The organism is Kiloniella spongiae, assembly GCF_001026905.1.
Classification (GTDB): Bacteria; Pseudomonadota; Alphaproteobacteria; order Kiloniellales; family Kiloniellaceae; genus Kiloniella; species Kiloniella spongiae.
Genome location: NZ_LAQL01000005.1, coordinates 115,344 through 230,686, shown reverse-complemented (window position 1 = coordinate 230,686; position 115,343 = coordinate 115,344). Strand labels below are relative to the sequence as shown.

99 protein-coding genes and 1 riboswitch (1 of these 100 only partly in view) are annotated in these 115,343 nt (G+C 44.9%); of the genes, 56 read left to right on the top strand and 43 right to left on the bottom strand.

Annotated features, from left to right (window positions below; genetic code table 11):
• The 10 genes from WH96_RS08785 to WH96_RS08740 all read left to right on the top strand — a co-directional run.
• On the top strand, window positions 1–223 hold the 3' end of the coding sequence (locus WH96_RS08785; RefSeq protein ID WP_053005786.1) for a DegQ family serine endoprotease. It extends 1,214 nt beyond the left edge of the window; 223 of the gene's 1,437 nt are visible here — the last part of the coding sequence; the start codon falls outside the window, past its left edge; the stop codon is at window positions 221–223.
• 53 nt (window positions 224–276) lie between these two features.
• Window positions 277–1,569 carry a replication-associated recombination protein A gene (locus tag WH96_RS08780; protein WP_047763779.1) on the top strand — a complete coding sequence of 431 codons (1,293 nt, stop codon included), beginning with the start codon at window positions 277–279 and terminating at the stop codon, window positions 1,567–1,569.
• A gap of 153 nt (window positions 1,570–1,722) precedes the next feature.
• The gene (locus tag WH96_RS08775) at window positions 1,723–2,400 is read left to right on the top strand and encodes a cysteine hydrolase family protein (RefSeq protein WP_047763778.1); all 678 of its coding nucleotides are present in this window, start codon (window positions 1,723–1,725) and stop codon (window positions 2,398–2,400) included.
• Window positions 2,401–2,562: 162 nt separating this feature from the next.
• Window positions 2,563–2,943: a fluoride efflux transporter CrcB gene (crcB, locus tag WH96_RS08770; protein WP_047763777.1), complete on the top strand. Its 381-nt coding sequence runs from the start codon at window positions 2,563–2,565 to the stop codon at window positions 2,941–2,943.
• Entirely contained in the window at window positions 2,940–3,998 is a 1,059-nt protein-coding gene (locus WH96_RS08765) for an RluA family pseudouridine synthase (RefSeq protein ID WP_047763776.1), read from the top strand. Before crcB ends, WH96_RS08765 begins: the two co-directional genes overlap by 4 nt.
• A 43-nt stretch (window positions 3,999–4,041) precedes the next feature.
• Entirely contained in the window at window positions 4,042–4,716 is a 675-nt protein-coding gene (locus tag WH96_RS08760) for an HAD-IA family hydrolase (RefSeq protein ID WP_047763775.1), read from the top strand.
• Between the two features lie 53 nt (window positions 4,717–4,769).
• The gene (locus WH96_RS08755) at window positions 4,770–5,483 is read left to right on the top strand and encodes an ATP12 family chaperone protein (RefSeq protein WP_047763774.1); all 714 of its coding nucleotides are present in this window, start codon (window positions 4,770–4,772) and stop codon (window positions 5,481–5,483) included.
• A 115-nt stretch (window positions 5,484–5,598) separates the two neighbouring features.
• Window positions 5,599–7,131 (top strand): acyl-CoA carboxylase subunit beta, encoded by a 1,533-nt coding sequence (locus tag WH96_RS08750; protein ID WP_047763773.1) that lies wholly within the window; start codon window positions 5,599–5,601, stop codon window positions 7,129–7,131.
• A gap of 79 nt (window positions 7,132–7,210) precedes the next feature.
• Window positions 7,211–9,214 (top strand): acetyl-CoA carboxylase biotin carboxylase subunit, encoded by a 2,004-nt coding sequence (locus WH96_RS08745; protein WP_047763836.1) that lies wholly within the window; start codon window positions 7,211–7,213, stop codon window positions 9,212–9,214.
• A 147-nt stretch (window positions 9,215–9,361) separates the two neighbouring features.
• Window positions 9,362–9,781, top strand: coding sequence for a hypothetical protein (locus WH96_RS08740; protein WP_047763772.1), 420 nt, complete (start codon window positions 9,362–9,364; stop codon window positions 9,779–9,781).
• Between the two features lie 127 nt (window positions 9,782–9,908).
• Here WH96_RS08740 and WH96_RS08735 read toward each other — a convergent pair whose 3' ends face one another.
• A complete protein-coding gene (locus tag WH96_RS08735; protein ID WP_204248158.1) occupies window positions 9,909–11,645 on the bottom strand; it encodes an OFA family MFS transporter in 1,737 nt (578 codons plus the stop codon).
• A gap of 445 nt (window positions 11,646–12,090) precedes the next feature.
• Between WH96_RS08735 and WH96_RS08730 the strand changes: the two genes are divergently transcribed.
• On the top strand, window positions 12,091–13,536 hold the full coding sequence (locus WH96_RS08730) for a sigma-54-dependent transcriptional regulator (RefSeq protein WP_082130401.1): 1,446 nt from the start codon (window positions 12,091–12,093) through the stop codon (window positions 13,534–13,536).
• Window positions 13,529–15,613, top strand: a complete 2,085-nt coding sequence (locus tag WH96_RS08725; protein WP_053005785.1) for a sensor histidine kinase — start codon at window positions 13,529–13,531, stop codon at window positions 15,611–15,613. Before WH96_RS08730 ends, WH96_RS08725 begins: the two co-directional genes overlap by 8 nt.
• Before the next feature lie 128 nt (window positions 15,614–15,741).
• Here WH96_RS08725 and WH96_RS08720 read toward each other — a convergent pair whose 3' ends face one another.
• The 5 genes from WH96_RS08720 to WH96_RS08700 form a co-directional block, all read right to left on the bottom strand.
• Window positions 15,742–17,112, bottom strand: coding sequence for a glutamine synthetase family protein (locus tag WH96_RS08720; protein WP_047763770.1), 1,371 nt, complete (start codon window positions 17,110–17,112; stop codon window positions 15,742–15,744).
• Between the two features lie 76 nt (window positions 17,113–17,188).
• Window positions 17,189–18,241 carry a twin-arginine translocation signal domain-containing protein gene (locus WH96_RS08715; RefSeq protein WP_047763769.1) on the bottom strand — a complete coding sequence of 351 codons (1,053 nt, stop codon included), beginning with the start codon at window positions 18,239–18,241 and terminating at the stop codon, window positions 17,189–17,191.
• Window positions 18,242–18,388: 147 nt separating this feature from the next.
• A complete protein-coding gene (locus WH96_RS08710; protein ID WP_047763768.1) occupies window positions 18,389–19,708 on the bottom strand; it encodes a TRAP transporter large permease in 1,320 nt (439 codons plus the stop codon).
• A complete protein-coding gene (locus WH96_RS08705; protein ID WP_047763767.1) occupies window positions 19,708–20,217 on the bottom strand; it encodes a TRAP transporter small permease subunit in 510 nt (169 codons plus the stop codon). The genes WH96_RS08710 and WH96_RS08705 overlap by 1 nt, the downstream gene beginning before the upstream one ends.
• Before the next feature lies 1 nt (window position 20,218).
• Window positions 20,219–21,052 carry an N-formylglutamate amidohydrolase gene (locus WH96_RS08700; RefSeq protein WP_082130400.1) on the bottom strand — a complete coding sequence of 278 codons (834 nt, stop codon included), beginning with the start codon at window positions 21,050–21,052 and terminating at the stop codon, window positions 20,219–20,221.
• Window positions 21,053–21,262: 210 nt separating this feature from the next.
• Between WH96_RS08700 and WH96_RS08695 the strand changes: the two genes are divergently transcribed.
• Window positions 21,263–22,138 carry a MurR/RpiR family transcriptional regulator gene (locus tag WH96_RS08695; RefSeq protein ID WP_047763766.1) on the top strand — a complete coding sequence of 292 codons (876 nt, stop codon included), beginning with the start codon at window positions 21,263–21,265 and terminating at the stop codon, window positions 22,136–22,138.
• A 49-nt stretch (window positions 22,139–22,187) separates the two neighbouring features.
• On the opposite strand, the gene cysE is transcribed toward WH96_RS08695, so the two are convergent.
• Window positions 22,188–22,994 carry a serine O-acetyltransferase gene (gene cysE, locus WH96_RS08690; RefSeq protein ID WP_047763765.1) on the bottom strand — a complete coding sequence of 269 codons (807 nt, stop codon included), beginning with the start codon at window positions 22,992–22,994 and terminating at the stop codon, window positions 22,188–22,190.
• Window positions 22,995–23,239: 245 nt separating this feature from the next.
• Here cysE and WH96_RS08685 point away from each other — a divergent pair, with 245 nt between their 5' ends.
• The 3 genes from WH96_RS08685 (at window position 23,240) to WH96_RS21305 (ending at window position 26,975) form a co-directional block, all read left to right on the top strand.
• The gene (locus tag WH96_RS08685) at window positions 23,240–23,797 is read left to right on the top strand and encodes a GNAT family N-acetyltransferase (RefSeq protein WP_053005784.1); all 558 of its coding nucleotides are present in this window, start codon (window positions 23,240–23,242) and stop codon (window positions 23,795–23,797) included.
• Between the two features lie 266 nt (window positions 23,798–24,063).
• Window positions 24,064–25,023: a PhnD/SsuA/transferrin family substrate-binding protein gene (locus tag WH96_RS08680; protein ID WP_082130398.1), complete on the top strand. Its 960-nt coding sequence runs from the start codon at window positions 24,064–24,066 to the stop codon at window positions 25,021–25,023.
• Between the two features lie 8 nt (window positions 25,024–25,031).
• Window positions 25,032–26,975 carry an ATP-binding protein gene (locus WH96_RS21305; protein ID WP_053005783.1) on the top strand — a complete coding sequence of 648 codons (1,944 nt, stop codon included), beginning with the start codon at window positions 25,032–25,034 and terminating at the stop codon, window positions 26,973–26,975.
• Window positions 26,976–27,047: 72 nt separating this feature from the next.
• Here the strand turns inward: WH96_RS21305 and tcyN are convergent, their stop codons facing one another.
• The 4 genes from tcyN to WH96_RS08655 form a co-directional block, all read right to left on the bottom strand.
• Window positions 27,048–27,821: an L-cystine ABC transporter ATP-binding protein TcyN gene (gene tcyN / locus WH96_RS08670; RefSeq protein WP_047763763.1), complete on the bottom strand. Its 774-nt coding sequence runs from the start codon at window positions 27,819–27,821 to the stop codon at window positions 27,048–27,050.
• Between the two features lies 1 nt (window position 27,822).
• Window positions 27,823–28,488 carry a cystine ABC transporter permease gene (tcyL, locus tag WH96_RS08665; RefSeq protein WP_047763762.1) on the bottom strand — a complete coding sequence of 222 codons (666 nt, stop codon included), beginning with the start codon at window positions 28,486–28,488 and terminating at the stop codon, window positions 27,823–27,825.
• 70 nt (window positions 28,489–28,558) lie between these two features.
• The gene (gene tcyJ / locus WH96_RS08660; RefSeq protein WP_047763761.1) at window positions 28,559–29,365 is read right to left on the bottom strand and encodes a cystine ABC transporter substrate-binding protein; all 807 of its coding nucleotides are present in this window, start codon (window positions 29,363–29,365) and stop codon (window positions 28,559–28,561) included.
• 181 nt (window positions 29,366–29,546) lie between these two features.
• Complete coding sequence (locus tag WH96_RS08655) at window positions 29,547–30,512, bottom strand: LysR family transcriptional regulator (protein ID WP_047763760.1); 966 nt, start codon at window positions 30,510–30,512, stop codon at window positions 29,547–29,549.
• Between the two features lie 305 nt (window positions 30,513–30,817).
• Here WH96_RS08655 and WH96_RS08650 point away from each other — a divergent pair, with 305 nt between their 5' ends.
• The gene (locus WH96_RS08650; protein ID WP_047763759.1) at window positions 30,818–32,065 is read left to right on the top strand and encodes a threonine synthase; all 1,248 of its coding nucleotides are present in this window, start codon (window positions 30,818–30,820) and stop codon (window positions 32,063–32,065) included.
• A gap of 57 nt (window positions 32,066–32,122) precedes the next feature.
• Here the strand turns inward: WH96_RS08650 and WH96_RS08645 are convergent, their stop codons facing one another.
• A complete protein-coding gene (locus tag WH96_RS08645) occupies window positions 32,123–32,554 on the bottom strand; it encodes a GNAT family N-acetyltransferase (protein WP_047763758.1) in 432 nt (143 codons plus the stop codon).
• A gap of 152 nt (window positions 32,555–32,706) precedes the next feature.
• Here WH96_RS08645 and WH96_RS08640 point away from each other — a divergent pair, with 152 nt between their 5' ends.
• From WH96_RS08640 to trhO, 4 genes are all read left to right on the top strand, one after another.
• Complete coding sequence (locus tag WH96_RS08640; protein WP_047763757.1) at window positions 32,707–33,090, top strand: hypothetical protein; 384 nt, start codon at window positions 32,707–32,709, stop codon at window positions 33,088–33,090.
• Window positions 33,091–33,176: 86 nt separating this feature from the next.
• Window positions 33,177–33,566, top strand: a complete 390-nt coding sequence (locus tag WH96_RS08635; RefSeq protein ID WP_156176755.1) for a hypothetical protein — start codon at window positions 33,177–33,179, stop codon at window positions 33,564–33,566.
• Between the two features lie 123 nt (window positions 33,567–33,689).
• Window positions 33,690–34,187 carry a GNAT family N-acetyltransferase gene (locus WH96_RS08630; RefSeq protein WP_053005790.1) on the top strand — a complete coding sequence of 166 codons (498 nt, stop codon included), beginning with the start codon at window positions 33,690–33,692 and terminating at the stop codon, window positions 34,185–34,187.
• A 146-nt stretch (window positions 34,188–34,333) separates the two neighbouring features.
• Window positions 34,334–35,326: an oxygen-dependent tRNA uridine(34) hydroxylase TrhO gene (gene trhO, locus WH96_RS08625; protein ID WP_047763754.1), complete on the top strand. Its 993-nt coding sequence runs from the start codon at window positions 34,334–34,336 to the stop codon at window positions 35,324–35,326.
• An 82-nt stretch (window positions 35,327–35,408) separates the two neighbouring features.
• Here trhO and WH96_RS08620 read toward each other — a convergent pair whose 3' ends face one another.
• The 4 genes from WH96_RS08620 to WH96_RS08605 form a co-directional block, all read right to left on the bottom strand.
• The gene (locus WH96_RS08620) at window positions 35,409–36,470 is read right to left on the bottom strand and encodes a flavin monoamine oxidase family protein (RefSeq protein ID WP_047763753.1); all 1,062 of its coding nucleotides are present in this window, start codon (window positions 36,468–36,470) and stop codon (window positions 35,409–35,411) included.
• A 150-nt stretch (window positions 36,471–36,620) separates the two neighbouring features.
• Complete coding sequence (locus WH96_RS08615; RefSeq protein ID WP_047763752.1) at window positions 36,621–37,388, bottom strand: SDR family NAD(P)-dependent oxidoreductase; 768 nt, start codon at window positions 37,386–37,388, stop codon at window positions 36,621–36,623.
• A 157-nt stretch (window positions 37,389–37,545) separates the two neighbouring features.
• Window positions 37,546–38,439: an alpha/beta fold hydrolase gene (locus WH96_RS08610; protein WP_053005782.1), complete on the bottom strand. Its 894-nt coding sequence runs from the start codon at window positions 38,437–38,439 to the stop codon at window positions 37,546–37,548.
• Between the two features lie 77 nt (window positions 38,440–38,516).
• Window positions 38,517–39,521, bottom strand: coding sequence for an alpha/beta hydrolase family protein (locus tag WH96_RS08605; RefSeq protein ID WP_218045026.1), 1,005 nt, complete (start codon window positions 39,519–39,521; stop codon window positions 38,517–38,519).
• Between the two features lie 215 nt (window positions 39,522–39,736).
• Here WH96_RS08605 and WH96_RS22525 point away from each other — a divergent pair, with 215 nt between their 5' ends.
• The 10 genes from WH96_RS22525 to WH96_RS08555 all read left to right on the top strand — a co-directional run bounded on the left by WH96_RS22525 (window position 39,737) and on the right by WH96_RS08555 (window position 50,913).
• Window positions 39,737–40,771 carry a helix-turn-helix domain-containing protein gene (locus tag WH96_RS22525; protein ID WP_047763750.1) on the top strand — a complete coding sequence of 345 codons (1,035 nt, stop codon included), beginning with the start codon at window positions 39,737–39,739 and terminating at the stop codon, window positions 40,769–40,771.
• Between the two features lie 603 nt (window positions 40,772–41,374).
• The gene (locus tag WH96_RS21960; protein WP_156176754.1) at window positions 41,375–41,539 is read left to right on the top strand and encodes a hypothetical protein; all 165 of its coding nucleotides are present in this window, start codon (window positions 41,375–41,377) and stop codon (window positions 41,537–41,539) included.
• Between the two features lie 468 nt (window positions 41,540–42,007).
• Window positions 42,008–42,418, top strand: a complete 411-nt coding sequence (locus tag WH96_RS08590; RefSeq protein WP_047763748.1) for a MerR family transcriptional regulator — start codon at window positions 42,008–42,010, stop codon at window positions 42,416–42,418.
• 131 nt (window positions 42,419–42,549) lie between these two features.
• Window positions 42,550–43,353 (top strand): ABC transporter ATP-binding protein, encoded by an 804-nt coding sequence (locus tag WH96_RS08585; protein ID WP_047763829.1) that lies wholly within the window; start codon window positions 42,550–42,552, stop codon window positions 43,351–43,353.
• Complete coding sequence (locus tag WH96_RS08580; RefSeq protein ID WP_082130396.1) at window positions 43,350–45,383, top strand: long-chain fatty acid--CoA ligase; 2,034 nt, start codon at window positions 43,350–43,352, stop codon at window positions 45,381–45,383. The genes WH96_RS08585 and WH96_RS08580 overlap by 4 nt, the downstream gene beginning before the upstream one ends.
• Window position 45,384: 1 nt before the next feature.
• The gene (locus WH96_RS08575; protein WP_047763747.1) at window positions 45,385–46,278 is read left to right on the top strand and encodes a branched-chain amino acid ABC transporter permease; all 894 of its coding nucleotides are present in this window, start codon (window positions 45,385–45,387) and stop codon (window positions 46,276–46,278) included.
• A gap of 19 nt (window positions 46,279–46,297) precedes the next feature.
• Window positions 46,298–47,362: a branched-chain amino acid ABC transporter permease gene (locus WH96_RS08570; protein WP_047763746.1), complete on the top strand. Its 1,065-nt coding sequence runs from the start codon at window positions 46,298–46,300 to the stop codon at window positions 47,360–47,362.
• A 70-nt stretch (window positions 47,363–47,432) separates the two neighbouring features.
• Window positions 47,433–48,659 (top strand): ABC transporter substrate-binding protein, encoded by a 1,227-nt coding sequence (locus tag WH96_RS08565; RefSeq protein WP_047763745.1) that lies wholly within the window; start codon window positions 47,433–47,435, stop codon window positions 48,657–48,659.
• Window positions 48,660–48,779: 120 nt separating this feature from the next.
• Window positions 48,780–49,607, top strand: coding sequence for an ABC transporter ATP-binding protein (locus WH96_RS08560; protein ID WP_156176753.1), 828 nt, complete (start codon window positions 48,780–48,782; stop codon window positions 49,605–49,607).
• Window positions 49,608–49,665: 58 nt separating this feature from the next.
• Window positions 49,666–50,913: a phenylacetate--CoA ligase family protein gene (locus WH96_RS08555; protein ID WP_047763744.1), complete on the top strand. Its 1,248-nt coding sequence runs from the start codon at window positions 49,666–49,668 to the stop codon at window positions 50,911–50,913.
• Between the two features lie 6 nt (window positions 50,914–50,919).
• Here the strand turns inward: WH96_RS08555 and WH96_RS21300 are convergent, their stop codons facing one another.
• The 10 genes from WH96_RS21300 to WH96_RS08505 form a co-directional block, all read right to left on the bottom strand.
• Window positions 50,920–53,124 carry an ATP-binding protein gene (locus WH96_RS21300; protein WP_053005781.1) on the bottom strand — a complete coding sequence of 735 codons (2,205 nt, stop codon included), beginning with the start codon at window positions 53,122–53,124 and terminating at the stop codon, window positions 50,920–50,922.
• Between the two features lie 304 nt (window positions 53,125–53,428).
• Window positions 53,429–54,613: an acetyl-CoA C-acyltransferase gene (locus WH96_RS08545; protein ID WP_047763743.1), complete on the bottom strand. Its 1,185-nt coding sequence runs from the start codon at window positions 54,611–54,613 to the stop codon at window positions 53,429–53,431.
• A gap of 61 nt (window positions 54,614–54,674) precedes the next feature.
• Window positions 54,675–55,442, bottom strand: a complete 768-nt coding sequence (locus tag WH96_RS08540; protein ID WP_047763742.1) for an SDR family NAD(P)-dependent oxidoreductase — start codon at window positions 55,440–55,442, stop codon at window positions 54,675–54,677.
• Between the two features lie 56 nt (window positions 55,443–55,498).
• Window positions 55,499–56,404: a hydroxymethylglutaryl-CoA lyase gene (locus WH96_RS08535; protein ID WP_047763741.1), complete on the bottom strand. Its 906-nt coding sequence runs from the start codon at window positions 56,402–56,404 to the stop codon at window positions 55,499–55,501.
• Between the two features lies 1 nt (window position 56,405).
• Window positions 56,406–58,388: an acetyl/propionyl/methylcrotonyl-CoA carboxylase subunit alpha gene (locus WH96_RS08530; RefSeq protein ID WP_047763740.1), complete on the bottom strand. Its 1,983-nt coding sequence runs from the start codon at window positions 58,386–58,388 to the stop codon at window positions 56,406–56,408.
• 26 nt (window positions 58,389–58,414) lie between these two features.
• Window positions 58,415–59,200: an enoyl-CoA hydratase/isomerase family protein gene (locus WH96_RS08525; RefSeq protein WP_047763739.1), complete on the bottom strand. Its 786-nt coding sequence runs from the start codon at window positions 59,198–59,200 to the stop codon at window positions 58,415–58,417.
• A gap of 4 nt (window positions 59,201–59,204) precedes the next feature.
• Window positions 59,205–60,812: a carboxyl transferase domain-containing protein gene (locus tag WH96_RS08520; RefSeq protein ID WP_047763738.1), complete on the bottom strand. Its 1,608-nt coding sequence runs from the start codon at window positions 60,810–60,812 to the stop codon at window positions 59,205–59,207.
• Window positions 60,812–61,987 carry an isovaleryl-CoA dehydrogenase gene (locus tag WH96_RS08515; protein WP_047763737.1) on the bottom strand — a complete coding sequence of 392 codons (1,176 nt, stop codon included), beginning with the start codon at window positions 61,985–61,987 and terminating at the stop codon, window positions 60,812–60,814. Before WH96_RS08515 ends, WH96_RS08520 begins: the two co-directional genes overlap by 1 nt.
• 24 nt (window positions 61,988–62,011) lie before the next feature.
• Window positions 62,012–62,506: a PaaI family thioesterase gene (locus tag WH96_RS08510; protein ID WP_047763736.1), complete on the bottom strand. Its 495-nt coding sequence runs from the start codon at window positions 62,504–62,506 to the stop codon at window positions 62,012–62,014.
• Window positions 62,507–62,541: 35 nt separating this feature from the next.
• Entirely contained in the window at window positions 62,542–62,925 is a 384-nt protein-coding gene (locus WH96_RS08505; RefSeq protein WP_047763735.1) for a MerR family transcriptional regulator, read from the bottom strand.
• A gap of 176 nt (window positions 62,926–63,101) precedes the next feature.
• On the opposite strand from WH96_RS08505, the gene WH96_RS08500 reads away from it, so the two are divergent.
• Together WH96_RS08500 and WH96_RS08495 are read left to right on the top strand one after the other, a co-directional pair.
• A complete protein-coding gene (locus tag WH96_RS08500) occupies window positions 63,102–63,737 on the top strand; it encodes a GNAT family N-acetyltransferase (RefSeq protein ID WP_082130395.1) in 636 nt (211 codons plus the stop codon).
• 130 nt (window positions 63,738–63,867) lie between these two features.
• The gene (locus WH96_RS08495) at window positions 63,868–66,096 is read left to right on the top strand and encodes an esterase-like activity of phytase family protein (RefSeq protein WP_047763734.1); all 2,229 of its coding nucleotides are present in this window, start codon (window positions 63,868–63,870) and stop codon (window positions 66,094–66,096) included.
• A 76-nt stretch (window positions 66,097–66,172) separates the two neighbouring features.
• On the opposite strand, the gene WH96_RS08490 is transcribed toward WH96_RS08495, so the two are convergent.
• Window positions 66,173–67,078, bottom strand: a complete 906-nt coding sequence (locus tag WH96_RS08490) for a LysR family transcriptional regulator (protein ID WP_047763733.1) — start codon at window positions 67,076–67,078, stop codon at window positions 66,173–66,175.
• Between the two features lie 221 nt (window positions 67,079–67,299).
• Here WH96_RS08490 and WH96_RS08485 point away from each other — a divergent pair, with 221 nt between their 5' ends.
• The 5 genes from WH96_RS08485 (at window position 67,300) to WH96_RS08465 (ending at window position 73,693) form a co-directional block, all read left to right on the top strand.
• Window positions 67,300–68,799: a CoA-acylating methylmalonate-semialdehyde dehydrogenase gene (locus WH96_RS08485; RefSeq protein WP_047763732.1), complete on the top strand. Its 1,500-nt coding sequence runs from the start codon at window positions 67,300–67,302 to the stop codon at window positions 68,797–68,799.
• 103 nt (window positions 68,800–68,902) lie between these two features.
• A complete protein-coding gene (locus WH96_RS08480) occupies window positions 68,903–70,054 on the top strand; it encodes an isobutyryl-CoA dehydrogenase (RefSeq protein WP_047763731.1) in 1,152 nt (383 codons plus the stop codon).
• A complete protein-coding gene (locus tag WH96_RS08475) occupies window positions 70,051–71,124 on the top strand; it encodes an enoyl-CoA hydratase/isomerase family protein (protein ID WP_047763730.1) in 1,074 nt (357 codons plus the stop codon). Before WH96_RS08480 ends, WH96_RS08475 begins: the two co-directional genes overlap by 4 nt.
• A 19-nt stretch (window positions 71,125–71,143) precedes the next feature.
• The gene (mmsB, locus tag WH96_RS08470; RefSeq protein ID WP_047763729.1) at window positions 71,144–72,025 is read left to right on the top strand and encodes a 3-hydroxyisobutyrate dehydrogenase; all 882 of its coding nucleotides are present in this window, start codon (window positions 71,144–71,146) and stop codon (window positions 72,023–72,025) included.
• 51 nt (window positions 72,026–72,076) lie between these two features.
• Window positions 72,077–73,693 (top strand): acyl-CoA synthetase, encoded by a 1,617-nt coding sequence (locus WH96_RS08465; protein ID WP_047763728.1) that lies wholly within the window; start codon window positions 72,077–72,079, stop codon window positions 73,691–73,693.
• Between the two features lie 50 nt (window positions 73,694–73,743).
• Here the strand turns inward: WH96_RS08465 and WH96_RS21295 are convergent, their stop codons facing one another.
• A complete protein-coding gene (locus WH96_RS21295; RefSeq protein WP_053005780.1) occupies window positions 73,744–74,301 on the bottom strand; it encodes a hypothetical protein in 558 nt (185 codons plus the stop codon).
• 193 nt (window positions 74,302–74,494) lie between these two features.
• Window positions 74,495–74,983, bottom strand: a complete 489-nt coding sequence (locus tag WH96_RS08455) for an Lrp/AsnC family transcriptional regulator (RefSeq protein WP_047763727.1) — start codon at window positions 74,981–74,983, stop codon at window positions 74,495–74,497.
• Window positions 74,984–75,390: 407 nt separating this feature from the next.
• Between WH96_RS08455 and WH96_RS08450 the strand changes: the two genes are divergently transcribed.
• Window positions 75,391–76,506, top strand: a complete 1,116-nt coding sequence (locus WH96_RS08450) for a Glu/Leu/Phe/Val family dehydrogenase (protein ID WP_281175845.1) — start codon at window positions 75,391–75,393, stop codon at window positions 76,504–76,506.
• A gap of 82 nt (window positions 76,507–76,588) precedes the next feature.
• Here WH96_RS08450 and WH96_RS08445 read toward each other — a convergent pair whose 3' ends face one another.
• The 5 genes from WH96_RS08445 to pdxR form a co-directional block, all read right to left on the bottom strand.
• The gene (locus tag WH96_RS08445) at window positions 76,589–77,542 is read right to left on the bottom strand and encodes a dimethyl sulfoxide reductase anchor subunit family protein (RefSeq protein WP_047763726.1); all 954 of its coding nucleotides are present in this window, start codon (window positions 77,540–77,542) and stop codon (window positions 76,589–76,591) included.
• 18 nt (window positions 77,543–77,560) lie between these two features.
• Complete coding sequence (locus WH96_RS08440; protein ID WP_047763725.1) at window positions 77,561–78,310, bottom strand: 4Fe-4S dicluster domain-containing protein; 750 nt, start codon at window positions 78,308–78,310, stop codon at window positions 77,561–77,563.
• A complete protein-coding gene (locus WH96_RS08435) occupies window positions 78,307–81,255 on the bottom strand; it encodes a molybdopterin oxidoreductase family protein (protein ID WP_047763724.1) in 2,949 nt (982 codons plus the stop codon). The genes WH96_RS08440 and WH96_RS08435 overlap by 4 nt, the downstream gene beginning before the upstream one ends.
• 99 nt (window positions 81,256–81,354) lie before the next feature.
• The gene (locus tag WH96_RS08430; protein WP_047763723.1) at window positions 81,355–82,272 is read right to left on the bottom strand and encodes a bifunctional enoyl-CoA hydratase/phosphate acetyltransferase; all 918 of its coding nucleotides are present in this window, start codon (window positions 82,270–82,272) and stop codon (window positions 81,355–81,357) included.
• Window positions 82,273–82,478: 206 nt separating this feature from the next.
• Window positions 82,479–83,990: a MocR-like pyridoxine biosynthesis transcription factor PdxR gene (pdxR, locus tag WH96_RS08425; protein WP_047763722.1), complete on the bottom strand. Its 1,512-nt coding sequence runs from the start codon at window positions 83,988–83,990 to the stop codon at window positions 82,479–82,481.
• 209 nt (window positions 83,991–84,199) lie between these two features.
• Between pdxR and WH96_RS21290 the strand changes: the two genes are divergently transcribed.
• The 6 genes from WH96_RS21290 (at window position 84,200) to WH96_RS08395 (ending at window position 91,548) form a co-directional block, all read left to right on the top strand.
• On the top strand, window positions 84,200–86,404 hold the full coding sequence (locus WH96_RS21290; RefSeq protein ID WP_053005779.1) for a HAMP domain-containing methyl-accepting chemotaxis protein: 2,205 nt from the start codon (window positions 84,200–84,202) through the stop codon (window positions 86,402–86,404).
• Between the two features lie 533 nt (window positions 86,405–86,937).
• Window positions 86,938–87,213: a hypothetical protein gene (locus WH96_RS08415; protein WP_162200135.1), complete on the top strand. Its 276-nt coding sequence runs from the start codon at window positions 86,938–86,940 to the stop codon at window positions 87,211–87,213.
• Window positions 87,214–87,324: 111 nt separating this feature from the next.
• On the top strand, window positions 87,325–88,464 hold the full coding sequence (locus WH96_RS08410) for an extracellular solute-binding protein (protein WP_047763720.1): 1,140 nt from the start codon (window positions 87,325–87,327) through the stop codon (window positions 88,462–88,464).
• A gap of 111 nt (window positions 88,465–88,575) precedes the next feature.
• Window positions 88,576–89,673 carry an ABC transporter ATP-binding protein gene (locus tag WH96_RS08405; protein WP_047763719.1) on the top strand — a complete coding sequence of 366 codons (1,098 nt, stop codon included), beginning with the start codon at window positions 88,576–88,578 and terminating at the stop codon, window positions 89,671–89,673.
• Window positions 89,666–90,664 (top strand): ABC transporter permease, encoded by a 999-nt coding sequence (locus WH96_RS08400; protein WP_204248156.1) that lies wholly within the window; start codon window positions 89,666–89,668, stop codon window positions 90,662–90,664. The genes WH96_RS08405 and WH96_RS08400 overlap by 8 nt, the downstream gene beginning before the upstream one ends.
• Complete coding sequence (locus WH96_RS08395) at window positions 90,661–91,548, top strand: ABC transporter permease (protein ID WP_047763718.1); 888 nt, start codon at window positions 90,661–90,663, stop codon at window positions 91,546–91,548. The genes WH96_RS08400 and WH96_RS08395 overlap by 4 nt, the downstream gene beginning before the upstream one ends.
• 94 nt (window positions 91,549–91,642) lie before the next feature.
• On the opposite strand, the gene WH96_RS08390 is transcribed toward WH96_RS08395, so the two are convergent.
• Window positions 91,643–92,020, bottom strand: coding sequence for a hypothetical protein (locus WH96_RS08390; protein ID WP_047763717.1), 378 nt, complete (start codon window positions 92,018–92,020; stop codon window positions 91,643–91,645).
• Between the two features lie 344 nt (window positions 92,021–92,364).
• Between WH96_RS08390 and WH96_RS08385 the strand changes: the two genes are divergently transcribed.
• From WH96_RS08385 to bioB, 8 genes are all read left to right on the top strand, one after another.
• Entirely contained in the window at window positions 92,365–93,747 is a 1,383-nt protein-coding gene (locus WH96_RS08385) for an aminotransferase family protein (RefSeq protein ID WP_047763716.1), read from the top strand.
• A gap of 451 nt (window positions 93,748–94,198) precedes the next feature.
• On the top strand, window positions 94,199–95,974 hold the full coding sequence (gene xsc, locus WH96_RS08380; protein WP_047763715.1) for a sulfoacetaldehyde acetyltransferase: 1,776 nt from the start codon (window positions 94,199–94,201) through the stop codon (window positions 95,972–95,974).
• Window positions 95,975–96,220: 246 nt separating this feature from the next.
• Window positions 96,221–97,432 (top strand): aminotransferase class I/II-fold pyridoxal phosphate-dependent enzyme, encoded by a 1,212-nt coding sequence (locus tag WH96_RS08375; RefSeq protein ID WP_047763714.1) that lies wholly within the window; start codon window positions 96,221–96,223, stop codon window positions 97,430–97,432.
• The gene (locus WH96_RS08370) at window positions 97,432–98,064 is read left to right on the top strand and encodes an alpha/beta fold hydrolase (RefSeq protein WP_047763713.1); all 633 of its coding nucleotides are present in this window, start codon (window positions 97,432–97,434) and stop codon (window positions 98,062–98,064) included. The genes WH96_RS08375 and WH96_RS08370 overlap by 1 nt, the downstream gene beginning before the upstream one ends.
• A complete protein-coding gene (locus tag WH96_RS08365) occupies window positions 98,061–98,915 on the top strand; it encodes a methyltransferase (RefSeq protein ID WP_047763712.1) in 855 nt (284 codons plus the stop codon). Before WH96_RS08370 ends, WH96_RS08365 begins: the two co-directional genes overlap by 4 nt.
• A 42-nt stretch (window positions 98,916–98,957) precedes the next feature.
• Window positions 98,958–99,626 carry a dethiobiotin synthase gene (gene bioD / locus WH96_RS08360; RefSeq protein WP_047763711.1) on the top strand — a complete coding sequence of 223 codons (669 nt, stop codon included), beginning with the start codon at window positions 98,958–98,960 and terminating at the stop codon, window positions 99,624–99,626.
• A 77-nt stretch (window positions 99,627–99,703) separates the two neighbouring features.
• Entirely contained in the window at window positions 99,704–101,023 is a 1,320-nt protein-coding gene (gene bioA / locus WH96_RS08355; RefSeq protein ID WP_047763710.1) for an adenosylmethionine--8-amino-7-oxononanoate transaminase, read from the top strand.
• Window positions 101,024–101,138: 115 nt separating this feature from the next.
• A complete protein-coding gene (gene bioB / locus WH96_RS08350) occupies window positions 101,139–102,332 on the top strand; it encodes a biotin synthase BioB (RefSeq protein WP_245629470.1) in 1,194 nt (397 codons plus the stop codon).
• Between the two features lie 79 nt (window positions 102,333–102,411).
• On the opposite strand, the gene betA is transcribed toward bioB, so the two are convergent.
• Window positions 102,412–104,076, bottom strand: coding sequence for a choline dehydrogenase (betA, locus tag WH96_RS08345; RefSeq protein WP_047763709.1), 1,665 nt, complete (start codon window positions 104,074–104,076; stop codon window positions 102,412–102,414).
• A gap of 79 nt (window positions 104,077–104,155) precedes the next feature.
• Entirely contained in the window at window positions 104,156–104,746 is a 591-nt protein-coding gene (gene betI / locus WH96_RS08340) for a transcriptional regulator BetI (RefSeq protein WP_047763708.1), read from the bottom strand.
• Between the two features lie 208 nt (window positions 104,747–104,954).
• Here betI and WH96_RS08335 point away from each other — a divergent pair, with 208 nt between their 5' ends.
• Window positions 104,955–105,458 (top strand): A24 family peptidase, encoded by a 504-nt coding sequence (locus tag WH96_RS08335; protein WP_053005777.1) that lies wholly within the window; start codon window positions 104,955–104,957, stop codon window positions 105,456–105,458.
• A 5-nt stretch (window positions 105,459–105,463) separates the two neighbouring features.
• On the opposite strand, the gene WH96_RS08330 is transcribed toward WH96_RS08335, so the two are convergent.
• Window positions 105,464–106,054, bottom strand: coding sequence for a tetratricopeptide repeat protein (locus tag WH96_RS08330; RefSeq protein WP_156176752.1), 591 nt, complete (start codon window positions 106,052–106,054; stop codon window positions 105,464–105,466).
• Window positions 106,055–106,170: 116 nt separating this feature from the next.
• On the opposite strand from WH96_RS08330, the gene WH96_RS08325 reads away from it, so the two are divergent.
• Together WH96_RS08325 and pyc are read left to right on the top strand one after the other, a co-directional pair.
• The gene (locus WH96_RS08325; RefSeq protein WP_047763706.1) at window positions 106,171–106,686 is read left to right on the top strand and encodes a PAS domain-containing protein; all 516 of its coding nucleotides are present in this window, start codon (window positions 106,171–106,173) and stop codon (window positions 106,684–106,686) included.
• 372 nt (window positions 106,687–107,058) lie between these two features.
• Complete coding sequence (pyc, locus tag WH96_RS08320) at window positions 107,059–110,517, top strand: pyruvate carboxylase (RefSeq protein WP_204248155.1); 3,459 nt, start codon at window positions 107,059–107,061, stop codon at window positions 110,515–110,517.
• A 46-nt stretch (window positions 110,518–110,563) separates the two neighbouring features.
• Here pyc and WH96_RS08315 read toward each other — a convergent pair whose 3' ends face one another.
• The 5 genes from WH96_RS08315 to thiC are packed head-to-tail and all read right to left on the bottom strand — an operon-like array spanning window position 110,564 to window position 115,058.
• A complete protein-coding gene (locus WH96_RS08315; protein WP_204248154.1) occupies window positions 110,564–111,175 on the bottom strand; it encodes a thiamine phosphate synthase in 612 nt (203 codons plus the stop codon).
• A complete protein-coding gene (locus WH96_RS08310) occupies window positions 111,168–111,956 on the bottom strand; it encodes a thiazole synthase (protein ID WP_204248153.1) in 789 nt (262 codons plus the stop codon). The genes WH96_RS08315 and WH96_RS08310 overlap by 8 nt, the downstream gene beginning before the upstream one ends.
• A gap of 2 nt (window positions 111,957–111,958) precedes the next feature.
• Window positions 111,959–112,156, bottom strand: coding sequence for a sulfur carrier protein ThiS (gene thiS, locus WH96_RS08305; RefSeq protein WP_047763704.1), 198 nt, complete (start codon window positions 112,154–112,156; stop codon window positions 111,959–111,961).
• The gene (locus WH96_RS08300; protein ID WP_047763703.1) at window positions 112,156–113,187 is read right to left on the bottom strand and encodes an FAD-dependent oxidoreductase; all 1,032 of its coding nucleotides are present in this window, start codon (window positions 113,185–113,187) and stop codon (window positions 112,156–112,158) included. The genes thiS and WH96_RS08300 overlap by 1 nt, the downstream gene beginning before the upstream one ends.
• A gap of 2 nt (window positions 113,188–113,189) precedes the next feature.
• Window positions 113,190–115,058: a phosphomethylpyrimidine synthase ThiC gene (thiC, locus tag WH96_RS08295; RefSeq protein ID WP_047763702.1), complete on the bottom strand. Its 1,869-nt coding sequence runs from the start codon at window positions 115,056–115,058 to the stop codon at window positions 113,190–113,192.
• 89 nt (window positions 115,059–115,147) lie between these two features.
• Window positions 115,148–115,259: riboswitch (TPP riboswitch) on the bottom strand.
• Between the last annotated feature and the right edge of the window lie 84 nt (window positions 115,260–115,343).

Below are 115,343 nucleotides of genomic sequence, written 5' to 3'. Positions count from 1 at the left end.
ACATTTGGGGAGCTTGTGGGAAGGCGTGATTGTGAAAAGTGTGGCCCGGCGAAGTCCCGCACACAGAATAAGTCTTCAACCGCAAGATATTTTGCTAAATGTAAATGGGGTCCAGATCGATAGAGTTGCCGACGTTAAAAAGGCTTTAGATAAAAAAACGAAAAGCTGGACGTTGGTTATTAGTCGTGAAGGGCACAAGAGAACGCTTAAATTAAAACGTTAATATTTATTCCAAGCTTTTTAGGAATGAATATAGTGCCACAAGGAATATATTAAGTGGTTGGTTTATTTGAAGATCCAACGTCAAGGCCATTGGCGGATCGCTTGCGTCCACAAACACTGGATCAAGTCGTCGGGCAAGATCATCTTGTCGGTGAGAATGGCCCGATTGGACGTATGGTTCGGGCACAGCGTCTGGCATCTATGATTTTGTGGGGAACACCGGGGTGCGGGAAAACCACAATTGCCCGTTTGTTGGCTGATGTTACTGATCTTCATTTTGAACCGTTATCAGCTATTTTTTCGGGCGTCGCGGATCTTCGCAAAATCTTTGAGAAGGCGCGCGAAAGAAAGGCGATGGGGCAGGGGACTCTTCTTTTTATTGACGAGATCCATCGCTTTAACAGGGCACAGCAGGACAGCTTTCTCCCCTATATGGAAGACGGCACAATTGTTCTGGTTGGGGCGACGACAGAAAACCCTTCTTTTGAATTGAATGCAGCGCTTTTGTCTCGCTCGCAGGTTATGGTGCTTAAGCGCATTGATGAAAAGGGGATGGATGATCTGTTGGTGAGAGCTGAACAGGAAATGGGGTTTGAGTTGCCTCTTTCAGATGAAGCCCGTCAGTCGGTAATTGCTATGGCTGATGGTGACGGACGGTATCTTCTGAATATGGCTGAAGAGCTCTTTACTTTACCGCCGGGTGAGGCTCTGGATACGGCTGATCTGGCAACGGTTATTCAAAAACGTGCCCCGATCTACGACAAAGGACAGGAAGGGCACTATAATTTAATATCCGCGCTGCACAAATCTCTTCGTGGGTCTGACTGTGATGCAGCTCTTTATTGGCTTGCCCGAATGCTAGCCGGCGGTGAAGATCCCAATTATATTGCAAGAAGACTTTTGAGATTTGCTGTCGAAGATATCGGTCTGGCAGATCCCAATGCAATGTCGCAGGCTCTGCATGCATGGCAATCCTTTGAACGCTTGGGGTCACCCGAGGGCGAATTAGCTCTGGCCCAAGCTGTTATATACCTCGGCACAGCACCTAAATCAAATGCGGCTTATGCCGCTTATAAAAGTAGCGTACGATCCGCAAAAGAAACAGGATCTCTTTCTCCGCCGATGCATATTTTGAATGCGCCGACTAAAATGATGAAAGATCTGGGTTACGGAAAAGATTACGCCTATGACCATGATGCACAGGATGGTTTTTCCGGTCAAAACTACTTTCCGGATAATATGCTTCGACATAATTTCTACCAACCTGTGGAAAGAGGCTTTGAACGAGAAGTTAAAAAGCGTCTTCTTTATTGGGATAAGTTACGCCAAGAGCGGCAGAAAACCTGAGAATTAACCAAGGAATGCAAAAACTGCGTGCCTGCCATGTATATCTGATGATTGCAAAGGTGCGACATTTTGGTGTTATTTGTAGGCAGAAATCCTAAAACTAGTTCTTGTGTTCAAAAACACAGACAGCGTTCCAAGAGGGTAAAGCCAGCAATGCCAGATTATATTCGTCCGCAAAAAGATCATGTGGCACTCATTTCTCTATCTGCGCAGCGAGATTATATCCTCCCAAGTTCCCCTATTCGAGCATCCGGCCTTTCCCGTGCCATTCCAGCAATGGAAAAGTTGGTTCAGGGGTTTCGTGATCGTTTAGCCCCAGTTTATCATTCAATCCGTCTTTATAAAACCGATGGGTCAAATGTTGATCTGTGTCGACGGACGGCTGTGGAAGAGGGTTTGCGTATCTTTATGCCAGGTAGCCTTGGCGCGGAGCTGGTTGATGAAATCCAACCCGAAGGTAAAGAAGTTCGTATTAATCCGGATCTTCTTTTTGATGGTAAGTTTCAGGAAATTGGTGTGAACGAATCAATTTTCTATCGCCCGCGCTGGGGTGCGTTTCACGATACACCTTTGGAAGATGAACTTAGATCCCGTGGTGTAAACACACTGGTCCTTTGCGGGTTCTCTTTCACCACGGCAACACGGGCAACGATTTATGAAGCAAGTGCACGTGACTTCCGGGTCATTGTTGTGCCAGACGCATTGTGCAATGCGTCTGAACAGGGCCTTCATGAACTCGGGCGTATGGGCGTATACATGATGGAAACAGATGAACTGTTATCCTGGTTGCGTGATCCCCGTGAAAATGGCGAAAGCGAAAAGGCAGCTTAGGCTGTTGCGGTATTAGAAAAGCCATTTTCTCTTATTTTGCCAAGCTGCCGCATATTTGTTAGTTAGAACTGAATGCATAAGGACTATCTTGGTTAAGTAGTGACCTTCTGTAAAGATTCTTTCTAGGGGTCATTCTGATTTGATCATCTTGGCAGGTATGTAATGAAGATGTTGGCAGCGGTTGCTCTTGGTGGTGCTATCGGGGCAATGGGACGATATCTGGTCATCATAATGATGGGTTCCATGGTCGGTACAATGATACCTGTTGGAACGCTGACCGTGAATATCGTTGGCTCGTTTGCTATGGGCATACTTGTTCCTTTAATTGGTGTTGGTGATCTTTTATCACAGGAACTGAGAGCTTTTCTGAGTGTTGGCTTGTTGGGCGCATTTACAACCTTTTCGACCTTTTCGATGGATGTTGTTGTTCTTTTCCAGCGCGATGCCATTGGATTGGCAGCCTTGTACTTGTCTTTATCTGTCTTTCTCTCTATAGCAGCCTTTGTTGCTGGATATTATCTAATGAGGTCTTTTGTCGTATGAGTGCCGTTACCATGGTTAAAGTTGGAACAGATGATGGCGGCGTACGTCTTGATCGTTGGTTCAAAAAGCATTACCCGGCTTTTAGTTATATCCAGGTCGAGAAGATGTTGCGCAAAGGTCAGGTCCGTATTGATGGCAAACGTGCAAAAGCTTCGTCCCGCTTAGAACCGGGACAGGAAATACGGGTTCCACCGGTTCCTGATCGTTCTGCAGAAAACCGTCCAAAAAGAAATGAACCAACCATGAGTCCTGAAGAAATTCAGTATGTCAGGGATATGGTGATTTACCGGGATGATTCTGTCATTGCATTGAATAAGCCCGCAGGTTTGGCCGTACAAGGTGGAACGGGGCAAAGCAGGCATTTGGATGGGATGCTGGAAGCTCTTTGTTATGACAAGCAGGAAAAACCGCGTTTGGTACACCGGTTGGATAAGGATACAAGCGGTGTTTTACTCCTTGCGCGAAATGCAAATTCTGCCCGTATTCTGACCAAATCTTTTAAAGGCAAAACAGCTAAAAAAGTATATTGGGCGCTTGTTGCAGCTGTCCCACCGCAAAAAAAGGGTTGGATATACCTGCCGTTGGAAAAACAGGCTGGCGCGCAGGGCGAAAAGATGGTGATCGATTATGATACCGGAAAAGAAGCGCTGACCCTTTATAATATGATTGATAAAGTTGGGCGTAAAGCGGCTTGGATCGCTTTGATGCCTTTAACTGGCCGTACACACCAGCTCCGTGCCCATTGCGGAGCACTTGAGGCGCCGATCCTGGGGGATGGCAAGTACGGTGGCAAAGATGCTTATCCATTGGGAAACAAAGTTTCAAAAGACATGATGTTGCATGCTCGGGAAATTGCTGTTCCTCACCCTGAAGATGGAACAACGCTTAGGGTGAAAGCGGATCTTTCCCCTCATATGGTCGAAGCATGGAAAGCGCTTGGCTTTAAGCAAGGGCATGGTGATGATGCGGTTGACTTGCTCGAAGGTTATGCGGGGGATCTTGCGCATTGCCCGCCGCGTGAGTTGAGAGATTTTTACAAGTCTAAAGAATTTTGATCCCCGGAATATTCTCTAAGGGATAAATTTAAGTGAGGTAAAGGTGCCTGATCAGCCTTTTAAATTGGTTATTTTTGATTTTGACGGCACACTTGTTGATAGCCAGTTCAATATTCATAAAAATATGATCGAAGCTTTTGTGGCCAATGATCTTCCAGAGCCGACGTTGGAAGATGTTCGTCGTATTGTTGGTTTGAAGTTGGAATATGCAGTAGCAGAGATGCTGCCTAAGGATACTGACTGGGAACTGGCTTGTAAGGTTTCTGATTCTTATCGGGAATCGTTTGTGAAAGCACGACAAAAACCCTGTTTTGAAGAACCCGTTTTTACAGGTGTTCGGGAAATGCTGCTACGCTTGGATCAACCTGAAACGCTGTTGGCTATTGCGACGGGTAAAAATTTAAGGGGACTAAAAAAGAGCCTCGATCATCACGGTTTTAATGATCATTTTATCACGTTGAAAACTGCAGATGACGGACCAAGCAAACCTCATCCAGAAATTCTTTATCAGGCAATGGCAGAAAATGGTGTTGATCCGCAAGATACCGTCATGATTGGTGATACCACTTATGATATTGAAATGGCGCGTGCAGCGGGTGTCTCAGCCGTTGGTGTTTCCTGGGGATATCATGAAACACGGTCTCTGTTTGATGCAGGTGCACATATCGTTGTGAATTCTTGCGAAGAACTTCCTGAACGCTTTGCTGATTTGGTATAATAGAAATTGTGAAAACCTGCTGTTTAATCCTAACTGACGAATAGACTGAACTGATGTCTTCTACACTTGCTTTAAAACGATTTTATAAACAGGCAACAGCCGAAGCTTCGGATGATGGTTTTGTTGTTCTCCTTGATGGACGTGTTGTGAAGACACCCGAACAACTCCCGTTATCTTTTCCTACCTTGAAACTGGCCGAAGCTGTTGCTGCGGAATGGCAAGCCCAGGAAAAGGAAATTGATGCGGCAAAAATGCCAATGATGACCCTTACCTGTACAGCGATTGATTGGGTTGGAAACGAAAGATTGCAAGCTGAAGAGGGGATTGGTGAGTATGCCGGGCACGATCTGTTGTGCTATTGGGATGACAGTACGCCTGAACTTCAAGATTTACAAAAAGAAGTATGGCAACCGTTACTGGATTGGGCTGCATTGACCTTTGATGCACCTTTAGCAACAACCAGTGGCCTTTTGAGTGTTGAACAATCAGAAAGTGCGGTCTCTGCACTTAAAAAAGCTGTGTGCAGTTTTCCCAATATGGAATTGGCAGCATTATCAGCTATCGTCAGAACGAGTGGATCTTTGATCGTCGGTTTGGCGCTTCTTCAAAAGCATATAGATGTTGAAAAGGCTATAGAAGTCGTACTTTTACATGAAAAATTTCAAATCGAACGCTGGGGTGCTGATGAAGAAGCCGAACAGCGTCATGTAAATATTTTAACTGAATTTCGCACTGCAATGAAATTTTTGAGTCTAATTCATGACTGACTAGTTACAGAGTACTAGTATCGTTTAACCCTACGTGCTATCAATTACGTCCTGTTAAATATCGCAGTGCAAAACTGCGCCTCGGAATTGATGACATAACAACGTGGGGGAACACGTGCAGGATATCATACAAAAGCTGGAAGCAAAGCGACAGGCTGCCAGAAGCGGTGGAGGAGAACGTCGAATAAATGCGCAGCATGGTAAAGGTAAACTTGCCGCGCGTGAGCGTATTGACGTTTTACTCGACGAAGGGTCCTTTGAAGAATGGGACATGTTTGTAGAACACCGTTGTATCGACTTCGGTATGGAACAGCAAAGTGTTCCAGGAGACGGTGTTGTCACTGGAAGTGGCACAATTAACGGTCGACTGGTTTTTGTCTATAGCCAGGACTTTACCGTTTTTGGCGGGTCGCTCTCTGCTTCTCACGCGCAAAAAATCATAAAAATCATGGATAAAGCCATGGAGGTTGGAGCCCCGGTTATTGGGCTCAATGATTCAGGTGGCGCACGTATTCAAGAAGGTGTTGATTCTCTTGCTGGCTATGCGGAAATTTTCCAACGTAATGCTATGGCATCAGGTGTCATTCCCCAAATTTCCATGATTATGGGACCTTGTGCGGGTGGGGCGGTTTATTCACCGGCTCTGACTGACTTCATTTTTATGGTCAAAGATAGTTCTTATATGTTCGTGACCGGGCCTGACGTAGTTAAAACGGTGACCCACGAAGAGGTCACAGCGGAAGAACTGGGCGGTGCCATTACCCATAGCAGTAAATCTGGCGTTGCAGACCTCGCATTTGAAAACGATGTTGAAGCTTTGCTAGAGCTTCGTCGATTTATGAGTTTCCTGCCATCATCCAACCGAGAAAAAGCACCGTCAAAACCATCAGCAGACCCTGCGGATCGCGATGAATTTTCTCTGGATACATTGATCCCGGATAATCCTAATAAGCCCTATGATATGCAGGAGCTTATTAGCAAAATTGTCGATGATGGCGAATTTTTTGAAATTCAACCTGACTATGCCGGAAATATTTTGGTCGGTTTGGCGCGTGTTGATGGCGAAACAGTCGGCGTCGTTGCGAACCAACCGATGGTTCTTGCCGGATGTTTGGATATCGCATCATCAATTAAGGCCGCACGTTTTGTTCGTTTCTGTGATTGCTTTAATATTCCGCTTGTGACCTTGGTTGACGTTCCCGGTTTCTTGCCCGGTACATCACAGGAATACAACGGTATTATTAAACACGGTGCGAAGCTTCTTTACGCCTATGCAGAAGCGACGGTACCAAAGGTAACGGTTATTACCCGTAAAGCTTATGGCGGTGCCTATGATGTGATGTCATCAAAGCATTTACGAGGTGATGTAAACTATGCCTGGCCGACTTCTGAAATCGCTGTGATGGGGCCGAAAGGGGCTGTTGAGATTATCTTCCGTCAGGATATTGGCGATGCAGAAAAAATCGAAGAACGCACAGAAGAGTATCGTCAAAAATTTGCGAACCCCTTTGTAGCTGCTTCTCGTGGTTTTATTGATGATGTGATTATGCCACACGGTACAAGGCGTCGCGTTTCAAAAGCCCTGCGAATGCTTAAAAACAAGCAGCAGCAGAATCCTTGGAAAAAACACAGCAATTTGCCGCTGTAAATGATGGAGCTGTTTCCAATGAAAAACAGATCTCGACTTTATAGTGTCATCATAAATCAGGGGGCTTAAAATCGTGGCCTTGTTTGAAAAAATACTTATTGCAAACCGTGGTGAGATTGCTTGCCGCGTCATCCGTACAGCCCAAAAAATGGGTATCAAAACGGTTGCAGTCTATTCTGATGCTGATGCGGCGTCGCTCCATGTAGAAATGGCTGATGAAGCTGTTCACATTGGTCCGGCAGCATCCGCCGAGAGTTATCTTGTTATTGAAAAAATCATTGCTGCCTGTAAAGAAACAGGCGCACAGGCTGTTCATCCCGGCTTTGGATTTCTCTCGGAAAATGCGTCCTTTGTGAAAGCATTGGATGATGCTGATATCGTCTTTATCGGCCCACCAACCAATGCGATTGGTGCTATGGGCGATAAAATTGAGTCCAAGCATTTGGCGCAAAAATCAAATGTGAGCACCGTTCCCGGGCATATGGATTTAATTGAAGATGCTGATGAAGCGGTCAAGATTTCCAGTGATATCGGTTATCCCGTTATGATCAAAGCCTCTGCCGGTGGTGGTGGTAAGGGAATGCGGGTCGCTTATAATGACGAAGAAGCGCGTGAAGGATATCGTTCTGCACAGAATGAAGCGCGTTCTAGCTTTGGTGATGATCGTATTTTCATCGAGAAGTTTATTGAAGAACCTCGGCATATTGAAATTCAGGTTATCGGTGATAAACACGGTAATATCATTCATCTTGGAGAGCGGGAATGTTCCATTCAACGTCGTCATCAAAAGGTGATTGAAGAGGCACCATCCCCATTCTTGGACGAAGCCACACGTGCGGCGATGGGATCTGAAGCTGTCGCCCTTGGCCATGCAGTAAATTATCATTCTGCGGGTACGGTGGAATTCATTGTCGATAAAGACAAGAATTTTTACTTCCTTGAGATGAATACTCGTATTCAGGTCGAACACCCTGTTACCGAATTGATTACCGGGATTGATATAGTCGAATGGATGATCCGGGTTGCTGCTGGTGAGAAGCTTGGGCTAACACAGGATGAAGTCAAACTGGAAGGTTGGGCGGTTGAATCTCGTGTCTATGCCGAAGATCCACTGAGAAATTTCCTGCCTTCGATCGGACGACTTGTGCGTTATGAAGCACCGGAATCAGACGAAGAGTACAATGGGCGCCCTGTTATTCGTGTGGATACAGGTGTTGAGGAAGGATCAGAGATCTCTATGTTCTATGATCCAATGATTGCCAAGCTTTGTACTTATGGTCCAGATCGGTTGTCAGCTATTGAGTCCATGCGAACGGCACTGGATTCATACTATATCCGTGGTATCAATCATAACATGGGCTTCCTCTCTGCTGTGATGTCTCAAGATCGCTTTGTTGAAGGGCGATTGACGACAAATTACATTGCCGAAGAATTTCCCGATGGTTTCCTTGGTTTGGAAGCAACTGATGAACAGTTGAAAACGCTGATTTCTGTCGCGGCTGTTCTACAAACTAACTTGACGGAACAGACAGCCCTTGCTGCGCATTTGAACGGTATTGCAGGCGTAGATATTCCGGTTGAACTTACTGTTGTTGTTGATCGCAAAGCACACTCTGTTCTTATTGATTTGCAGGATGACGGATATCTAGTTTCGGGTGATGGCTTTGAAACCTTGATCAGGGGCGATTGGCTCGCGCATGAACCCGTCTTCTTCGGGGAAGTAAATGGGCAAGAGACCGTTATCCAGATTGATCGCAGAGGACCTGCACTCAAGTTAACTCTTTCTGGTTTGACTGTTGAGGCGCTGGTCATTGAAAGCCGCCTGGCTGGTTATAACGAACTGATGCCAGAAAAACTTCCGCCGGATATGTCCAAGTTCCTTCTGTCACCAATGCCAGGACTGTTGGTCTCTGTGGCTGTAGAGGAAGGGCAAAGTGTGAAAGCAGGAGAAGAGCTTGCTGTTATTGAAGCCATGAAGATGGAAAACATCCTTCGCGCCGAAAAGGATCTCGTCGTCAGCAAAGTGTCCGCCTCAGCTGGCGAAAGCCTTGTGGTTGATCAGGTGATTATTGAATTTGAGTAAAATTTAACGCTCGACTTTTGACTGAAAAAGGGCCGTTTTATACGGTCCTTTTTCTTGAGCGTTATCTTGTTGTGTTGATGCAGGCCTATTAATGATAAGTTACTGTTGCATAGAATGGTTTTACTGGTTTGTTGATTGGAATAAAACATGGATCAACTTGATCTTCCCAAGGATGTGATTTGGTCAGAGCGCCGGTTTGGGTTTGAAGATCTGGAAGCTGAATACAGTCAATCGGGCTCGCAAGCGCCGAGTGAGCAGGCCTGTGCCTTGATGATTGATTTGCAAGCGACTTTCTGCGTTGGAGCCTGGGCCGCGACGATCATCCTCTGTTCTTCTATTATTCAGGCTCAAGTCAAAGAGCATGGTACTCAGCTTTCTTGGATTGATCCGAAAGAACTTTCCTGGATGAACAAGCTCAGGAACCGAATTGTACACGGAGATAAAAGAAAACCTGGCATTACCATTCAGGATCAGTGGACAAGACGTGAAGACTGGGAACAACGCGCAAGAAAAGCCGTGGAGTTAACATTCAAATCTTTGTATCCGGCAGAATTTTTTTCTGATTAACATCCGATAGTATAAAAAGAAAAAAATACCCTTGGAGACAATACTCCAAGGGCTAGGTCCGGTGTGACAGGGAAGAGGGGACTTCTTCTTCACCGGTGAATTATTTTGGGTTTATTTTTCAGTCGTTTTATGCTGCCTTTTGCATGTCCTTTGATAATTCTGGGTGCGTGTTGTGAACATGGTGTTTTCCTTCAACATGCTTGACCCCGAGGTTTGCGAAAAATGCGATTACCAATAGAGCAGCCATAGCGTACATGGTTGTATTGTAAAGACTTGGTGTCGGATCGACTGTGCCTTCGGGTGCAATTTCCATTAGCTTTGTGATTGTAACGGTTTTTGCGGCAATCAGTTCTTGCAGCTTATCCATGCTTGCCCCGAACTTGGCTTGAAATACTGCGGGGTCAACTTTGCCTGCTAAGTCTATCAGAGCACTATCGAGCGATAGTTGGCGTAGATAAGTGATAGCAAAAGGCCCTAAGACACCAGCCGTACTCCAGGCTGTTAATAAGCGACCATGGATACCACCAACGTGAAGAGTCCCAAATACATCAGCAATATAGGCCGGTATAGTTGCAAATCCCCCGCCATACATGGTGAAGATCACCATTGTTGCAGCATAGAACAGTACGAGCCACATGATTGCTGGGTTAACGCTGACTTGGTTCGCAACGAAGGGAATAGAAATATATAGAAGCGTACCAAGGACAAAGAAGCAGTGATAGGTATTTTTACGCCCGATAAAATCTGACATTGAAGCCCAAATAAATCGGCCGCACATGTTAAAGACTGAAATCATGAGGACATAGGTTGCTGCAAAGCTGGCATCAACAACACCCGGAAGTGTTGACCCGAATATTTCTGTCATCATCGTTTTAGCAACACCAATAACACCAATACCAGCTGTTACATTAAAACAAAGTACAATCCACAAACGATAAAATTGTGGTGTCTTGATTGCCTGATCTATGTGCACATCATCGTTTGTAATCATACGCTTGCTTGATTCGTCGGCAGAGGGCGCCACCCATCCTTCTGGCTTCCAGCCAGGGGCAGGAATACGGTATGAAAAGGCGGCTATCATCATGACGATAAAATAAGCGATGCCGAGTGTCAGGAATACACCTGTGACGCCAGTATCTCCTGTTCCGACTACATAAACACCTTCCGGGCCAACTAGAGGTACTTTGGCCATGTCTGATACAGAAGCAACAACGACTTCTACCTGTCCACCGGCAACTTCGGCGAACCGACGCCCTCCTTGGGTAATAAGATCAATATCGGTCACTTTACCCAGATATTCAGGAGCTTGGTAAAATAATTCCAATAGGTAGGTTTTGAGAGGGGCACCAATCATGGCGCCACCACCAAACCCCATAATTGCCATACCTGTGGCCATACCGCGACGGTCCGGGAACCAGCGTATAAGAGTGCTGACTGGTGAAACATAAGCGAGACCCAAGCCAACGCCGCCAATGGCGCCATAGCCGAGATAAATCAACCAGAGTTGGTGTGTAGAGATACCCAGGCCACCAATTAGGAAGCCGCCGCCCCAACAACAGGCTGCGAGTACGCCAACAGCTCGTGGACCTACGCGTTCTAGCCATTTACCACCGATAGCAGCGGCTAAGCCTAGAAATACAATAGCTGTAGAAAAAATCCAGACAACGGAACTCAGGCTCCAATCATCTGCGGCGCCTGTTACAACGCCGTATTCTTTAACCAAGGGGGCATTAAAAATACTCCAGGCATAAACAGACCCGATACACAGATGGATTGCGATAGATGCAGGGGGGACGAGCCAGCGATTGAAACCGGGCTTAGCTATAATATGCTCTTTATTTAACATGGCCATAAAACCGGTCATGGTAGAGATCTCCTCTTATTGATTTATTATTTCCTGCTTCGGTTAATGTTGGATTCTTGACGAAGCAGTTTCCCTGTTTACGGGCCTCATAATGGAATTATTTGGATTTGATAATCACGAGACCTTTGCCTCTAAGCGCAAGTGTTGTGCCAAAGACTTTGATGTCGGGTAAAAGGGTTAATTTCAGCCACTTTTGTTTTATCTATGAAGTGATCGTGATAATGGAAAATGGGACGTTATGATGCGGTAAATTTACGAATAGAGACATTTTGTCCCAATAACGATTTTCTCTAATTCCACAAATACGATAACATTTAGTTCAGCTTGCTTTGGCTGAAGATGACAAGGGGCTGTAAAACCGCTAAAAATAAAGAAATTAGACTGCTTGGTACACTTATGAATACCGTTCAATAACGTCTAAAATTGTACAGGGAATTATGTGGCGATGTATTCAGTTCGGGAGAAAAACATTGATGATAGCGAAGGCGATGATCAATCTGTCCTTCGTACGAATACCGACACGAAAGACGAAGACAAAGCAACTTATTCTGTGCTTATTGTCGATGATGAAGCTGGTATTCGGGATTTTCTAGAGAGGTCGCTTCAAAAAACATATAGCCATGTAGTTGTCGCAGCCTCCGCAGAAGAAGCCGAAGAATTGAGGCAACAACATCATTTTGATCTTTTTATTGTCGATATTTGCCTTCCCGGGTGTTCTGGTGTTGATTGGCTCAAAAGCCTCGTCGAGCAAGATTGGCAGTCAGATGTGATTTTCATGACGGCCTTTGCGGATGTTGATAAAGCAATAGATGCTCTACGCCTTGGCGCGTCAGACTTTATTTTAAAGCCATTTCGTTTGGAGCAAATGATATCAACTGTAAAGCGATGCGTGGAAAAACGTCGCTTGGTGCGAGAGAATTTTGTTCTGCAAAGGCGCATAGATAATCTTTATTCTCCCGAAGGAATGATTGGTCAGAGCGCTTTGTTTCTTCAGCTTTGTCAGATGATTTCCCGCATAGCGCCAACACCTTCTGTTGTTTTGGTCGAAGGAGAAACGGGAACAGGAAAAGAGCTTGTTGCCAGTGCAATTCACAAAGAAAGCGGTAGAAAAGGTCCTTTTGTGCCGGTAAATTGTGGGGCGATTTCGCCTGAATTGATTGAATCTGAGCTTTTTGGACACTTAAAAGGTGCCTTTACAGGAGCGCAAAAGGCGCGGGACGGTCTGTTTTCCTATGCGGATGGCGGTACTTTATTTTTAGATGAAATATCTGAAATGCCACTGCTTATGCAGGCCAAGCTTTTAAGGGCTCTCGAAGAAAAATCTATTCGTCCGGTTGGAAGCGAGAGAGAGATTTCCGTTGATGTTCGTATTGTAGCGGCAACAAATCGTAGTCTGGAACAAGCAAAAGCAGAGGGAATGTTCCGAGAAGACCTGTTCTATCGCTTAAACGTGGTCAAACTGGCGATACCGCCTTTGCGAGATAGAAGGGAAGATATTAGTCCGTTGGTCCATCACTTCTCGCAAATGTTGGCACGGCAACTGGGAATGCAGGCGATACCTTTTGATCAGGCTGATTGGCTCGAGTTGGAGGCACATAGTTGGCCTGGGAATGTGAGAGAACTAAAAAATCTGGTCGAACGATGTTTGCTATTGGGCATGTTCCCCAAAGATATGTTGAAAACAGGAAATGATCAGGTAGAAAGCACTCTTGGTTATCCGACACACTGGAATTTGGAAACAATAGAGAGGGATCACATCGAAAAAGTGCTCGCTTTAATGGGGGGGAACAAGACACAGGCCGCTGAGAAGTTGGGTGTATCCCGTAAGACATTGACGCGAAAAATTCAATTTTGGCAAGAACTTGAAGATAAAGGTCTTAAAGGTGTTTAAGCGACTTTATGTGCTTATAACACGAAGCCTGCGGTATAAACTGTTACTTCTTGTACTGATGCCGGTCTTGATTGTGATGCCCACCGTTATTGGCATGGCGTACATTTGGAGTAACGAGATCAGTTATCGACAGCTCCTTATGAAGGTGACGGGTGACTTGTCTGTCGCCCATGAATCTTTTTTGCGTGCACAAAAAGGCTATCTAGCTAAGTTAGCCTTAATAGCTGAATCCCACTCTTTCCGGGTTGCTTTGGAAAATCAGGTATCGCCCCATGAGCAAACGTTAGCTATCAATCCGCTTTTAAAAGAATACAAGCGAAAAGAGGGATTTGATTTTCTTTACTTGGTTAATGAGGATGGCTGTAATTACTGGCAAGTGAGCCAATGTAATTTCAAAAAAAGTACGCTTCTTGAAAAGTCGTTAGAAGACGGATCTTCAACTGGTATAGAGATTTTCAGTGTAGAGGAGTTGGAAATCATTGACCCGGATTTGCCTAAAGAAGTGTATTTACCCTTGATACCAACACCCCGTGCCAAACCGACAGATCGTACGATTGAGAACCGTGGTATGGTGATACACAGTTATTACCCTATCCGTGATGATGATGGAAAAGTAGAAGCCTTTCTAGTCGGCGGTGTTTTAGTGAATAAGGACTTTGCCTTTGTTGATCGTTTGCGAGATATCGTTTACAGCAAAGGAAGTCTCGCGGATGATAGCTTGGGAACGATTACCGTTTTTCTTGAAGATGTTCGCATTAACACAAATGTTCCCCGACTTTTACAATCCCCTACAAAGCGTGCCTTGGGAACCAGAGTTTCAGAAGAAGTTCGGAACAAGGTTTTAGATCAGGGCGAGAGCTGGATTGATCGCGCTTTTGTGGTCAGTGAATGGTACGTTTCGGCTTATGAACCTATTGTCGATGTGAATGGGCAAAGAGTAGGCATGCTCTATGCTGGTTTTCTGGAAGCACCTTTCATTGATGTTTATCTGGAGGGGTTATTCAAGCTACTTTTCCTTTTTGTTGCCGTGACGTTGTTTTGTGTGGTGGGAGCTATGTTGGTGGCGCGTTCTATCTTCAAACCGATAGAAGCGATGGCCAACGTGATCTCTCGCGTGCAAAAAGGAGATGATCTTCGTATTGGATGGATTAAAGCGAAAGATGAAGTAGCAACGCTTGCCAATCAATTTGATGCCTTGTTGGACCAATTGCAATACCAGCGAGATCAAATTCAAGAAGGGGCTGATGAATTAGAACGAAAGGTTGATCAGAGAACATCTCAACTTCAGCAACGTACAAAAGCATTAGAGCGTAATATCAAACTGTTAGAGCGAACTAGGGAACAACTTGTCGCGAAAGAAAAGTTAGCGGCAATAGGCGAATTAACTGCAGGGATTGCGCATGAAATAAACAATCCTACTGCCGTTATTCTTGGCAATATGGATTTAATGACGGCAGAGCTTGGGGAGAATGCTTTCTGTGTCGAGCAGGAAACGCGTTTGATTATTCAGCAGGTGTATCGTATCCGTTCCATCATCAATAATCTTTTGCAGTATTCTAGGCCGTCTGATTTCCAAAACCATCCGATGCCAGTTGATATTAGTCAGGTTGTTGAAGACACGCTGGTACTGGTGCAACATGATTTAGACCGCAAGGAGATTTCTCTAAAGCTTGATTTGAAAGCAAAGCATAGAGTTGGCGGCAATCATCAACAGTTTCAGCAAGTGTTGATTAATCTGATTGTGAATGCGACGAATGCGACGGCAAAAAACGGAGTGATTACAATTCGAACCCGGGATTGGAAAGATAAAGGGGTTCTCTTGGTGGTGCGTGATACTGGATCTGGAATAACACCTGATATTTTACCCCGCATTTTTGATCCGTTTTATACGAGTTCTAATAGTGGTACAGGGCTCGGCCTTTCTGTCAGCTATGGTATTTTGCAACGCTTTCAGGCTGAAATAGAAGTTCGTTCCCGCCCCGGTTTTGGCAGCTGTTTTTACATCTGGTTTCGTAAAGATGCTGAAGATCAATCAATGAGCGGAGAAGAAAGAGATATCTTTGCTGATATCGCTTAAGTCTGAGCGAATATAATTGCGTAAAAAAAGCCCCCACTAATAAAAGTGAGGGCTTTGCGTCTGGTTTGCTTATTTTTTTTGGGAAGACGGCTTACTCAGACGCTTAAAGGGTGCTTGTGTTTACTTTCTTATGCGCGTTCGAAACCACGGGCGACTTCCCAGTCGGTGACGCGGCGATCAAACTCTTCCTGTTCCCATTCAGCGGCACGGGTGTAGTGATCAATCACATCATCCCCCATCGCAGCGCGGAGCATAGTTGATTCTTTCAAAGCGACAGCGGCACCACGAAGGGTGTTTGGAATAGACCGCGCGCTTTCGGATGCGTAAGCATCGCCCTTGAATTCAGCTTCAAGTTCACGCTTATTTTCAATACCATCAATACCTGCGGCCAAAAGGGCTGCCATTGCGAGGTATGGATTTAAATCGGAACCACCCACACGGCATTCAATACGAATAGCTTTGGTTGCTTCGCCACACAGGCGATAACCTGCGGTACGATTATCTTTACTCCAAATTGCTTTAGTTGGGGCAAAGGTGCCTTCGGCAAAGCGTTTATAGGAGTTGATGTAAGGGGCGAGGAAATAGGTCAGGTCGCTGGCGTTATGCAATAGGCCAGCAACATACTGGCGCATTAGCTCAGACATACCGTATTCACCGTTTGGATCGTGGAATAGTGCTTCTTTTCCATCTGCAGACCAAAGTGACTGGTGGACGTGGGAAGAGCTACCAGCTGCATCATTATGCCATTTGGCGAGGAAAGTGAGGGCTTTGCCTTTTTGCCAGGCAATTTCCTTGCAGCCATTCTTGATGAAAACATGGTTATCTGCTGAAATCAGGGCGTCGTCATACTTGACGTTGATCTCTTCCTGTCCGGCAGAAGCTTCGCCTTTTGAACATTCAACGACGATACCGGCATCATGCAATCCGTTCCGGATGGCGCGCATGACGTCTTCTTCTTTGGTCGTCTGGAAAATATGGTAATCTTCATTGTATTTTCCGAGCGTTTCCAAAGAGTGATAACCGTTTTTGTGTGCGTCTTCGAAAGAGTTTTCAAAAAGGAAAAATTCTAGTTCAGAGGCCATGTAGGCCTTCATCCCCATTGCTTCCAAGCGGGCGACCTGTTTCTTGAGAACGGCGCGGGGAGAATGTGGAACTTCTTCATGAGTGTGATGATCTAGCATATCGCACATGACAAAGGCAGTGCCTTCGAGCCATGGAACACGACGCAGAGTGCTCAGATCCGGTTTCATGGTGTAGTCGCCATAACCTGATTCCCAGCTGGTGGATTTATAACCCTCTACTGTTTCCATCTCCATATCAGTTGCGAGAAGATAGTTACAGCTGTGGGTTTCTTTGTGACCACCATTGACGAAGTAATCAGCATGGAACCTTTTGCCCATAAGGCGGCCCTGCATGTCGGCTTGACAGACAAGGACGGTATCAATCTTGCCGCTGGAGACGGCTTTTTTAAGATCTTCAAAGGAAAGATTGCCGGACATAGTTACACTCTTATTTTTAGATGTTTATAAAGGTGTCACAGCCCGATTGTCGGGCTGTGACATAATAAATATAGAATTAGCCGTAACGGTAAGGTTTACCAGCTTTTTCCATTGTTTTCGCGTACTTCTTGAGAATATCAACAACACGCTTTGAACGATCGCTCTGTTCTGCAATTTCATCCCAGAACTTGTAAGCTTCTGCTTCAACCGTTGCCCATTCTTCATCAGGAATTGTTGTAAGCTCAAGCTTCGTGCCTTCGGTACGTAGCTGTGCTTCGCCACCCCAATACCAGTGCTGACGGTAGTAGTGTGAGCTATCCATGCAGAGTTTGAAGAGTGTTTTGAGGTGCTCAGGTACTTCATTCCAACGGTCTTCGTTAGCAAAGAAAGAACCGCACCATGCACCAGAGATGTTGTTGGTGAGGAAGTAGTTTGTCACATCGGCCCAACCAACAGTGTAATCTTCGGTAATACCGGACCATGCGATACCATCAAGCTCACCTGTCTGCATCGCTACTTCGATATCTTCCCAAGGCAATGTTACAGGAACAACACCAAAACGGGAAAGGAAGCGACCAGCTGTCGGGAAGGTAAAGACACGCTTGCCTTTTAGATCTGCTAGGCTACGGATCGGGTCTTTGGTTGCGAAGTGACATGGATCCCATGCACCAGCAGACAGCCATTTAACGCCGTCGACTTCGTCATAAGCTTCTTCCCAGATTTCATTCAAACCGTACTGGTTGAAGAGAACTGGCACATCAAGGCTGTAACGTGTACCAAATGGGAAGTATCCACCAAAGACAGATACATCTACTGGTGCTGCAATTGAATCGTCATCACTCTGAACGGCATCAATTGTGCCTTTTTGCATGGCACGGAACAGCTCACCTGTTGGGACCAACTGGTCTGCATAGAACAGTTCGATAACCATTTCACCATTTGCCGCTTTGTTGAAAGCATCAATGGCTGGTTTGATTACGTGCTCACCCAAAGCAGGACCCGCATAGGTCTGCAGGCGCCATTTAATTGTGGATTGTGCGTGGACAGCAGGCGCTACCAAAGCGGATGCGCCAGCGGCACCAACGGTTGCCATACCAGCTTTTTTAAGAAAATCGCGTCTATTCGTCATCGTATAGATACTCCCTGTTTAAACTTATTAATATCCCGAGAAAGGCCCGGGCGGTTTAAGCTCTTTCACTTTATTCGTGTAGTTTAGTCTTCACTTTTTACTTATTTAACCTCCTGTCAAAAATCATACTTCCATCATCCCGTATCGTTAACCTTTGAAGTACTGAGGTAACCAAAGAGCGATTTCAGGGAATGACATAACAATCACTAATGCGAAAATCATGATCAGGACAAAAGGGATCACCGAGCGATAGATATCGACTAGTGAAATTTCAGGTGGCGCCATGGCCTTCATCAAGAAGAGGTTGTAACCGAAAGGCGGTGTCATATAGGCAACCTGAACTGTGATGGTATAGAGCACGCCATACCAAATAGGGTTAAAGCCAAGGCTGATAACGAGCGGAATATAAAGCGGCGCTACAATCACCAACATGGCGGTATCATCCAGGAACATTCCCATAACGATGTAGGAAAGTTGCATTAGGATAAGGATTTCCCAAGGGCTTAGGCCCCATTTTTCAAGAAAGAGACTTTCGATTGCCTTTACGGCACCAAGACCATCAAAGACTGCACCAAAAGCAAGAGCAGCGAGAATGATCCACATAAACATACAACTGATGCCCAGTGTTTGTCTTATTGTGGTTTCCAGGACTTTAAAAGTCAGTCGTTTTCTAAAGAGAGCGGCAAGCATTGCTGCTGTCGCGCCTACTGCTGAGCTTTCAACAAGACTGGTGACGCCTGCAACAAAAAATCCTGTCATAAATACAAAAATCAACAAGGGGAGGATCCCTGCTTTCAGCAGTGCGATCTTTTCGCCCAACGGCATCTGACGTTCTTCTTTTGGTAAAACGGGACCAAGTTCGGGCTGCAAACGGCATCTGACAACAATATAAACAACAAACATAGTTGCCAGCATTAAACCGGGAATAGCGCCGGCAAGCCATAGATCACTGACCGGTTGGCGAGCAATCATCCCGTAGAGAACAAGAACAACACTTGGTGGTACCAGAATACCAAGCGAACTTCCCGCTTGGATGACACCTGTAACCATTACCTTGTCATAACCGCGCCTTAGCATTTCAGGCAGGGCAATGGTTGCGCCGATTGCCATACCGGCAACTGACAGGCCGTTCATTGCAGAAATGAGAACCATAAGGCAGATCGTACCAATAGCGAGGCCGCCATGAAGAGGGCCCATCCAGACGTGGAACATTTTATAGAGGTCGCTGGCAATCCCTGATTCCGAGAGCATATAGCCCATGAAAACGAAAAGTGGCAATGTGAGTAGAGGATACCAACTCATTAGTTTTGAGGCAGCAGTAAACGGCATTTCTACGCCGCCTTCGCCCCATAGGAAAAGCGCTGCAACTGCGGCAACAAAACCGATAGCTCCAAAAACACGCTGGCCAGTTAACATCATGACCATCATGGTTGAGAACATCAGTAATGCGATCATTTCATAACTCATTACAGTGTAACTCCTCTGGCTTTGGCCAGATCTTTAAAGAAAGTTGCAGTTGCTTGTAAAAGCATAAGGAAGACGCCCAAGGTCATGAGGATTTTAATTGGCGCAAGTGGGTATTGAATCAGTGTTCGGGTCTTTTGCCCAACTTCTATTGTGTACATCGTGCTGGATACTGCGCCGTACAAAAGAATAACGAGGTAAAAGACCAGAAAAATAGAGGTAAAGGCGTCTGCCCGGGCTTTTCCTTTTTTAGACCAGCTACTGTAGAAGAGATCCATTCGCACGTGGGCATCTTCCTGCATGGAAAATCCTCCGCCAAGAAGGTAATACGCAGACATAAGGAACTGAGAAATCGTCACCACTGAATTGATGGGTGTATCAAACAGTGTTCTAGAAATAGAGGAATAGAGAAGTAACCCGATCATGACGAAGATGAGATGCATTGTAACCAGCCCTGTAAACCGGTTCAATGTATCGACCCCTTTGACGTAGGATTTTATTATATTGGGCATTTCAGTTTCCCAGGCTCGTTTGTTTGGTTATCGAAGCAGACTGGTTTTGTTGTTTGTCCAGAGCTTCTTTTGCTTTCCCAATGGCTTTGACCAAAAGGGATGCCATATTTTTTTGTGCATCCTGATCAGAAATCAGATCATTTCTAATTTCCAGCATAACATTCATCAATCCCCTTGGGAGGGCATGTTCAGTCAAGGTATGTGTAACGCCATCAACTGGGGCATAAGGTTCGTTCAGCCGTAAGTCATACTTTGTTGTCTCTGTCGCAAAAGACTGAATAAGCTGATCTGCAAAACGGCTGTCTTTATCATGCAAAAAACCAATTTCAACATCTCTTTTTTGCCCTTTATACACTGGCGTGAAAGAGTGAACCGTTATGACAACGGGTTTATGCATATCTGTTGTTTTGTGATCAAGGCATGTTCTTACAGCCTCTTTAAAAGGCTTGTAAATGTTGCTCGTTCTGTTGTTGCGCTCTTCTTGACTAAGGTTTGCGTTGCCAGGAATTTCAAATATTTCGCTTTGAAAAGGCATAGCATTCCGGGCTTCAGGTGGGCGATTACAGTCGTAAACCAATCTGGATACGCATTGTTCTACAAGTGGCGCGTCCAGCTGCTTCGAAAGTTGCTGTGCAACTGCCAGAGCGCCAGGGTCCCATGCGATATGCTGGTTTATCTCATCGTCACTGAGGCCAAGATTATTGTATTCAGCAGGAATATGGTTAGAGGCATGCTCGCAGATAATTACGTACTCTCCATCGCCTGAAAGATTGGTTGTTTTAACCACACTTTCAGGTGAAGAATTATCAACGGAATTTAATAACTCGTTCGACAAGAACCTTACCCCAGGTATTTTTTATTGCTTATTTTTGAAATTATATTTTCAGAATTAAGAAATAAGTCAAGATATTTTCTGAAAATATTTTTTCAGAAAAATTATAGGTGGAGAATTTTCTTCATTTGTGTTTAAAGTAGGTATTGATTATCAATCTATTGGTATAATTACAGGGTGCCGATAAAGTCACAGGTGGAATAGAAACTGAAAATGGGTACAAATCAGAATCTGACTGTTGCGGAACGAATTCGAAAACAATTCGACAGTTTGACCCGGGCAGAAAGACAGTTGGCTAACGCTATATTAGAAGATTACCCCGTTTCAGGTCTGGGAAGTATTACGGCTGTTTCCGAAAGTTCGGGCGTTTCGACACCAACAGTGGCGCGGATGGCAAAGAAACTTGGCTTTGGTGGGTTTCCTCAAATGCAGGCCCAATTGCACACCGAGCTTAAAGCTACAATTTCCAGTCCGATCGCCAAGCATGATCTGTGGTCCGAAAGTGCGCCGGATACACATATCCTTAACCGTTTTGCAGATGCCGTTTCCGAGAATATGCGACAGACGTTAAAACAGATCGACCCGGAAGAATTTAACGCCGTAATTGATCTACTGTCAGATCAGAAACGTGAAATTCATGTGGTTGGGGGGCGGATTACCCGTTCTATGGCAGACAATTTTTTCACCCACATGCAGGTGATGCGTTCGGGTGTTACGCTTGTTGCCCCAAATTCAAATACTTGGGCGCATTATGTTTTGAATATGAACGAAGGTGATATATTAGTTGCCTTTGATATCAGACGTTACGAACACGATATTCTTCGTCTCGCTGAGGTCGCCAAGTCCCGTGGCGTGACGCTGGTGCTCTTTACCGATCAATGGGGATCTCCGGCTGCGAAGCTGGCGACCTATAGCTTGAACTCACGTATTGAAGTGCCATCCGCCTGGGATTCACTAGTTGTCACGCTTTTCCTGGTGGAGGCTGTTATCGCAGGCGTGCAAGCGCAAACTTGGGACGAAACAAAGAGCCGAATGAAAACCCTGGAAGAGCTTTTTGATCAAACCAAGATGTTCAAAAAGTTTATTTGATCCCTAAAGTGCAGGTTCTGAATCATACCAATAGTGATTTCCTTAGAGGTCAGTCAATCTTTGGCAGGCTCTGATCCATTTCACGCGCAGGCTGTGGACAACAGCTACCAACGATTTTTGCGGGAACTCCTACTGCGGTGCAATGTGCTGGCACATCTTCCAGAACAACTGATGTTGCACCAACCTTTGCACCTCGACCAATCTCGATATTGCCAAGAATTTTGGCACCGGCGCAGATAAGGGCACCTTCGCGAATTTTAGGGTGCCGATCCCCTGTATCTTTACCCGTTCCGCCAAGTGTTACGTTCTGGAGTAGAGAGACATTGTCTTCAATGACAGTGGTTTCACCAATCACGACACCGGTACCATGATCAATCATGATACCCTTGCCAATTCTGGCTGCGGGATGGATATCCAGTCCGAATACTTCTGAAATACGGTTTTGTAAAAAGAGAGCAAGGGCCTGACGGTTATTATTCCATAGCCAATGGCCTAATCTATAGCACTGCAAAGCGTGAAAACCTTTGAAATAAAGTAGAGGCTCAAGATGTGATGTACAGGCGGGATCCCGTTCAAAAACAGCGACAATATCGGTTCTTATGGATTGGGAAATTGTAGGATCTGCGGAAAAAGCGTCTTCAAAAACCTGACCCAGGAGTTGCGCTGAGACAGAATTGTTTCCAAGCTTTTCTGACAGAAGAAACCCGATTGCTTCTTCCAAGCTGTTATGATTGAGCATTGTAGCCTGAAGAAATCCAGCCAAAACAGGTTCTTTCGTCAGCATTTCACTCGCTTCTTTACGAATATAAGACCAGATTAGATCTGTTGTTTGGGCTTGTTCAGCTACATAGGCCATTCTTTTTCCTTTTCTTGGATAGTTCAAAGAGTGCGAATATATCCAGAATTCATATTATACAATGATATAGGAAAGAAGGGGCATATTTTAAATGAAAATTTGTGATGATAGCCATTAGCGATATTTATTTCGATGATTGATAAATCATAGGGCAAAATGAAACGACTAGAGCAGGTAGAAATAATTTGTTATCAAAAATTTTAAATTTCGATGGCTACGCCGATTGCTTGAAAGATATATAAATCGTGACAATTTCATTTTTAAATTTTCTACCGCTTGAGACATCAAGATTACGTATTCGTCAGTATCAAGGTACAGATCTGGAACCGACAAGACGGATGAGCCAGGATCCAGAGTTGAGGAAATGGCTTCTGTCTGGTGTGTATAGCGATAAAGAGCATGAAGAGTATGTGAAAGTTAGCAGTACCAGCGATACCAAGGATTTTGTCGTTGAGGAGAAGGCTACAGGGTTGGTTATGGGCGAAATGACTTTTCATCGCTGGGAAGTTCAGAGAACCTGGGAGATGGGGTGGTTGATCTTGCCTGAATTTCAGGGGAAGGGATATGCGAGTGAAGCTGCAAAGTCGCTATTGAAAGTTGGATTTGAACAAATGGAACTTCACAGGATTGTTGCAATGGCTCATCCTGAAAACTCAGCATCCTGGCGTTTGATGGAGAAAATTGGTATGCGCAAAGAAGGCGCTTATTTGCAGAGCATCCCAAGGCCAGATAGTACCTGGTGGGATGGGGTTTCTTATGCCATTTTAGCCAGTGAGTACAAAGCTCAAACGAAAAATCAATAAGTGCAGGGACTATTGTTTTTCCGTGGTTTTTTCACGTTTGGGGGCTGAAAAAGCTCTTCGGCCGGGGCTTCTTCTACAATCTGACCGTCGGCCATGAAGATGATGCGGTCTGCTACATAACGGGCAAAAGCCAATTGATGGGAATGATAGTCAATGTGATTTCTCTAGTTTTATAAATTTTTTATAACATCAGTAATTTTTGGGAAAGTACGGATAAAGCTCATTTGTAACTGTTTTTTTCAATCATAAATTAATGATTTTACCTCATGGTTGAGTCATTGTTTACTGAGCGGAGATTTAACTTGATGACGTCACGGATACAGGCTTGCTGCCGTTTTACTTTCATCTTGTTGGTAATGTTCGCTGGTCCCACGTTTTCAGCAAATAGTGGCACGCTCAGCATTGGAACGATCAGTTCAGAACCTGTGGGTGATATTAAAACTTTTACACCCTTTGCAAATTATCTTGCTGAAGAATTAATTGATGATGGCGTTGACGGTATCAAGGTCGTGATCGCACCTGATATTAATCAAATGGTCGCAATGTTGAAGCAAAAGGAAATCGATCTTTTTATTGATAGCTCTATAACAGCTTCGATTGTCAACAAATTGTCAGGTTCCGAATTCATGCTTCGACGCTGGAAAAAAGGACGGGCTAAATATCGGAGTGTTGTTTTTGTAGCAGAGAATAGTGATATTCAGCAGATCAATGATTTGCAGGGCAAGATTATTGCTTTTGAAGAGCCCTTTTCAACGTCGGGGTATGTCCTTCCAGCTTTGGCAATATTGCAATCTCAAAATGTACTTCATCAGTTAGATCGCCTCAGTTCTGCCCCCATCGCAGACGAGATAGGGTTTGTTATGGCTTATGATAGTGAAACTCAAATAGTGTGGCTTGAACGTGATTTGGTTGCTGCCGCTGCAATGTCTGAAGATGACTATCTGGAATATGCTCAGAGTGCAATGATACCTATGAGAGTGCTGCATACAACATCTTATGTTCCATATCATGTTGTCGTTCACCGTGCAGGGCTTGATCCAATTTTGATTAAACGTATCAAGCAAGTATTGAAGACTGCTCACGATGATAGGAAAGGAGCTGACGTTCTAAAACACTTTGAGAGAACAACAAAGTTTGACGAAATTCCGGATGATTTATTGCAGGAGATTAAAAGATTTGATCCTTATTTGGGGGATGTTCCCATTGGTGGGGAAATAGGACAATAGAGCAGGGAATGAAGTTTGGACTTAAAAATAAAATAATCCTGTTTGCGTCCATTTTGGTTGTATCCATTGCGTTCGCCCTTTTTTCCATTACCTATTATAATGAAAAAGTGTCAAATAAGGAAGCAAGCCTGACAAGGCTTTCGCACATATTACAGCGAACAATACTGACCGTTGAAAATTCAATATACACGTTAAATATACGCGAGATTCGTTCCAGTGTATCAGCCAGCCTGCAACACGATCATATTGATATTATTCTTGTTTTGGACAAAGAGGGACGTGTTCTGACTAATGGGTTGCGACAGAATGATTTACGGAACAAAATCCCGGAACATGTCCCCCTGATTACAGCCTTGCTTTCCGAAAAAAAGGAAATCTCGGTTGAAGATGATGAATATTTGTGGATCGCTGGGCCAGTGACCCTTACTGACAAAGTAAATCTGGGGTATGTCATCTTTGGTGTTGGTCAGAACAAGTTGAATCTTTCCTTGGAAACATCACTTCGTAACCAGGTTATTGTGCTTATACCCGCTTTGATTTTAAGCGTTTTTGCCGCTTTTGTTTTCGCCTCCAAACTAACACGTCCCTTGAATGAGTTGTCTGGAGTAGCTGAATTAATCGGGAGTGGTGATTTCTCTAAAAGGTTTGAATACGAAGGGAGGGATGAAATTGGAGAGTTATCAACATCGATTAACAAAATGGCTGATAATCTGTCCAAAATAACAGTTTCTCGAGATGAAATGCAGGCGGTGGCAGAACGTGAAAGTGTGCTGAAGGATCAGGCTGAGTCCGCAAACAAAGCGAAATCAGATTTTTTGGCAACAATGAGCCATGAAATCAGAACGCCTCTAAATGGTGTTCTAGGGATGGCGCAGTTATTAAAAAACAGCCAACTGGATCATGATCAGCAAAGTAAAATAGAAACAATTCTGTCTTCTGGACAATCGTTGCAAGAGATAATTAATAATGTTCTGGATATGAGCAAGATTGAAGCTGGTAACCTGGAACTAGAGGCAACTGTTTTTAATTTACGGGAATTAGCGTTGACTGTTACTGCGCCATTTGAGGCGATGGGAGCTGGGGAAGAGGTTGACGTTATTGTTAATATCGAAGTGGATCAATCTACCTTGATCAAAGGGGATCGAACTCGATTGAACCAGATTATACTCAACCTGATGAGCAATGCTTTCAAGTTCACTCTGCAAGGGAAGATTTGTTTTTCCATTTCTCAACTGAAGATAGATGATCCTGAGGCTGTTGATAATGCGGCATGTACGTTAAAAATAATTGTTGAAGATACGGGCAAAGGTATTGCAGCGGATAGGGTCGCAACAATTTTTGATGCCTTTGTTCAAGAGGATACTTCTATTACTCGGAAATTTGGAGGTTCAGGTCTTGGCCTCTCAATTGTTAAGAATTTATTGGACCTTATGGAGGGGAACATATCTGTTGTTAGTGAGGAAGGGACAGGAACCAAATTCCAACTCTTGATACCTTTTGAATCCCCTACAATAAAAGAGGCGGAGAACTATAACGCAAAGAATAAACCTGTTGAGAAGGTACGTGATGAAAAGCTGCAAATATTACTGGCAGAAGATAACATGGTAAATGCCGTTATTGCGAAGGCTTTTCTCAAAAAATTTGGCCATGATGTTGAGCACGTTGAAAATGGGCAACTTGCAGTAAATGCAATAAAAAAGAAGGAATATGATTTGGTTCTTATGGATATCCATATGCCAGAAATGGATGGGGTGGAGGCAACTGTGATTATTCGTAAGTCAAAAGGTTCTGATGTGCTACCAATCATCGGTGTGACTGCAGAAGCCTTTGCTGATCGTCACCGGGAATTCAAAAGCTCTGGTATGAACGATATCCTCACAAAACCCTTTACTGAGCAACAGCTTGCTTCCGTTCTTTCCGATTACGGACACTCTACGGTTGATGGTTCGTAATAGAGGGGGCGCTTATTTAATTCTAAGCTGTGAATATAAAGTGCTGATAAAGCACTTCAGTGCAAAATTGAGTTATTGCTTCTCAAGTATTTTCTTCAGAAACTTCTTGGTTCTTTCGCGTTTGGGGGCCGAGAAAAGCTCATCGGCCGAGGCTTCTTCTACAATTTGACCGTCAGCCATGAAGATGACGCGATCTGCTACGTCGCGGGCAAAGGCCATTTCGTGAGTAACAATGACCATTGTTCTTTCTTCACTCGCGAGCTCTTTCATTACCCCAAGAACTTCGCCAACCAATTCCGGGTCAAGAGCTGATGTGGGTTCGTCAAACAAGATTACATCTGGTTCCATAGCCAGAGCGCGAGCTATGGCGACCCTTTGCTGTTGCCCGCCAGACAGGGCCGAAGGATAGGCGTCTTCCTTGTTTGCCAAACCCACTTTTTTCAAAAGTTTACGAGCTTTTTTCTCGGCAGAAGCTGGCTCTTCACCCTTCACAATGACCGGGCCTTCGGTAATATTTTCCAGAACTGTTCTGTGCGGGAAAAGGTTAAAGTTCTGGAAGACAAATCCAGCGGATTTTCTTAAGGCACGGATGGCCTTTTTTTGTTTCTTCAGATCCTGCGATGCATCAACTGTAGTGTTGGCTATCCGAATGTTACCATCATTTGGAGCCTCTAGAAAATTGAGGCAACGTAACAAAGTTGTTTTGCCTGAACCACTAGGTCCAATAATGGCCAGAACTTCTCCCTTATGAACATTCAAATCAATGTCAGAGAGAACATGGTTGTTATCAAAGGATTTTTTCAGGCCTTTGACGGCGATCATTGTCTCTTTGTTATTACTATCCATCTTAATTTGCTCTCAAATGACGGTTTGATCTTTGTTCCATTTTGCTTTGCAGTCGGGACAGAATGATGCAGAGGATCCAGTAGATGGCAGCTGCACTGAGATACATGGCGAACACTTCGTAGGTTCTGGCTGAAATGAGTTGTGCCTGACGGAATAACTCTGGCACCTGTATAGTTGCTGCAATCGCCGTATCTTTTATGAGGCTGAGGAATGTGTTGCCAAGGGCCGGTAAAGCGACACGGATTGCTTGTGGCAAGATGGACCGCCTCATTGCCTGTGCCGGTGTCATGCCAATGGAATAGGCTGCTTCCCAGTGGCTTTTATCAACTGACTGGATTGCACCTCGTAAAATTTCCCCAGTGTAACCGCCAACGTTCAAGCTAAGACCAAGAAGAGCCGCTGGAATTGGGTCCAGTCTGATGCCAAATTCAGGTAATCCGTAATAAATAAGAAAAAGTTGAACGATAAGTGGTGTTCCCCGGATAAAGGAAATGAAGAACATTGCTGGCCAACGAATTAATCTCGTGGGCGAGAGGTGCATAAACGCGATAAGAAATCCCAGACTTAACCCGAGGATCATTGATCCTGCACTGAGGCCAATGGTAAAGGCTGCTCCCTTCATCAAGAAGGGAGCAGATTTCAGGATAAGGTCGACGATTACATCCATGAATTTACCAATATTGTTTATTCAGTTTCGGGGTTGTGGTGTCGAGTTAAGTCTGGTGTAGCTTCTGAGTTTATTTGGTTGCGTCTAACTTGAACCATTTTTGGGAAATTTTTGCGAGTGTACCATCTGCGCGTAATTCATCTAATGCTTTATTCAAAGCATCAAGAAGATCCGCGTTACTTTTACGCAGTGCGATACCCATGCGCTGCTTGTCAAATGGCTCACCTGCAGCAACAATTCGACCGCCAGAGTTTTCAAGCAGATATGTTGCTGCCAAACGATCGTTTAGAAAGGCATCAAGACGTCCCACGAGAAGATCCTGTAGCTTTGTTGCATTATCGTCATAGGTAGAAACATTTGCTTCTGGTACGTTCTGGGTTAACCACTCTTCGTAGTTACTGCCCAATCCTACACCAACATCTTTACCTGACAGATCCGCGGGGCTGTTGAAATCGGCTTGTTTGTCTTCACGGGTGATAACCTGGATACCTGATACAGTATAGGGCTGCGTGAAGTCATATTTCTTTTGACGCTCTTCGGTGATTGTTACCTGATTGGTGATGATATCAAAGCGCTTGGTTTCCAGACCGGCAAGCATGCCACCCCATTTTGTTGGAACGAATTCTGCATTTACGCCGATACGTTCTGCAACTGCTTTGGCAACATCAACTTCAAAACCAACCAGTTCGCCATTTTCATCCTGATAGTTGAAAGGAGGATAAGTGGCCTCTAGGCCAATTAAAATTGTGCCTCGGCCTTTGATTGTTGATAACAGCTTTTCGTCTGATTCTGCGTTAGCAGTAGTAAAGGATAGGCCAAATGCCGCAGCGGCAAAAGTTGCAGCAGAAAGAATTTTTTTGAAATTTATATAGCTCATGATGATTCGCTTGTTTTTGACTAATAAAGTTTGGTTGAAACTGATATGTACTATGCAAATATGTATTTCAAGCTATTTAACACTTCGTAATGTGAATATCTGATATTCACTAATTTTAAGTGTTAAATAAAAAATTCTCGCAAGGAAACTCTATTTTTGAATTATCATTCACAAGATAAAACTACCCGTAGAACGTTATATCTTCGATAGTATCTGGAAGAGAGGGCTTTAAAAGAGCTTTTGTTGATTGTTGCAAATGCATAATGGCTTTCTTTGCCAATTCCGAGGGAAGGTCCCCAAGTTCGTGTTCTCGCGCAACCAGTGAAATCGTACGGTAGAGCGGTGTAAAAGGTAGTGGTCTAATAGATACTCCTTGAAGGAAATGACGGCTTTCAAGTAAGCCGGTGGGCGTTGTTATTGCCCATCCTGCCCCTGCGGCAATCATAGGCATGATAGATCGCGTTGTGTCTAGTTCATAGCGGTAAGATGGTCTTATTTTAAGTCTTCTCAAATGCTGTTCTATTAACCGACTGACGGGTAGTCTTGGACTGAAGCGAATAAAGGGCAATCCAGATGTTTCAATTTGGTTATTCGTGAATGTGACGGGCTTGTTCTTGGGATAAGCCAAGACAAAAGGCTCTTTATAAAGCGGGTAGCGTTCCATCCTGTCGATATCATCCATTGGATCCATTGTGATGATAATATCCGTTTTTCGATTAAGGAGGGCTTCTCTGTGATCGTCGGTTTGGCCACTGGTGATTGTAACACTGCCTTTTGGATAAAGTTCCCCGACGCATTGGGTTAATTCAGGGATTAATGTGTCAGCAAGTGTATCAATAACAGAAATTCTGACTTTCTTTAGGGGGGCGGTATCAAGATTATGTAAGGTACCCCACATACTAGTGACAGCTTCGAGTACCCGTAGAGCATGTTGATAATATACGTGACCAGCAGGGGTGAGTGTTATTGGTCGGATTGATCTGTCAAACAGGACAGTTGAAAATAAATTCTCTTGTTGGGTAATGTGCTGGGAAATTGAGGATTGCGTCATACCAAGGTGCTGTGAAGCTTTTGACATACTTTCTTTTTCAACCACAGTCACAAAAATTTCCAGGGCTCTTAAGTTTAATCCTTTGGTGATTTCCATCTTTTCAAGCCCTCATTGCGTTGTCATTGAATGTTAAGCTTTCATAGCAAAAAATTCAAAATTATTAAATATAATGTAGTTACGTGTTGAGGTGTGAGCGGGAGTGATAAATTATGTTAGATATTGATTCTAAATATTATTTTTGAAAATTTCATATAGGCTGAATTTCTATTTTTAAAAAAAATGAATTTATCTATTAATTATATTTACAAAAGCGGAAAGGGTTAGGCTTTCTCGTCATGTCTTGGCATGATTAACGTCGATAAATACAATTTTGATTAGTTAGCTAGATGTCAGGAAAAGCGATGCCGCAAAAGTCTTCATTTGATCCCGCAATTATGAATGAATTTCCAAACTTTGTTACGCACCTTGAATGCTCTTACACGGGTGAAAGGCTTGAAGCAGATCAGCTGCATGGGCTTTCACCCGTGGGAAAACCTATTCTGGTCCGCTATGATCTCGAAGCTTTAGGCAAATCCGTTTCCAAAAAAGATCTGGGACAAAGACCTGGGGGATTTTGGCGCTATCGGGAATTTCTGCCAGTGCGTCAGGCGAAGAATGTTGTAAGCCTTGGTGAGGTTATGACGCCACTGCTCTCTTTACCCAGCCTAGCAGGAAAAGGAGGTGAACTCATTGTAAAGGATGAGGGGCGCCTTCCGACCGGGTCTTTCAAGGCACGGGGATTGGCGCTGGCTGTCTCTATGGCAAAAGAGCTTGGGGTAAATCGCCTTGCTATGCCTACAAATGGTAATGCTGGGGCGGCGATGGCTGCTTATGCAACCCGGGCAGGAATGGAAACCACAATTTTTTGCCCTGATGATACTCCTGAAGTTAATGTATCGGAGATTGAGTATCAGGGTGGTAAGGTTTATCGCGTTAACGGGTTGATCAATGACTGTGGTAAAATCGTTGGCGAAGGCAAAGAGGCGACTGGATGGTTTGATTGTTCAACCTTGAAAGAACCTTATCGTATTGAAGGCAAAAAGACGATGGGGCTAGAGCTTGCTGAACAACTGGGTTGGAATGTTCCTGATGTTATCTTTTACCCGACTGGTGGTGGCACTGGCCTCATTGGTATGTGGAAAGCTTTTGATGAGTTAGAAGCTATTGGTTGGATTGGATCTAAACGACCCAAAATGGTGGCTGTACAATCCACCGGCTGTGCGCCTATTGTCAAGGCGTATGAAGACGGTGAAGAGCATGCTCCTTTGTGGGAAAATGCCTATACCCATGCGTCTGGTATTCGTGTGCCTGTGGCTGTCGGTGACTTCTTGATACTAAGAGCTGTGCGCGAAAGCGGCGGCTTTGCTATTGCTGTTACAGACGAGGCAATCACGCAATCCCAAGCAGAAGTTGCGCAAAAGGAAGGTGTCTTGCTTTGCCCTGAAGGGGCTGCAACCTATGCGGCTTATAAGCAATCATTGGTCGATGGCCGGATTAAAGAAACAGATCAGGCCGTCCTTTATAATTGTGCAACCGGATTAAAATATCCAATGCCGCCGATTTCCCGCACATTGGACAAGAACCAACCCATAGATTATTCGAAAATTTAAGTACGATAGTATTTTAAAAAGGAGAGCAGAATCTCTAGCTCTCCTTTATCATTTACGTCAAGCATTGGTACTATCCGAAGAAGTGTAAGAGTAGAGATGAACATCCTCTCTTAATTGCCAACCTTTTGATTGCCAGAAAGAGTTGGCAATTCCATTATTCTTGAAGACAAAAATATGGGTTTTATTAATCCCTATTCTACTAAGGTTTGAAAGGCATGCGGTAAACAGTTTTTCACCCAAACCCATTTTTCTATAATTCGGCTTTACGATGAGGTGTTGAAGATACCCCCTGCGCCCATCGTGACCACACATGACGCACGCTATAATCTCTTTTCCTTCTTCGATAACAAAATTAAGTCCGGGATTGCGTTCAAGGTATCGCGTGGTTGCATCATATGTGTCTGCATCGCGCAAAGCAACGCCAGGGGTGGCTTTGAAAAGGGTTATGAGATCGGGATGATCGGACGGTAACATTTGGCGTAAATTCATCACAATTCAATATATTTCAAAAAGTTATAGAAAATTCCTGAGAGTTTGCATCTTGTTAATATTATTAGAATAAACAATTTTTAGGTTTTTCCTATGTTTTGTTTATTGAGTATTGGTTGCGTGCGTATTGGTCGCGTAGATAGGGGAGTAAGTTGGGGGCAATTATTAAAATGGGAGCAACGTTGTTTGTTTCTTTGTTTCTCTGGGGATGTGAGGAAAATAGCGATGCTTTTGATATGAAAATGACGGGTTTGAGTAAAACAAGTGTGGGGGTGAAAAATCTGGATACTCGAAAGCTTGAAGGGTGTGTTGTACTTCTTAATGGTGCAAGCGGGTTTTGGCATGAGCCTGAGCGATCCGAGTTTAAGAAAGGGGAAAGTCGTACTTTTTCTCTTGCCCGGTTTTACAGTGTAAGTAAACGCCAATTTGATTATAAAGTTGATACAATTTCGCGTATCTCGGTGGATTGCAAAAAGCCTCGGGGGGCTGCATTGGTTTTTGAAACCAATCAAGGGACCCTAGGTTTTTTGAAGTAAGTTACAGCAGTCAGATTTGTAATTAATCGAAGGTTAGCTTTGTTATCGTACAGTATAAGGACTTTGTGTGCTTGTGGTGTGAAAGAATGAAGATGACCCCGTTACGACAACTCTGTATTTGGCTCTTGCCTAGTTTATTTCTTGTGGGTTGCGATGAAATGGCAGGTGATTTTGATATGGAACTGGTGTCGCTTAATCGTTCGAGTGTTGTTATTAAAAGTACGAACAAGGGCTTACTTTCTGACTGTGTTGTTCTCATTAACGGTGTTGGCGGTTTTTGGTACGAACCGGAACGAGTAGATTTTAAAAAGGGACAAAGCCGTAGCTTTGTTCTTTCCCAGTTTTTTAGTTCAACAAAACGGCAGTTCAACTATCAGATTGATAGTGTTTCACAGATAGCAGTGAATTGCGCGCAGCCTTCAGGGACTGCAGTTGTCTTTGAAAAAAATCAAAGTTTCGGTGGTTTCCTTAAATAAAGGTACTTTTTCTAAGTCAGATTTTTCACTAAATTGTGAGAAGAAGACATTGTTACTTGCTTGATGGGTTCTCTTCCAACTGTTTGAATAAGGGGCCTTATAAATAAAATGGTTCAGGCCATAATGTCCCAAAAACCCAAAGAACAATTTGAAGATCAAATCAGCTTTGTGCAATTACGTGATGTATCGGAAGATGAAATTATGTCTCACATGTCTGATCCTCGTGTTGCAGAGCATATGCCTTTGTTCACATTCAAGTGGGATAAGAATGCTCTTTCTGCATTTATTACAGCCAAGGAAGAATGTTGGCGTCGTGATGGACTTGGTCATTGGGCTATACTGTTCGAAGGAGCCTATGCTGGGTGGGGTGGGTTTCAAAAAGAAGGTAATGAATGGGATTTTGGTCTGGTTTTAAAGCCTGAGTGTTTTGGTCTCGGTCAAAAAATAACCAAAAAAGCGCTTGTGTTTGCAAAGGCTGACAGTCGCATCCCCTTTGTAACGTTCCTACTGCCGCTATCTCGGACAAAAACATTGGGGCTTAAGAGGCTTGGTGCAGAATTTATCAAAGAGGTCGAACTTGAAGGTGCTGTCTTTAAAAAATATAGACTGGATACCGTCTGATCAAAAGATCTCCCAGCTTATTTTATAGAGGGTATTGCAACGCTGCTATGATGTTTCATGTTCTTGATGTTTTTTCTCTGCTTTGATATATAGCCGCCACATATTGTAGCTCTGGTTTTACGTTCCAGCCCGCACAAGGAAAGAGAATGTCAAAGATTGTTGTTTCGGCACTGTATCACTTTGCCGTTTTGGAAGACTTTGAAAGTCTTCGCGAACCACTTCATAATTTCATGGTACAACACGATGTCAAAGGGACATTGTTGTTGGCACGCGAAGGTATTAACGGCACTGTTGCTTCATCCCAGGAAGGAATTGATGCACTGCATGCTTATATTCGCGCAGATGAACGCTTAAAAAATGTGGTGACCAAAGAGTCCTATCACGATGAAATGCCTTTCCATCGCACCAAAGTAAAGCTCAAGAAAGAGATTGTTACCATGGGTGTCGAAGGCATTGATCCTAATCAGATCGTTGGCACCTATGTCAAGCCACAGGATTGGAATGCGTTGATTTCAGATCCTGATGTGGTTTTGGTCGATACTCGTAATGATTACGAGGTTGGTATAGGTACTTTTAAAAACGCCATTGACCCCAATACAGCAACCTTCAGAGAGTTTCCGGCCTACGTTGAAGAAAACCTTGCTGATGCAAAGAATAAAAAAGTTGCGATGTTCTGTACTGGCGGTATTCGTTGTGAAAAATCAACTGCCTACCTGAAAGAACAGGGCTTCAAGGATGTTTATCATCTCGAGGGCGGTATCTTGAAGTATCTGGAAGAAGTACCCGAAGAAGAGTCGCTGTGGGAAGGTGAGTGCTTTGTCTTTGATAGTCGCGTTGCGGTAAAACATAACCTTGAAAAGGGTATCTACGATCAGTGTTTTGCCTGTCGTATGCCAATTACAGAAGATGACAAACAAAGTGAACACTATCGCAAAGGTGTTTCTTGTCACCATTGTTATGAAAGCTTGACGGATGAGCAGTTAAAGCGTTTCGAAGAGCGGGAGAAGCAAATCGAACTTTCAGAACAACGTGGCATTGATCATATCGGCGGTGAGGTCGCTTCCCTTATAGAAAAACGCCGTGAAGAAAAACAGCGGGTCAGAGAACAACAGAAAAAGATTACACTAGCGCAAGAGTGATTTAGTTAGTGGTTCAGAACTATCTGCTTTGATGGTCTAGGCGAGGTGAGTATTCATCTCGCCTAAATTGTTATTGGCTACGTCATTTCCTGTAAATTTTTACCAAAATATCTTCAGTGGCAATCAAGGCACCTTCCAGATATCCGCCTTCTGATGAGGCCACTTCCGTCCCGATGAAGTTCATCCTTCCGTCCCAAATATTCTTTAGACTTTCCGGGAACTGATAATGGTGGTGGGTCTGTAACGGTTCCATATCTTTTGCTGTTGCGGTCAAGGGATCTTGAGACCAATCTTTGATAATGATTTCAAGTGGCTGTGGGGTTTCGTTGCCAAATAGGCGCTGAATTTGTTCTTCTATCAAACCTTTTAGCTGTGTCTCTCCCAGCTCTTTTCTTTGTATTCCTGATCCTCCAAGAAAACCAAAAAGTGCGTAGTTATGATCATAAGAGGAAGCATCGTGGATTTCCATCATGGGGCCAATGCGGCTAAAGGCCTGGCCAGAAAGGTTGTGATCCTTCCAAAATGGGCACTGGTAACGAATGAGGGCTTTGGCATGCCCTGCCATCCATGTTGGGATAGCGCGCATATCATTGCGGATGCCAGCACTCAGATCAGGAACAAATTGTATAGTATTTTCAATCAGTCGGGGCGGGAGTGCGAAAACCACATTTTCACAAGTTAGGTTTCTGATCTCACCGTTTGATTGTGCTGTAATTTCTATCGTGTCAGTTTGATTTTCAACAGAGATTACTTTGTGATTTAAGGCAATATTTGGCGAAGGGGTTAGAGCCTGTAGCCTGTCAATCAAACTGGATATACCGTTCTGAATTCTATAGGAAGTCGTTTGGTATTGATGTCCCGACAAGCGTTCAGAAAACACATTGGGATCTTCATAGAGAATATCACCAGTATTTTGTTGCTCGAATATCTGAAGGTCCAATTCCTGGACGAGTTCCATCATATGTCGTTGTCCCGGCCAGAACCATGTTGGTCCAAGATCGTGTGAGCTGGATGTTTTTATGCGTCCTCCCAAGCGATTGCGTGCTTCAATGAGCAGAAAATCTCTTCCTTGCTGTGCCAATCGGTAGGCAAGATATAATCCGCTTAAGCCTCCGCCAACAATTACGAGTGGGGTCTTACTCATTAGGCAGCTTTCTCTATTGAGTTCTGATAATCATGAATGTATGTCGACTAGAAAATATAGAACATATGTGAGGAACAGACTTTATGTTTCAATCAAGAAACACTGGTAAAAACCTGTTCATGCACATTACTTCTAGATTATTGGCAAAGATTAATTGCGGCCTGCCATGACGCCGCCGTCAGTATCCCAGATGGCACCCGTAACCCATGATGCTGAATCTGATAGTAAAAAGCTGATCACTTCAGCAATATCATTTGGTCTTCCCACACGACCAATAGGATGAAAATCGTTGAAGCCGCCTGTGAGCGTATCTTCAATTTGATCAGGTTCGATAAAAGAGCCAAAGATTGGGGTAACAACAACAGCTGGTGAAACTGCATTAACCCGAATGTTAAACTCGGCGAGCTCCATGGCCAGATGTTGTGTTAACGCGTGTAATCCCGCTTTTGCCATTGAATAAGCGGATGATGGTGTGGCTTTAATAGCCTGTTTTGCCCACATTGATCCTATGTTTACAATCGAACCACCGTTATGCTCTTTCATATTGCTTGCTACGACTTGTGTTATGAAGAACAGGCTTTTGTTTAAATCGTGATAGCTATCGAAATCGCTATGCCCATGATCCAGAAAAGCAACGGGTTTGAAGGTTCCTGCAGCATTGACGAGTTGTGATATATGTCGCTTTTCAGCTTTGATTGTTGAAATAAATTGTTCAACTTGTCCTGGGTTTTGAAGATCAACGGCATGTATGTCGATCTGACCTGATCCATTTTGCTGTAATTCAGATTTGACTGTTTCAAGTTTTGTATGGTCGCGACCAACAAGAACTAGGTTCTGACCTTTGTTTCTCAAAGATTGCGCAGTTGCTTTCCCCATGCCACTTGAGCCGCCAATAATTAGTGCCGCAGTATCAGTCATTTATTTATCCAATCTATCTATAGGTAGGTGTTGTGTTTCTATAAGATGGAATTATTGAATTATTTGTCAATCTATTTATTTACCTATCAATAGATAGATGAATTTTTATTTTTAAAAATTACTATTGGTTATTTGAATTTAAGGGGGCGGGTAATAATTACTCAAAAAAGGGAATAAGGTGTTCTGTGACTGCTTCAGGGTTTTCTTCCTGGGCGAAATGTCCGCAATCTACAGCATGACCTTGGACATTTTCAGCCCAGCTTTGCCACAAACCAAGGGGATTACCTGTTTTGGCAGGAAAACCCTTGTGTGCCCAAAGGAAGAAGAGGGGGGCTTTTATCTTATCGCCCTTTTTCCTGTTTTCTTCGTCGTGTTGTCGATCGAGTGTAGCGCCTGCGCGGTAATCTTCGCAGAGGGCATGTATGTGAGCGGGATCTCTGAATTGCTCCCTATAGCTTTCTAGAGCCTCTGGAGTGAACACATCGAGTGAATTGTCCCGGGTCCAGCTCTTAAGGGTCCACTCGAGGTAGGTGATCGGATTTGCTTTTATCATGTTCTCTGGTAACGGGGCAGGTTGCGCTAGGAAAGTCCAATGATAAGCCTTAATAGCCATCTCAGCACCAAAACGATCCCACATCTCGGCTGTTGGAACGACCTCGATGATCGCAATCCTTTTAATTCGTTCAGGATGATCCAACGCCATGCGATAGGAAACCCTTGCTCCTCTATCGTGGCCGATGACTGAAAAGCGTTTGTGACCAAAATGGCTCATGAGTTCGATCATGTCCCGAGCCATGGTACGTTTGGAGTAGGGGGTGTGCTCGCTATCGGTTACAGGCGTACTACTTTCCCCATACCCCCGCAGATCGGGAATAATACACTGGAATTTTTGTGCAAAGGCCGGTGCGATCTTTCCCCAAGTTGCATGAGTTTGCGGATAGCCGTGGAGTAAGAGCAAAGGTTTACCTGTACCTGCGGTGTGAACGCTTAATTTCACACTATTTACTTGTGCAAAGGATTGGGTGAACCCGGATAAGGTTTTGGACTGCATTTTCTCTCACTCTTTGTTCGCTCTGAACGGAAGGTTGTCTAAATAAAGGGTGTTTATAGTAAAATGCAATGAAGTCTTTATTTAGCTGTTAGGCTTTTGTTGAAGAAATTGATCACTTCTTTATTGAACTCTTTTTGAAATTCTTCTCTGTCAAAAGTGGGGGCATCGACACATACCATATTCCAAACTCTTGGATTTTGCTGTTGAAGAGCAGGATTGCAGGGGGAGAGAAAGGCAAAGTGTCCGGCATCTTTAATAAGGTGATACTCCGCTGGTTTTGGAAGGGATTGGAAGATAACATCGGCATTTGTTTTTGTCGGAACATTCAAATCCTTTGTCCCGGACCAGAGTTGTAAGGGGAGGGTGACCTTTTCCAATGAAGCTTGGTCAAAGGCAAAGCCAAACCCCGGAGCAATGACAACAGTTGCGGATATCCTGAGATCGTGGTTCCAGGCATTTGATGGTTGTTTTGCAAGCTCTGCTATTGCGATCTCGTTATTTGCGCCAAGTTTGCAGGCAATTTCCGATGGATGTTTTTGGCAATGAGTAAGGAGCTTCTGAATGTTTGGCACAGCTCCGCTTGAAACCAATGCCGTGTATCCTCCGGCAGAAAACCCGAACATGCCAATTCTGGTTGGGTCAATATTTTCCATGCCAATCCAGTTGTTGAGTAGGTGATCAATTGTCTGTTTCATGTGGCGCGGACGATCGAGCATCCAGCGTTGTGGCGGATAGCTCTCGTCCTCGTAGTTATTTCCGGTATGGGTTGGTGCTGCAACGATGTAACCTGCTTCAGCAAGGGCGAGTGCTGTGCTTGCATGCCCGCCCATCCAGCCACCATAACCGTGGGAAAACAGGATTAGAGGATAAGAACCAGACTTTACGGGATTATCTAGTGCAAGAGCCTGGCGAAAAGGGGTATTTGCCGCATTGGGGGAGACGCTGTCACTTGGATACCAGACACCAACCTCTATGGTTTTGTCATAAGGATCAGTAACGAATATTCGTTGGAACCCTGTGGCGTTGGCATACTGTGTGATCAACGCCAATAGAATGCTTGTCAGGAACATAAGAGCTTTCAATTTACAATACCTTTTATCAATTTGATGAAGGGAAATGATGAGTTACTCTTTGTCTTTGACTTACTTGGCTTAAAACTTAGACCTAAAACGTGATTTAGGTCGTTCTTAATCGCGATTTAGTCATAATCGGTATGACTTTCCTCACATTCTTGGATATGTTTCTCTTAGATTATGTGTGCAGCTCCTGTCCGATAAATCCTTTTCACTAGGTCTTTATGTTATTTATTCCTCTCTCTTTTGTTGTGGCTTTGTTACTACTGATTTTCCTCGTACAAGGAATTCTGAGTGGCGGGGCTTTGCAAAAAAGTCGCCTCTTTCAAGCTTTGATTGTTCTCTATGCTGTTCTCTCTGTGTTGATTGGGATACGGTGGGGATACGGCGTACTGACATTTCTTCCTTTACAATCAATTTTAGCTGCCAGTTGGGCGTCTTTAGCGTGGTTGAGCTTCAGGAGTTTTGCAGGTCAAGGCAGAGAAATTTCATTCTCAAAAGATTGGTATCATCTTTTACCAACTCTTTTGGTTATTGCACTGATCCAAGTGTGGCCCGACCCGATTGATATCGCTTTAATCGTGATCTACTTATTTTATGGCCTGACCCTTTTAAGGTTGGCGGTATCTGGCCCTGATTGCCTGAATGCGGTTCGGCTGTCCGAAGCGCCGCGGACCCATTTAGCCCTGTGGGTGACCTCTATTATCCTGATTGCTTTTGCGGGCGTCGATATTTTCATTTCTTACGATTTTCGATTTATGGATGGTCAACTCTCGGGGGTAGTTGTTTCGTTTGCAAATGTCCCTGCTTTGTTCCTTTTGGGGGTTGCTGCATCTGTTGTCGGGCAAACGGTGACAGTACAAAGCGGTGACATTGGGGATAAGCAACCCAGTCGTGATATCGAACCGGAAGATCAGGGTATTTTGATAAAAATAGAAGAGTTACTTGAAGAGAAATCAATCTATCAGGACTATGATTTAAGCTTGGATCGTCTCGCCCGAAAAAGCGGCGTTACTTCCCGGCGTATATCAGGTGCGATTAATCGACTGAGGGGGCAAAATGTATCTCAGTTTATTAATGAGTATAGGGTTGCAGAGGCCTGTCGCCGCCTTGCAGAAACAAATGAGTCTATTACGAATATTATGCTGGAATCAGGGTTTCAGACAAAATCGAATTTTAACCGAGAATTCAAGCGAGTAACAGGGCAAAGTCCGAAAGAGTGGCGACTAAATTATCCAAATGTAAGGTATCAACCTTAAGGTTTGTGCTTAATCAGCTGTATAGAATGAAACCCTTTGTGTGTAGTAACAGTAACTGTTGCTTTTTTGTCACGCGCGTCAGAGAATTGTTTTTGAAGGCTATTTTGGTACTTGGCAAATAAAGTCAGGGTGGGTATTTGTTTTTTGTGAACTACTTTAAGCTTTAACAAGGAACGTTTTATGACCCGTAATTTCGCCTCTGCATACGTCCGCACGAGCGCATTCGGGAATCGTTCTCGCCGAGCTTATGTTACTCGTGTTTTCGGATCAGCATTTCGTGGATGTAACTAAATAGAACTCCACCAAGTGCCTCACCTTTTCGGCACTGACTGTCTGAAATAGTATTTCACTTATTCACTCATAATTCGACTTTTTGACTGACTTTTTGGCTTCTGGTCATAAGATCTTTGTTCTCATAACGATGATCTATGTGCTGGTACTTGCCTGTTCGGAAATAGCTTTCCCTCCTTTGGGGAGAGATATCTTGGGATAATGGTTTTACGACGCCTATTTGTCAGGGAGATTGCGGTCAAATACTGGGTGCTATACGAGTAACTATTTAGAAATTCCAGACAGTCGTGCTTACATTTTATGGAGTAAGTCATGGCTAGAGTTATCAAGCTATTCAACCGTATTTTTTCAAACTTGCACGAGAAAGCTACAGCTATAGATGTTCAGGATCTGCCTGCATCAATTCGTAAAGACATCGGATTACCAGCTGATCCCGATCCACCTAAATGGCCATTTAGGCAAGAACATTTTTGGTAGAGGTTAAGATAGGCTGCTTGGAATTATATTCGAGCTTAAATTGAGCAGAAGCCAGGTTGTATTTGTAATCTGGCTTCCGTCCGTTTTGCCTAAAAGTGAATTATGATGCATTCAAAGTTAAGTAATAATATTACAAATACGATTAAATTTACGAAGGCATTAGGGGTGAATTCTTGTTGGGTTTAATAGGTTTATACTTGTTCTAGGCGTAGCTATTCTTTTTTGGTGTGTTATTTTGCAGATCTTAGATGCGAAATTATGTGTTTATCTGCAAATAAGCAGATGCCATTATTCTGTTAAAGTAGCGCAAAATCGTAAGTAGGTAATAAAAAAACTATTTATTATCAATTTATTATGTTGATTTTATCAGAAAGAAGAAAATGGGCATTTAAGTTTTTATCGACCAGGTATTGTCTAAGGGGTAAATAATTTAATTGACCTTTACGTAAGATGCTACAAAGATGAAGTATGAATGGACAGGGCTTGCATAGCATTACAGAACTTACACATGAGTTTGGGATTACAACCCGGACCTTGAGGTTTTATGAGGGCGAAAAGCTACTCAACCCGCATCGGGAAGGCCGTAAGAGATTGTATTCATCGCGTGACCGGGCGAGATTAATTTTAATCTTGCGTGGAAAGCGCCTTGGTTTTTCTTTGGCAGAGATCCGAGAAATCATCGAAATGTATGATTTGGAGCCGGGAGAGAGTGGTCAAATTCAACGTTTACTTGAATGTATTGCTAAGCATCGTTCTAAACTTGTTGAGAAAAGAGAGGATATTGATGAAATCCTTTCTGAAATGGCGCGGGTGACATCTGTAGCATCACAACGTTTGGACGAACTAAAAGATAAAACTGTTCAACAAGAAAAGACATGATCTTTGAGATCAATTAGCGGTGTAGATAAATAAATATTCGATAAATCGGATAGAAAAATTGCTCAACACCAACAGGATAGTGGCAAAATTTGTCACGGACAGGGAGAAGTGGTTTGGTTCAATTGGGCGACATGTTGCTCGAAGCGAAAGGTATTAACCTTCGCTTTGGCGGAATTAGAGCCTTAACGGATGTGAGTTTTTCTGTCCGAAAGGGAGAGGTTTTCTCTATTATTGGGCCCAACGGGGCTGGTAAAACCTCTATGCTTAATTGCATTTCTGGTAGGTACAAGCCTCAGGAAGGTGAGATTGTCTATAATGGCAAAAGTCTGATCGGGCGATCAATCAATGATCGTGCTGCATTGGGGATTGGAAGAACCTTTCAGAACCTGGCTCTTTTTAGCCATATGTCCGTTCTGGATAATATTATGGTGGGGCGTCATCATCTGCTCAAAAATAACTTCTTTACCGGAATGCTTTACTGGATTGGTGGGGCACGGAAAGAAGAGCTTAAGCATCGGCGTGATGTCGAAGATATTATCGATTTCCTTGAAATTCAACATGTTCGGAATGAGCCTGCTGGGACATTATCATATGGCCTGCGTAAACGTGTCGAACTTGCACGGGCCATTGCCATCAATCCAGATCTTATTTTACTCGATGAACCGATGGCGGGTATGAACCTCGAAGAGAAAGAGGACATGGCGCGCTATATTCTTGATCTCAACGAAGAGTTAGGTGTCACCGTTGTTATGATTGAACATGACATGGGGGTTGTTATGGACATTTCTAACCGGGTCATGGTTTTGGATTTTGGCAAAAAAATTGCCGAGGGTTTACCCGACGAGGTCATGGAGAACGAACACGTTAAGCATGCTTATCTTGGGGAAGAGGATGAATTGCTTCACGACGAAGAAGCCGAGGCGATTGCGTTATGAATGATATAGATAACAAACCAAATCTAAGCGTTGTCGAAAATGCACACGTCATTGCCGGGAATAATATTGCCTGGGATGCGAAAGCAACTGATCAGGTTGATGTTGAGCTATATGACACGCTCCCAAAAATCCTTGCCTATAATGCAGCGCATTTTCCGGATGCTGTGGCGCAACGCGAAAAAGAGTTCGGAATCTGGAATCGTTTTACCTGGAAAGATTTTAACGATCATGTTGGTCGTATGGCGCTTGGCATGGCCGAGTTGGGAATTGGTCAGGATGACACAGTTATCCTGATTGGTGATAACAGGGTAGAATGGGTCTGGGGAGAAGTGGCGGCTCATGCCTGTCGTGCAATGAGTATGGGTATTTATCGGGATGCTCTGGAAGATGAAATCGCTTACTTGACTGATTATACTGAACCGAAGATTGTCATTGCTGAAGATGAAGAACAGGTTGATAAGTTTCTTAATCTGGAAGATCGCATCCCCTCTATCAAATACATCATTTATACTGATCCACGAGGGATGCGTAAGTATGATGATCCTCGATTGATGTCTTTGGAGGACCTGGAAAAGATTGGCCAAGCTTCTCTGGATAAAGATAGTAATGCTTATGATCTTTTAATCAGCGCAACAGACACTGATGATGTTGCTGTTCTTTGTACAACATCGGGCACCACTTCAAATCCAAAGTTGTCAATGTGGCCGCACAGGGCATTTCTTGGTCATGCCGCATCCTATCTGCGGGCAGACCCGAAGACACCTGATGATGAGTATCTTGCTGTTCTTCCGCTGAGTTGGGTGATGGAACAGATGTATTCAGTGGCTTGGAATTTGATATCTCGTATGAAGGTCAATTTCCCGGAAGAACAATCAACTGTTATGGCTGATTTGCGAGAAATCGGCCCAAGCTTTGTGCTGTTAGCCCCTAGAGTATGGGAGACAATTGCCGCGGATGTTAGAGCCCGAATGATGGACTCAAGTCCGTGGAAGCAAAAGATGTACGATTGGGGTGCGAAAAAAGCTCTTCAAGCGTTAGATGACGGAAAAGAGTCCGCTAGCGCCGAGTGGTTGTTGATGCGCGCCCTGCGTGATCGCTTGGGCTTTAAAAATCTGAAATCTGCGGCCACTGGTGGGGCGGCTATGGGGCCGGATACTTTCAAATTTTTCCTCTCCATGGGTATTCCGTTGCGCCAACTTTATGGCCAAACCGAAGCGCTCGGGGCGCATACAATTCACAAAGCCGATGACGTTAATCATGAAACGGTCGGTTCTCCGATGCCGGGTGTTGAATTGCGAATTGATAACCCGGATAAAGAAGGGCTGGGAGAAATTTGCGTCAATCACGGCAACATGATGCGCGGCTATTATAAAAATGAAGAAGCCAGCAAAGAAACTTTTGGAAGTGACGGTTGGTTCCTGACAGGGGATGCTGGTTATTTTAATGATGATGGACATTTAGTTGTTATTGACCGCATCAATGATTTGGCGAGCACGACTTCCGGTGTGAAGTTTTCTCCGCAATATATTGAAAATAAATTGAAATTTTCGACTTATGTTGCAGAAGCCGTCATTTTAGGGGCAGATAAACCTTATCTGACCGCAATGATTTGCATCCGTTATCCTATCGTGTCCAAGTGGGCGGAAAAGCGTCGCCTTCGTTTTACGACTTACACTGATTTATCAGCGCAATCCGTTGTTTATGAGCAGATTCGTAAAGAAGTTGAAACCGTAAATACGACCTTGCCACCCGCACAACAGATCAAAAAGTTTTTGTTGTTGTACAAAGAGCTGGATGCTGATGATGGTGAGTTAACGCGGACAAGAAAAGTACGTCGTGGCGTGATTGCTGATAAGTACGGGGATATTATCGATCGACTTTATTCCGATGATGACCATGTTGATATTGATACTGTTATTCATTTTCAAGATGGCTCAAAACAACGAATTGTTACCACACTTAACATCGAAAATTTAGGGTCTGATGGTGCAAGCCCACGCCCGGAAAAACAGCTGGCTGGGGGGCGTTAAGATGAACTGGGATCTATTATTCCAACTCATGATTAATGGCATCATTGTGGGATTGCTTTATGGTGTTGTCGCCATGTGTTTTGTATTGATTTATAAATCAACACAAGTGGTTAACTTTGCTCAGGGTGAGTTCCTCGTCCTTGGCGCTTGGGTGTGTTGGTTTTTTGTCATGAAGTGGCAATTACCTTTTGTCCTCGCCTTTATATTTGCCATGGGCTTCATGACGATTTTTGGCATTCTAGTGCAGATGGTTATTCTAAGGCCGTTGATCGGCGAGCCCATTATTTCTGTCATTATGGTGACCATCGGACTTTCAATATTTATGCAAGCACTGATGAACTGGGTTTTTGGAAACTCAGCCGAGAGATTTCCGTCTGTTTTCGGCGATGAGACAGTATCTATCGGGGGACTGCAGGTCGAAACTGCTTACTTAATGTCGCTGGTGCTTTCTTTGTTTGTCATGGGGCTTTTCTATTACTTCTTCAAATTCTCGCGCTATGGGCTTGCGATGCGGGCGACAGCCTTTAACCAGCAAGTTGCGCAGTCTCTTGGTATTTCAGTTAAGCAGGTTTTTGCGATGGCTTGGGCTATTTCAGCCTTGGTGTCCTGTATCGCAGGCGTTGTTCTGGGTCTTGTAAATGCTGTTTCCAACTCATTGGCGATTATCGGAATTAAGGTTTTCCCCGCTGTGATTGTTGGTGGGCTTGATTCAATTGTTGGCGCTGTTATCGGTGGTGTCATCATTGGTCTTCTGGAAAATTTGGCAGAATTTTTCGATGGTCAATTCTTCCACATTGGCAACATGTATACTGTTGCACCGTTTTATGTATTGATCATTATTCTGATGATAAGACCCTATGGTCTTTTCGGCACCAAAGATATTGAACGCATCTAAGAAAGGGAGCGGTTAAGTTATGTCACATGTTCCTCATCCGCGCCCTTGTGGCGATTTCAGAACCAGTTATAGCGCAGATACGTCGCTATTTCGTACAAAAGTTGAAGGCTGGACTGTATATCTAGGTATTTTTGCACTGTTATTTACGCCTTTGTTCTTTAATGATTTTTATATCAGCCAGATGATCTTGATCGGGATTTATGCAATTGCTGCCCTTGGCTTGAATGTTCTTGTCGGTTTTACCGGGCAAATTTCACTGGGGCATTCAGCCTTTTTTGGTTTTGGTGCTTTTGCATCCGCCTGGTTAAATAACACGACTGGTATTCCTGTCTTTATCTGCATCCCACTTGCTGGCTTGATGACTACAGCGATTGGGATGATCTTTGGTATTCCGGCTGCACGTCTCAAGGGGCTTTATCTTGCAATCGCTACGTTGGCATCGCAGTTCATTCTACAGGACTTTTTTTCTCGCGCTGACTGGTTCTCTGGCGGGGCCTATGGTTCTGCTGCTGAGGTCGTAAACTTTTTGGGAATAGACCTCGATACCGATACAAAATATTTCTATTTGGTTCTATTTTGGGTAGTGGTTTCTTTTCTAGCGGTAAGTAACCTGCGCCGTTCCAGAGATGGACGTGCATTGGTTGCTGTTCGTGACCATTATCTTTCGGCTGAAATTATGGGTATCAACCTAACTCGTTACCGGATTATGTCTTTTGGCGTGTCCAGTTTCTTTGCTGGTCTCGGTGGTGCTCTCTACGCACACTATCTGCAATATGTATCTGTCGAAGGCTTTACAATTTTGCTTTCCATCCAATTCCTGGCAATGATCATCATTGGTGGCTTGGGATCCGTTTCCGGTTCCCTGCTAGGGGCGATTTTCATCCTGCTGTTGCCTCAGTTTATGGAAGAAGTTGCGAGTAGTGCCGCGATGGTTTTTGAGGGCATTGAGCAGAGCAAAGCCTATATTAAAGAAATGTCTGTTGGCGCCGTGATTATTCTATTTCTTATTTTTGAACCAGAAGGACTTATTCATCGTTGGCGCCTTATCCGGGCGAGTTGGAAGCTTTATCCATTCTCTCATTAAGAGAGTGTAGTCCATCCCGTGGCGGCCGGGATGGAGGTATAATAATGATGCCGCCAAAAGGGAGGAAGATATGAAGCAGCGTATTCTCGCCGCAACACTTGCCCTGGCGGCAGCTAGTAGCCCAGCCTTGGCAGAAGATTCTGTATTTGTCGGTCATCTTGTTGATTACACAGGCCCGACATCGTTTGTTAGTAAATTCTATGGTCCTGGCGTTCGCGATGCCGTTGATTACATCAATTCGACTGGGGGAATTGATGGCACTAAAATTGAAATGGAAACGATTGATTACGCTTACAAAGTACCGCAAGCGATTGCGAACTATAAAAAGTGGAAATCAAAAGGCATGATTGCGCTACAAGGCTGGGGAACGGGTGATACCGAGGCCCTGATTTCATTCGTAGCAAAAGATCAGGTTCCGGTCTGGTCTGCATCTTATTCAGGGCATTTGACTGATCCAACAGGTAAAAACCCAAAAACCAAAAAGCCTGCGCCATACAATTTCTTTTATGGCCCATCCTATACCGATGCTTGCCGTGCGCTTGTGCAGTGGGCTGCGGGTGATGCCAAAGAAAAAGGGCTTTCTAATCCTAAATTCGTGCATACGGGAGATAACCATCCCTATCCAAACGCGCCAAAAGAAGGTTGTGCAGAGTATGCGACAGAGCTCGGGCTAGAGGTTTTGCCGCCGGTTGTTGTGCCGCTTGGCCCTGGTGATTTTAAAGCTCAGTGCCTAACCATTAAAGAGTCAGGTGCGAACTATGCATATGTTGGAAATCTGGGTGGTTCTGTAATCTCACTGCTTAAATCATGTAACACTGTTGGTGCTGATGTTACCTACATGGGCAATGTCTGGGCTGGTGATTACCTGACAATTCAGGCTGCAGAAGCAAAAGATTATGTCTTCCCGACAGCAACACCTTTCTGGGATGCGGCTGCGGATGGTATGGCGCTTGTTTATAAAATCGCGGATGACAGCGGTTTTTCAAAAGATGCAAAGCCAACACATCATTACATTCGTGGTGTCTGTTCAGCCTATTACATGAAAGAGGCTATGGAGTGGGCAAAAGCCAATGGTGGACTGACTGGGGAAAATATCAAAAAAGGGATGTATGTGAATCAGAACTGGACACCTAAAGGTCTCGAGGGTGTATGTCTGCCGTCGAGCTGGTCACCAGAAGATCACCGCGGAAGCACGGTTGTTTCTATTAACAAAGGTTCTTTCGAAGATGGCGCAGTGAATATTGAGCGTATCGCTGAAATGACACTTCCACGCCGTGACGATTGGGTCGGTTACTAATCGTGCAATGTGTCAGGCCTGCCTATTGGCAGGCCTGACCTTTTCAATACACATACTATTAAAAATCTGGCTATTAAAAATCTGGATTTTAGATCTAGCCTTAATTTAAGGATCTCCAATATGAGTTCTGTATCTCAACTTCAAAACCCCAATCAGGATGAAACAATTCTGGCCGTCAATAATATTGAAGTGGTCTTTAATGACGTTATTCTTGTCCTCAGAGGTTTGAATCTGACGGCAGAACGCGGGAAGATTACCGCGCTCTTGGGGGCAAATGGTGCAGGTAAATCAACAACGCTTAAGGCCATCGCAGGTTTGTTGGGATCAGAAGATGGTGAGGTCAGTCGTGGTGATATTGTCTATAATGGGATGAATATTACGCAGATGCCGCCAGAACAACGTGTTCGTAATGGCACTTTTCTGGTCATGGAAGGTCGTGGCATTGTTCAGGATATGACAGTAATTGAAAATCTTCGTCTTGGCGCCTTTACCCAGCCGCAGAAAAATGTCGCTGAAGATATGGATAAGGTCTTCAATTATTTCCCCCGGTTGAGAGAAAGAACTGGGCTTGCTGGGTATCTTTCGGGCGGGGAACAACAAATGCTGGCGATCGGGCGTGCCCTTATGGCTCGACCTGATCTTATTATGATGGACGAGCCTTCAATGGGGCTTTCACCACTTCTCGTCAAAGAAGTTTTTGGCATTATCAAGCGTATGAACCAAGAGCTTGGCATTAGTGTTCTGCTTGTTGAACAGAACGCCAATATGGCTCTTCGCGCTGCTGATTACGGTTATATTATGGAGAATGGTAAAATTGTTCTTGATGGAACAGCAGAAGAGTTAATGAATAACGAAGACGTCAAAGAATTTTATCTCGGTGGCGGTGGCAATGAGCGGAAGTCGTTTAAGAACATCAAGTCATTTAAGAGACGTAAGCGTTGGCTTTAGAGTTTTCACTTGTTTCACTACTTGATTAACCAGAATTTTTTGAATTGGATCGCCTTTTATGACTGATTATTTTGATCATAAGGAAACTCGTAGTCAGGAAGAACGAGAAAATGATCAGTTGCAAAAACTTCAAAGCTGCCTTTTGAATGCCAAGGAAAAAGCACCCTTTTATAGGGAAACTCTTGCACATATCGACCTGGATAAAATTACCGCAATAACAGATCTTGCATTGCTACCAGTGGTCAGAAAATCTGATTTGATTGATATGCAAAGTGATACGTCTCCTTTTGGTGGTTTAGGGCAGGTTTCAACAGGAGAGATGGCACGGCTGTTTCTTTCTCCGGGTCCTATTGTCGAACCGCAAGGGGTCGATGGAGATATCTGGCGTGTTGCGCGTGCTTTATATGCAGTGGGGTTACGAAAAGGCGGCGTTGCTCATAACTGTTTTGCCTATCATTTCACCCCCGCAGGGATCATGTTTGATTTTGCCGCACGTACATTGGAATGTGCCGTTTTCCCAGGCGGTGTCGGGCAAACTGAAAGTCAGGTTCAGGCGATAAATCGTTTTCAAGCTGATACCTATATGGGAACGCCTGATTTTTTGAAAATCATACTAGAAAAAGCCGATACCTTGGAAACACCAATAACGTCAATTAATCGTGCATTGGTAACCGGTGGACCTTTGTTTCCGGATCTAAGGCGTTATTACGAGGATCGTGATATTTATGTCAGACAATGTTATGCAACGGCTGATGTTGGGTTAATCGCCTATGAAAGTGAGAGTCTTGAGGGGATGATCCTGGACGAAGATGTTATTGTTGAAATCGTGCGCCCTGGCACAGGGGATCTTGTTGCCGATGGAGAGGTTGGGGAAGTTGTGGTGACTTCCTTTAATCCCAATTACCCGTTGATACGTTTTGCAACCGGTGACCTGTCTGCATTTTTGTCGGGACAAAGTTCTTGTGGCAGAACGAACCGTCGTATTAAAGGGTGGATGGGGCGTGCAGATCAAACAACAAAAGTACGTGGTATGTTTATACACCCGGAACAGATCGCACGTATTGTTAACAAGCATGACTACGTTGTTAAGGCACGTCTGGAAGTACGCGAGAATGCTGGCCGTGATAGTATGTCATTACTCTGTGAAGTTACGACCAATTGTAATCGGAATGAATTGAAGGAGAGTTTGGAAGATACAATAAGATCTGAATGCCGTTTGCGTGGGGAAGTGGTGTTTGCAGACATTGGCACTTTACCGAACGATGGCAAGGTTATTCACGATACTCGTCCGATCGCTGGTTCTTAGAAATCCTTAGGGTAAAATATTATCCAGATCGTTTTGTAGTTTTTTCATTTCATCTTCGGCTTTTTTATTGAGCTCGTCGGGAGAGGCTACGATTTTTAGGTCTGCTGAACCGGATGAATTTGGTTTGTCGATGTGTGCTGGACTTATCCATCTGGATATTGCACCAATCAGGAATTTTTGATCAATTGGTTTCGAAACATAGTCATCCATCCCTGATGCGAGATAAAATTCCCGGTCTCCTTTCATGGCATTGGCCGTTAGGGCAATGATTGGGATGTCAGAGGTCGGTGGCGGTAAGCTTCTAATACGTTTTGTTGCTGTTGGACCGTCCATTTGTGGCATCTGAACATCCATTAGGATAATATCAAACTCTTGCTTCTGGGCGACCATGTAGGCTTCGACACCATTGTTCACGATATGGAGTTTGCAATTCAACGGCCTTAGTAGAGACTGGATAACTTTTTGATTTATGTGGTTATCTTCTGCCACCAGTATTTTGATGGTTTTGCCAATATAATCAGGAATTTGATCTCTGGTACGTTCTTCTTCCTCTTTGGCGCGAACTTTCTTTTCGTCCCCTTTTTCAACCAGAATGGTAAACCAGAATGTGGACCCCATACCATCTACACTCTCGACGCCAATATCGCCCCCCATCAGCTTTGTAAGCTGTTTACATATGACAAGACCTAAGCCTGTACCACCATATTTGCGGGTTGTTGAGGAATCAGCTTGTGAGAACGCTTTGAACAAATTGTCTTGTTTTTCCAGTGAAATGCCTGCGCCAGTATCTTCAATTTCAAATCTAAATTTGATTTTATTATCTTTGCTTTCAAGCTGCTCAATAATAATAGAGATTTTACCTGTTTGCGTGAACTTGAGGGCATTTCCGATAAGATTATACAGAATTTGCCTGATCCGACCGGGATCTCCTCTTACAATGTCTGTATTTCTTGGAGAATTTAGAACCTGAAATCTTAAGTTCTTTGCTCGGGCTCTTGATTCCCAAAGTGCTTCTGTTGTTTCGAGCAACTTTTTGAGTGAAAAGTCGATGTTCTCAAGTTCAATTTTTTCAGCTTCAATTTTGGACAGGTCGAGTATGTCATTCAGGAGTGAGAGTAGAGCTTCACCAGATTCCTTTATGGTGTAAACACTGCTGTGCTGTTCGTTCGTCAAATTACTGCCCATCAAGGAGCTGACCATGCCAAGAACACCGTTCATTGGTGTGCGGATTTCATGGCTCATAGACGCAAGGAATCTAGACTTGGCCAAGTTAGCAGCTTCGGCTTGGTGCTTTGCATTTTCCAGTTCTGTTGTGCGTTCCTTTACTCTAGCTTCAAGAGTTTCTTTGGTTTTGTTAAGAGACTTTGTCGTTTTAACGAGAACCATAAATGCAATTGCAATAATAAGGGCGAGGATACAGGTTCCTGCGAGCATGATACGGGTATTGTTCTCAGCATTCTGGTAGTAAACCTTAAACTGATTGTCCTGCGTTTCGATGAGTATATTTAAAATAGATAGGTTTTCTGAATCTGTGAGTTCTTTGGTGAGCAGAGAAAGTTCTCTATCCAGCGAAATGAGCTGTTCTGCATAATCTATAATCGTTTTAAGCTCATTGTTTTCAACGTTATCTGAATTGTTTGATAAATTCTTTAAATTATTTACTAGTTTTGTTAGACCGACGCGAACCTCGATGGGGTTATATGATTTGTCATTATTAACCAGAGCAATAAGGTTTATAAGGTTTTTGAGAATCGCCTGTGAGGACTCATTACCTCGATAATTTTCAGAAAAAGTTATTAATGCCTGGGGGAAAAAAATCTCAATGTCTCTATAGAGGCCATTTTGGTTTTTAAATATTTTGATCAGTCTCTCTCGTTTGAAGTGATTACGTTTATAAGCTCTGTAGAGCGTTTGAAACTCGGGACGGCTGATTTCGTTGGCATCAAGATTGGTTTCTAAGTCATGTAGAATCTTGTCGATTGTAGCATCGGCTTTGTCATAGATTTCGTAATTGAGTCTGGTCCCAAGTCGTTGTTTTAAAATTTCTTCATGAATATTGGTTTCATTGGTTTTTAGGTCCTGCAGCATCAGGCTTAACTGTTGCATATGAACAGGATGTGCTCGTTGTGTTTCTAGGTAGGTGAAAATTAAGATAGTACAGAGACTTAACCCAGATATGATGGCTATCGTCTTAAGAAGTGCTTTACCCATTATTGTCCCTTTCTTTCGAAGGGAGGGGAGACATTTTCACCTGCAAGTTTCTTTTTTAAAAGTCTAGCAGAGCATTTATTTATTTCTAGACAATGGGTCATATTAACTCATGAGGTAGTAATTATGACATGGTGCTATCTATGGTCGTGGATAAAATTTAATTATTCGTAAAGCGTTCAAGAGTCGTCTGAATTCGTTGCTCTGATCTTTTGTTTCAATAGAAAGAAGCCTGACACTGGTTAAGTATATTAACCAGTGTCAGGCTTCTAATGTTTTAAAGTAGTCAATCTGAGTTTTTATTGACTTAATAAAGTTCAACAGCCAAAGCCGTGGCTTCACCACCACCAATACAAAGGCTGGCAATCCCTTTTGAGCCACCTGTGCGCTTTAGGGCATGTAACAAGGTGACTATCAATCTGGTTCCAGATGCGCCAATGGGATGCCCCAATGCACAGGCACCACCGTTAACGTTGACTTTGGCGGGATCGAGATCAAGATCTTTAATGGCGGCCAGTGTTACAATGGCAAATGCTTCATTAATTTCATACAGATCTACGTCATCCCTAGACCAACCTGCTTTGTCCTGAACCTTTTCAATGGCACCGACAGGTGCCGTGGTAAACCAACAAGGCTCCTGAGAGTGGGTGGCATGGGCTTTGATTGATGCCAGCGGTTTTAAACCTCGTTTATCAGCCTCTGATTTTCGCATTAATACCAAGGCTGCGGCACCATCGGAAATAGAGGATGATGACGCGGCGGTAACTGTACCATCAGGGCGGAATGCGGGACGAAGGTTTGGGATTTTGTTGGTATCAACCTTAAAGGGTTGCTCATCATTTTCAACAAGCGTTTCGCTTTTGCGATTTTTGACCGTAAGCGGTTTGATTTCTTCTTTGAAATAACCTGCTTCTGTTGCCTGTTTGGCACGATTAAGGCTTTCGATGGCAAAGGAATCCTGTTCTTCACGGGTGGCTTTGTATTTATCGGCGGTTGCTTCGGCAAAGGTGCCCATCAGACCGCCTTTGTCAAAATAAGCATCTTCCAAGCCATCCATGAACATATGGTCAACAACTGTACCATGCCCCATTCTCATGCCGTTACGCGCTTTGGGGAGGATGTAGGGTGCATTTGTCATGCTCTCCATCCCACCTGCTACGACAATGTCAACACTTCCAGATGCAATTGTATCGTGGGCCAGCATCACAGTCTTCATGCCAGATCCGCAGACCTTGTTGACAGTTGTACAGCCCGCAGACAGAGGAAGGCCGCCCTTGATTGCGGCCTGTCTTGCCGGAGCTTGCCCCAGACCGGCGGGAAGGACACAACCCATCATAACTTCCTGAATGTCTTCAGCAGAAATTCCAGATCTCGATACGGCGGCCTTAATTGCTTCTGCACCCAGATCAGTGGTTGAAAGCGGAGATAAAGTTCCTTGAAAAGAACCCATTGGGGTCCGGGCGGCAGAAACGATAACGATTGGATCAGACATGATTTTGTTCCCAGTACTGTGATCTGGATATCATCCAGATAAAGGTTTTGGTATTTTTGATTTAGGAAAGACGAACGGCACCATCAAGGCGAATTGTGGAACCATTGAGAAAGGCATTTTCACAAATGTGTGCAACAAGGCCTGCAAATTCTTCTGGTTGTCCCAATCTTTTTGGGTGAAGGCTTTTTTCTACCAAAGCATCTTTTACCTTGTCAGACATGCCTGCAATCATGGGCGTTTCCATGATACCGGGTGCGATGGCCATGACACGGATCGCGCTTTTGGCAAGTTCTCGTGATAGCGGCAGGGTCAGAGAGGCAACACCACCTTTGGATGCGGCATAGGCTGCCTGACCAATTTGACCTTCCCAAGCCGCGATAGACGCCGTGTTGATAATAACCCCGCGCTCGCCGTCAATTTCATCATATTGCACCATACGTTCAGCGGCTAGACGCATTACATTGAAAGCGCCGACGAGATTGATGTCGATTGTCTTACGGAAGAGATCCAGATCATGTGCACCATCTCTGCCAACAAGCTTTGCCCCGGGGGCAATACCTGCACAGTTTACAACAATGCGGATGGGGCCGAGCGTATCTTCGATAACTTTAACTGCTGATTTAACAGCATCATGGTCTGTAACATCGGCCGTGACGGCAGCTGTATCAATGTCTTGGGCATCAATATCAGCTGCAACGCGGTTTACTCCTTCGTCATTGAGGTCCACAAGGCCGCACCGCACACCTTGAGAAGCCAAATGCCTTGCAACGGCTTCGCCTAATCCGGAACCTGCGCCTGTGATCAGCGCTGTAAGACCAGATAATTTCATAACGTGTTTCCTCTTATCAAAGATCAAATTTGATTATGTAATGCAAAGGGATGAGGTTATTGGTTTCTCATCGCCAAAGAGATTTTCGAATTTGGGTTACGATCTAGTTTATCCGCTATATACCAAGCTGTTTCGACCAGCATATGGATATCGACGCCTGTTTTTACAGACATACCATCGAACATATAAACCACATCCTCGGTTGCAACATTCCCGGAAGCACCACGGGCATAAGGACATCCGCCAAGACCTGCGATAGAGGTATCAAAAACAGAGATACCGCATTGCCAGGCTGCAAAAATATTCGCCAAAGCCTGCCCATAGGTATCATGAAAATGTCCGGCTAACTTTGTTAGTGGAACTGACTTTGAAACAGTTTCAATCATCTGCTGGGTGGCAAGGGGCGTTCCTGTGCCGATGGTATCTCCCAAACTGATTTCGTAGCAGCCGATATCTAAAAGAGCTTTTGCAACCTCGGCCACTTTTTGTGGCGCGATCTTACCTTCATAAGGACAGCCCAATACACAGGATACATATCCGCGTACTTTGATATTTTCTTCCTGGGCTGCCAGAACGACAGGTTGAAACCTTTCAAGGCTTTTCTGAATAGAGCAGTTGATGTTCTTTTGAGAGAAACTTTCTGAGGCTGCGCCAAATATAGCGACTTCCGTGACACCTGCTTCAACTGCCCTCTCGAACCCCTTGAGGTTCGGGGTTAATACCGGATAGCCAATACCGGGCTTTCGTGTAATCCCGGAAAGGACTTCATTTGCATCTGCCATTTGCGGCACCCATTTGGGAGAAACAAAGGCAGATGCCTCAATCGCTGTTAGACCAGTCTCTGACAAGCGATTTATGAGCTCTATCTTTACCTCGGTTGGGACAAGCGTCTTTTCATTTTGGAGACCATCGCGAGGACCGACTTCTACGAGTTTTACTGTCTGGGGAGGTGTGGGGTGCATCTTATTCCTCACTGTCTAATTCGACGAGCACATCACCTTCGTTGACTTGGTCATTTACCTGCCCCAGAAAAGCTTTCACGGTGCCTTCGGTCGGGGCAACAATGGTGTGTTCCATTTTCATCGCTTCCAGAACCATCAAGGGATCGCCAGCGGAAACTTTGTCGCCGATGAATGCAAATACCTTGATAATTTTTCCGGGCATTGGTGCGCGGAGGCCACCTGTATCTTCTTCCAAATTTTCGGCCGCAATCAAAGGATCAAACAGATGAATTTGGTAATGATGGTTGTCCAGGAATATATGGCGTTCCAATTCATGGCAGATTACGGAAGCCTTGGTTATTTTTCCATCAACCGTGACTGTCACACGGTCTTCTTGGACCTGACCGGAAACATTGTATTCCTTTTCATTGATCAAAAAGCTGTATCCATCAGCGTGATATGTCGCAATGACGTTGTGTTCTTGATCATTTTCAGTGAAGCGTAATTTTTTTTGTGCTCTGCCACCTAAACGCCATCCATCCTGGGAACCCCAAGGCGAATGTGGATCAGACTGAGGAAGGTTTGGTGTATGACCTTGTAATTCCACGAGAGATGCGAGGATCAAGGCGAGATCTGAAGCTGTTGATTTCTTGGGGAACAGACTTTCCTGTTCTCTCTCTATCAAGCCTGTATCCAGTTGTGCTGCCTTAAAGGGGGGAACATTGGCAAGTCGATTCAAGAAAGAAACGTTGGTTTCAAGCCCTACGATATGGGTGTCGTTCAGAGCAGCACATAGTCTTTCCAATGCTTTTTCACGTGTTTCATCCCAGGTAATCAGCTTGGCGATCATGGGATCATAATGCGGCGAGACAACGCCGCCTTGCTCGACGCCAGCATCAATGCGGATATGTTCAGAAGCAGTTGGAAATATCAGGCGAACCAGTTTTCCCGTGGCGGGCAGGAAGCCATTATCCGGGTCTTCTGCATAGATCCGGGCTTCAAAAGCATGACCAGAGAGTGATATCTCATTCTGTTTTGCTGGAAGATGTTCTCCGGCTGCGATACGTAGCTGCCATTCCACAAGGTCGAGACCTGTAATTAGCTCGGTAACCGGGTGTTCGACCTGCAGGCGTGTATTCATTTCCATAAAATAGAATTCGCCATTGGGGGCGAGAAGGAATTCGACGGTACCTGCACCACGATATCCAACAGCCTCTGCAGCTGCGATTGCCGCTTTGTGCATGGCATCGCGGGTTTGATCACTTAATCCGGGGGCAGGGGCTTCTTCGATAACTTTCTGGTGACGGCGTTGCGAAGAACAATCGCGTTCGAACAGGTGTATTGTATTGCCGTGATTATCAGCAAAAACCTGTATTTCTACATGGCGGGGGTTTTCGATGAACTTTTCAATCAGAACACGATCATCGCCAAAAGCAGCTTTTGATTCACGCTGACAGGAGGCAAGTGCGTCTTCGAACTGTTCAGCCTTGTGCACAATTCTCATCCCCTTACCGCCCCCACCAGCAGAGGCTTTGATCATCACGGGATAACCAATGTTCTTTGCTTGCTCGACAAGGTGGAGTGTGTCTTGATCTTTTTCCTCATATCCCGGTGATAGTGGCACGCCAGCTTCTCGCATTAGGCGTTTGGAAGCTGATTTATCCCCCATATCAATAATTGACGAAGCAGGTGGGCCGATGAAGACAATATCATTTCTGGCGCAGTTATCTGCAAAGCTGGCATTTTCAGATAGAAAACCATAGCCGGGATGAACAGCCTGAGCACCTGTTGCTTTTGCAACATCAAGTATTCGATCCGCGAGAAGATAGCTTTCTGAAGGGGGAGGAGGGCCTATATGGACGGCTTCGTCGGCTTCTTGCACAAAAGGCGCATCCCGATCGGCGTCTGAATAGACGGCAACAGTTTTCACCCCCATCAGGTGCGCTGTTTTGATAATGCGTCTGGCGATTTCGCCACGGTTTGCAATAAGGATTTTATTAAACATTCAATTCTTCCTGATCCAAGTCCGATTTAGGCGACCCAATTAGCTTTACGTTTTTCGAAAAAGGCGCTTAGACCTTCACGCCCTTCGGGCTTTAACCGTTGCTGAGCGATGAGTTCAGCGGTTTCATTCATCAAGTTGTTGTCGATTTGTCGATGGCTGACCGATTTTATAAGATCTTTAGCCACATGCAGGGCATCAGGGGCAGCAAGGCTGAAAGAAGACAAAAGGTCTTCTATAGTTTGGTCCAGTTGTTCGTTTGAGCAGCTTTCATGAACAAAGCCGATGTCGGCTGCTTTCTCTGATCTAAAGATTTCAGCAGTCAGGAAGTATCGACGCGCTTGCCTTTCTCCCATTGCGGCAACCACATAAGGTGCGATGGTTGCAGGAACCAACCCGAGTTTTACTTCGGAGAGACAAAATTTGGCATATTCACCAGCAATGGCAATGTCAGCCACGGCTGTCAGACCAACACCCCCGCCAAAAGCTGCACCCTGTACCCGTGCAATCACAGGTTTGGGGCATTCCGCTATGGTATTGAGCATGTTGGCGAGTTTAAGCGCATCAACCCGGTTTTCTTCTTCGGTAAAGCTTGCTGCGCGTTTCATCCAACCGAGATCCGCACCTGCACTAAAGCTTTTACCCCTGCCGCCGAGAACTATAGCTCTGATATCAGGATTTTCACCCAGTTCGTTAAAGATCTGGGTTAATTCTGCGATCATTACCTCATCAAGGGCATTGTGAACTTCGGGACGGTTCATCCAAACCCATGCATTGCGTGATTTAATTTCTATTTCTAGTGTCTGATAGGTCATATCATTACATCCTGAAAACACCGAACTTGGTGTCTTCTATTGGTGCATTAAGAGAAGCAGACAAGCCCAGAGCCAACACCCGTCGCGTCCGTGCGGGATCAAACACACCATCATCCCACAAACGTGCTGACGCGTAGTAAGGTGAGCTTTGTTCTTCGAACATGTCCAGCATTGGCTGTTTAAATTCTTTTTCTTCCTCTGCTGACCAGCTACCGCCTTTTGCTTCGATATTATCCCGGCGCAGTGTGGACATGACCGAGGCAGCCTGTTCGCCGCCCATAACTGAAATGCGTGAATTTGGCCACATCCATAAGAAGCGGGGTTGATAGGCTCTGCCGCACATACCGTAGTTACCGGCCCCGAAACTTCCCCCGATCAAAACGGTGAACTTAGGGACATTCGCCGTTGCAACAGCGGTGACCATCTTGGCACCATCTTTTGCGATACCGCCTGTTTCGTATTTACGACCAATCATAAAGCCTGAAATGTTCTGTAGGAAAACAAGCGGAATCCCCCGTTGCGCACAGAGTTCAATAAAGTGGGCCGCTTTCTGGGCACTTTCTGAAAAGAGAATACCATTGTTGGCAACAATTCCGACAGGATAGCCCCATATGCGTGAGAACCCACACACAATACTGGTGCCGTAACGGGCTTTGAATTCGTCGAAACGAGACCCGTCAACGATACGGGCAATGACCTCGCGCACATCGTAGGGTGTTTTCAGATCACTTGGAACAACACCATAAATTTCCTTGGGATCGTAAAGTGGGTCTTCTGGTTTTGATAGATTGAGTTGGTTTGGCTTTTGCCAGTTCAGATTACCAACGACATGACGGGCGATGGTTAGGGCATGGGCGTCATTTTCTGCCATGTGGTCTGCGACACCGGATAGACGGGTATGAACATCTGCGCCGCCCAGCTCTTCGGCTGAGACAATTTCACCAGTGGCGGCCTTTACAAGGGGCGGACCACCCAGAAAGATCGTGCCTTGTTCTTTGACAATAATGGTTTCGTCAGACATTGCTGGAACATAAGCACCGCCAGCTGTACAGGAACCCATAACGACGGCGATTTGAGGAATCCCCATGGAAGACATTTGGGCCTGATTGTAGAATATCCGGCCAAAGTGATCCCGATCAGGGAAAACTTCATCTTGGTTCGGAAGGTTTGCGCCACCTGAATCTACCAGATAAATACAGGGAATCCTGTTTTCTTGAGCAATTTCTTGTGCGCGAAGATGCTTCTTAACCGTCATGGGGTAGTAAGTCCCGCCCTTGACTGTTGCATCGTTCGCCAAAATCATACACTCGACGCCGGATACCAAGCCGATACCAGCGATAACACCCGCGGCAGCTATATTGGCATCGTACATATTATGAGCAGCGATTGGAGAAATTTCGAGGAAAGGAGAGCCGGGATCAAGCAGGGCCTCAACACGCTCTCTTGGCAGCATCTTTCCGCGCGCAAGGTGTTTCTCACGCGCCTTTTCCGGACCACCTTTTGCGGTTTCTGCCAAAATGTTGTTCAGGTTATCTACCAAGCCCTGCATGTGGGCTGCATTGGCTTTGAATTCATCAGATCTAGGTGATATTTTGGAACGGATGACAGACATTATGCTGTCTCCCCAAAGAGTTCACGGCCAATCAGGTATCTACGGATTTCGCTGGTGCCTGCGCCAATTTCATAGAGCTTGGCATCGCGCCATAAACGACCCGTCGGGAATTCATTGATATATCCATTGCCACCCAGAACCTGAATTGACTCACCGGCCATCCATGTGGCTTTTTCTGCGGAATAGAGGATCGCACCGGCCGCATCTTTTCGGGTAGTTTCGCCACGATCACAGGCTTGTCCCACAGCATATACATAAGAACGACAGGCGTTCCATGTTGCGTAGATATCGGCCATTTTTCCTTGCATCAATTGAAACTCACCGATGGCTTTGCCGAACTGTTTACGCTCGTGAATGTAGGGGACGATAACATCCAGACAGGACGACATAATACCCAAGGGGCCACCAGATAACACTGCGCGTTCATAATCCAGACCAGACATGAGAACACGTACACCACCATTTAAGTCGCCAAGGATGTTTTCTTCAGGCACTTCACAATCCTGAAAAACGAGTTCGCTGGTGTTTGAGCCACGCATGCCAAGCTTGTCCAGCTTTTGGGCGACGGAGAAACCGGGGAAATTCTTTTCGATGATAAAGGCAGTAATTCCTTTGGGACCAGCTTCAGGATCTGTTTTGGCATAGACAACCAGAGTATCGGCATCTGGTCCGTTAGTGATCCACATTTTGTTTCCGTTCAGAACATAGTGATCACCTTTCTTTTCAGCTTTCAAGCGCATGGAAACAACATCGGAACCAGCACCGGGCTCTGACATAGCCAAGGCACCAACATGTTCTCCGGTGATCAGTTTTGGCAAGTACTTTGACTTTTGCGCGTCCGTTCCGTTACGTTTAATCTGGTTAACGCAGAGATTAGAATGGGCACCGTAGGAAAGGGCAACAGATGCTGAAGCACGACTGAGCTCCTCCATTGTGACAATATGGGCGAGGTATCCCATACCACTGCCGCCATAACTTTCATCGGCAGTGATCCCCAATAGTCCCATGTCCCCCATTTTACGCCACAGATCCATTGGGAATTCGTTGGTTTCATCAATCTTGGCAGCGCGCGGGGCAATCTCCGCATCAGCAAAGGCTTTGACGCTGTCTCGCAGCATGTCGATCTCTTCACCGAGGTTGAAGTTTAAACTAGGGAAGTTATGGCCTGTACTCATGATTCTTATCTCCAGTAAGGAAACTTAGTTTTTTGTTTTTTGAATTTTTGCGATTGTCGCGGCGACATCAGGTTTGTTTTCCATACGCATAAAGGTGCCTTGAGCTGCGGAAATATGGACTTCTGTACTATCGTTTTGCAGGGCATAGACATCCATGCGGGCAATTGTAATACGTCGACCTGCTCTCAGGACGGTGCCCTTGCCGATTAGCTTTGTTCCTGCGCCGGGTGCCATCATGTTGATTTTGTACTCAACCGTCAGAATTGAATCATTTTCTTCAATCAAGGTATAGGTGGCGTAGCCCCCGACGTAATCCGCAAGGGCGCCAATAACGCCACCTTGAAAGAAACCATGATGCTGGGATAGTTCAGGGCGGAATGGCAGTTCCATTTCTACATACCCGGGTTCAATTACAGTTAACTCAGCACCCAGCGTTTTCCCGAAACCGGTATTATTGTAACTGTCGCGAATAAGGTCCGCATAGTTCGGGTTTCTTGGTTCAAAGTGTGTTCTAGCCATCTGTTGTTCCCAGTATTTTATATTCTAATTCGTTTTTACTTTAATTCATTCAGACGTTGTTGAACGGAAACATTCACCTGATTAAGTTCTTCAAGCGTTTCCAGAATATCTTTTTGTTTTTGTTCCAATTCTGCCTGTCGTTCAGCAATGCGACCTTGTAGTTTTTCAAGCTGCCCACGTTCCCCGGGGGCATGATCATACATTTCGATGATCTCTCTGACTTCTGCCAGGCTAAACCCCAAGCGTTTCCCCCGTAAAATAAGCTTTAATCGGGTTCTGTCTCTTGGCGTGTACAAACGCTTTCGAGCTTGCCGTTCGGGATTGAGAAGTTTCTCATCCTCATAAAATCTGAGTGTACGTGTTGTAATCCCAAATTCTGCGGTGAGTTCCGAAATGGTATAGTAGCGCCTTTTTGTCATTGTGATAGTATTTACGCATTTTACGTAAACGTCAATATTGTTTAATTAAATTAATTAAAACAATAAGATAATATTTATTAAGTGAGAATCTAATGGTTTTTCTGTACTGTTTATCTCCAGATGCTTTAGGCTTGTCGTAAGATTGCACTCTCATTTTACATATCAGGGAAATTTAAATGGTAGCTTCAAAGGAGAAGGCTTTATCTAAGACCGAGAACGCCTCCTTGGGAGGGGTAGCACCAAAACTATCAGAGGTAGATGTTCTTAGAGCGAGCTTTGAGACTGAACGGTTAAGGTTACGCCGCTTTACCTCAAATGATTATCAAGCACTTTATGAGATGCGCAGTCAGAGTGAGGTCGTGAGGTATTTATATGGCGGACCTCACACACCTGAGGTGACACGGGCTGAACTTGATCGACGTTTGTCCATGAAAAGCTTTGATCAAGATGGTGACAAAATTGTTCTGGCGGTTGAAGAAAAAGCAACCGGATCTTTTGTTGGGGATCTCGTTCTTATTTTAAATGATAAAGCATCTTGTCAGGGGGAAATAGGCTTTGTTTTTAATCCCCAACACCACGGCAAAGGCTACGGCTATGAAGCATCAAGGGAGCTATTGCAGTTTGGTTTTGAACGCATCGGCTTACATCGCATCATCGGGCGCTGTGATCCTAGAAATAAGGCTTCATCGGGATTATTATGTAAACTTGGCATGAAGCAGGAAGCGCATCTTATCGAAAATGTATGGGCAAAGGGCGAATGGACCAGCGAACTCGTCTTTGCCATGCGTCATTCAGAATGGCCTGAAACATGATCTGACATGATGAAAGTTTAAATAGAAATTACTGTAACTTCCAAAAACTGACATGAATTTGTCATGCCTTTGAAATCAGAACACTGCATAGCAGGGGGAGAACAAATACCACCCATCGGGAGTCCACGTAATGAAAAACCTTGGTAAATCCGCAAGTCTGGCCGTTGTGGCTATGAGTCTTGCAACATCGGCGTTTGCCGTTGAACCTTTTAGTCGCCTGTCTTCTTTTCCCATTTATGAAAATTTGCCCAAAGGCAAAGAAAAAGCGACAGAAACCGTTGCAGAGATCGTTGCGTCGGCGATGAAGGGGACGATGCTTATTTATACGGACTCTGAATTGGAAGCTATTGGTAAGGTTGATATCTTTGACCCAGCTAGTCCTAAACCTGCCGGTATTGTAAAGGTTGGTGGTGAGCCAACATCTGTCACCGTTAAAGGTAACTATGCTTATGTCGGGGTTAATACTTCCAAAAGCTATATAAAGCCTTCCGGCTATATGGCGGTTGTTGATCTGAAAACTGATAAGACTATCGCAAAATGTGATGTGTCCGGGCAGCCAGATAGCGTTGCCCTTAGCCCGAACGGAAAATATCTTGCAATTGCTATTGAGAACGAGCGGGATGAAGACTTGAACGATGGAGTCATTCCGCAAAATCCGGCTGGACATCTTGCAACATTCCGTTTGAATGATAACGGGTTGCTTTCAAATTGTGATAATGCTGCTGTCACTAACTTAACAGGGCTGGCAGATATTGCACCAACTGATCCCGAACCCGAGTTCGTTTCTATTAACACGCTTAATCAAGCTGTTGTGACGCTCCAGGAAAACAATCATATCGTTATTGTTGATCTGAAAAATAACAAAGTCGTTAATCACTATTCTGCAGGAACGTCGTCAATTACGGGCGTTGATAACACAAAAGATAAAGCAATATCACTAACGGAAAGTTTGGCTGATCTTAAGCGTGAGCCAGATGCTGTTTCCTGGATTGATGACAATCGTTTTGTAACCGCTAACGAAGGTGATTACGAAGGTGGATCTCGTGGTTTTACTGTCTTTTCCAAATCAGGTTCCGTATTGTTCGACAGTGGATCGCAGACAGAACGTCTGGCCGTTTCAATGGGACACTATCCGGAAAAACGCTCGCATAAAAAAGGAACCGAACCCGAAGGTGTGGCGGTTGGGACCTATGGGGATGACCGCCTTGTTTTTGTCGGGCTGGAACGTGCTAATCTTGTCGGTGTTTATCAAGATGTGAAAACAGACGAAGGCCTGAACAATCGCTTTGATTTTGTGCAAGCTCTGCCATCTGGTGGCGTTGGTCCCGAGGGAATTGTTACCATCCCATCCCGCGGGCTTGTTGTTATCGCAAATGAAAAAGATGCTGTTAAAGACGGGTATCGTTCAAACCTAACGATCTATAAACAAGATAATGAGGGCGTAAGCCTACCGCAGATTGTGTCTGTTGATGGACCGAATGATACACCGATTGGTTGGGGAGCACTATCAGGCTTGACCGCGAATGCGACCGACCCATCAATCCTCTATGCTGTGAATGACAGCTTCTATTCCACAGCGGATATTTTCACAATTGATGTGGCGTCTCGCCCGGCCCGTATCGTTTCTTCTCGCCGTATTACCAAAGCAGGCAAGCCTGTTGAGAATCTTGACCTTGAGGGGATCGTTGCGGCCCCTGATGGTAGTTTCTGGGTTGTTTCCGAAGGAAAGCCGGAAAAGCGTGAGAGCAAACTTTTACATGTATTGCCAACCGGGCAAGTTGCTCGTGAAGTTGTTTTGCCAGTAGCACTTGAAAGCCAGATGAAAAAACATGGTCTCGAAGGTGTGACGCTTTACAATGATACGCTCTATGTCGCAGTACAAAGAGCCTGGAAGGATGATGCAAAGGGCTATACGAAGATCATTTCTCATGATCTGAAAGCCGGAACCTGGGGCGTAAATGCCTATCGTCTGGATGAACCTGAAAGCCCAGCTGGCGGTTGGGTTGGCTTGAGCGAGATCACAAGCCTTGGCAATGGTGATCTGGCGATTGTCGAGCGTGATAACAAAGGTGGATCGGACGCAGCGATCAAACGTATCTACCGCGTGTCTGTAATGCACACTGCCGCCGCAGAGCTGGGGGCAAAGGAAGTTCCGGTTTTACGTAAAACCTTGATCAGAGATGTTCTGGCTGATCTGAACCGTGCCAATGGCTGGGCACCTGACAAGCTGGAAGGCTTGACTGTTGCGGCAGATGGAACTGTTTACGCGGTGACAGATAATGACGGTGTTGATGATTCAACCGGGGAAACGCTGTTCTTGAACCTAGGACCGATTGATAAGATTCTCGCAAGCCAGTAGTATTAATAACCTGATTTCATGGAAAGCCCCGATCTTTGTGATTGGGGCTTTTCCTTTTGCAAACCAGGGCTAGGGCCTAAGCCTCTGGCAAAAATACTTTTCGCTCACGGGTTACTTTTTCAACAATAAAATCGACGGCGGCTCTTATGCGGGCAAAACCCTGAAGGTCGGCGTGATAGATAAGCCAGAAAGTGCGCATGAAATTGACTTCTTCGCGCAGTACCGGGACCAGGTTTTCCTGATTGTCCGCCATAAAACAGGGAAGGATACAAATCCCGGCCCCGGTTGATGTCGCGTGCATCTGAGCGATCAGGTTTGTGCTGCGAAGTTGAGGGCGCAGCTCTTTTCCGATTTGAGGCACGTAGTTTAATTCTGGGGAAAAAATCAAGTCTTCAATATAGCCCACCAAACGATGTTCTTTCAACTGATCTTTATGGGTAATTGGTCCCCGGCGTTCCAGGTATTCCGGTGATGCATAAAGCCCCAGGCGATAGTCGGTGAGTTTACGGGATCGCAAGCGTCCTTCGGTCGGGCGGCTAAGGCCAATGGCGATGTCTGCTTCACGCTTTGATAGGCTGAACATGCGTGGCATGGCGACCAGATCAATTTCCAAGCCGGGATGTGATCGGCAAAGGTCGCAAATTCTTGGTGCAAGAAAATAGCTGCCAAAACCATCTGGTGCGCCAATTCTGACGGCTCCGGTCAAGTCCAGATCGGCCCCGGCAATCTCGTTTTGAACGCCCATTGCCATGGTTTCCATGGACTCTGCTGCGCCAAGCAATCGTTGTCCGATTTCTGTCAATGCATAGCCTTGGGGACCACGTTCGAACAAGGTCGCGTTCAAAGCGGTTTCGAGGGCCTGAATGCGGCGGCTGACTGTGGTATGATCCACTTTCAGGCGTTTGGCAGCTATCGTCAGTTTTCCTGTTCGCGCAACGGCGAGGAATGGGCGGAGGTCATTCCAGTCAAAAGTAGGGTTCATAATGTATTTTCGCACACTGGTTTGTCACTATTACCTATAGCTGTGCAAAAAAAACAATGCAAGTCTGTGTGACAAGATCAAGAAGCTGGCATCTTTTGTTCAGACGATTCTAATTGAATTCTGAATTTACTGGCAGATGCTCTTTTAACCAATTTACCGCGTTCTGGTCCTGTGTTTTTCACATAGGGTCAAGCACGATCACTATTTGAAGGAGATGCGGTATGACCGCTGAACTCTATCACCTGATTGGTGGCGAAAAAGTAAAAGGTACTTCCGGACGTTTTAGCGATGTTTTCTGGCCAATGACCGGAGAAATAGCCGCGAAGGTGCCTCTGGCTTCTGAAGATGAATTGAGAGCTGCTGTCGAAAATGCCAAGGCGGCTCAACCGGCATGGGCGGCGACCAACCCGCAAAAGCGTGCGCGTGTGATGCTCAAGTTCCTGCATCTTTGTCAGGAAAATTATGATGAATTGGCTGATATGCTTTCGCGTGAACACGGTAAAACCATTCCCGATGCCAAAGGTGATATCCAGCGCGGGTTAGAGGTTGTTGAATTTGCCTGTGGTATCCCGCATTTGCAAAAGGGTGAGTTTACCGAAGGTGCTGGACCGGGCATTGATATGTTCTCTATGCGCCAGCCTTTGGGCGTTGTCGCAGGTATTACGCCTTTTAACTTCCCGGCGATGATTCCGATGTGGAAGTTTGCCCCTGCAATCGTTTCCGGAAATGCTTTTATCCTTAAACCGTCCGAGCGTGATCCGTCATTGCCACTTCGTCTGGGTGAGTTGATGCTAGAGGCTGGCCTTCCGGCTGGCATCTTGAATGTGGTGAACGGTGACAAAGTTTCTGTGGATGCCATTCTGGATGACCCGGATATCAAAGCTGTTGGTTTTGTTGGCTCGACACCTATTGCTGAGTACGTATATACACGGGCAACGGCACAGGGCAAACGGGCACAGTGTTTTGGCGGTGCAAAGAACCACATGATCATTATGCCGGATGCGGATCTGGATCAGGTTGCTGATGCCTTGATTGGCGCTGGTTATGGATCTGCCGGGGAACGCTGCATGGCAATTTCTGTGGCTGTTCCTGTTGGTGAAGAAACAGCAGATCGTCTGGTTGAAAAATTGACGCCACGTGTTGAGGCGTTGAAAATTGGTCTATCGACGGATCCGGATGCCGATTTCGGTCCGATGGTTACCGCGGAAGCGGTTGAACGCACCAAAGGCTATGTTGATCTTGGGATCGAAGAGGGCGCAACGCTGGTCGTCGATGGTCGTGACTTTGTGATGCAGGGCTATGAAGAAGGTTTTTACATGGGTGGGTGTCTGTTTGATAATGTGACACCTGATATGCGTATCTACAAAGAAGAGATTTTTGGCCCGGTTCTCTCGGTTGTACGTGCGAAGGATTATGAAGAAGCGCTACGCCTTCCTAGTGAGCATGAGTATGGTAATGGTGTCGCGATCTATACCCGTGACGGTGATACAGCACGTGACTTCATGACCAAGGTGAATGTTGGTATGGTTGGTGTGAATGTTCCTATTCCTGTGCCGCTTGCCTACTACACATTTGGCGGGTGGAAGCGTTCCGGCTTTGGTGATCTGAACCAGCATGGACCGGATGCTATTCGTTTCTATACCAAGACTAAAACTGTGACCCAGCGTTGGCCTTCTGGTGTAAAAGAAGGTGCCGAGTTCTCAATTCCAACAATGGATTGAGTTTAGAATACGGGATGTTTCTAGATTGCTGTTCCGATAATCGCTGTAACGGTAATTAGGGGAAGCATCCCGCTCTCTTTTTTTATGAATAAAAGATAAGCTGATGAGCCAATTTGAACTGAATGAAGAACAATGTGCTATTCGAGAAATGGCGCAGGATTTCGCCCGTGACAAAATCGCTCCTTTTGCGCTGGAATGGGACGAGAAAGAACACTTTCCTGTCGATGTAATGCGTGAAGCTGCTGCCCTCGGTATGGGGGGGATCTATGTTCGTGATGATGTCGGTGGTTCAGGGTTAGGGCGTTTGGATGCTGCGTTGATCTTTGAAGCGCTATCTGCCGGGTGTCCCGCTGTATCTGCCTTTATTTCTATTCACAATATGGCATCGTGGATGATTGATCGCTTTGGCACAGAAGAACAGCGCCAAAAATGGTTACCTGAAATGATGACCATGGATCTGATCGCCAGCTATTGTTTGACTGAACCATCCGCGGGGTCGGATGCTGCAGCTTTGAAAACCAAAGCCGTTCGAGATGGGGATGACTTTATTCTCAATGGTTCGAAACAGTTTATTTCTGGCGCAGGAACATCTGATCTTTATCTGGTGATGGCCCGAACAGGTGGTGATGGCGCGGGTGGTGTTTCCTGTTTCCTAGTACCGAAAGATGTCGAGGGCGTTTCTTTTGGGGCCAACGAAAAGAAAATGGGATGGAAAGCGCAACCGACACGAACGGTCGTGATGGAAGACGTGCGTATTCCTGCCGCCAATATGATCGGTGAAGAAGGGCAGGGGTTCAAGATCGCCATGATGGGGCTTGATGGTGGCCGTTTAAATATCGGTGCCTGTTCCCTTGGTGGCGCGCAATCTGCGCTGGATAAAGCCATTGGCTATATGAGCGAACGCAAGGCCTTTGGGAAGTCGCTTGCCCAGTTTCAGGGATTGCAGTTCAAGGTTGCCGATATGGAAACAGAACTAACCGCGGCTCGTACCCTATTATATACAGCGGCAACCAAGTTGGATGCAAAAACACACGATGCCACGCGTTGGTGCGCAATGGCAAAGCGTTTTGCTACTGATACCGGTTTTACCGTGGCAAACGAAGCCCTTCAAATTCATGGCGGCTATGGGTATCTTGCGGATTACGGCGTCGAAAAGATTGTCAGAGACCTCAGAGTTCATCAAATTTTGGAAGGGACCAACGAGATTATGCGATTGATTATATCTCGTGATCTGTTGAAAGGAGACAGAGCATGACAGATGAATTAATCGTTCGGCAGGAAGGTAGTGCCGGACGTATTACGCTTAACCGTCCAAAGGCCTTGAACGCTTTGTCGCTGGACATGGTTCATGGAATGCTGGCCGCTTTGGAAAGCTGGCAAACTGATGAAACTGTTCGGGTTGTTATTGTTGATGGCGCTGGTGAACGTGGTTTGTGTGCCGGGGGCGATATTCGCGCCCTTTATAAATCCGGACAGGAACAGGACGGTGTTGCCCAAAAATTCTGGGCAGATGAGTACAAGCTCAATGCGCTTATTGCCAATTATCCCAAGCCTTATGTTGCTATTATGGATGGCATTGTCATGGGCGGTGGCGTTGGTATTTCTGCACACGGCAGCAATCGTCTGGTGACGGAACGTTCCATGATTGCTATGCCAGAAACGGCTATCGGTCTTTTCCCTGATGTCGGCGGTACGTGGCTTTTGGCAAATGCGCCGGGCGAAGTTGGTACATTCCTGGGATTAACCGGACATCGTATCGGCGCACAAGATGCTATTTATGCGGGATTGGCAGATATTGAAATCCAGAGTGATAAGCTGCCAAACCTGATAGAAGTCTTGTCTCAGGCCGATTACTGTTCTGATGCACGGGCAGATGTTGATAGTTTGCTGAGAAGTTTCACAATAAGTTCCGGACAATCTCATCTTGCTGAAATTCGTGGCCAGATTGACCAGATCTTCTCTTTTGATTCTGTCGAGGAAATTGTGACTGCTGCTGAAAAAGCAGGTAGCGATTTGGGACAGAAAATAGTCAAAGATCTTGCAGGGCGCGCACCGCATTCAATGAAGGTGACTTTGGCAGCTATTCGTAAAGCAAGCACATTGGGCGGGATCGAAGAAGATCTGGATATGGAATACCGTCTTGCGTGTCGGATGTTCAAACAGAAAGATTTTTTCGAAGGTGTACGTGCGGTTGTTATCGATAAAACCGGAAATCCCCAGTGGTCCCCCGCGACATTGGAAGCTGTGCCAGAGGCAATGGTGAGCGATTGTTTTGCAAGTCTGGGGTCAAATGAACTTGGTCTGTCATCTGGCATAATCCGGTAAATCGGAAAAGGAAAAGAGCATGAAAACTGTAGCATTTATTGGACTGGGTAACATGGGCGGCCCGATGGCGGCTAACCTGGTGAAAGCCAATTATGTGGTTAAAGGTTTCGACCTGTCCGAAGACGCAAAAGATCAGGCCCAAAAAGACGGTGTTGAAGTCGTTGAAAATGTTGACGAAGCCGTTGCGGCTTCTGATGCTGTTATTACGATGCTTCCGGCGGGAAAGCACCTTCTTAGTGTTTATGAAGTTACGCTAAAAGCTGCCAAACCCGGGTCACTTTTCATTGACTGTTCAACCGTTGATGTTGATAGCTCACGCACGGCCCATGACGCTGCTGAAAAGGCAGGAATGTTATCCCTCGATGCTCCGGTTTCCGGTGGTGTTGGTGGAGCAACGGCTGGCACCTTGACCTTTATGGCCGGTGGTACGAAAGAAGCTTTTGATAAAGCGCATGAGCTTCTGGATGTTATGGGCGGAAAGATTGTTCACTGTGGTGGTGCAGGTAACGGACAGGCTGCTAAGATCTGTAACAACATGATCCTTGGCATTTCGATGATTGCTTCGTCCGAAGCTTTTAATCTGGCTGAAAAATTGGGGCTTGATCATCAGGCGTTGTTTGATGTTGCATCAACATCTTCGGGCCAGTGCTGGTCAATCAATACCTATTGTCCTGTTCCCGGACCTGTGCCGACCAGTCCGGCGAATAATGACTATGCGCCGGGCTTTGCTGCGGCTTTGATGCTGAAAGATTTAAAACTCTCACAGGACGCTGCAAAATCTGCGGGTGTGTCAACACCGCTGGGATCTCATGCAGAAGAACTTTATCAAAGCTTTAATGATGCAGGTGGTAGCGGTGTTGATTTTTCCGGTATTATCAACCATTTAAAGGGTGATAAATAATATTTTGTCTCTTTGATTTTTTATCGACAGAGACACAAAACAGAGGTAGCCATGTTACGTCACGGGTCTGATTATCACGCGGTTAAAGAGGCCTTTGAGTGGGATATACCGGATAGCTATAATATCGGTGTTGATGTCTGTGATAAATGGGCAGAACGAGCACCGGATCGTTTGGCGCTTAGCTTTGTTGATATAGATGGAAATGTCACTGACTATAGCTTTGGTGATCTGAAAGATTACTCAAATCGTATGGCTAATCGTCTGTCGTCATCGGGCATTAATCAGGGCGACAGGGTTGCTATTTTACTACCGCAATCATTGGAAACGGCATTTTCCCATATTGCAGCCTATAAAATGGGCTGCATTGCCGTGCCTTTATTTATGCTCTTTGGTGTGGAGGCGCTGGAATATCGACTGTCAAACTCTGGTGCACGTGCCGTTATTACCAATCAGGCAGGCGTCGAGAAAATTAGCGAAATCAGAGATCGCCTGCCTGATTTGAAACACGTTTATTCCATTGACGGTGCTTCTGCTGGAGCACAGGATCTACATCGAGATCTGTTATCCCAACCTCCTGATTTCATGCCTGTACGCACAAAACCGGATGATCCGGCTTTGATTATCTATACCTCTGGAACAACGGGGCAACCTAAAGGCGCACTCCACGCGCACCGTGTTCTGCTTGGGCATCTGCCGGGTGTTGAGATGTCACATGATTTCTTTCCACAACCGGGTGATAAAATCTGGACACCCGCAGATTGGGCTTGGATCGGAGGGCTTCTGGATGTCTTGTTACCTGCGCTACACCATGGCGTGACAGTTGTTGCCCGACGGTTTGAAAAATTTACAGCCGAAGCAGCGTTTGATCTGCTCGCGGAACAGGGGATCAGGAATGCCTTTATTCCACCGACGGCCCTGAAGATGATGCGCTCAGTTTCTGATCCTGAAATTCGCTGGGATTTAAACATGCGCTCTATTGCTTCAGGCGGGGAGTCTCTGGGGACAGAGCTTCTGGATTGGGGGCAGAAAACCTTCGGGCTAACAATCAATGAATTCTATGGGCAAACAGAATGCAATATGATTGTGTCCTCCTGTGCCAAAATTATGGATGCAAGGCCGGGCGTAATGGGGCGTGCCGTTCCCGGACACAATCTGGCAATTGTTGATGACAAGGGAGAGGTTCTCCCACAGGGTACCTTGGGTAATATCGCTGTTAAATCGCCTGATCCCGTAATGTTTCTCAAGTACTGGAACAATCCGGATGCAACAAAATCTAAATTTGCGGGCAAGTGGTTACTGACAGGGGATACTGGCATTCTTGATACGCAAGGCTGGATACAGTTTGTTGGTCGGGATGATGACGTGATTACGTCATCCGGTTATCGTATAGGTCCTGGTGAAATCGAAGATTGCTTGATGGGGCATCCGGCTGTACGCATGGCAGGGGTGGTTGGTAAACCGGACCCTCAACGAACAGAAATCGTAAAAGCCTTTATCGTGCTCAATGATAATTTTCTTGGGGATGATAATCTGGCATCAGAAATTCAACTCTTTGTCAAAAAGCAGCTCGCCGCGCATGAATACCCACGCGAAGTTGCTTTTGTCGACGCCCTGCCTATGACCACAACAGGTAAGATCATTAGACGAGAACTCAGAGATTTGGGGTAATTATTTGCTGAAGAGGGAGTAACCAAAAAGGCTACTCCCAACTTTATTTCTTATAGCCAAACCTGACCTTTCAGGTTATGGGCAATCAGCTTTTGATAGAGGCGTTCTCTCGCTTCTATATTTTTAGGATTGCCCCAATCCCGTTGTATGAGATCCCAATCTGGATCTTTAGGATCCAGTCCCAGAGTCTTGATAAAATCTTGTTCCGTGACCAGAAACTGAGTGCCATAGGTTAGCAGGTACCCGTTGGTCTGGTCCCGGTGTTCTTTGGCTTCAGGGTAAAACACGGACCAGAAATTTGTATAGGGCATACATCGGGATGAACACAGAATCTTGCCATAATCAAGTTCTGACCTTTCGCTCGTCGGGACGGGAGGCGTTTCCATCTGGATAATTTGAGATAGATGTGACCACCCCTTAAACCCAAGCTCTTTTGCTATTTGAGACAAACAATGTTTGCGCTTAACTGTCTCAATAATTACGAGGTCAGACAGATTTTTTAAATCCGGGTTCTTTTTAATGAAAGCAAGGCTCGCTTGTTTTCCCGTTGTGATATTACGGTGAAGAATGCGGGCGTTATGTTTTAGCTCATGGATAATATCAGCCATAGAGTTTCTCCTTGTACCGGATCTATCCGCTCCTCGCGATCCAGAGAATTCTTTGGGTGATTACTCATCGTTTTCGTCGATAATAACAGGGTGTTGTGACTTTTGGCGGCGAGGCACCCCTGTGTACCTTGCGCCGGACATTAGAATAAAAATAACGATATGGCAATAGCCTTGATTAAGGGACTTTTGACGCTCATGGTGTTTTGGTTTCAACCAAATCAAGGGGGAGGCCTGTGGAGTATTTAACTTGCGAGACGGCAAATCTGGAATGTACTTCGGCTATGTTAGGGAGTTGTAACAGGTGATCGCGAAGGAAGCGCTCGTAAGCCCGCATATCGGTTGTCACAACCCTTAGAATATAATCCATACCGCCGCTGACGGTGTAGCATTCGGTAATTTCGTCAAAGCGGCTAACCCGACGTTCAAAATCCTCAAGGCCGTGCTGTGCCTGTGCAGAAATCTTTACAGTGGTAAAGACGACGATCTCTAAACCAAGACTGTCAGAATCAATAATGGCCACACGGCGTTTTATAATCCCTTTTTCTTCCAGACGTTTTATCCGTCGCCAACAGGGTGCGGGGGAAAGACCGACTTTATCCGCAAGTTCTGCATTACTGATATCAGAATCCTTTTGAAGAATTTTGAGGATTTTTTTATCCGTATTATCGATCTTTGGCAGCATAAATATTTCTCATATTTTTAAGTAAGCGAAATGAGATTGCTATTATAGCGAATTGATCGTGAAAATAGAAAGAACATTTCTTTCCACTTGAAGCAAAATAATAGAAGCCGAAAAGATAATAATAATTGGCACAAATAAAGAGAGCTTGAGGAACATGCTTTAGCATATGTTTTCTGGGAGAGAGCTGCACATTGGCTAGTGTCTTTGATCACCGTTGACCTGATTACGTGAATTTCAGGTAGTGATTGGCATTTACTAATGACTTGGTTATCAGCCTGACATTTTCTGGATTTAATCCAATAAATGTTTGGGATTACCTCATATGCATTTACCGCCCCATTTTACTTGAGCTTACAGATTTTAGGTGCGGTAAAATGCACCGGAAAAGATGAATTGGGGAACTGAATATGTCTGATACATCTAACATGGATGTCTTTAATCATGAGGCCTTTTCCGGCCATGAGCAGGTGGTGTTCTGTCAGGATGAAACCACAGGTCTAAAGGCGATTATCGCAATCCATTCGACAGCATTGGGGCCAGCCGCTGGTGGATGTCGTATGTGGCATTATCGGGACAACGGTTCGGCTTTAAACGATGCTCTCAGGCTTTCCAAAGGTATGAGCTATAAAAACGCAATGGCCGGGTTAAATTTGGGTGGCGGTAAAGCCGTTATTATCGGGGATGCCAAGACTGATAAATCCGAAGAGCTTTTTCGCTCCTTTGGGCGTTTTGTTAATGGTCTCGGTGGTCAATACATTACCGCTGAAGACGTTGGAATATCTGTTTCAGATATGGAAGTTGTCTCCCAGAAAACCCCTCATGTTGCGGGGTTAAATTCTGGACTTGCCGCGAGTGGTGATCCTTCTCCCTTCACCGCTCGCGGTACTTTTAATGGCATACGAGCTGCGGTTAAGCATCAACTGGGTAAAGACGGCGTTGCTGGTTTAACTGTCGCAATGCAGGGGCTTGGCCATGTCGGATGGCATTTGTGTAGGGAGCTACACGCTGCTGGAGCCAAGTTAATCGTTGCAGATATCAATGAAGATGCTGTTCAACATGCCGTTAAAGAATTCGGTGCCACAGCAGTATCCTGTGATGAAATACTCTTTGTTGACGTTGATGTAGTTGCACCCTGTGCATTGGGTGCGGTTTTGAATGAAACGTCTATTCCCAAGTTGAAAACGAAGATCGTCGCGGGTGCTGCGAACAATCAACTTGCCAAAGATACAGATGGTATGTTGCTACGAGATCATAATATTCTCTATGCACCGGATTATGTGATTAATGCTGGCGGTATCATCAACGTCGCAGCGGAAATTGACGGGAAATACGATCGTCAATGGGTTGATAAGAAAGTGGCTGCTATCTACGACGTTCTATTGGATATTTTTGAACGCGCTGATCAGGAACAGGGCGCAACAAGCACGATCTCTGATCTGATTGCCCAAGAAAAAATTGCGGAGAAAATAGCTAAGACCTCAAAAGCTGAAAGGTCTGTTTTAAAAAAAGATATCGTTGCTTAAATAAATCAAATTTGAGCAACTAAGTCTGAAAATTCCAACTATTAAGCCCTGGATCTTTGATATGATCCAGGGCTTATGCAGTTTAAACTTTCTCTGCACCGTAATAGAGGCTCACAGTATGTTTGGCCTCTGCAAAAAAGAGCCATCTTTCGGTGACAATGCCCAGTGCGCCAGACAATATCGATACTATGATTGCAAGGTTACTTAGAGCGTTATTTGAAATCATACCTGAAAGTGAAATCAGAAATATTGGCAGAATGAAGCCAAAGATGAAGGTAATATTTCTGAGTTTTTGTCTGTGTTTACGGGCAATTTTAAAACCCATTTCTTTCATTAGGTAGTTTGCTTCGGTATGAGCAGCTTCCAGAAGGCGAACTTTACCCATTGATCCAAGCCCCGTTGCACTTCCAACAGTACTTTGACCTGCATTTTCATTGATGTACTGCCAGTAATAGAACTTGTGCACAACAGCGATGATAATAAATGCGATGGTGATCATATCAAACAGCTGGTCGTTTTTGCCTTGTAAATGCAAAATGGCGTTTAAGAGCAAAGCACCCGTCGAAAGAGACAGCACCAGATAGCCAGTGGGTACAAACTTGTTATGCCATGCGGCAACTGGCTTTAGGCAGGCATAAATCATTGATGTGCAGTAAACTGTTGCACCACACAGTAATAACGCAGCGATGCCGATAAGCGGCAGAAGGACAAATTCGCTACTTGAGAAAAATGCCCACCAGAGACCATAGATGCCTGTGGGCAGGAAAGTGACGATTGCCAAAATACCTTCGCGACTTAACCAGGATGACCGCCACTGTGTCAGTGCACGCCAGGCTCGTTCTGGCCGACCCAGATGAAATGTTGAAGACAGAAGTCCCAAAACAATAAGAATGAAGGCCGTACCAAACCCGCTGAGAGCTAACGTTGGATCAGTTGGAATAACGCCAAGCATATGTCCAAGGATAAGAAGAAAAAGTAGCCCATAACCTGCGCCTGAAGCGGTGGTAAAAAGAATAACTGATTTTGCCGGATGCATTCGAAAACTCCTTTCTTTCTAGAGCGATAAGACTTTGTCAGCCCATCGCGCTAACAGGCCAGATTTTTCAGTTTCAACAGGGGAGAGGCTAACAGGTTTATCCGAAAAACTATTCTCGTTTTGTTTGGGGCGTGGAGGCAAATATTTATTGGTTGGTTTGTAGTCAAGCTCTGCCATCAAATCAAAACCTTCGCGTTCTGCCACAAGCTTGCTGACATCAGAGTTTGGATCACCTAGGTCACCAAAAGATCGTGCACCAACCGGACAAGTTGAAACACAGGCTGGCACTCTGGATGCTTCGGGGAGGTTTTCGTTGTAAATACGATCAACACATAGAGTACATTTTTTCATAATGCCGACGTCTTCATCGTATTCTCTGGCGCCATAGGCACAGGCCCATGAACATAGTTTACAACCAATGCATTTATCAGCATCTACCAAGACAATGCCGTCTTCTTCGCGTTTATAAGAAGCGCCTGTCGGACAAACCGTAACGCAAGGGGCATCATCACAATGAAGGCAACTCTTGGGAAAGTGAACCGTACGACTGTCGTTATCATCGTCGACAACTTCGAAGCTGTGAATACGGTTAAACCAAACACCGTTGGGATCTGCGCCGTAAGGATCCATATCCGTCAGGGGAGCTGAGTGACCGCCGGTATTCCATTCTTTACAGTTTACGGCGCAGGCATGGCAGCCAACACAGATATCAAGATCAATAACTAGGCCGAGCTTCTTTTTGCTACCGTTTTGCGGAAGACAGGTCATGGTTTTTCTCCTGCCAGTGTATCATCGGGCGCCAGTGCTCTGGGTTCTTCTCGTGTTGAGTTCTGTGACTTCGGTTTTTCCTCACCAAAGTCAGCTCCATAACGAAGAACGGCTATTTGTTCAGGGGCATTGGGGAGAGGGGCAAAAGCTTCAAACATTGGCTCTGTTGCTCCTTCTTCCTTCGCATCGCACTTTTCAATACGTACTCTGAGATCATACCAAGCCGCCTGACCTGTAACGGGATCAGAGTTAGAGTAGCGATAGCCGTCTTTTCTGGGCGGCAGCAGTTCCGAAATGATGTGATTTAACAAGAAGCCACGATTAGATTCCGGCGCTTTGTCATCCAAACCCCAGGCACCTTTACGTTTGCCGATAGCATTCCACGTCCATATCGTGTGGGGGTTAACACCGCTCATCAGCTTGACTTGGGTTTTTACCCGCCCATGAGGCGATATAACCCAAATCCAGTCTTCATTGACAATACCATGCTGTCGGGCGGTCTCTTCGTTAATGAACAGACGGTTTTGGGCCGTGATCTGTCTTAACCACGCATTTTGTGACCCCCAGCTGTGATACATATGCATTGGCCGTTGGGTCACCGCGTGCAGAGGATACTCTTTGCCATCCACGGCTTTTTCTTCCAAAGGCATGTACCAGATCGGAAGGGGATCAAAGGTTTCATCGATCCGACTGCGCAGATCATCAGGTGGTTGGATGTCGCCGTGTCCCTGCGCCGCGAGGCGGAACTTTTGCATGTGTTCCGAATAGATGTGCATCACAATGCGTTCTGCATTGGGGATCCACCCCATTTCATGGGATCGATCAAGGTAAGAGCGGTTGGCAAATTTATAGTAAGACTGTTCCGGAGTGAACTCATCTGACCAGAAGCACCCGTTATCAATGTATTTTTGTAATTGATCGGGGTTTGGTTCTCCTTTGCCGTGGCTGTTACCATCTTTTCCACGCCAACCTGCAAGTGGCCCGACGCCAGGTGTTCGTTCGTGGTTTGTGATGTAATCAGAATAGCCCCCGGGGTACATGGCACTACCATCTTCTTTGGCCATGCCGGGCAAGCCAAGTCGTGAACCAAGATCCAACAGTACATCCTGGAAAGGGCGCACATCGCGATCAGGTTTTATAACAGGTTGTCTGATGGAATCTGCGGGACCATGTGCGCTACAGATTGGACGGTCTAACAGAGAGATAGCATCCCACCGTTCAAGATAGGTCGTATCTGGCAGAACAAGATCGGCATAGGGAACCATTTCAGAATGATAGGCATCCGAATAGATGATCTTGGGAATCTTGTAGCTACCGTCTTCGTTTTTGTCTGTGAGATATTTAATTGTCCCCGGAACATTCATAGAGCTGTTCCAGCTCATATTCGCCATATACATGAAAAGCAAATCCACAGGATAGGGATCACCTTTCCAGGCGTTATGAATGACCATGTGCATCATGCCATGAGAGGCCAGTGGGTATTCCCAGCTGTAGGCTTTGTCTATGCGTTTCGGTGTGCCATCAGGTTCAACCAGCAAATCTTCAGGGCCAGTTGGGAAACCAAGCGGCATACCGGGTAACGGTGTGTTGGCTATGGACTCGTGTCCAGCAGGTTTTGGGCCCGGAGGGCAGGGGCGCGGGAAAGGTGGTTTGTGCCTGAAACCACCGGGAACATCAATAGAACCCAAGAGCATTTGCAGAACATGGATGGCCCGGCAGGTATGAAAACCGTTCGAATGGGCTGATATCCCGCGCATGGCATGCATGGAAACCGGACGCCCAATCATTTTATCCTGTTTACGTCCGGCCCAGTCTGTCCAGGATACATCAAGCTCAATAGTCTCTTCGAAAGCTACATGAGCGATTTCTGCTGCAATACGGCGAATATTTGCGGCGCTGTAGCCAATCTGATCTGCTACGGCTTCTGGTGCATATTGAGTATCCAGATAACGATCAGCCATCAAGTGAAAGGCCGGAACAGCTTTGCGGCCATCCGGAAGGGTGTATTCTCCAGCCAATGCGGGTTTGGCTTCGACGTTAGTTGATGAAACGAGTTTTTTTACCTCAGCATCATAACAAAGCGGATTTCCCTCGGCATCGCGGGCAAAAAGACCGTCATCTGCCGCACCGGGATCTTGTATGACAAGCCAAGGAGCATTTGTGTAACGGGTTATGTAAGTCCAGTCGATTTTCTCGGCCTTGAGGAGCTCATGAATGAGCGCAAAGACGAAGAGGCCATCTGTCCCGGGGCGGATGCCAATCCATTCATCGGCAATACCGGAGTAGCCTGTGCGAACCGGATTTACTGAAACGAACTTGGTTCCTTTTCGGGTTTTTAGCTTACCCAGTCCAATTTTAATCGGGTTGGAGTCATGATCTTCAGCAACCCCGAACATCAGGAGGTATTTTGTATGATCCCAGTCAGGTTCGCCAAATTCCCAGAAGGATCCGCCAGCGCTATATAAACCAGCAGCAGCCATATTGACGGAACAGAACCCACCGTGGGCGGCGAAATTTCTCGTGCCAAATTTTCCGGCCCACCAACCAGTGAAGCTCTGTGATTGGTCGCGACCTGTAAAGAAAGCAAGCTTTGATGGATCTTTTGCCCTGATTTCACCAAGCCAGCCGCCCGCAAGCTCGAGAGCTTCATCCCATTCAATTTCCTTGAATTCACCAGAGCCACGTTCACCAGTTCTAAGAAGTGGTTTTTGCAAACGGGCAGGGGAATTGTGTTGCATAATCCCGGCTGAACCTTTGGCGCAAAGAACGCCTTTGTTCACTGGATGATCGGGGTTGCCTTCTATATAGCGGATCTGATCACCACGCAAGTGTACCTTGATGCCACAGCGGCACGCACACATGTAACATGTCGTGGTCTTAACTTCGTCCGATACATGCGGGGAAGTGTCAACTTCCTCTTGTTTGGACGTGGGAAAGAAGCCCATAAATCATCTCCAATTTGACGCTATCCTGTTGTGATTTTTGTTTTTTAATTGTTTAGGGTTTACTATAGATTGTTATATTTTATTAAATCTACAAATAATTTACGTAATATGTGCAACAATTGCTGCGAGTGCCATAGACGCGAGGCGTGCTGCAGGAGGATCGGCACGGCTGGTTAAAACAATCGGAACACTTGCCCCCAGCACAATTCCGGCGGCACAGGCACTGTCACAGTATACAAGTTGCTTGAACATGGCGTTTCCGGTTTCGATATTGGGAACCACCAAAATGTCTGCCTTTCCGGCAACCGGATTATCAATACCTTTTATTCGCGCCGCCTCTGGAGAGATCGCATTATCCAAAGCCATAGGGCCAAAAACAAAGGCATCCAGAATTTCATCTTTTGCCCATTCTGTTAAAGTTGCGGCGTCTGTACTGGACGGCATCTGTGGATTTACTTCTTCTGTTGCCGAGAGGATTGCGACTTTTGGTTTTTTATTGCCAAGCGCGTGCATCATTTCAACTGAGTTTTGAATGATTGCCTGTTTGGTTTTTAGGTCCGGGGCAATGTTAACGGCTGCATCTGTGATAATCATGGTTCGGTCTGAGCCCGGAACAGACATATAAAATGCGTGCGATAGACGTCTTCCGGTTCTAAGGCCGGTATCACGATTGACAATAGCTTTCATAAAGATATCTGTGTGGATCTGGCCTTTCATAATCGCGTTTACTTTTCCTGTTCGAGCGAGATGAACAGATTTCTGAGCAGCATCTTCTTCATCCGCAGCGTGATGAATTTCTATTTTTGACAGGTCCCATCCCATGTCTTTGGATAATTGAGAAATTATTGCTTTATCACCAACAAGGACGGGTTCTACCAATCCTGCTTTTTGTGCCAGATAGGCACTTTCGATGGCAATGGCACTGGTCGCATTAACAATCGCTGTTCGCGCTGGTGCGTATTGAGCAGCATTATGAAGCAATGCATTGGGGCATTCTATTGGCTGCTGACTCAACATGAATTATTCCTCGTTTGTTAAATAATTCCAGTCGATTAACTGATTTTACTCTGACGAAATTTGAGCAGATATGATCATTGATCGATTGGAAAAAGTTCCGAGGTAATTCTTTCTAGTCTTAAGGAGTGGGGATAGCTCCATTTGGACCCATTCGATGAGTCCAGCAGGAGTCCAAGAATTTATTGATTGTTATATGGCGGTTAGCGTTATTTTCCCGGAGTATTTTTCTCTTTGAGCATTCGATCAATCGTTTTGCCCAATCGCTTGATGCCAGGTTCTATTTTTGCATTCTCAATAGACGTAAATCCGATACGAATATGCGTATCTGGAGCAGGAGATTCCAGAAAGAAAGGCATGCCAGATTCAATTAATACACCATCTTTGTAAGCTTCTTTGACGAGTTGGTTTGCACTTATGCCTTCGGGGATTTTAATCCAGTATGATGTTCCCCCTGAAGAATGGGAATAGCTACATTCCGGAATATAAGTTTTTAATGCTTTGTGAACGGAATTCCATCTGTTGTGCCATTTGCGGCGCAAGCTATAGATAAGGCTATCGTAATATCCCAGCGAAAGAAAAAGTGCCACAGTACGTTGATTGTTACTTGGGGTATAACGAACAACAAGTCTGCGGTAAAACTTCAGTTCTTCTATGAGTTCCGGGGCCGCGACGATGTATCCAATGCGTAAGCCTGGAAAAAGCGTTTTAGAGAGGCTACTGGTATAGATAACCCGGTCACTTGTATCTAACGCTTTTAGTGCGGGACTTGCTGATTTGAAATAATTGATCTCGTTCTCATAGTCATCTTCGATAATGAGGAAATCTTGTTCACTGGCTTTTTCCAAAAGACGATTTCGCCGGGAAAGGGGCATGGTAATTGTTGTCGGGCATTGGTGGCTTGGTGTTACAAAAACATAATTACAGTCATCCAAATGTTCATCGACAATCAACCCTTTTTCATCCACAGGAATTGGGGCGATGTCATTTGTGAACAACTGCATGATATTTTTTGCATCGGGATAACCCGGATTTTCAATGCCAACGCGTGTGTTCTGTCGAACAAGTAACCCTGCAAGCAAGTAAAGTGCATTTTGACCGCCCAAAGTAACCAGGATCTGGTCACTGGAAACATGTATACCGCGGGCGGGTAGTAATCTGGTTCTTATCTGTTCAATGAGTTGGGGATCATCGTAAATTTTATCATCGTGGATCCAGTCCGCCATATCCCGAGTACTTAAGGCAAGTCTGCTACACTCACGCCATGCGGTCAGTGGGAACAGACGTTTGTCGGGCTGTCCATATACAAAGGGAAAGGGTGTATCTCGCCAATCTTTGGGTAGGTTGAGATAATGACGCTCAGACGGACGCAGGAAAAAACGATTGGTCCAATCTGGTTTTTCCAGATCATTATGTTCTATTGCTCTGGTTTCTTTTTGAGAGAGTTTGGATTGTTCTAAACCTTCCACAAACTCTTCATTTACAAAAATACCACTACGTTCCCGTGTGACAAGGTATCCATCATCCGTCAGTCCTTGATAAACCAGAATAGCAGTATTGCGCGAAACCCCCAAATCATTGGCCAGTTTTCTACTGGATGGTAACTTGAACCCGGCGGGTAAGGTGCTGTTCAAGATAGCATTTAGAATAGCACGGCGAAGCTGACTTTGAAGAGACTCTCTGCTCTTCTTTTCTAGATGGAAAAGTATATCGCTCGCCAATTCTTATTCCCCTTGAAGCTAGGCCTGTGGTCAAACCGTGAATTAAATATCTTTAAATTATTGGGTGCTAATCTAGGCTATCTTTCCTGAAAGCATAGCATGCTTATGGGTTGGACTCATTAATATATTGAATTGGTCCTATTTAGAGTGCGGCCATCCCCAAATAATGTTGCCCTTTAGTGGTTTATAGAGCCTGACAGGAGAGAGATGTGTCTGATACGGATGTTAATACGCCGATCGAAGAGGACGATATTGTCGAAGAAACGTCAGGTTATAATGAGGAAAAGTTAGGTGATAAGCCGGTTTTAAAGGTTAAAACGAAATTGATGCTGGCTGTTGGCTGCATTGTTTCCACAACCTTGTTAGCCAGCCTGGTCGGGTGGTTGTCTTTTAATGGTGTCAGTAGCGCGTTTGATCAAATATCTAAGAAAAGTATTCCGCAAATGTCGATTGCTCTGGAGCTATCGGAAACTGCAACCAACATAGCCTCGTCAGCGCCGGTTCTCATGACGGTAAAATCACAAAAGGACAAGAATGATGTCTATGCTTCCCTTCAGGCAAAAGAAGCATCGCTTGATAATTTAATAGTGGCTTTAAATGAAAGTGGTTTTGATCAAGAAACGAGTAAGCTTCTTGAAAACGCATCCGAAGAATTGAAAGCGAATTTGTCCGGGTTGAATTCTTCAGTCGCTCAACAGCTGGATATTAATACTCGGAGCCAGGCATTGATGGCGGAACTTCTGTCAACCAAGCATGAGTTCGATGGTATTGTTGGTCCCTATCAAGACGCCGCTCGTAAAACCGTTGAAGATACAATTGATGCTTCTTTTGGAAGCACTGATGTAACCAATCAGCTCATCGAAATTTTGATATCAGTCACGAGAAGTCAGGTGTCTTCTTCGTTGCAAGTAGATACCAATCAGATTTTTTCTCTGTTAGCTGAAGTCGCGACATATCAGGAACAAGAACTCATTGAAGCGGCGCAGAAAAATATCAAAGAAGCTGCGAGAAGGAACAAGGATAACATCTCTCTTATCAATGATGATATTTCTCAAGAAGCGATTAAAATTAGAGAGCTGACCAAGAAACTGGATATTCTTTTGTTAGGGGAAGAGAATGTCTTCTCTCTACGAATTGACCAAATTTCGGAAAATAAGAACTCAGGCCAACTTTTAGCCAATAACGCAGAGCTTTCTCAGAAACTAAAAGATTTGGTGGATAAAATTGCCAGCTCTGCTGAAGAAGGCGCGATTACTTCTGTTTCCCTGTCTAACAATGCAATTACCGAAGGCAAGATATGGCTTTTAGTTATTTTGGGTATCTCAATTACGCTTGCTGCTGCTGTTATGTATTTTGTTATCAGCAAAATGATTATTTCCCGGTTGGTTTCGCTATCTGAGGCAATGAAAGAAATTTCCGAAGGGGATTTGTCCGTTGAAGTGCCGACAGGTCAACAGGACGAAATAGGTGAAATGGCTAGCGCGTTGAACGTCTTCAAAGAGAACGCGCAACATGTTGAACGCTTGCGCAAAGAACGAGAAGAAGCAAAGACAGTTGCAGAACAAAAGCGCAAAGAAGATATGGATGCACTTGCTGATCAGTTTAATATTCGGGTGAAAGGAATTGTTTCCAGTGTTCAAACGTCAGTTTCCCAACTGGGGCAGACTGCACAGGAAATGAATGCAACGGCAACTCAGGCGCAAAACCAATCATCGCAAGCCTCAGAAGCTTCTTCGGATGTTTCTATAAATGTAGAATCTGTCGCTGCAGCATCTGAGGAATTAACGGCTTCTATTGAAGAAATCAGTCGTCAGACAGCAATGGCTGCAACAGCTTCAAGAGAAGTGAGCACTGATGCCCAGGCGACAAACAGAGCTGTGGATAGTCTTTCTGAGGCTGCAGAAAAAATCGGTGCAGTTGTTGATCTGATTAGTGAAATTGCAGATCAGACGAATTTACTGGCGCTGAATGCAACGATTGAAGCAGCAAGAGCAGGGGATGCAGGTAAGGGGTTTGCCGTTGTTGCATCCGAAGTTAAAAATCTGGCCACGCAAACTGGAACTGCGACGGACGATATTTCTTCTCAGGTTACCACAATCAGAGACACGGTAAGTGTTGCTGCGGATGCAATTACAAAGGTTACCAAAGCGGTTGGCAATGTTGATGAAATTACGGCTGGTATTGCTGCGGCAGTAACAGAGCAAACGTCAGCGACGAGTGAAATGTCTCGCAATGTCAGATTGGCTGCGGACGGAACCAGCAAAGTTTCTAAAAACATCAGTGATGTTATGCGCGCTTCAGAAGAAACAGGACAGGCAGCCGGGGTTGTTCTTAATTCTTCTGAACAATTGACAGCAGAGCTTTTGTCTTTATCCAAAGAAGTTGACGATTTTATGCTTGAGATACGTAAATAGATACAAGGCCTTTGTTCTTAGCCTAATTTATGACGAAAATCATAAAGTTGGACTCATATAGTTTTTCCTGTTGGTACTATAATCCACAGCTAATTCATTTACCGTATTATCAGGAAATATTGAGGAGTATTTTTAATTAGAGCGACGAAACGAGATAAGATGGAACTGGTAAGGTCGTCAAATCTGAAAGAGAATTTTAGACATAATTATCAAATGGTTCTCCAAATCTTTTTAGATGTAAATACATCGTTTTTGTAAATAGATTTAGGAATAATCACCGAAATGGTGTATTTTGGTTTTCGTAGCTCTTAATAAGATTACTTCTTTTATGTTCTCTTTTTGGTTCTTAATGAACTGAGATAGAATGAGTACTTAAACCGTTTTATCGTTGTTGGTGCCAGTCTCAATACCTTAGTGCAGAATGCTGGTTCCTAACATGATAATAATAATGATCAATGATCGAATTGATTTTGATGGTAATTCTGAAATCAATTCAACTGATTGATTAAGTACAACAAGTTGTTCCGGTTAACGTGAATGATTATGTATGGGGAGCAAAAAATGGGTTTTGCCCAGGAGCAAAATGTCATTCGGGGACTTTCTTGATGAAGGCAGGCGCTTTAATCAAGAAAAATACTTATCCTGCTTTATGGTTTGCCCGCTTCTTCTCAGCGCTTATGCGGCTCTTGTCTTCCCCAACGTATAATCGATTTTATGGTTTTGAGAAAAGCCAGTTATTTAGCGCATTTGTAAATTTTACATCAGGAGGTGCCAAGGAAAATTTTTCCTTTAAAATCAATCTTAACTAAAGTCAAAGTCATAAATATTAAGAGCAGCCATGAACTGCCTAATATCGTAAGTTCTGGTCTGTGAACAGGGACCCTCCTCGTTGATAAAATGAAGGAGTATGGGAGAAAAAAATGACAATACTTAAGAAAACTACAGTAAGCCGTCGTAAAGTTCTAAAGGGTGCTGCGATTGCCGGTGCTTCAACATTGGCTGCACCTGCATTCATCAAAAATGCGCTTTCCTCTTCAGGAGAGCTAAATGTGATGATGTGGTCCGATTACCTTCCTGAAGAATTTAAGGAAGCGTTCAAGAAAGAAACCGGAATTACAATCAATCACACGGGTATTGGATCTAACGAAGAAATTATCAATAAACTTCGTGCGACACGTGGCCGTGGTTTTGATGTTATTTCGCCGACAAATATGCGTGCGCAACAGTGGGAGCCACTCAATCTGCTGCAGCCTTTCGATATGAATAAAGTTAAGATTGATCGCGTTAATGCAGCAATGGCCAAAGTTGGTGAAACTGACTGGAACTTTGCGGGGAAAGGATCTCATTGGCTTCCTCAGCTATGGGGAACAGAAGCTGTTGCATGGCGTACCGATAAATGGACACCAGAAGGCGGTGTTCCTAGCTATGGTGACCTTTGGAAAGATGGCGGTGAAAACACAATGATGGGTCGTCCCCATTCGATGATGTTGGGCGCGGGTCTTTACATGGAAACCATCGGAGAGCTTGCGCCGGGCGACGTGAAACGCGCCTATAATAGCGAAGACGACATGAAAGACGTGTGGTCCAAGATCACCAAATTTTGTATTGATCGGAAAGCAAACGTCAAAAAATTCTGGAACGATGCTGATGGCCAGAAAAATGGTTTGATGCAGGAAGATGTTATCATGGGGCAAACTTGGGATGGTCCTATTCTTGCGCTGAAGGGTGAAGGAAACCCGGTTCAGTATCAGGCGCCGAAAGAAGGTGCGTTGGCTTGGGTTGATGGTCTTGCAATGCCGAAAGGTGCGAAGAATATTGATCAAGTCTATGCATTCCTTGAATTCTCATTCCGCCCTGAAAATGGTGGACTGACAGCAAACCTGACTGGTTATAATTCTGCCGTGGTTGGTGCTGATGCCCATCTCACTGAGCAATCCAAAAAGAACTTTGCAGAAGCATATCCGGGTGATTCCTTGGACAACCTCTTTGCTTGGCCTGCTGAGCCAACTTGGTATGCACAGCTTCGTACAGAGTTCCGCGATAAATTTGTCGCAGCTTAATCTGTAATTGAGTTCGATAAGGGAGCACAGAATTCTCTGTGCTCCTCTTCATCTTTAAAATAATAAATTTCGGGACGTTACCTTTCCCGAGAGAGTGGTCGTGGGGTCCTCATGAGCTCAGGTGTAGATTTAGAACATGTAACAATTCGTTTCGGTGATTTTACCGCCGTTGACGATGCAAATCTGGCAATTCGAAAGGGTGAGTTTTTCAGTTTTCTTGGCCCGTCCGGTTGCGGAAAAACAACTATCCTACGTGCGGTATCGGGCTTTAACGAACCGACCGAAGGAACGATCCGTATCAACGGAAGTGATATGCGGGGCATTGGCCCGAACAAACGTCCTACGGCATTGATTTTTCAGAATTTGGCTCTTTTTCCACTGATGTCAGTGGCTGATAACATCGCCTTTGGCCTGGAAGTCGAAGGGGTCAAGTACATTGAACGCCGTCGCCGGGCCGAGGAACTTCTCGATCTCATTGCCTTGTCTGGACAAGGAGATAAAATGGTCTCGGAACTGTCCGGGGGGCAAAAGCAACGTGTGGCAATTGCCCGTGCGTTAGCTGTTGAGCCAGAAGTTCTGCTTCTTGATGAGCCTTTATCTGCCTTGGATTTGAAACTGCGTCAGCATATGCGTAGCGAGTTGAGAAATATTCAACAGCGCGTGGGTATTACCTTTATTTACATTACACATGACCAAGGCGAAGCCCTGACCATGTCTGATCGAATTGCTGTTATGTCTGCGGGTGTTATTGAGCAGGTGGGTGACGGTAGTACAATTTATAATGAGCCAGAGACAGCATTTGTTGCTTCATTTGTTGGCGAAAATAATCCCTTCTATGGCAAGGTTGTTAAGGTCGACGGTGAGTATGCTCAAATTCAAAACAAGTTTGGTCTGCTCCGAGGTCGTAATACACAGGATATGAGCGTGGGTGATTCCGCCATTCTATTCGTACGACCAGAGGCACTTTCTCTTGTTGAAGGTAACGATACGACACCTGCTGAAAATGTTATCGAAAGTACGATCCTTGCCGAAGAGTTCGAGGGACCTTCGATCCATATTCATATGGAAGGGGATACAGAAAAACGCATATCCTTCTCTGTGAGTAATGAGGGCAAAGGCACGCATTTGAAAGTCGGCGATACGGCAAAGATTTGCTTTGAAGTAAATCGGGCAATTGTGTTGCCAGAAGGAGATTTAGCTGATGAGTGATTTCCTGTCCGTATTTCTCGCCGTTGTTCTGGCTCTTCTTGTCGCGCCTATGCTGCAAAAGAATACCGATACAGTATGGGCAAATTTGCGACAGATCACTTTCGTCAAAAAGAATGGCGTGCTGGTTTCTACCTACCTACTTGGTGCCGTATTTATCTGGGTTGGCTTAATGATTGTTGCCCCCCAGCTTTATATGGTGGATTTCTCGTTTAGGGATGGAGCTATTGGGGGTGACCCTGAAGCCTATACACTCAAAAATTATTCTTATCTTATTTTTGGGCGTGATAGTGACGAAAATCTCTTTAATTTACTCCATCTGCAAATTTTCCTTAAAACCATACTTGCATCTGTTGGTGTAACGTTATTGGCATTTTTGCTCTGTTATCCAATTGCTTACTATCTTGCTCAAAGCACCAAGGGTGGCACGACACGGTTGTTTTTGATTGCTTTGATCCTGCCGTTTTGGGTCAATGAAATTCTAAGGGCTTTTGCTTTCCGAATTCTTTTTGGTTCCAGTGGTGTGATAAATGTTGTTTTGATGGGAATGGGTATTCTTGATGAACCCATTGACTTCATCAAAGCAGATATTGCGATGTACGCGGGTCTAAGTTATGCCTATATCCTGTTGATGGTCTTCCCGATTTATAATGCGATTGAAAGTCTTGATCACAATCAGATTGAGGCGGCCAGAGATTTGGGATCGCCGTGGTGGCGCATTCACTATCGCGTAGTTATCCCCTATGCAAAACCTGGTATCGCTTCTGGTTGTACCATGGTTTTCATGCTCTCGGCGGGTGCTCTGGCTGTTCCCCAAATACTGGGGGGACCAAGCAGTCTTTGGTTTACGCAGATTATCTATGATTGGTTCTTTACTGGTGGTGACTGGTCACGTGGGTCTGCCTATGCATTTGTTTTGCTCTTCTCCTGCATCATCTTTGTTTTGGCAGTGATGAAATTCTTCAAAGTTAATTTAGGGGAGCTTGCGAAATGACCTCTGATCTTATTCAGAAGTACATGGTGCGATTTTATATCGCGATGTTCTTCTTGTATCTTTTTGGTCCGTTGATCTTGATGGGGGTAACTGCTTTTAACTCCCCCACTTTCCCGACAGCGATACCGATTGATGAATTAACAATGAAGTGGTTCTCGGTTCTCGCCAATGATAAGGATATGATAAAAGGCATCAAGAACTCGCTCTGGATCGGGTTAGGCGTTGTTTGCTTGGCTGTTCCTATCGGTTTGGCGGCGGCTTTGCTAATGTCACAGGTTCATAAGAAAGCACAATCAATCTATTACATGATTGTTGTATCCCCGCTATTAACACCGGGTGTTATCTTGGGGATTTCAACATTGGTTTTCTGGGATCGATTAGGTGTTTGGGTAGATGCGGATTATGACTCTGTTTTCTACAGCGGTATTTTCCTGTCAGTTATCGGACAATCAACTTTCATTTCTGCTTATTGCATGTTGATTTTCCTTTCCAGGTTGCAACGCTTTGATCGCACGCAGGAAGAAGCTGCGCTCGATCTCGGGGCAACAAATGTTCAGGTGTTTTGGAAGATCCTTATTCCCTTCCTTAGGCCTGCTATTGGATCAGCAGCCTTCCTGGCTTTTCTAACCAGTTTCGAAAACTACAATACGACCCTGTTTACCATTCAGGCGGAAAGTACTTTGACAACCGTTTTGGCTGGTAAAGTTAGACTGGGAACCAACCCATCGTTAAGTGCTCTGGCTGTTGTGATTGTCTGCATTACGTTGGTTGGGGCTGTTACCCATGAAATCTATCGGCGTAGAGAAATGAAACGGGAAGCACTTGCTGCTGAAGCTGCAAAAAGAGCTGCTGATATTGCTGATAAAGGTATGGCACCTGTGTAGCTAGCTTGAGTTAAAACGTTTCAGTTAAAAAAAATGGCGGTAAAGTTTTAACTTTACCGCCATTTTTATTGACCTTGTTAGGCCTTGAATAGGTTTAGGCGCCGCCATTCCCAAAGTGTTCGCCGATAATTTCTTCTTTTGTGTCGAGTGAAACATCAGAAACGGATTTTGTTGGTCCGGTTTGCTGCCATGCAATTTTCCAATAAAGCTCTTTTTCCATTCTAAGAATCTCAATAAATGCCTGATAATGCTTTATATCGAAATAGGCTGTGGCTGTTCCTTTTTTATGGTCGCCATAAGGGTTCTGGGCGTTTTGATCGCCATAGTCTTTGAATACAGCAAGCCCGCAGTCTTTACCTTTTTCGTTCAATAATCTGATGATTATCTGTGATTTAGGTTTATCAGCGGTAGATTTGGTGTTCAAGATCTGCACTGTATATTTAGAAATGCTATGTACGGTTGTTGGCATCATAGGCCTTTCCCCTGTAGTCATTCATATCAAGAATTTTATGTACGTGAACTATCTTAAAATTCTACGGTAAGCCATGGAAGAATCACAGCGATTTATATCTTATCCTAGCATGTTACCACATAAGGCTCTATGGATGGTAAAATCTGGACTCACCAATTTGTGACTTCTGGTTCAGGTGGTTTTATCAATTTGGTTCAACTGGAACTATCGCGGTTATGAAAACGCGGTGACACTTCAATTAACGAAAACGTCTATTTAGTGATCCGACTGGATTACCAGACCAGATTATCGGACTGGTTCTATTTGTTGGAATAGCTAAGACCCTTTAGTGTTGGAAGTGAATCATGACATTAACCGAACAAATGAACGATTTTAGCGAGGTCATTGAGAATGACCGGGCTCATGTATGGCATCACATCAGCCAGCACAAACGTTATGAAACCGTTGACCCCCTTGTTATCATCGAAGGTAAGGGGATGAACGTTTGGGACGCCAAGGGGAAAAAATATCTTGATGCAGTATCCGGCGGTGTCTGGACTGTTAACGTTGGTTATGGTCGGGAAACGATTGCAGATGCCGTGCGTGAACAGCTTGTGAAACTCAATTATTTTGCAAATTCGGCTGGTTCTATTCCTGGCGCTAACTTCGCCAAGGCTCTTATAGATAAAATGCCGGGAATGAGCCGAGTTTATTTCTCAAACTCAGGGTCTGAAGCAAACGAAAAAGCTTATAAGATCGTGCGTCAGATTGCGCACAATAAATATGGCGGAAAGAAACATAAAATTCTGTACAGGGATCGTGATTATCATGGCACGACGATCACCGCCCTCAGTTCTACTGGCCAGTTACAACGTAAAGATCAGTACGGGCCCTTTACTCCTGGGTTTGTAGAAGTTCCCCATTGTTGCGAGTATCGTTCGCAATATGGAGATGATGGTGATTATGGTGTAAAGGCAGCTCTTGCCATTGAAGAAGTAATCTTGCGCGAAGGGCCGGACACGGTCGGTGCTTTGGTACTTGAACCAATTACGGCCGGCGGTGGCGTGATCACACCACCAGAAGGTTACTGGGAAAAAGTACAGGAAATTTGTAAAAAATACGATATCCTGTTGCACATTGACGAAGTTGTCTGTGGTCTGGGACGGACTGGTAAATGGTTTGGCTATCAGCATTATGGGATCAAGCCGGATATCGTTACCATGGCAAAGGGTGTTGCTTCTGGCTACGCTGCAATTTCCTGTACGGTGACAACGGAAGAAGTCTTTGATCAATTCAAGAACAACCCTTCTGATCCAATGAGTTTCTTCAGAGATATCTCCACCTTTGGTGGTTGTACTGCTGGTCCTGCGGCGGCGCTGGAAAATATGCGGATTATCGAAGATGAAAACCTCCTCGATAATGTAACCAAGATGGGTGATTACCTTCTTGGAAAACTTCATGAGCTTAAGGAAAAGCATGAGGTTATCGGTGATGTCCGCGGTAAGGGACTTTTCTGTGGATTGGAACTGGTGGTTGACCGAGAGACAAAACAACCGGTTGATGAAAGCATTACGCAGGCTGTTGTCGGTGAATGTATGGCCCAAGGAGTTATCATTGGGGCAACCAATCGCAGTTTCAGGGAGTTTAATAATACGCTTTGTCTCAGCCCTGCATTGATTTGTACAACAGAAGAACTGGATGAAATTGTCACAGCGATTGATAATGCTTTATCCAAAATCTGTGGATAGATTTAACACGTCTCCTAAATGAAACTATATCGGGGCTGATCTTCGGATCAGCCCCTTTTTTTGTTTGCAGTGTTTCAGAACCGAGTCTCAAGCCCTGTGAATTTTTTGAAATAATCATCTTCGGATCATGAGTACGAAGACCGCATTTATGGAGGGTTTACCCCATATTTTCTGAGCTTCAGTTTGCTGTAAAAAGATTCGCAAAAATCTGGTATCATTGATGGGTGAATCTGGACCTATGTGAAACAGAAAATAGTTGCTTTTCTGATGTCAGGACGAGCCTGCGTTTTGCCCAAATCTTTAGTTTGTAAAACTTGAAGAAAAAGCAAAACTCTAAAAGCAAAAGTCGAAACAATATAAACGGCTGGAATTGATCAAGACTTTGGTCAGTACCTTTGAGAATTTTCTCTTAAATGACGAGAATAATTTTTGAAATAAGGAATAGATAACAATGAAGATGACGACAGAAGAAGCCTTTGTAAAAGTTTTGCAAATGCACGGTATTGAACATGGTTTTGGAATCATCGGCTCTGCTTTTATGCCAATCTCTGACTTGTTCCCCAAAGCGGGTATCAAGTTCTGGGATGTTGCTCATGAAACGAATGGCGGCATGATCTGTGACGGTTACACACGGACAACCGGAAAAATCGGTATGTGTATTGCGCAGAACGGTCCTGGTATTACTGGGTTTGTAACACCGATTAAAACGGCTTACTGGAACCATACTCCAATGCTTTTGGTGACGCCTCAGGCTGCGAATAAAACAATCGGGCAGGGTGGTTTCCAGGAAGTTGAGCAAATGGCGCTCTTCAAGGACATGGTTTGTTATCAGGAAGAAGTGCGCGACGCATCTCGTATGGCCGAAGTTTTGAACCGTGTTATCCAAAAAGCAAAAAGAGGTTCCGCACCTGCCCAGATCAATGTACCACGTGATCTCTGGACTCAGGTTATTGATATTGAGCTTCCACAGATGGTTGATATTGAACTCCCATCCGGTGGTGCAACTGCAATCTCAAAAGCTGCAGAGCTTTTATCTGGTGCTAAATTTCCAGTTATTTTGTCAGGTGCAGGCGTTGTTATTGGTAATGCGATTTCAGATTGTCAAGCTCTGGCTGAACGCCTTGATGCGCCGGTATGTAGTGGATATCAGCACAATGATAGCTTCCCGGGTAGTCATCCTTTGGCCGCAGGGCCTCTTGGGTATAATGGCTCGAAGGCTGCGATGGAACTTATTGCAAAAGCGGATGTGGTCTTGGCATTGGGAACGCGTCTTAATCCGTTTTCTACCCTGCCGGGATATGGCATTGATTATTGGCCAAAAGACGCAAGCATTATTCAGGTTGATATCAATTCGGATCGTATTGGTCTGACCAAGAAAGTAACCGTTGGTATTTGTGGTGATGCTAAACAGGTTGCCCAACAAATTCTGTCTCAATTGAGTCCAACTGCTGGTGATAGTGGACGTGAAGAACGCAAAGCGCTTATCCATCACACAAAGTCATCATGGCTACAGGCTCTTAGCAGTATGGATCACGAAGATGATGATCCGGGAACAACTTGGAACGAAGATTCTCGTCGTCGGGATGCTGACCGGATGTCTCCGCGTATGGCGTGGCGTGCTATTCAGGAAGGACTTCCTCAGGATGCGATTATTTCCAGTGATATTGGAAATAACTGCGCAATCGGTAATGCTTACCCAACGTTTGAAAAGGGGCGTAAATATCTTGCACCGGGCCTTTTTGGACCTTGTGGCTATGGTTTTCCGTCAATCATCGGTGCCAAAATTGGTTGCCCTGATACACCTGTTGTTGGTTTTGCCGGTGATGGTGCCTTTGGCATCAGTATGAACGAAATGACTTCTGTTGGTCGTGACGAATGGCCTGCGATTACGATGGTTATTTTCCGTAACTACCAATGGGGTGCCGAGAAGCGTAATACGACTCTTTGGTACGACAACAACTTCGTTGGTACAGAACTGGATCCGCACCTAAGCTATGCGAAAGTAGCTGAAGGTTGTGGCTTGAAAGGTGTCACCGTTCATACGCAGAGCGAGCTTACCGCGACATTGAAAGAAGCAACCGAAGCCCAGAAGGATGGAGTAACAACCTTTGTTGAGGTTATTCTCAATCAGGAACTTGGTGAACCTTTCCGTCGTGATGCCATGACAAAACCTGTTGAAGTTGCTGGTATCAATGCAGATGATATGCAGCCACAAAAGGGCATTTAATAAGTTCTTGTAACCCTTTGTCTGATCCCGGAATCTAGTTGCTGTCAATTGATAGCAGTTGCGATTTCGGGATCAGAAAAGGTAAAGCCCGATAAAATAAGCTTGAGACAGAACCAAAAGGTCAAGTAAGACAAGAGTTGCTCTTGAAGGCGTTTAATATTAAAACCAGCGCTAAAGCATTGCTGGTTGGATTGTAAATTGATAGCCGTCCTCCAGGCAGAGTATTCCCTGTTGAGGTAGCTCAAGGTGACAAACCTTTCCAAAAGAATTGACACATATCTTCAAGCGGTTCCTCGACAGAGATTACGGGAGTTAAAATCCTCTAGCTTGCTGGAGAGTGGGTATGTGATGCATAACGGGCGCAAGCTTCTTAATTTTGCGTCCAACGATTATTTAGGATTATCTCTAAACAATTCTCTTAAAGAGCGTGCCGCAGAATGGGCAAAAGCTCACGGATCTGGAACCGGAGCATCGCGGTTGATAACAGGTAATCATTTTACCTATGATCTTATCGAAAAAAAACTCGCGAAGCTTAAGGGATCAGAAACAGCTTTGCTGTTGAATTCCGGATTTCAGGCGAATTCCTCTGTTCTGGCTGCTTTGTTGAACACTCGATTGCATGGCGGGTTAGGGAAACCGGAAGTATTACTTTTTTGCGATAAACTAAACCATGCCAGTCTTCATTTTGGCATTCAGGCTGCTAATGCAAAGCAAATACGGTTCCGTCACAACGATCTAGGGCACCTTGCTCAACTTTTGGAAAAATATAAGGACAGTGAAAAGGCCAAAATCATTGTTACGGAAAGCGTGTTTTCCATGGATGGTGACCAGTTGAATGTTGCAGGAATAAGGTCACTTGCAAAACGTTACGACGCTTTTCTCTATATAGATGAAGCGCATGCTACAGGTGTATTAGGGGCAAAAGGCATGGGGCTTTGTGCCGGTGGTATTTCTAATAATGAGTTGATTATGGGTACCTGTGGCAAAGCTTTGGGAAGTTATGGGGCCTATGTCGCCTGTTCACAAAGTATGAAAGAATATCTGGTAAATTTCTGTAGCGGCTTCATCTATGCGACTGCCCTTCCGCCACAGGTGCTGGGGGCTATAGATGCGGCGCTTGATCTTGTCCCAGAGATGGACGTTGAACGCAAACATTTGGTGCATTGTAGCGATAATTTTCGAAGTATGCTCCAGGACAAGGAGATAGATACAGGTCTGTCATCAACGCAAATTATTCCTGTGATTATTGGCAGTGACAAAGAAACCCTTACTGTTGCTCATGAGCTTGAAGAAAAAGGATTTCTGGTGGGCGCTATTCGTCCGCCGACGGTGCCGGAAGGTTCCGGGCGATTACGCGTTACATTAAGTGCCGTTCATACAAAAGAGCAGGTTGAAAGCTTGGGCAGAGCAGTTATTGAAAGTGTTGCTCAGATTACGGGTGCAAAGGACAAGATGTAATGCGGATTGTATTGGTACATGGGTGGGGCTATGGCCCGACAATATGGCAATCCGTCGTAGAGTTATTGGGGGCCGATATAGCGTGTAATCTGGTTGATTTGGGCTTTTCTGGAACCGAACATATCCCTGCGGGACATTATGATATTGTCGTTGGGCACTCTATGGGATGTCAGTGGTTACTTTCCCAGAATGATATTACGTGGGAAAAGTCGGTTTTTATAAATGGTTTTACCCGCTTTTCTGCCTGTGATGATTTTCCAGAAGGCGTGCATCCCAGAGTTATTGAGCGAATGTTACGCAAACTCCCAAAAGCGCCTCAGGACGTTTTGAAGTCATTTCATCAATTGTGCGATCCTGATGGCAAGGCAGATTACCCGACGATAGGAACGCCAGACCTATATAAACTTACCTGGGGTTTGAATTTCTTGCGAGATCAGGATCAACGCTTGAATTTTGCCGAAGAGAGTTCATATATCTTGGCGGATAAAGATGATCAGGTTGTTACAGAGGCGATGACTGTTAAATTGTTTAAAGGCAATTCAGAATGGACAGAAGGTAAGGGGCATCTGTTGCCCCTAACTGATCCTGAAGCGTGTCATTCTATCATTAAGCGGGCAATTGCGGATCTATGATAGAAGTTGCTTGGAAAAAAGATTTAGCGCGCCGTTTTGGTGAGGCTGCGCAAAGTTACGAAACTCAATCTGAAGTTCAGCAAAAGTCGGCAAAAGCGTTGGCGGATCGTATCGCTGCTAGCGTTCTGAACAAAAAAACGCTGCGTATCTTAGAGATTGGCTGCGGAACCGGGTATCTAACACGTGAGTTGCTAAAGCTCTATCCAGACGCACAGTGGTGGGTTACAGATATTTCTGCCGACATGTTAGCGAAATGCCAAAGTTCTTTATCTGATGAAATTATAAATCCTGAATGCAGATCAAGCTTTAGTTCTACCGAGTTTACCCCCACGCTTGATCTCTCGAAAGTTAATTTCCACGCAATGGATGGTGAGGCTGTGGATCTGGACGGCCCATTTGATCTGATTTGTTCTAATATGGCTTTTCAGTGGTTTCATGATCTGGAAGGGACACTGGCAAAGTTAAGTGGTCTTTTGAGTGCGAATGGAACACTTGCTTTTAGCACACTTTCGTATGGAACTTTCGGATTGTGGCATAGGTGTCAGAAAGAATTGGGTATCGAAAGACTTGCCCCTGAATTCCCGGATGCAGCCTTTTATCATCGTTGTTTGAATGGGTTAGATATCGAGACGTCGCAGCAAAAATTTGTGCAGTGCCATAAAGATGGATTAGATTTCTTGGGAACATTGCGAGAAATCGGGGCGCACTCCAGTCGTGTTGGCAGATCTCGCCTGAGTGTTGGGCAGCTAAGGTCTCTATTAAAAAAATATGAAAATTACTTTACAGGCAACCACATAGAAGCTGATTATGATGTGCTTTTTGTGCTGTGCAACAGAGATTATCAACGTTGATACAGCATTTTGTGATAGATTACGATTAATCCCCGGTGAGGCATGCAAGATAGTTCGAGTGTAAAATCCAGTATAAATGGTTTGTTTGTTACTGGTACCGATACTGAAGTCGGTAAAACTTTTGTGTCTGCGGCGTTGGTTAAAAGTTTAACGGCTTCCTATTGGAAACCTGTACAAACAGGGCCGGATCAGGATCACGATACACCTGAAATTCAACGCTTAACCGGGATTGCAGAACGCAGTATCTATCCCTGTTCTTACAGTTTCCCTGACCCTTTGTCTCCCCATGAAGCGGCAAGGCGTGTCGGGCAGACGATTGATCTGAGTAACATTAATTTGCCTTCGATTTCTGAGGATGAATTCTTAATTGTCGAAGGGGCTGGTGGGGCTTTGGTTCCCCTGAATGATCAGTTCATGATGACTGATTTGATGGTCAAAGTTAACTTGCCTGTGGTTATCGTGGCACGTTCGGGGTTGGGAACAATCAACCATACACTGTTGACAATTGAAGCCTTGAAAAGTCGGGGATTAACCTTGGCAGGTGTCATTATGAATGGGCCTGAAAATAGAGGTAATCGGGAAGCTATTGAAGAATATGGCACGGTCCCCGTAGTTGCTGAACTTCCAAGATGTGAGAGTGTAACAGCTGAATCCATCGTTGGGCTTATGCCTCGATTACAGCGCTTTTCAGAGAGCCTAAACCGTAATTAATAACGCTGTAATGAAGATCACTGCAATTACGGTTATCGTGATAAAAAATTATAATAAAAAGTGTGAAGGGAAAAATAATGACTGACAACTTTCTTGAACTGGATAAACGTCACGTCTGGCATCCTTTCACGCAAGCTCAAACTGCGCCTGACCCTGTGGTTATTGATTCTGCCCAAGGTGTTTTGCTGAGAACAAAAGATGGGCGGGAAATTGTAGATTACATTTCGTCCTGGTGGGTGAATGTTTTTGGACATGCAAATCCCAAGGTAGCCAATGCGATTGCCGAACAGGCTAACAAACTGGAACAAGTAATTTTTGCTGGTTTTACACATGAACCTGCCGTGAAATTAGCCAAAGAACTTAGCAAGCTTTTACCTGGGGATCTGAACAGAGTTTTCTTTTCTGATAATGGATCGACAGCAGTCGAAGTAGCGATGAAAATCGCTTATCAGCATTGCCGTAATACAGGGCAGGAACAGCGTACACGCTTTATGACCTTTGATGGCGCTTACCATGGGGATACAGTGGGGGCTATGTCGGCGGGTATCTCTTCACAGATGTTTGATGCCTGGAAAGATCTACTGTTTTCTGTTGATATTATGCCCTATCCGCATACATGGGAAAATGATGATGAGATCGGGGTAAAAGAAGCAGCTGCAATTGAAGCGATTGATCTTCATCTGGAAAAATACGGCAAGCAAATTTGCGCAATGATCCTTGAACCCTTGGTACAAGGGGCAGGGGGGATGCGTATGGTGCGCCCCGAGTTCATTAAGACTGTGGTTCAGAAACTCCAGTCACAGGGAATTCTGGTGATCTTTGATGAGGTGATGACCGGGTTTGGCCGTACAGGGGCTAATTTTGCCTGTGATAAGATTGGTGTGACGCCAGACCTTATTTGTATCTCAAAAGGACTAACGGGCGGGTTCTTGCCCTTGTCAGTGACTGTCGCTACCGATCATCTTTATGAATCCTTTTTAGGTGAAACCTTTGATAAAGCTTTTTGTCATGGGCATTCCTTTACAGCTAATCCTCTGGGATGTGCGGCTGCTTTGGCATCTATCGAGCTTTTGCAAAGTTCAGAAACCCAGAACAATTTCATGCGTATTGAAGCCGCACATCACAAGGGGATGGATTATATCCGTGCGCTGCCTCAGACACGTCACCATCGCATACTGGGCACGATCGGGGCCTTTGATGCGATTGTGGATGATGGGGGCTATACATCGTCACTTGGCGGTGAATTAAAGAAATGGTTCTGGGATCGGAATATGTTAATCCGTCCACTTGGTAATGTGCTTTATCTTTTGCCACCTTATGTCATTTCCGATCAGCAGATAGATGATGCGTGGAAAGCCATGGCATTGGCAATGGAAGAGCTTAACTCATTATCGTAGTCGTATTTGAAAAAGCCAAAAGTGTTACAGGTATTTTCGCAGATCTTGTTGGCGCTTTTTGGCAATAGTTCGAAACTGGTTGTAAGATAAATAAGCTGACAAAAGACTTGGATACTTGCCGAGACGACGGGCTCAGGCTAGAACAGCGGCAGAGAAAAATATGGAAGTGAAATCCATCATGGAAAACGAAGTTGATATTATGGCCCCGGAAGCAACGCCACATAGTGTGACGATCTCTTCAGTTGAGACATCTTCTGATGAAGCCAATACAAATAATAGCGCTGATACACCATCTGCGGATGTTCGATATAATTGGACCCGCGAAGAAATTGAAGCGCTTTATGATTTGCCAATGATGGATTTGCTGTTCCGTGCTCAGACGATGCACCGAAAGTACTTCGATCCGAATAAAGTACAACTTTCTACACTTTTGAACATCAAAGAAGGTGGTTGTGCTGAAGACTGTAAATATTGTTCGCAATCCTCGCGCTATAAAACTGACGTAGGCGCCAGTAAGTTGATGGACAAAGATACGGTTGTTGAATATGCAAAAAAAGCCAAGGCAAACGGATCTGGTCGTTTTTGCATGGGCGCTGCATGGCGCAATGTAAAAGACCGGGATATTGATAAGATATCCGAAATTGTGTCTGCTGTTAAAGATCTGGGCATGGAAACCTGCATGACGCTGGGCATGTTAAATAAAGATCAGGCTGACAGTTTGAAAGAAGCAGGCCTGGATTACTACAATCATAATATTGATACATCACCCGAATATTACCCCGAAGTAATCACGACACGATCTTTTGAAGATCGTATTGAAACTCTGGGTAATGTGCGTGATGCCGGATTGAATGTTTGTTCCGGCGGTATTATTGGTATGGGGGAAGAACGAAAAGATCGGGTTGGTTTGTTGATGGCGCTTGCAAACCTGCCGAAACACCCGGGGTCTGTACCGATCAACATGCTGGTGCCTGTTAAAGGCACGCCCTTTGGCGATATGCAGCGCATTGATAGTTTCGAGATGATCCGAACGGTTGCCGTTGCTCGTTTGATGATGCCAAAGTCTTATGTACGTCTGTCTGCCGGGCGTCGTTCATTGGGGGATGAAGGGCAGGCCATGTGCTTTATGGCGGGCGCTAACTCAATCTTTTATGGTGATAAGCTTTTGACTACTGCCAATCCGGAAGAAAATGAAGATATGGCTTTGTTTGCTCGTCTTGGTTTGGAAACAGAACAAAAGGGCGCAGTCGTTGAGCATCTTCATGAAGCGCCACGGGGCTGTGGTTCACCCGATTGTGGCTGTGTTTAAGGCTTAACGTGCCCAAAAAAAGATAACACAAGAAAAAGGCGGCACATCAGGCCGCCTTTTTCTTTGGTATTTAAGATGCTTATCTCTGCTTAGTCTCCCATTCAGGATGTATCCAAGTCGGTGCATTTGATGCAGGCAAAGGATTGTTGCCCAAGATAATGTCCGCTGCTTTTTCTGCTACCATGATAGTCGGAGCATTAAGGTTCCCGTTTGTGATCGTCGGGAAGACAGAGCTATCCACAACGCGTAAATTTTCAATACCGCGTACTTTACACTCGTTGTCCAGGACAGCCATCGGATCGTTATCAGCTCCGATTTTACAAGTACAGGAAGGATGATAGGCGCTCTCGGCGTTCTGTCTGATCCATGCGTCGAGCTCTTCGTCAGATTGCAGGGCAGCACCGGGCTGAATTTCATCTTCACAGTAGGAGGCCATGGATGGCTGTTCCATGATTTCACGGCTCAGGCGGATACAGGCTCTGAAAGCTTCCCGGTCATCTTCATGCGCGTTGTAATTGAACAGGATTTCCGGTTTGTCATTTACATCACCAGACTTGATCCGTATATGGCCGCGGCTCTTGGGTTTGTTCGGGCCAACATGTACCTGGATGCCATGACCGTCAAACGCAGCCTGACCATCATATCGCATGGCTGCGGGTAAGAAATGATATTGGATATCTGGCCATTTTAATCCTGCTTTTGATCGAATAAAGGCACAGGATTCAAAGTGGTTTGTTGCGCCGAGACCATCTTTGAACAGCATCCAGCGCGCGCCTATTAAAAACTTGTTCCAAAGATCCAGTTTACCGTTCAGGGTGATGGGTTCTTTACAGCGGAACTGGAAATACACTTCCAGATGATCTTGCAGATTCTCACCAACGCCGGGAAGGTCGTGAACAACATCAACACCTGCTTTTTTCAGCACATCCGATGGGCCAATGCCTGAAAGCTGTAGAAGCTGAGGGGAGCCGACCGAGCCTGATGAAAGGATGACTTCGGTCGAAGCTTTAATCGTTTGGCTAACACCACCGACTTCTATTTCGATGCCGATTGCTTTTTTGCCATCCATAATAATGCGTTTAGAGAGGGCGTTTGAAATGACTTTCAGGTTTGGGCGCTTAATAACGGGCTTGAGATAGGCGTTTGCTGTTGACCAGCGTACACCATCTTTTACCGTCATATGCATCGGCCCAAAACCTTCCTGACGGTAGCCATTGTAGTCTTCCGTTGGGCCATAACCTGCTTCTTCACCCGCTTTGATAAAAGCTTCGTAAAGCGGGTTTTTCATCTCGTTGCCATTACAGGTGGCTAGAGGACCATCGTTGCCGCGATATTGATCCCTGTTACCCTTCCAGGTTTCTGCCCGTTGGAAATAGGGAAGACAGTTTTTATACCCCCAACCTGTAGCGCCGTGCTCTTCCCACTCGTCAAAATCACAGGCATGGCCGCGAACGTACACCATGCCGTTAATGGAGGATGAGCCACCGAGTACTTTACCCCTTGGGCAATGTAGGCGTCTGTTGTCCATATAGGGTTCTGGTTGGGACTCAAAATCCCAGTTATACCGTTGCATATTCATTGGGATGGACAATGCGGTGGGCATTTGAATGAAGATAGAGCTATCACTTCCACCAGCCTCAATCAGCAACACAGAGTTGTCGGGATCTGCGCTTAAGCGATTGGCAAGGACACAACCCGCTGATCCGGCACCGACAATGATATAGTCAAAGGTATCGTTCGACATTGTAAATAACTCCAGTCATCAAAAGGATTTATATCCTCTTATTTGTTATTCTTAATTCAAAGGGCTATGCCCTAAAATATTACTCTTTGTTTTCTTTTTGTAGCAGCATTTCCAGGTAATTAAGCGCAACTGTTCGTGCTCGTTCCCGGCCCTTCGCATTATCCTGCAAAGAAGTCCTGACCCACAGACCATCAATTAATGCAACCAGTCCCAAGGATGCACTTTCAACATCTTCAGGGCGAAGCAGTTTCTTGAAGATATGCTTGAAGGTACTGATTTGGCGTTTTTCATAGATGTTTTGTAAGCGGGACATATCTTTTGAGTGTGGTACATGAGCCCAAAATGCCAACCAGGCTGAAACCGTCTCGGGTTCGAATAAATAGGCATCAAGATAAGCTGATATCAGTGCTTCTATCTTTTCTTTTGGCGTTGTTGCCGGTTCCAAATACTTTAAAACGGAAAGTCTTAGATCTGATAGCATGCTTTGCATTGTCGCCCTAAGCAGATCGTCTTTGTCTTTGAAGTAATGATGAACAATGCCAGTTGAAACTCCAGCTTTTTGGCTAATCAATCTTATGGTAGTATCAGAATACCCTCGCTCATGAATAGAGGAGATGGTTGCTTCGATAAGTTGCTTTCTTCGTATGGCTTCCATTCCCACTTTGGGCATTGTTCTTGGTCTCGTTTGTTGAAAATTCCAGCTTAAGCATATTTAATTTTAATTGGACGTTCAATTAAAATTAAATATGCTTAAAAAAATTCAAAAGATTATATTATTTTAACTATGAATTTACTCTCCTGTGCTGATTATATAAGGCTTATTGGCGGACATTTTTTATTGATCCAACAAATTGCATGTATTTCTTTTCGAGGCATTTATGGATCCATTGTTTATAACCAAGATTGTTTTTGTTGCATTCGTTGTTTTGGCTATGCTGATGGATCTCATTCAAATGCGGATCCCCAATGTTTTGTCTTTAGCTGTCATTTTGCTTTTTCCTGTCGCCTATCTCGGCAGTAATATGCCGACCCCTTTTTTTGATCATCTGATTTCTTTCGGGGTGGTTCTTATCACTGGAATGCTTCTTTTTACCTTTAGAATTTTAGGGGGCGGGGATGTGAAATTCATGGCGAGCCTTGCTCTTTGGACCGGGCTGGATCTGTTACCGGCTTTTGTCTTGATCATGTCTTTAGTTGGTGGGTTACAGGTTGTATTTATTTTGGTGTTAAGAAAAGTGGCACCGCAAATAGAATTTCTTTTGGCAAGATTTAACATTATTTTGCCTGAGTGGTTGCAACGTAACGGAGGGGTGCCTTATGGCGTTTCTATTGGTGGTGCCGTTTTGATTGTTTTTGATCAGTTACCATTCTGGGGTACGTAATTAAGCTAAATCTCTTCTTCAAAATTTTGACGATTTAATATTTTCAAGTTTAATCTGGGGCCTTGCATATTGGGGTGTATGAGTAACGCGCTTTCGAAGGATTTTTTTGCAAGAACCCATTTCTTTTGGGCTGAATATATCAACCCTTGCCCTGAAATTGCGCCAAAATGTCTTGGTTCTAAAGTTAGGGTTCTGTTGATATCTGACAAGGATTTATCGTAATTCCCGGTCAGGTAGTTGACAAGAGCACGTTTGTTCCATCCTTCAGCATAGTTCGGGTTATGTTGTATGACCTCAGTGTAATAATTCAGAGCTTCAGTGTATTTTTTGTTTTGTGTTGCTCTTGATGCTTGTGCCATCAGTTCGGTGATTTTTTTGTCTGAGCTCTCCAGCCAAATTACCCAAATTTTACTTTCAATAATGATGCTATAGGGGCCGGGCGGTGCGGTAAGAAGATTATCAAACAGTACTGGTAATCGCCCATCTTTCTGATCAGCTTTAGTGCTATTCCCAAAAGAGAGGGGTAATGCAGTCATAAAGAGCAATAATAATAAATTTTGTATCCGCATTTTTTTATTTTGAATAGATTTATGCACTATTTGAAATCACAAATCTGTGTAGCTCGATAAGCACATCTAAAAAGTAAGTAATTCTTAGGGTTTATTATGTTATACAAGTGGCGGGGTTACTTCTGTCTTATTGGATGAGATAGTTGATAGATATAATCAGGGGAAAAAAACTCCCAAAAAAAGCGGCGGCAGAAGAAAGTTTTTGTCGTCTTCATGATTATTGGCATTCTGTTACCCCCAGCAACAGAATGCTCCCTGGCCGTCAGCATATTAACCCTGTTGATATAACGGACCTGTTGGGGCGAATTGCATTGGTTGATGTACATTTCATAGGAACTGAAAAGCAATTCCAGTATCGGTTATGGGGATCAATTATGACTGAAATAATTGGTAAAGATTGCACAGGGAAATTTATTCACGATCTATTCGCTGGTGAACAACTGAAAATTGTCCAAAAGGCATTTGAAGCTGTGGTCGAAACAGGAAGCCCACATTTTAGTGAAGTGACTTGGGGAATAGAAGATAGAGACTATCGGCTATACAAGCGTTTACTTTTACCGCTGGCTGCTGATGGTCAGAATGTAAATATGATCCTTGGGTCTATTATCGAAACTGAACAACTGATAGAGCCGTCCCCACTTGCAAAATACATTCTCTGAGAGGGTATAAGGCCCTTATTAACTCAACGCTTATTTTAAGGGTTAATTTATTTATATTGTATAAAGTATGCTTTTGTTGGTTGTCTGTACAATATGTATTGTATTGGTACAACTTCTTGTTATTCAAAAATTCGTTATTTCTAAATGATAGCTCCCCTTTATTGTGATATGTACATCGTAAATATTAATAACAGGGCATTTCCACTGTTAAATATTTGCGATTGATTTTGATCGTGCCTGTTGTGTTTAAAACGATCTATATCTGTGTCGCATCCAAGACAGCAAATCTGAACTGTTTCTGAAAATCATTTATGGCATCAAGAATTAAGAAAAATGGCCTGAATGAGTAGTAACCGATCAAGGGGAAAAGTTGTGAGTGATCTTGAAAATCAAAAAATCAAAAAATTACTGGTCGCTAACCGTAGTGAGATTGCAATTCGAATATTCAGGGCGGCAACTGAACTTGGTATTGAAACCGTTGCTATTTATTCTAATGAAGACCGCTTTGCCCTGCATCGATTTAAAGCAGATGAAAGTTATCTCGTAGGTGAAGGACAGGGGCCTGTTCAGGCTTATTTAGGTATTGATGATATTCTTAGGGTTGCCAAAGAAGCGGGCGTTGATGCTATTCACCCGGGATATGGTTTTTTATCTGAAAACCCAGAATTTGCTGATGCTTGCAAAGCAGCCGGTATCATCTTTGTAGGCCCGACTGGGGATACAATGCGTAGCCTTGGAAATAAGGTCTCGGCACGTAATCTTGCTGTGAAAGCGGGTGCACCTGTAATGCCGGCAACAGATGCCCTCCCTCAAGATGAGGGTGAAATAACAAAAATGGCGGCTGCTGTCGGATATCCCTTGATGACCAAAGCAAGCTGGGGCGGCGGTGGTCGCGGTATGCGTGTTATCGAAACTGCTGACGAATTGCTTGAACAAGTCGATGCTGCACGTAGAGAGTCTTTAGCTGCTTTTGGTAGTGATGAAGTATATCTCGAGAAGTTGGTGCGTCGTGCGCGGCACGTTGAAGTACAAATTATTGGTGATAGCCACGGAAATGTGGTTCACCTTTTTGAGCGTGATTGTTCTGTTCAACGCCGAAATCAGAAAGTTGTCGAGCGCGCGCCTGCTCCTTATCTGAACGACGAACAGCGCGAAGCTTTTTGTGACGCAGCTCTGGCCATTGCGAAAACTGCACATTATGGCAATGCAGGAACCGTTGAATTCCTGATGGACATGGATACTGATAACTTCTATTTCATCGAAGTTAATCCAAGAGTTCAAGTTGAACACACAGTTACGGAAACAGTAACCGGGATAGATATCGTTCAATCACAGATCAAGATTGCTGCTGGGGGCAAAATTGGTGATGCTTCTTCCGGTGTTCCTGTTCAGGAAAGTATCAGATTGAATGGCAATGCTATTCAATGTCGTGTGACCACAGAAGATCCAGAAAATAACTTTATCCCTGATTACGGTAAGATTCTGGCTTACAGAGGCGCGACTGGGTTTGGTATTCGTCTGGATGGCGGCACGGCCTTTTCCGGCGCTGTTGTCACCCGTCACTATGATTCTTTGCTCGAGAAAGTTACAGCCTGGGGCGGGACTCCTGATGAGGCGATTGCACGTATGGATCGTGCGCTTCGGGAATTCAGGATTAGAGGTGTTTCAACCAACCTGACATTTCTTGAAAACGTCTTGTCCCATCCGAAGTTCCGTGGTGGGGAATATACGACTAAGTTCATCGATGATACTCCGGAACTTTTCCACATGCCCAAGAGGCGGGACAGAGCATCAAGATTGTTGCGTTTCATCGGTGATGTAATGGTCAACGGTAACGATGAAGTTGCCGGGCGTGTGCATCCGGAAAATCCGCATGTCGCGCGCCTTCCGGTAACGTCAGGTAACAAGGTTCCCGATGGGGCAAAACAGATCCTGGATCAAAAAGGGCCAGAAGCCGTCGCGAAATGGATGAAAGAAGAAAAGCGTTTACTGGTAACGGATACAACCTTCCGTGATGCGCATCAATCTCTGCTCGCGACCAGGGTTCGGACCAGTGATTTAACCTCTGTGGCACCTTATTATGCGGAAAATCTCAGTAATCTCTTTTCTATGGAATGCTGGGGTGGTGCGACCTTTGATGTATCCATGCGGTTCTTGAAGGAATGCCCTTGGGAGCGTCTGGAGAAACTCAGGGCGACAATGCCTAACTTGCTGACGCAAATGTTGCTTCGGGCTTCCAACGGCGTTGGTTATACCAACTACCCAGATAACGTTGTTAAATATTTCGTACAGCAATCTGCAGACGCCGGAATGGATGTATTTCGTGTCTTTGACAGCCTTAACTGGGTTGAAAATATGCGGGTTGCGATGGATGCCGTTTGTGAAACAGGAAAGATCTGTGAAGCGGCTATTTGCTATACAGGCGATATTCTTGACCCCTCAAGGCCGAAATACGATCTTAAGTATTATGTAAATATGGCTAAGGAGCTGGAATCAGCTGGTGCACATATTCTGTGTATCAAGGATATGGCTGGTCTTTTGAAGCCAGCAGCAGCTAAAACGCTGATAAAAGCCCTTAAGGACGAGGTCGATTTACCTATCCATTTCCACACACACGATACCAGCGGTATTTCTGCGGCCACTGTGATTGCTGCTGCTGAAGCGGGTGTGGACGCGGTTGATGCCTGTATTGATTCTATGAGTGGCCTGACATCACAGCCAAGCCTTGGGTCTATTGCTGCGGCACTTCGCAATACAGAACGGGATACTGGTTTAAACGATACATCCCTTCAGGAACTTTCCAGCTATTGGGAACAGGTGAGAGCAAACTATATTGGTTTCGAAAGCGACATCAAAAGTGGCACATCTGATGTTTATCATCATGAAATGCCAGGGGGGCAGTATACAAACCTTCGTCAGCAAGCCAGGTCACTAGGTATTGAAGAGCGGTGGCCCGAAGTGTCCAAGGCTTACGCCAATGTCAATGATATGTTTGGTGATATTGTAAAGGTCACACCATCTTCGAAGGTCGTGGGGGATATGGCTTTGATGATGGTGACAAGTGACCTTTCCCGTGCTGATGTCGAGAACCCGGATAAGGAAATTGCCTTTCCTGAATCTGTTGTTTCTTTCTTCAAAGGGGATTTGGGGCAGCCAGTTGGCGGGTTCCCTGCTTCATTACAGGCGAAGGTACTTAAAGACGAAATCGCGATTACGGATCGTCCCGGATCTTTGATGCCGGCAGCTAATCTCAAGGAAGAACGGGCTGAGGTCGAGAAAAAAGTAGAGCGGGCTATTAGCGACAATGAGTTTGCGTCCTATCTAATGTATCCCCAGGTTTTTATTGATTTCGCCATGCATCAACGGAATTTCGGACGGGTTTCTGTTCTGCCGACGCCTGTGTTTTTCTATGGTATGGATGTTGGTGAAGAGCTTTCTGTTCATATTGATCAGGGGAAAACTTTAATTATTCGCTTCCGCGCGATCAGTGATCCCGATGAAGAAGGTGTTTGTACAGTCTTCTTCGAGCTCAATGGCCAACCACGAAATGTAAAGGTTCTTGATCGCAGTCGGGCTTCTGCAAAAGAGGCGCATCCAAAGGCTGATTCAGGTAATGCTGATCACTTGGGGGCCCCTATGCCAGGTTTGATTGTTACAGTATCGATTGGTGAAGGCGATCTGGTTGAGCAGGGGGATGTCCTGATGTCGATTGAGGCCATGAAGATGCAAACCTCTGTACTTGCGGAAAAATCGGGTACGGTCAGCAAGATCCTCGTAACACCGGGATCAAAGGTCGAAACCAAAGATCTATTAGCAATTATTGAAGACTAAAGAAGCATTGCCTCACTCGCGTTTGTGAGTGAGGCTGTTTTTAATGCTAATCTATTTCGAGCTGAGTTGTGCTTAACTCGAGCCATTCCTGAAGACGTTCTTCAGGACTGTCGTTGTAAAGAACATCTGTGACAACGCAGATAATATCAGCGCCTGCCGCATAGATGTCCGGGGCACGTTCAACGGATAGTCCTCCGATCGCGACAAGAGGCGTATCACCAACCATTTCTTTCCAGCGGCTAACGTTTTCAGCTCCCTGTGGTGCCCAGTGCATTTTTTTCAAGATTGTTGGGTAGACAGGGCCTAATGCAACATATTCAGGCTCCAGATCCAGTGCGCGTTCCAGTTCACCCTCGTCATGGGTACTGATGCCCAGTTTTAGCCCAGCACCTCGAATAGCACCGATATCTGCATCATCCAGATCTTCCTGACCTAAGTGAATGAAATCGCACCCAAGCTCAATCGCCAATTCCCAATAGTCGTTGACAACCAATTGTGCACCATATTCATGACACTGTTCCTGTGCATAGTTGATTTGTTCTCTGAGTTGATCCTCTGACGCATCTTTTATACGGAGTTGGACAAGTTTAAGCCCCTGAGGCAAAAACCTTGGCAACCATTTGGCATCGTCGACAATTTGATAAAAGGGATTAAGCATGATCTTGATTCCAAAAAGGTAGTCCGGCAACAGGGGTCGAAGGAGCAGCCATATCACGTTTTTCAATAGGATCTGCCTGATAACATTGCAGACCACTTTCAATTGCAAGGGCAAAGGCCGTGGCCATAAGAACCGGATCGCCCGCTTTCGCCACGGCTGTATTTAATAGGACTGCATCATAGCCAAGTTCCATTGCCGCGACAGCATGGGATGGCAAACCGATACCGGCATCAACAATCAGCGGTATATTCGGAAAGTGTGCTCGTAAAGATCGAAGGCCATAGATATTGTTGAGGCCCCGTCCACTACCGATAGGAGCACCCCAGGGCATTAATATCTCACATCCCGCAGCGATTAGCTTTTCAGCGACGACAAGATCTTCCGTTGTATAGGGGAAAACCTGAAATCCGTCTTCGGTTAGAATTCGCGCCGCTTCTACTAAACCAAATACATCTGGTTGCAGGCTATCATCCTCGCCGATAACCTCGAGTTTCACCCAGGGCGTTTCAAAAATTTCACGGGCCATGTGCGCGGTGGTAATGGCTTCCTTGACGCTTTTACAGCCAGCCGTATTAGGAAGTACCTTTGCCCCGGTGTCCTTGATAAAGGACCAAAAATTTTGCCCTGCTTGTTCGGTACCTGATTCTCTACGCAATGAAACCGTGACAATTTCTGCTCGGGAAGCTTTGATAGCTTCTAGCATAATTGCGGGTGAAGGGTAGAGGGCTGTACCGATAAGAAACCGTGACGATATCTCTTCGTCATAAAACTTCATTGTCATCCTTAACCACCTTGCATTGGGGCGACGATCTCAATTTGATCTCCGTCTACAATTTCTTGTTCATGACGCATACTTGCCGGGGCAAGAGTTCCGTTAACGGCTGTTGCCACTTTTGCCGTTCCATATCCATGTTCTGCTAAAAGATCGGAGAGTGAAGCGGCCTGTGTTGTGACTGGCTGCCCGTTTACTACAATATTCATCACATACTTCCTGTTGAGAGAGCAGGTTTGTTAGCTTGTTCGTAAGGTGTTGTTGTTGTGTTGTAACCCAGAACTTGTTCCACCAAACGTTTTGCCATCGCGGGTGCTGCAAGATATCCGTGTCGATACATGCCGTTCAGATAGGTAGTGTTTCCTTTGCGGATAATTCTGGGCAGATTATCGGGAAAGGCAGGGCGCGCATCAACACCTATTTCTATAATTTCAGCTTCGCCAAAGGCAGGGTGCAAGGCATAGGCCGCTGATAAAAGTTCCAGAACAGAACGTACTGTCGCGCCGGATCTGTTTTCATTTTCGATCATTGTTGCTCCGACCATAAAGAGATTATTCTCTCTGGGGACAATATAGAGGGGAATTCTGGGGTGTAGCAGGCGAATAGGCCGGGAGAGTTTTACCTCGCTACTTTTGATAAGAATCATTTCGCCCTTTACGCCACGAAGTTCATCTAGGTGATCTTGTGCAGCTAGCCCTCGACAGTCAATTCGATGGTCAGCTTTTGGGGGAGCATGAAGGTCTTGTGTTGAAAGTGAGGTATTTGACTGGAATATAACACCCTTGTTTTTGAGATAATTTTTCAACTCGGGTAAAACTTGCCTGGGGTCAAAGTGTGCTTCTTCCGGGTAATAAAGACCTGTGGTAAAGCGGTCAGCAAGATCGGGTTCCAGTGTGGCGATTTCATTTTGTTTAACTTGTTGCCAGTTTTCTGTCCTGCGACCAAAGCGCTTTAGATCTGGTAAATCCCGTGATGTTGCAACGACCAGTGTTCCCTTTTTCTGGTAAGAAGACGTGAACTTCTCCCAGAATTTCATAGATTCTAGACCGAGTTCACCGATCAATGGTTCTGCACTTTCCATCTCACACCAAGGAGCCAGCATGCCGCCAGCCCACCAGGAACAACAGCTTTCATCGGGACCGTTACTGGTTGAAATAACGGTGACATCACAATCCTGTTCAGTGAAAAAGGCGGCGCAGGAAAGGCCAACAATGCCAGAGCCAATAATTTCAATCTTCATTATTATACAGGCTCCTTCGGATCTTCTTTTTGTTGATTAATATCAACGTAGAGCTCGCCACCCATTGCTTTATATTTTTGGCTCATTTGTGCCATACCCTGGGTTTTGTCGTTGAGCTTATTGGCATAGTCCCTGACTTCTTGGGAAATTTTCATGGAACAGAATTTGGGACCACACATGGAACAAAAATGTGCAACTTTGTGTGCCTCTTTGGGCAGGGTTTCATCATGAAATGAGCGAGCCGTATCTGGATCTAGAGAAAGGTTAAACTGATCTTCCCAACGAAAATCAAATCGTGCTTTTGATAAGGCATTATCCCTTATTTGTGATGCCGGATGTCCTTTTGCTAAATCCGCGGCATGTGCTGCAATTTTATAAGTTATTACACCTGTTTTTACATCATCTCTGTTCGGCAGGCCCAAATGTTCTTTTGGCGTTACATAGCAGAGCATTGATGTTCCATACCAACCAATCATTGCAGCCCCAATGCCAGAGGTTATGTGGTCGTACCCCGGGGCTATGTCAGTGGTCAATGGCCCCAAGGTATAAAATGGCGCTTCTTTGCATACTTCGAGCTGTTTATCCATGTTTTCTTTGATTTTGTGCATGGGCACATGTCCTGGTCCTTCAACGATTACCTGACATCCTTTTGCCCATGCTACTTGGGTGAGTTCGCCAAGGGTTTCAAGCTCGGCAAATTGAGCGCGGTCATTGGCATCAGCAATAGAGCCGGGACGAAAGCCATCACCAAGAGAAAATGATACATCGTACTGTCGCATGATGTCGCAAATTTCTTCAAAATTTTCATAAATGAAGCTTTCCTGGTGATGATGTAAACACCATTTGGCCATAATTGACCCGCCACGGGATACAATGCCTGTTACCCGGTCGACTGTTAGGTGAATATACGCAAGTCGAACGCCGGCGTGAATGGTGAAATAGTCAACGCCCTGTTCGCATTGTTCAATCAAGGTATCTTTGAACACATCCCAGGTAAGGTTTTCGGCAACACCGTTCACTTTTTCCAATGCCTGATACATTGGAACGGTCCCAATCGGCACCGGACTATTACGGATGATCCATTCTCGGGTGTGATGAATGTTCTTGCCTGTGGACAGATCCATAACGGTATCAGCACCCCAACGCGTGGCCCACACCATCTTTTCTATTTCTTCTTCTATCGAAGAACTGACAGCAGAATTCCCGATATTGGCGTTAATTTTGACAAGAAAATTTCGCCCAATAATCATCGGTTCCAATTCAGGATGATTGATATTGGCAGGGATTATTGCTCTGCCTTTTGCAATTTCACTACGGATAAATTCTGGCGTGACAAAATTGGGGAGAGTAGCCCCATAACATTCCCCTTGATCAAGAGATTGCTTCGCCGTGTGTAGTACTTTTTGTCTGCCAAGGTTCTCGCGCTCGGCCACATAAATCATCTCTTTACTGATAAGACCGGCGCGGGCCATTTCATATTGGGTAAACGGTTGTTCTCCGGTACGGCGATAGGGTGTATGTTTGATGGGAAAAGCATCAGCAAGATATGCTCCCTGTGCTTGGCCATTATCTTCGGGCAATAAATCTCGACCCGTATATTGTTCAATAGAGCGTTCTTTTAGCCAAGAAATTCTATGGCGAGGAAGGCCTTTGTTTAGGTCAGTTATCTGTTTGGAGTCTGTATAGGGGCCAGAAGCATCATATACCCGCACAGAAGGTTCTTGTAGATCACTTGTCAGTATTTCGCGAAAGGGAACACGTAAACCAGCATCATCTTGTGGCACCGTATATACTTTTTGCGAAGCTGGTAAGGGGCCAGTTGTTATCTCGTCACCAGCTGTAATTTCGTGTTTAGTGTGTTGTTTCGACATACTTAGATCTCCTGTGTTTTAGTCACAATGGAGATCCGGGGAGCTTGGGGAGGTTTTGACAAATTGATACTACTCTGAATTGAGAGTAATATTTGCCTGTATTCCAATCCCTTCGCCGGCATTACCCGGATCAGGTTCGAAGGGTCCTGTACTCATAATTACAATCTCAGCCGTATTCATACGGCACCCCTAGGAAACTAAAGTTTATAAAATATAGAGTCTCAAGAGACAAGTAAGTTACGATTGGACTCAATAAATTTTATTAGGTGGTATTTGATGTACGAG

Coding starts and splice junctions, on each gene's coding strand:
- WH96_RS08775 (WP_047763778.1), top strand. CDS start 1,723: ATGCCAGATTATATTCGTCCGCAAAAAGATCATGTGGCACTCATTTCT.
- crcB (WP_047763777.1), top strand. CDS start 2,563: ATGAAGATGTTGGCAGCGGTTGCTCTTGGTGGTGCTATCGGGGCAATG.
- WH96_RS08765 (WP_047763776.1), top strand. CDS start 2,940: ATGAGTGCCGTTACCATGGTTAAAGTTGGAACAGATGATGGCGGCGTA.
- WH96_RS08755 (WP_047763774.1), top strand. CDS start 4,770: ATGTCTTCTACACTTGCTTTAAAACGATTTTATAAACAGGCAACAGCC.
- WH96_RS08740 (WP_047763772.1), top strand. CDS start 9,362: ATGGATCAACTTGATCTTCCCAAGGATGTGATTTGGTCAGAGCGCCGG.
- WH96_RS08735 (WP_204248158.1), bottom strand. CDS start 11,645: ATGACCGGTTTTATGGCCATGTTAAATAAAGAGCATATTATAGCTAAG.
- WH96_RS08730 (WP_082130401.1), top strand. CDS start 12,091: ATGTATTCAGTTCGGGAGAAAAACATTGATGATAGCGAAGGCGATGAT.
- WH96_RS08720 (WP_047763770.1), bottom strand. CDS start 17,112: ATGTCCGGCAATCTTTCCTTTGAAGATCTTAAAAAAGCCGTCTCCAGC.
- WH96_RS08715 (WP_047763769.1), bottom strand. CDS start 18,241: ATGACGAATAGACGCGATTTTCTTAAAAAAGCTGGTATGGCAACCGTT.
- WH96_RS08710 (WP_047763768.1), bottom strand. CDS start 19,708: ATGAGTTATGAAATGATCGCATTACTGATGTTCTCAACCATGATGGTC.
- WH96_RS08705 (WP_047763767.1), bottom strand. CDS start 20,217: ATGCCCAATATAATAAAATCCTACGTCAAAGGGGTCGATACATTGAAC.
- WH96_RS08695 (WP_047763766.1), top strand. CDS start 21,263: ATGGGTACAAATCAGAATCTGACTGTTGCGGAACGAATTCGAAAACAA.
- cysE (WP_047763765.1), bottom strand. CDS start 22,994: ATGGCCTATGTAGCTGAACAAGCCCAAACAACAGATCTAATCTGGTCT.
- WH96_RS08680 (WP_082130398.1), top strand. CDS start 24,064: ATGGTTGAGTCATTGTTTACTGAGCGGAGATTTAACTTGATGACGTCA.
- WH96_RS21305 (WP_053005783.1), top strand. CDS start 25,032: ATGAAGTTTGGACTTAAAAATAAAATAATCCTGTTTGCGTCCATTTTG.
- tcyN (WP_047763763.1), bottom strand. CDS start 27,821: ATGGATAGTAATAACAAAGAGACAATGATCGCCGTCAAAGGCCTGAAA.
- tcyL (WP_047763762.1), bottom strand. CDS start 28,488: ATGGATGTAATCGTCGACCTTATCCTGAAATCTGCTCCCTTCTTGATG.
- tcyJ (WP_047763761.1), bottom strand. CDS start 29,365: ATGAGCTATATAAATTTCAAAAAAATTCTTTCTGCTGCAACTTTTGCC.
- WH96_RS08655 (WP_047763760.1), bottom strand. CDS start 30,512: ATGGAAATCACCAAAGGATTAAACTTAAGAGCCCTGGAAATTTTTGTG.
- WH96_RS08650 (WP_047763759.1), top strand. CDS start 30,818: ATGCCGCAAAAGTCTTCATTTGATCCCGCAATTATGAATGAATTTCCA.
- WH96_RS08645 (WP_047763758.1), bottom strand. CDS start 32,554: ATGAATTTACGCCAAATGTTACCGTCCGATCATCCCGATCTCATAACC.
- WH96_RS08635 (WP_156176755.1), top strand. CDS start 33,177: ATGAAGATGACCCCGTTACGACAACTCTGTATTTGGCTCTTGCCTAGT.
- WH96_RS08630 (WP_053005790.1), top strand. CDS start 33,690: ATGTCCCAAAAACCCAAAGAACAATTTGAAGATCAAATCAGCTTTGTG.
- trhO (WP_047763754.1), top strand. CDS start 34,334: ATGTCAAAGATTGTTGTTTCGGCACTGTATCACTTTGCCGTTTTGGAA.
- WH96_RS08620 (WP_047763753.1), bottom strand. CDS start 36,470: ATGAGTAAGACCCCACTCGTAATTGTTGGCGGAGGCTTAAGCGGATTA.
- WH96_RS08615 (WP_047763752.1), bottom strand. CDS start 37,388: ATGACTGATACTGCGGCACTAATTATTGGCGGCTCAAGTGGCATGGGG.
- WH96_RS08610 (WP_053005782.1), bottom strand. CDS start 38,439: ATGCAGTCCAAAACCTTATCCGGGTTCACCCAATCCTTTGCACAAGTA.
- WH96_RS22525 (WP_047763750.1), top strand. CDS start 39,737: ATGTTATTTATTCCTCTCTCTTTTGTTGTGGCTTTGTTACTACTGATT.
- WH96_RS21960 (WP_156176754.1), top strand. CDS start 41,375: ATGGCTAGAGTTATCAAGCTATTCAACCGTATTTTTTCAAACTTGCAC.
- WH96_RS08590 (WP_047763748.1), top strand. CDS start 42,008: ATGAATGGACAGGGCTTGCATAGCATTACAGAACTTACACATGAGTTT.
- WH96_RS08585 (WP_047763829.1), top strand. CDS start 42,550: ATGTTGCTCGAAGCGAAAGGTATTAACCTTCGCTTTGGCGGAATTAGA.
- WH96_RS08580 (WP_082130396.1), top strand. CDS start 43,350: ATGAATGATATAGATAACAAACCAAATCTAAGCGTTGTCGAAAATGCA.
- WH96_RS08575 (WP_047763747.1), top strand. CDS start 45,385: ATGAACTGGGATCTATTATTCCAACTCATGATTAATGGCATCATTGTG.
- WH96_RS08570 (WP_047763746.1), top strand. CDS start 46,298: ATGTCACATGTTCCTCATCCGCGCCCTTGTGGCGATTTCAGAACCAGT.
- WH96_RS08565 (WP_047763745.1), top strand. CDS start 47,433: ATGAAGCAGCGTATTCTCGCCGCAACACTTGCCCTGGCGGCAGCTAGT.
- WH96_RS08560 (WP_156176753.1), top strand. CDS start 48,780: ATGAGTTCTGTATCTCAACTTCAAAACCCCAATCAGGATGAAACAATT.
- WH96_RS08555 (WP_047763744.1), top strand. CDS start 49,666: ATGACTGATTATTTTGATCATAAGGAAACTCGTAGTCAGGAAGAACGA.
- WH96_RS21300 (WP_053005781.1), bottom strand. CDS start 53,124: ATGGGTAAAGCACTTCTTAAGACGATAGCCATCATATCTGGGTTAAGT.
- WH96_RS08545 (WP_047763743.1), bottom strand. CDS start 54,613: ATGTCTGATCCAATCGTTATCGTTTCTGCCGCCCGGACCCCAATGGGT.
- WH96_RS08540 (WP_047763742.1), bottom strand. CDS start 55,442: ATGAAATTATCTGGTCTTACAGCGCTGATCACAGGCGCAGGTTCCGGA.
- WH96_RS08535 (WP_047763741.1), bottom strand. CDS start 56,404: ATGCACCCCACACCTCCCCAGACAGTAAAACTCGTAGAAGTCGGTCCT.
- WH96_RS08530 (WP_047763740.1), bottom strand. CDS start 58,388: ATGTTTAATAAAATCCTTATTGCAAACCGTGGCGAAATCGCCAGACGC.
- WH96_RS08525 (WP_047763739.1), bottom strand. CDS start 59,200: ATGACCTATCAGACACTAGAAATAGAAATTAAATCACGCAATGCATGG.
- WH96_RS08520 (WP_047763738.1), bottom strand. CDS start 60,812: ATGTCTGTCATCCGTTCCAAAATATCACCTAGATCTGATGAATTCAAA.
- WH96_RS08515 (WP_047763737.1), bottom strand. CDS start 61,987: ATGAGTACAGGCCATAACTTCCCTAGTTTAAACTTCAACCTCGGTGAA.
- WH96_RS08510 (WP_047763736.1), bottom strand. CDS start 62,506: ATGGCTAGAACACACTTTGAACCAAGAAACCCGAACTATGCGGACCTT.
- WH96_RS08505 (WP_047763735.1), bottom strand. CDS start 62,925: ATGACAAAAAGGCGCTACTATACCATTTCGGAACTCACCGCAGAATTT.
- WH96_RS08500 (WP_082130395.1), top strand. CDS start 63,102: ATGGTAGCTTCAAAGGAGAAGGCTTTATCTAAGACCGAGAACGCCTCC.
- WH96_RS08495 (WP_047763734.1), top strand. CDS start 63,868: ATGAAAAACCTTGGTAAATCCGCAAGTCTGGCCGTTGTGGCTATGAGT.
- WH96_RS08490 (WP_047763733.1), bottom strand. CDS start 67,078: ATGAACCCTACTTTTGACTGGAATGACCTCCGCCCATTCCTCGCCGTT.
- WH96_RS08485 (WP_047763732.1), top strand. CDS start 67,300: ATGACCGCTGAACTCTATCACCTGATTGGTGGCGAAAAAGTAAAAGGT.
- WH96_RS08480 (WP_047763731.1), top strand. CDS start 68,903: ATGAGCCAATTTGAACTGAATGAAGAACAATGTGCTATTCGAGAAATG.
- WH96_RS08475 (WP_047763730.1), top strand. CDS start 70,051: ATGACAGATGAATTAATCGTTCGGCAGGAAGGTAGTGCCGGACGTATT.
- mmsB (WP_047763729.1), top strand. CDS start 71,144: ATGAAAACTGTAGCATTTATTGGACTGGGTAACATGGGCGGCCCGATG.
- WH96_RS08465 (WP_047763728.1), top strand. CDS start 72,077: ATGTTACGTCACGGGTCTGATTATCACGCGGTTAAAGAGGCCTTTGAG.
- WH96_RS21295 (WP_053005780.1), bottom strand. CDS start 74,301: ATGGCTGATATTATCCATGAGCTAAAACATAACGCCCGCATTCTTCAC.
- WH96_RS08455 (WP_047763727.1), bottom strand. CDS start 74,983: ATGCTGCCAAAGATCGATAATACGGATAAAAAAATCCTCAAAATTCTT.
- WH96_RS08450 (WP_281175845.1), top strand. CDS start 75,391: ATGTCTGATACATCTAACATGGATGTCTTTAATCATGAGGCCTTTTCC.
- WH96_RS08445 (WP_047763726.1), bottom strand. CDS start 77,542: ATGCATCCGGCAAAATCAGTTATTCTTTTTACCACCGCTTCAGGCGCA.
- WH96_RS08440 (WP_047763725.1), bottom strand. CDS start 78,310: ATGACCTGTCTTCCGCAAAACGGTAGCAAAAAGAAGCTCGGCCTAGTT.
- WH96_RS08435 (WP_047763724.1), bottom strand. CDS start 81,255: ATGGGCTTCTTTCCCACGTCCAAACAAGAGGAAGTTGACACTTCCCCG.
- WH96_RS08430 (WP_047763723.1), bottom strand. CDS start 82,272: ATGTTGAGTCAGCAGCCAATAGAATGCCCCAATGCATTGCTTCATAAT.
- WH96_RS08410 (WP_047763720.1), top strand. CDS start 87,325: ATGACAATACTTAAGAAAACTACAGTAAGCCGTCGTAAAGTTCTAAAG.
- WH96_RS08405 (WP_047763719.1), top strand. CDS start 88,576: ATGAGCTCAGGTGTAGATTTAGAACATGTAACAATTCGTTTCGGTGAT.
- WH96_RS08400 (WP_204248156.1), top strand. CDS start 89,666: ATGAGTGATTTCCTGTCCGTATTTCTCGCCGTTGTTCTGGCTCTTCTT.
- WH96_RS08395 (WP_047763718.1), top strand. CDS start 90,661: ATGACCTCTGATCTTATTCAGAAGTACATGGTGCGATTTTATATCGCG.
- WH96_RS08390 (WP_047763717.1), bottom strand. CDS start 92,020: ATGATGCCAACAACCGTACATAGCATTTCTAAATATACAGTGCAGATC.
- WH96_RS08385 (WP_047763716.1), top strand. CDS start 92,365: ATGACATTAACCGAACAAATGAACGATTTTAGCGAGGTCATTGAGAAT.
- xsc (WP_047763715.1), top strand. CDS start 94,199: ATGAAGATGACGACAGAAGAAGCCTTTGTAAAAGTTTTGCAAATGCAC.
- WH96_RS08370 (WP_047763713.1), top strand. CDS start 97,432: ATGCGGATTGTATTGGTACATGGGTGGGGCTATGGCCCGACAATATGG.
- WH96_RS08365 (WP_047763712.1), top strand. CDS start 98,061: ATGATAGAAGTTGCTTGGAAAAAAGATTTAGCGCGCCGTTTTGGTGAG.
- bioD (WP_047763711.1), top strand. CDS start 98,958: ATGCAAGATAGTTCGAGTGTAAAATCCAGTATAAATGGTTTGTTTGTT.
- bioA (WP_047763710.1), top strand. CDS start 99,704: ATGACTGACAACTTTCTTGAACTGGATAAACGTCACGTCTGGCATCCT.
- betA (WP_047763709.1), bottom strand. CDS start 104,076: ATGTCGAACGATACCTTTGACTATATCATTGTCGGTGCCGGATCAGCG.
- betI (WP_047763708.1), bottom strand. CDS start 104,746: ATGCCCAAAGTGGGAATGGAAGCCATACGAAGAAAGCAACTTATCGAA.
- WH96_RS08335 (WP_053005777.1), top strand. CDS start 104,955: ATGGATCCATTGTTTATAACCAAGATTGTTTTTGTTGCATTCGTTGTT.
- WH96_RS08315 (WP_204248154.1), bottom strand. CDS start 111,175: ATGCTTAATCCCTTTTATCAAATTGTCGACGATGCCAAATGGTTGCCA.
- WH96_RS08310 (WP_204248153.1), bottom strand. CDS start 111,956: ATGACAATGAAGTTTTATGACGAAGAGATATCGTCACGGTTTCTTATC.
- thiS (WP_047763704.1), bottom strand. CDS start 112,156: ATGAATATTGTAGTAAACGGGCAGCCAGTCACAACACAGGCCGCTTCA.
- WH96_RS08300 (WP_047763703.1), bottom strand. CDS start 113,187: ATGAAGATTGAAATTATTGGCTCTGGCATTGTTGGCCTTTCCTGCGCC.
- thiC (WP_047763702.1), bottom strand. CDS start 115,058: ATGTCGAAACAACACACTAAACACGAAATTACAGCTGGTGACGAGATA.